This is a genomic window from Pseudomonas sp. TE6283 (assembly GCF_054060555.1).
On sequence record NZ_JBSSDH010000007.1, the window covers coordinates 115343 to 227052 of the forward strand.

General features: G+C 63.4%; 107 protein-coding genes, 3 pseudogenes and 2 riboswitches (1 of these 112 cut by a window edge). Of the genes and pseudogenes, 50 read left to right on the forward strand and 60 right to left on the reverse strand.

Annotated features, from left to right (window positions below; translation table 11 throughout):
• The first annotated feature begins 221 nt into the window (after positions 1-221).
• From ACVWZ5_RS12105 to ACVWZ5_RS12120, 4 genes are all read left to right on the forward strand, one after another.
• A complete protein-coding gene (locus ACVWZ5_RS12105) occupies positions 222-1721 on the forward strand; it encodes a flavin-containing monooxygenase (protein ID WP_084942158.1) in 1500 nt (499 codons plus the stop codon).
• A gap of 80 nt (positions 1722-1801) precedes the next feature.
• Positions 1802-3445 carry a 3-(methylthio)propionyl-CoA ligase gene (locus ACVWZ5_RS12110; RefSeq protein ID WP_084942159.1) on the forward strand — a complete coding sequence of 548 codons (1644 nt, stop codon included), beginning with the start codon at positions 1802-1804 and terminating at the stop codon, positions 3443-3445.
• Entirely contained in the window at positions 3442-4401 is a 960-nt protein-coding gene (locus ACVWZ5_RS12115; RefSeq protein WP_253249251.1) for an alpha/beta hydrolase, read from the forward strand. The genes ACVWZ5_RS12110 and ACVWZ5_RS12115 overlap by 4 nt, the downstream gene beginning before the upstream one ends.
• A 57-nt stretch (positions 4402-4458) precedes the next feature.
• Positions 4459-6039: a GMC family oxidoreductase gene (locus ACVWZ5_RS12120; protein WP_084942161.1), complete on the forward strand. Its 1581-nt coding sequence runs from the start codon at positions 4459-4461 to the stop codon at positions 6037-6039.
• A gap of 236 nt (positions 6040-6275) precedes the next feature.
• Here the strand turns inward: ACVWZ5_RS12120 and ACVWZ5_RS12125 are convergent, their stop codons facing one another.
• The 10 genes from ACVWZ5_RS12125 to ACVWZ5_RS12170 all read right to left on the reverse strand — a co-directional run bounded on the left by ACVWZ5_RS12125 (position 6276) and on the right by ACVWZ5_RS12170 (position 19485).
• Complete coding sequence (locus tag ACVWZ5_RS12125; protein WP_280071237.1) at positions 6276-7700, reverse strand: coniferyl aldehyde dehydrogenase; 1425 nt, start codon at positions 7698-7700, stop codon at positions 6276-6278.
• Positions 7701-7770: 70 nt separating this feature from the next.
• Positions 7771-8421, reverse strand: coding sequence for a hypothetical protein (locus ACVWZ5_RS12130; RefSeq protein ID WP_084942163.1), 651 nt, complete (start codon positions 8419-8421; stop codon positions 7771-7773).
• Between the two features lie 32 nt (positions 8422-8453).
• On the reverse strand, positions 8454-9107 hold the full coding sequence (locus tag ACVWZ5_RS12135; RefSeq protein WP_084942164.1) for a c-type cytochrome: 654 nt from the start codon (positions 9105-9107) through the stop codon (positions 8454-8456).
• 9 nt (positions 9108-9116) lie between these two features.
• On the reverse strand, positions 9117-10604 hold the full coding sequence (locus ACVWZ5_RS12140) for a flavin monoamine oxidase family protein (RefSeq protein WP_457340631.1): 1488 nt from the start codon (positions 10602-10604) through the stop codon (positions 9117-9119).
• Between the two features lie 89 nt (positions 10605-10693).
• On the reverse strand, positions 10694-11410 hold the full coding sequence (locus tag ACVWZ5_RS12145; protein WP_084942166.1) for a hypothetical protein: 717 nt from the start codon (positions 11408-11410) through the stop codon (positions 10694-10696).
• Positions 11411-11480: 70 nt separating this feature from the next.
• Entirely contained in the window at positions 11481-12815 is a 1335-nt protein-coding gene (locus ACVWZ5_RS12150) for an NAD(P)/FAD-dependent oxidoreductase (RefSeq protein ID WP_280071235.1), read from the reverse strand.
• A gap of 170 nt (positions 12816-12985) precedes the next feature.
• Positions 12986-13963: a WD40/YVTN/BNR-like repeat-containing protein gene (locus tag ACVWZ5_RS12155; RefSeq protein ID WP_425049104.1), complete on the reverse strand. Its 978-nt coding sequence runs from the start codon at positions 13961-13963 to the stop codon at positions 12986-12988.
• A 10-nt stretch (positions 13964-13973) separates the two neighbouring features.
• Positions 13974-16376 (reverse strand): efflux RND transporter permease subunit, encoded by a 2403-nt coding sequence (locus ACVWZ5_RS12160; RefSeq protein ID WP_301140686.1) that lies wholly within the window; start codon positions 16374-16376, stop codon positions 13974-13976.
• A 14-nt stretch (positions 16377-16390) separates the two neighbouring features.
• Positions 16391-18037, reverse strand: a complete 1647-nt coding sequence (locus ACVWZ5_RS12165; RefSeq protein WP_309508997.1) for a DUF1302 domain-containing protein — start codon at positions 18035-18037, stop codon at positions 16391-16393.
• A gap of 23 nt (positions 18038-18060) precedes the next feature.
• Complete coding sequence (locus ACVWZ5_RS12170; protein WP_084942171.1) at positions 18061-19485, reverse strand: DUF1329 domain-containing protein; 1425 nt, start codon at positions 19483-19485, stop codon at positions 18061-18063.
• A gap of 400 nt (positions 19486-19885) precedes the next feature.
• Here ACVWZ5_RS12170 and ACVWZ5_RS12175 point away from each other — a divergent pair, with 400 nt between their 5' ends.
• Complete coding sequence (locus ACVWZ5_RS12175; protein ID WP_172402414.1) at positions 19886-20506, forward strand: TetR/AcrR family transcriptional regulator; 621 nt, start codon at positions 19886-19888, stop codon at positions 20504-20506.
• Positions 20507-20589: 83 nt separating this feature from the next.
• Here the strand turns inward: ACVWZ5_RS12175 and ACVWZ5_RS12180 are convergent, their stop codons facing one another.
• The 8 genes from ACVWZ5_RS12180 to ACVWZ5_RS12215 all read right to left on the reverse strand — a co-directional run bounded on the left by ACVWZ5_RS12180 (position 20590) and on the right by ACVWZ5_RS12215 (position 27976).
• Positions 20590-21462 carry a crotonase/enoyl-CoA hydratase family protein gene (locus tag ACVWZ5_RS12180; protein ID WP_084942172.1) on the reverse strand — a complete coding sequence of 291 codons (873 nt, stop codon included), beginning with the start codon at positions 21460-21462 and terminating at the stop codon, positions 20590-20592.
• Positions 21459-22436, reverse strand: coding sequence for an NAD(P)H-dependent flavin oxidoreductase (locus tag ACVWZ5_RS12185; protein WP_084942173.1), 978 nt, complete (start codon positions 22434-22436; stop codon positions 21459-21461). Before ACVWZ5_RS12185 ends, ACVWZ5_RS12180 begins: the two co-directional genes overlap by 4 nt.
• A 721-nt stretch (positions 22437-23157) precedes the next feature.
• The gene (locus ACVWZ5_RS12190; RefSeq protein ID WP_084942174.1) at positions 23158-23718 is read right to left on the reverse strand and encodes an arsinothricin resistance N-acetyltransferase ArsN1 family B; all 561 of its coding nucleotides are present in this window, start codon (positions 23716-23718) and stop codon (positions 23158-23160) included.
• On the reverse strand, positions 23711-24793 hold the full coding sequence (locus ACVWZ5_RS12195; protein WP_457340632.1) for an ArsO family NAD(P)H-dependent flavin-containing monooxygenase: 1083 nt from the start codon (positions 24791-24793) through the stop codon (positions 23711-23713). The genes ACVWZ5_RS12190 and ACVWZ5_RS12195 overlap by 8 nt, the downstream gene beginning before the upstream one ends.
• A 291-nt stretch (positions 24794-25084) precedes the next feature.
• Positions 25085-25798: an arsenical resistance protein ArsH gene (gene arsH, locus ACVWZ5_RS12200; protein ID WP_457340633.1), complete on the reverse strand. Its 714-nt coding sequence runs from the start codon at positions 25796-25798 to the stop codon at positions 25085-25087.
• Positions 25799-25821: 23 nt separating this feature from the next.
• A complete protein-coding gene (locus ACVWZ5_RS12205) occupies positions 25822-26292 on the reverse strand; it encodes an arsenate reductase/protein-tyrosine-phosphatase family protein (protein ID WP_435767933.1) in 471 nt (156 codons plus the stop codon).
• A 14-nt stretch (positions 26293-26306) separates the two neighbouring features.
• Positions 26307-27590 (reverse strand): arsenic transporter, encoded by a 1284-nt coding sequence (locus tag ACVWZ5_RS12210; RefSeq protein ID WP_062574230.1) that lies wholly within the window; start codon positions 27588-27590, stop codon positions 26307-26309.
• A 29-nt stretch (positions 27591-27619) separates the two neighbouring features.
• The gene (locus ACVWZ5_RS12215; RefSeq protein ID WP_062574231.1) at positions 27620-27976 is read right to left on the reverse strand and encodes a metalloregulator ArsR/SmtB family transcription factor; all 357 of its coding nucleotides are present in this window, start codon (positions 27974-27976) and stop codon (positions 27620-27622) included.
• A 178-nt stretch (positions 27977-28154) separates the two neighbouring features.
• Between ACVWZ5_RS12215 and arsN2 the strand changes: the two genes are divergently transcribed.
• Positions 28155-28649, forward strand: a complete 495-nt coding sequence (gene arsN2, locus ACVWZ5_RS12220) for an arsenic resistance N-acetyltransferase ArsN2 (protein WP_457340634.1) — start codon at positions 28155-28157, stop codon at positions 28647-28649.
• Positions 28650-28711: 62 nt separating this feature from the next.
• Here the strand turns inward: arsN2 and ACVWZ5_RS12225 are convergent, their stop codons facing one another.
• The 4 genes from ACVWZ5_RS12225 to ACVWZ5_RS12240 all read right to left on the reverse strand — a co-directional run bounded on the left by ACVWZ5_RS12225 (position 28712) and on the right by ACVWZ5_RS12240 (position 32443).
• Complete coding sequence (locus ACVWZ5_RS12225) at positions 28712-30310, reverse strand: hypothetical protein (protein WP_062574233.1); 1599 nt, start codon at positions 30308-30310, stop codon at positions 28712-28714.
• A 3-nt stretch (positions 30311-30313) separates the two neighbouring features.
• Positions 30314-31075 carry a hypothetical protein gene (locus ACVWZ5_RS12230; RefSeq protein ID WP_258800117.1) on the reverse strand — a complete coding sequence of 254 codons (762 nt, stop codon included), beginning with the start codon at positions 31073-31075 and terminating at the stop codon, positions 30314-30316.
• 160 nt (positions 31076-31235) lie between these two features.
• The gene (locus tag ACVWZ5_RS12235) at positions 31236-31763 is read right to left on the reverse strand and encodes a thioesterase family protein (protein WP_062574235.1); all 528 of its coding nucleotides are present in this window, start codon (positions 31761-31763) and stop codon (positions 31236-31238) included.
• A gap of 269 nt (positions 31764-32032) precedes the next feature.
• Complete coding sequence (locus tag ACVWZ5_RS12240) at positions 32033-32443, reverse strand: acyl-CoA thioesterase (protein WP_028691548.1); 411 nt, start codon at positions 32441-32443, stop codon at positions 32033-32035.
• A 159-nt stretch (positions 32444-32602) separates the two neighbouring features.
• Here ACVWZ5_RS12240 and ACVWZ5_RS12245 point away from each other — a divergent pair, with 159 nt between their 5' ends.
• Positions 32603-33271, forward strand: coding sequence for an HAD family hydrolase (locus tag ACVWZ5_RS12245; protein ID WP_062574236.1), 669 nt, complete (start codon positions 32603-32605; stop codon positions 33269-33271).
• Between the two features lie 12 nt (positions 33272-33283).
• Here ACVWZ5_RS12245 and ACVWZ5_RS12250 read toward each other — a convergent pair whose 3' ends face one another.
• Entirely contained in the window at positions 33284-33703 is a 420-nt protein-coding gene (locus ACVWZ5_RS12250) for a DUF1294 domain-containing protein (RefSeq protein WP_062574237.1), read from the reverse strand.
• A gap of 1 nt (position 33704) precedes the next feature.
• Complete coding sequence (locus ACVWZ5_RS12255; protein WP_062574238.1) at positions 33705-34535, reverse strand: undecaprenyl-diphosphate phosphatase; 831 nt, start codon at positions 34533-34535, stop codon at positions 33705-33707.
• 390 nt (positions 34536-34925) lie between these two features.
• Here ACVWZ5_RS12255 and ACVWZ5_RS12260 point away from each other — a divergent pair.
• From ACVWZ5_RS12260 to ACVWZ5_RS12310, 11 genes and pseudogenes are all read left to right on the forward strand, one after another.
• Positions 34926-35597 (forward strand): annotated as a pseudogene (locus ACVWZ5_RS12260) (cache domain-containing protein); the annotation flags it as partial.
• A 138-nt stretch (positions 35598-35735) separates the two neighbouring features.
• Positions 35736-36470, forward strand: a complete 735-nt coding sequence (locus ACVWZ5_RS12265) for a methyl-accepting chemotaxis protein (RefSeq protein ID WP_425049109.1) — start codon at positions 35736-35738, stop codon at positions 36468-36470.
• A 95-nt stretch (positions 36471-36565) separates the two neighbouring features.
• Complete coding sequence (pnuC, locus tag ACVWZ5_RS12270) at positions 36566-37132, forward strand: nicotinamide riboside transporter PnuC (RefSeq protein WP_028691553.1); 567 nt, start codon at positions 36566-36568, stop codon at positions 37130-37132.
• Complete coding sequence (locus ACVWZ5_RS12275) at positions 37129-37680, forward strand: AAA family ATPase (protein WP_062574240.1); 552 nt, start codon at positions 37129-37131, stop codon at positions 37678-37680. The genes pnuC and ACVWZ5_RS12275 overlap by 4 nt, the downstream gene beginning before the upstream one ends.
• 298 nt (positions 37681-37978) lie before the next feature.
• On the forward strand, positions 37979-38422 hold the full coding sequence (locus tag ACVWZ5_RS12280) for a hypothetical protein (RefSeq protein ID WP_084942181.1): 444 nt from the start codon (positions 37979-37981) through the stop codon (positions 38420-38422).
• Position 38423: 1 nt separating this feature from the next.
• Positions 38424-38996 carry an adhesin gene (locus tag ACVWZ5_RS12285; RefSeq protein ID WP_084942182.1) on the forward strand — a complete coding sequence of 191 codons (573 nt, stop codon included), beginning with the start codon at positions 38424-38426 and terminating at the stop codon, positions 38994-38996.
• 52 nt (positions 38997-39048) lie between these two features.
• Positions 39049-40362, forward strand: coding sequence for a heme utilization protein (locus ACVWZ5_RS12290; protein WP_280087776.1), 1314 nt, complete (start codon positions 39049-39051; stop codon positions 40360-40362).
• Positions 40363-40424: 62 nt separating this feature from the next.
• Positions 40425-41105, forward strand: coding sequence for a C39 family peptidase (locus ACVWZ5_RS12295; RefSeq protein WP_084942184.1), 681 nt, complete (start codon positions 40425-40427; stop codon positions 41103-41105).
• A 33-nt stretch (positions 41106-41138) separates the two neighbouring features.
• Complete coding sequence (locus ACVWZ5_RS12300) at positions 41139-41876, forward strand: hypothetical protein (RefSeq protein WP_457340635.1); 738 nt, start codon at positions 41139-41141, stop codon at positions 41874-41876.
• Positions 41877-41922: 46 nt separating this feature from the next.
• Positions 41923-43203, forward strand: a complete 1281-nt coding sequence (locus ACVWZ5_RS12305) for a hypothetical protein (protein ID WP_301140719.1) — start codon at positions 41923-41925, stop codon at positions 43201-43203.
• Positions 43204-43332: 129 nt separating this feature from the next.
• Complete coding sequence (locus ACVWZ5_RS12310) at positions 43333-45528, forward strand: LTA synthase family protein (RefSeq protein WP_457340636.1); 2196 nt, start codon at positions 43333-43335, stop codon at positions 45526-45528.
• Between the two features lie 6 nt (positions 45529-45534).
• On the opposite strand, the gene ACVWZ5_RS12315 is transcribed toward ACVWZ5_RS12310, so the two are convergent.
• Positions 45535-46860: a sigma-54 dependent transcriptional regulator gene (locus ACVWZ5_RS12315; RefSeq protein WP_062574247.1), complete on the reverse strand. Its 1326-nt coding sequence runs from the start codon at positions 46858-46860 to the stop codon at positions 45535-45537.
• 333 nt (positions 46861-47193) lie between these two features.
• On the opposite strand from ACVWZ5_RS12315, the gene ACVWZ5_RS12320 reads away from it, so the two are divergent.
• Positions 47194-47460, forward strand: coding sequence for a hypothetical protein (locus tag ACVWZ5_RS12320; protein WP_028690802.1), 267 nt, complete (start codon positions 47194-47196; stop codon positions 47458-47460).
• 103 nt (positions 47461-47563) lie between these two features.
• Here ACVWZ5_RS12320 and ACVWZ5_RS12325 read toward each other — a convergent pair whose 3' ends face one another.
• From ACVWZ5_RS12325 to cobW, 4 genes are read right to left on the reverse strand one after another with little or no spacing between them, the layout of a single operon-like run.
• Positions 47564-48178 (reverse strand): vWA domain-containing protein, encoded by a 615-nt coding sequence (locus ACVWZ5_RS12325; protein ID WP_232532181.1) that lies wholly within the window; start codon positions 48176-48178, stop codon positions 47564-47566.
• 53 nt (positions 48179-48231) lie between these two features.
• Positions 48232-49230 carry an ATP-binding protein gene (locus tag ACVWZ5_RS12330; RefSeq protein ID WP_062574248.1) on the reverse strand — a complete coding sequence of 333 codons (999 nt, stop codon included), beginning with the start codon at positions 49228-49230 and terminating at the stop codon, positions 48232-48234.
• A 2-nt stretch (positions 49231-49232) separates the two neighbouring features.
• Positions 49233-52994 carry a cobaltochelatase subunit CobN gene (cobN, locus tag ACVWZ5_RS12335; RefSeq protein WP_186599813.1) on the reverse strand — a complete coding sequence of 1254 codons (3762 nt, stop codon included), beginning with the start codon at positions 52992-52994 and terminating at the stop codon, positions 49233-49235.
• 3 nt (positions 52995-52997) lie between these two features.
• Positions 52998-54065 (reverse strand): cobalamin biosynthesis protein CobW, encoded by a 1068-nt coding sequence (cobW, locus tag ACVWZ5_RS12340; protein WP_062574250.1) that lies wholly within the window; start codon positions 54063-54065, stop codon positions 52998-53000.
• 100 nt (positions 54066-54165) lie between these two features.
• Positions 54166-54365, reverse strand: a riboswitch (cobalamin riboswitch).
• 61 nt (positions 54366-54426) lie between these two features.
• A riboswitch (cobalamin riboswitch) is annotated at positions 54427-54646 on the forward strand.
• A 102-nt stretch (positions 54647-54748) separates the two neighbouring features.
• Here cobW and ACVWZ5_RS12345 point away from each other — a divergent pair.
• The 7 genes from ACVWZ5_RS12345 (at position 54749) to ACVWZ5_RS12375 (ending at position 61197) form a co-directional block, all read left to right on the forward strand.
• Positions 54749-54934 carry a CbtB domain-containing protein gene (locus tag ACVWZ5_RS12345; protein WP_062574251.1) on the forward strand — a complete coding sequence of 62 codons (186 nt, stop codon included), beginning with the start codon at positions 54749-54751 and terminating at the stop codon, positions 54932-54934.
• A 10-nt stretch (positions 54935-54944) separates the two neighbouring features.
• A complete protein-coding gene (locus ACVWZ5_RS12350) occupies positions 54945-55640 on the forward strand; it encodes a CbtA family protein (RefSeq protein ID WP_084942187.1) in 696 nt (231 codons plus the stop codon).
• The gene (locus tag ACVWZ5_RS12355) at positions 55640-56041 is read left to right on the forward strand and encodes a cobalamin biosynthesis protein (RefSeq protein WP_457340637.1); all 402 of its coding nucleotides are present in this window, start codon (positions 55640-55642) and stop codon (positions 56039-56041) included. Before ACVWZ5_RS12350 ends, ACVWZ5_RS12355 begins: the two co-directional genes overlap by 1 nt.
• Positions 56042-56070: 29 nt before the next feature.
• Positions 56071-56823, forward strand: coding sequence for a precorrin-4 C(11)-methyltransferase (gene cobM / locus ACVWZ5_RS12360; RefSeq protein ID WP_062574254.1), 753 nt, complete (start codon positions 56071-56073; stop codon positions 56821-56823).
• 64 nt (positions 56824-56887) lie between these two features.
• Positions 56888-57130 carry a DUF1272 domain-containing protein gene (locus tag ACVWZ5_RS12365; RefSeq protein ID WP_062574255.1) on the forward strand — a complete coding sequence of 81 codons (243 nt, stop codon included), beginning with the start codon at positions 56888-56890 and terminating at the stop codon, positions 57128-57130.
• A 170-nt stretch (positions 57131-57300) separates the two neighbouring features.
• Complete coding sequence (locus tag ACVWZ5_RS12370; protein ID WP_084942190.1) at positions 57301-57915, forward strand: response regulator transcription factor; 615 nt, start codon at positions 57301-57303, stop codon at positions 57913-57915.
• Between the two features lie 3 nt (positions 57916-57918).
• Positions 57919-61197 (forward strand): transporter substrate-binding domain-containing protein, encoded by a 3279-nt coding sequence (locus tag ACVWZ5_RS12375; protein ID WP_280070992.1) that lies wholly within the window; start codon positions 57919-57921, stop codon positions 61195-61197.
• Here ACVWZ5_RS12375 and ACVWZ5_RS12380 read toward each other — a convergent pair.
• From ACVWZ5_RS12380 to ACVWZ5_RS12390, 3 genes and pseudogenes are all read right to left on the reverse strand, one after another.
• Positions 61172-61666: a methyl-accepting chemotaxis protein gene (locus ACVWZ5_RS12380; RefSeq protein WP_371349979.1), complete on the reverse strand. Its 495-nt coding sequence runs from the start codon at positions 61664-61666 to the stop codon at positions 61172-61174. The genes ACVWZ5_RS12375 and ACVWZ5_RS12380 overlap by 26 nt on opposite strands.
• Before the next feature lie 42 nt (positions 61667-61708).
• Positions 61709-62557: pseudogene (locus ACVWZ5_RS12385) on the reverse strand (PAS domain-containing protein); the annotation flags it as partial.
• Between the two features lie 81 nt (positions 62558-62638).
• Complete coding sequence (locus tag ACVWZ5_RS12390; protein ID WP_062574259.1) at positions 62639-63391, reverse strand: SDR family NAD(P)-dependent oxidoreductase; 753 nt, start codon at positions 63389-63391, stop codon at positions 62639-62641.
• 170 nt (positions 63392-63561) lie between these two features.
• On the opposite strand from ACVWZ5_RS12390, the gene ACVWZ5_RS12395 reads away from it, so the two are divergent.
• The 3 genes from ACVWZ5_RS12395 (at position 63562) to ACVWZ5_RS12405 (ending at position 65450) form a co-directional block, all read left to right on the forward strand.
• Positions 63562-64281, forward strand: a complete 720-nt coding sequence (locus tag ACVWZ5_RS12395; RefSeq protein ID WP_062574260.1) for an IclR family transcriptional regulator — start codon at positions 63562-63564, stop codon at positions 64279-64281.
• Positions 64282-64402: 121 nt separating this feature from the next.
• Positions 64403-64789: a VOC family protein gene (locus ACVWZ5_RS12400; protein WP_062574261.1), complete on the forward strand. Its 387-nt coding sequence runs from the start codon at positions 64403-64405 to the stop codon at positions 64787-64789.
• Positions 64790-64880: 91 nt separating this feature from the next.
• Positions 64881-65450 carry a hypothetical protein gene (locus tag ACVWZ5_RS12405; protein WP_084942194.1) on the forward strand — a complete coding sequence of 190 codons (570 nt, stop codon included), beginning with the start codon at positions 64881-64883 and terminating at the stop codon, positions 65448-65450.
• A 46-nt stretch (positions 65451-65496) separates the two neighbouring features.
• On the opposite strand, the gene ACVWZ5_RS12410 is transcribed toward ACVWZ5_RS12405, so the two are convergent.
• Entirely contained in the window at positions 65497-67176 is a 1680-nt protein-coding gene (locus ACVWZ5_RS12410) for an MFS transporter (protein ID WP_062574263.1), read from the reverse strand.
• A 204-nt stretch (positions 67177-67380) separates the two neighbouring features.
• On the opposite strand from ACVWZ5_RS12410, the gene ACVWZ5_RS12415 reads away from it, so the two are divergent.
• Complete coding sequence (locus ACVWZ5_RS12415; RefSeq protein ID WP_457340638.1) at positions 67381-68067, forward strand: helix-turn-helix domain-containing protein; 687 nt, start codon at positions 67381-67383, stop codon at positions 68065-68067.
• Here the strand turns inward: ACVWZ5_RS12415 and ACVWZ5_RS12420 are convergent.
• The 3 genes from ACVWZ5_RS12420 to ACVWZ5_RS12430 form a co-directional block, all read right to left on the reverse strand.
• The gene (locus ACVWZ5_RS12420) at positions 68050-68943 is read right to left on the reverse strand and encodes a sterol desaturase family protein (RefSeq protein WP_457340639.1); all 894 of its coding nucleotides are present in this window, start codon (positions 68941-68943) and stop codon (positions 68050-68052) included. The genes ACVWZ5_RS12415 and ACVWZ5_RS12420 overlap by 18 nt on opposite strands.
• A gap of 104 nt (positions 68944-69047) precedes the next feature.
• Positions 69048-69866, reverse strand: a complete 819-nt coding sequence (locus tag ACVWZ5_RS12425; protein ID WP_280070989.1) for a DNA-binding protein — start codon at positions 69864-69866, stop codon at positions 69048-69050.
• Between the two features lie 93 nt (positions 69867-69959).
• A complete protein-coding gene (locus ACVWZ5_RS12430) occupies positions 69960-70898 on the reverse strand; it encodes a Dyp-type peroxidase (protein WP_062574267.1) in 939 nt (312 codons plus the stop codon).
• 264 nt (positions 70899-71162) lie between these two features.
• On the opposite strand from ACVWZ5_RS12430, the gene ACVWZ5_RS12435 reads away from it, so the two are divergent.
• The gene (locus ACVWZ5_RS12435) at positions 71163-71951 is read left to right on the forward strand and encodes a formate/nitrite transporter family protein (RefSeq protein ID WP_457340640.1); all 789 of its coding nucleotides are present in this window, start codon (positions 71163-71165) and stop codon (positions 71949-71951) included.
• 56 nt (positions 71952-72007) lie between these two features.
• Here ACVWZ5_RS12435 and ACVWZ5_RS12440 read toward each other — a convergent pair whose 3' ends face one another.
• The 5 genes from ACVWZ5_RS12440 to ACVWZ5_RS12460 form a co-directional block, all read right to left on the reverse strand.
• Entirely contained in the window at positions 72008-72304 is a 297-nt protein-coding gene (locus ACVWZ5_RS12440) for a DUF3144 domain-containing protein (protein ID WP_028690783.1), read from the reverse strand.
• Positions 72305-72331: 27 nt separating this feature from the next.
• Positions 72332-72967 carry a LysE family translocator gene (locus ACVWZ5_RS12445; protein ID WP_028690782.1) on the reverse strand — a complete coding sequence of 212 codons (636 nt, stop codon included), beginning with the start codon at positions 72965-72967 and terminating at the stop codon, positions 72332-72334.
• A gap of 90 nt (positions 72968-73057) precedes the next feature.
• Positions 73058-74395: an MFS transporter gene (locus ACVWZ5_RS12450; RefSeq protein WP_051555681.1), complete on the reverse strand. Its 1338-nt coding sequence runs from the start codon at positions 74393-74395 to the stop codon at positions 73058-73060.
• Positions 74396-74437: 42 nt separating this feature from the next.
• Positions 74438-75979 (reverse strand): class I adenylate-forming enzyme family protein, encoded by a 1542-nt coding sequence (locus ACVWZ5_RS12455; RefSeq protein ID WP_301140756.1) that lies wholly within the window; start codon positions 75977-75979, stop codon positions 74438-74440.
• A gap of 2 nt (positions 75980-75981) precedes the next feature.
• Positions 75982-77160 carry an acetyl-CoA acetyltransferase gene (locus tag ACVWZ5_RS12460; RefSeq protein WP_096049992.1) on the reverse strand — a complete coding sequence of 393 codons (1179 nt, stop codon included), beginning with the start codon at positions 77158-77160 and terminating at the stop codon, positions 75982-75984.
• A gap of 141 nt (positions 77161-77301) precedes the next feature.
• On the opposite strand from ACVWZ5_RS12460, the gene ACVWZ5_RS12465 reads away from it, so the two are divergent.
• From ACVWZ5_RS12465 to ACVWZ5_RS12480, 4 genes are all read left to right on the forward strand, one after another.
• Positions 77302-77874, forward strand: a complete 573-nt coding sequence (locus ACVWZ5_RS12465) for a LuxR C-terminal-related transcriptional regulator (protein WP_028690779.1) — start codon at positions 77302-77304, stop codon at positions 77872-77874.
• A 129-nt stretch (positions 77875-78003) separates the two neighbouring features.
• Positions 78004-78504 carry a sigma-70 family RNA polymerase sigma factor gene (locus tag ACVWZ5_RS12470; protein WP_457340641.1) on the forward strand — a complete coding sequence of 167 codons (501 nt, stop codon included), beginning with the start codon at positions 78004-78006 and terminating at the stop codon, positions 78502-78504.
• Positions 78505-78514: 10 nt separating this feature from the next.
• A complete protein-coding gene (locus ACVWZ5_RS12475; protein ID WP_457340642.1) occupies positions 78515-79450 on the forward strand; it encodes a FecR domain-containing protein in 936 nt (311 codons plus the stop codon).
• 110 nt (positions 79451-79560) lie between these two features.
• Complete coding sequence (locus tag ACVWZ5_RS12480; protein ID WP_186599823.1) at positions 79561-82044, forward strand: TonB-dependent siderophore receptor; 2484 nt, start codon at positions 79561-79563, stop codon at positions 82042-82044.
• A 45-nt stretch (positions 82045-82089) separates the two neighbouring features.
• Here ACVWZ5_RS12480 and ACVWZ5_RS12485 read toward each other — a convergent pair whose 3' ends face one another.
• The 4 genes from ACVWZ5_RS12485 to ACVWZ5_RS12500 all read right to left on the reverse strand — a co-directional run bounded on the left by ACVWZ5_RS12485 (position 82090) and on the right by ACVWZ5_RS12500 (position 83765).
• The gene (locus ACVWZ5_RS12485; protein ID WP_457340643.1) at positions 82090-82377 is read right to left on the reverse strand and encodes a DUF3077 domain-containing protein; all 288 of its coding nucleotides are present in this window, start codon (positions 82375-82377) and stop codon (positions 82090-82092) included.
• Positions 82378-82521: 144 nt separating this feature from the next.
• Positions 82522-82779: a hypothetical protein gene (locus ACVWZ5_RS12490; protein ID WP_457340660.1), complete on the reverse strand. Its 258-nt coding sequence runs from the start codon at positions 82777-82779 to the stop codon at positions 82522-82524.
• Positions 82780-83009: 230 nt separating this feature from the next.
• Complete coding sequence (locus ACVWZ5_RS12495) at positions 83010-83252, reverse strand: hypothetical protein (protein ID WP_050706051.1); 243 nt, start codon at positions 83250-83252, stop codon at positions 83010-83012.
• 12 nt (positions 83253-83264) lie between these two features.
• The gene (locus ACVWZ5_RS12500) at positions 83265-83765 is read right to left on the reverse strand and encodes a hypothetical protein (protein WP_457340644.1); all 501 of its coding nucleotides are present in this window, start codon (positions 83763-83765) and stop codon (positions 83265-83267) included.
• A gap of 615 nt (positions 83766-84380) precedes the next feature.
• On the opposite strand from ACVWZ5_RS12500, the gene ACVWZ5_RS12505 reads away from it, so the two are divergent.
• Complete coding sequence (locus ACVWZ5_RS12505; RefSeq protein ID WP_062574278.1) at positions 84381-84623, forward strand: hypothetical protein; 243 nt, start codon at positions 84381-84383, stop codon at positions 84621-84623.
• 302 nt (positions 84624-84925) lie between these two features.
• Here the strand turns inward: ACVWZ5_RS12505 and ACVWZ5_RS12510 are convergent, their stop codons facing one another.
• On the reverse strand, positions 84926-85648 hold the full coding sequence (locus ACVWZ5_RS12510; protein ID WP_062574279.1) for a tellurite resistance TerB family protein: 723 nt from the start codon (positions 85646-85648) through the stop codon (positions 84926-84928).
• Between the two features lie 166 nt (positions 85649-85814).
• A complete protein-coding gene (locus tag ACVWZ5_RS12515; RefSeq protein WP_062574280.1) occupies positions 85815-86210 on the reverse strand; it encodes a RidA family protein in 396 nt (131 codons plus the stop codon).
• A gap of 140 nt (positions 86211-86350) precedes the next feature.
• Here ACVWZ5_RS12515 and ACVWZ5_RS12520 point away from each other — a divergent pair, with 140 nt between their 5' ends.
• Positions 86351-87265, forward strand: a complete 915-nt coding sequence (locus ACVWZ5_RS12520) for a LysR family transcriptional regulator (RefSeq protein ID WP_457340645.1) — start codon at positions 86351-86353, stop codon at positions 87263-87265.
• Between the two features lie 204 nt (positions 87266-87469).
• Here the strand turns inward: ACVWZ5_RS12520 and ACVWZ5_RS12525 are convergent, their stop codons facing one another.
• Positions 87470-87772 (reverse strand): hypothetical protein, encoded by a 303-nt coding sequence (locus ACVWZ5_RS12525; RefSeq protein WP_457340646.1) that lies wholly within the window; start codon positions 87770-87772, stop codon positions 87470-87472.
• 263 nt (positions 87773-88035) lie between these two features.
• On the opposite strand from ACVWZ5_RS12525, the gene ACVWZ5_RS12530 reads away from it, so the two are divergent.
• Entirely contained in the window at positions 88036-88593 is a 558-nt protein-coding gene (locus ACVWZ5_RS12530) for a GNAT family N-acetyltransferase (RefSeq protein ID WP_062574282.1), read from the forward strand.
• Positions 88594-88669: 76 nt separating this feature from the next.
• On the opposite strand, the gene ACVWZ5_RS12535 is transcribed toward ACVWZ5_RS12530, so the two are convergent.
• The 5 genes from ACVWZ5_RS12535 to ACVWZ5_RS12555 form a co-directional block, all read right to left on the reverse strand.
• The gene (locus ACVWZ5_RS12535) at positions 88670-89644 is read right to left on the reverse strand and encodes a 5-oxoprolinase subunit C family protein (protein ID WP_062574283.1); all 975 of its coding nucleotides are present in this window, start codon (positions 89642-89644) and stop codon (positions 88670-88672) included.
• Positions 89641-90513, reverse strand: coding sequence for a 5-oxoprolinase subunit B family protein (locus ACVWZ5_RS12540; RefSeq protein ID WP_062574284.1), 873 nt, complete (start codon positions 90511-90513; stop codon positions 89641-89643). The genes ACVWZ5_RS12535 and ACVWZ5_RS12540 overlap by 4 nt, the downstream gene beginning before the upstream one ends.
• A complete protein-coding gene (locus ACVWZ5_RS12545) occupies positions 90510-91883 on the reverse strand; it encodes an acetyl-CoA carboxylase biotin carboxylase subunit (protein ID WP_457340647.1) in 1374 nt (457 codons plus the stop codon). Before ACVWZ5_RS12545 ends, ACVWZ5_RS12540 begins: the two co-directional genes overlap by 4 nt.
• Positions 91884-91893: 10 nt before the next feature.
• Positions 91894-92139 (reverse strand): acetyl-CoA carboxylase, encoded by a 246-nt coding sequence (locus ACVWZ5_RS12550; RefSeq protein WP_023629552.1) that lies wholly within the window; start codon positions 92137-92139, stop codon positions 91894-91896.
• Positions 92140-92233: 94 nt separating this feature from the next.
• A complete protein-coding gene (locus tag ACVWZ5_RS12555) occupies positions 92234-92992 on the reverse strand; it encodes a 5-oxoprolinase subunit PxpA (protein WP_457340648.1) in 759 nt (252 codons plus the stop codon).
• Between the two features lie 125 nt (positions 92993-93117).
• Here ACVWZ5_RS12555 and ACVWZ5_RS12560 point away from each other — a divergent pair, with 125 nt between their 5' ends.
• Positions 93118-94035 carry a LysR family transcriptional regulator gene (locus ACVWZ5_RS12560; RefSeq protein WP_050706069.1) on the forward strand — a complete coding sequence of 306 codons (918 nt, stop codon included), beginning with the start codon at positions 93118-93120 and terminating at the stop codon, positions 94033-94035.
• A gap of 118 nt (positions 94036-94153) precedes the next feature.
• The gene (locus ACVWZ5_RS12565; protein ID WP_343580041.1) at positions 94154-94495 is read left to right on the forward strand and encodes a sigma factor; all 342 of its coding nucleotides are present in this window, start codon (positions 94154-94156) and stop codon (positions 94493-94495) included.
• 79 nt (positions 94496-94574) lie between these two features.
• Here the strand turns inward: ACVWZ5_RS12565 and ACVWZ5_RS12570 are convergent, their stop codons facing one another.
• A complete protein-coding gene (locus tag ACVWZ5_RS12570; RefSeq protein ID WP_457340649.1) occupies positions 94575-95639 on the reverse strand; it encodes an SDR family oxidoreductase in 1065 nt (354 codons plus the stop codon).
• A 74-nt stretch (positions 95640-95713) separates the two neighbouring features.
• On the opposite strand from ACVWZ5_RS12570, the gene ACVWZ5_RS12575 reads away from it, so the two are divergent.
• Positions 95714-96118, forward strand: a complete 405-nt coding sequence (locus ACVWZ5_RS12575; protein WP_457340650.1) for a MerR family transcriptional regulator — start codon at positions 95714-95716, stop codon at positions 96116-96118.
• Between the two features lie 103 nt (positions 96119-96221).
• Here ACVWZ5_RS12575 and ACVWZ5_RS12580 read toward each other — a convergent pair whose 3' ends face one another.
• Entirely contained in the window at positions 96222-96731 is a 510-nt protein-coding gene (locus ACVWZ5_RS12580) for a GrpB family protein (protein ID WP_457340651.1), read from the reverse strand.
• 90 nt (positions 96732-96821) lie between these two features.
• Positions 96822-97340, reverse strand: a complete 519-nt coding sequence (locus ACVWZ5_RS12585) for an AAA family ATPase (RefSeq protein ID WP_062574292.1) — start codon at positions 97338-97340, stop codon at positions 96822-96824.
• Here ACVWZ5_RS12585 and ACVWZ5_RS12590 point away from each other — a divergent pair.
• The gene (locus tag ACVWZ5_RS12590; protein WP_155721662.1) at positions 97321-97788 is read left to right on the forward strand and encodes a hypothetical protein; all 468 of its coding nucleotides are present in this window, start codon (positions 97321-97323) and stop codon (positions 97786-97788) included. The genes ACVWZ5_RS12585 and ACVWZ5_RS12590 overlap by 20 nt on opposite strands.
• On the opposite strand, the pseudogene ACVWZ5_RS12595 reads toward ACVWZ5_RS12590, so the two are convergent.
• Positions 97755-97862 (reverse strand): annotated as a pseudogene (locus tag ACVWZ5_RS12595) (NAD(P)H-dependent oxidoreductase); the annotation flags it as partial. The gene ACVWZ5_RS12590 and the pseudogene ACVWZ5_RS12595 overlap by 34 nt on opposite strands.
• A gap of 488 nt (positions 97863-98350) precedes the next feature.
• Here ACVWZ5_RS12595 and ACVWZ5_RS12600 point away from each other — a divergent pair.
• The 6 genes from ACVWZ5_RS12600 to ACVWZ5_RS12625 all read left to right on the forward strand — a co-directional run bounded on the left by ACVWZ5_RS12600 (position 98351) and on the right by ACVWZ5_RS12625 (position 106180).
• A complete protein-coding gene (locus ACVWZ5_RS12600) occupies positions 98351-99388 on the forward strand; it encodes a GGDEF domain-containing protein (RefSeq protein WP_062574294.1) in 1038 nt (345 codons plus the stop codon).
• Positions 99389-99687: 299 nt separating this feature from the next.
• Positions 99688-100914, forward strand: a complete 1227-nt coding sequence (locus tag ACVWZ5_RS12605) for an MFS transporter (protein WP_050706189.1) — start codon at positions 99688-99690, stop codon at positions 100912-100914.
• Positions 100915-101238: 324 nt separating this feature from the next.
• Positions 101239-102846 carry an ATP-binding cassette domain-containing protein gene (locus ACVWZ5_RS12610; protein WP_280070982.1) on the forward strand — a complete coding sequence of 536 codons (1608 nt, stop codon included), beginning with the start codon at positions 101239-101241 and terminating at the stop codon, positions 102844-102846.
• A gap of 117 nt (positions 102847-102963) precedes the next feature.
• Positions 102964-103983 (forward strand): branched-chain amino acid aminotransferase, encoded by a 1020-nt coding sequence (locus tag ACVWZ5_RS12615; protein ID WP_028690746.1) that lies wholly within the window; start codon positions 102964-102966, stop codon positions 103981-103983.
• Between the two features lie 156 nt (positions 103984-104139).
• The gene (locus tag ACVWZ5_RS12620; protein WP_028690745.1) at positions 104140-104820 is read left to right on the forward strand and encodes a response regulator transcription factor; all 681 of its coding nucleotides are present in this window, start codon (positions 104140-104142) and stop codon (positions 104818-104820) included.
• The gene (locus ACVWZ5_RS12625; protein WP_028690744.1) at positions 104798-106180 is read left to right on the forward strand and encodes a sensor histidine kinase; all 1383 of its coding nucleotides are present in this window, start codon (positions 104798-104800) and stop codon (positions 106178-106180) included. The genes ACVWZ5_RS12620 and ACVWZ5_RS12625 overlap by 23 nt, the downstream gene beginning before the upstream one ends.
• Before the next feature lie 70 nt (positions 106181-106250).
• On the opposite strand, the gene cysS is transcribed toward ACVWZ5_RS12625, so the two are convergent.
• Together cysS and ACVWZ5_RS12635 are read right to left on the reverse strand one after the other, a co-directional pair.
• Positions 106251-107633 (reverse strand): cysteine--tRNA ligase, encoded by a 1383-nt coding sequence (gene cysS, locus ACVWZ5_RS12630; protein WP_028690743.1) that lies wholly within the window; start codon positions 107631-107633, stop codon positions 106251-106253.
• 9 nt (positions 107634-107642) lie between these two features.
• Entirely contained in the window at positions 107643-109346 is a 1704-nt protein-coding gene (locus tag ACVWZ5_RS12635) for a glutamine--tRNA ligase/YqeY domain fusion protein (RefSeq protein ID WP_186600519.1), read from the reverse strand.
• Between the two features lie 248 nt (positions 109347-109594).
• On the opposite strand from ACVWZ5_RS12635, the gene ACVWZ5_RS12640 reads away from it, so the two are divergent.
• Both ACVWZ5_RS12640 and ACVWZ5_RS12645 read left to right on the forward strand, forming a co-directional pair.
• Positions 109595-110095 carry a peptidylprolyl isomerase gene (locus ACVWZ5_RS12640; protein WP_062574299.1) on the forward strand — a complete coding sequence of 167 codons (501 nt, stop codon included), beginning with the start codon at positions 109595-109597 and terminating at the stop codon, positions 110093-110095.
• Positions 110092-110814, forward strand: a complete 723-nt coding sequence (locus ACVWZ5_RS12645; protein ID WP_062360385.1) for a UDP-2,3-diacylglucosamine diphosphatase — start codon at positions 110092-110094, stop codon at positions 110812-110814. The genes ACVWZ5_RS12640 and ACVWZ5_RS12645 overlap by 4 nt, the downstream gene beginning before the upstream one ends.
• A gap of 37 nt (positions 110815-110851) precedes the next feature.
• Here ACVWZ5_RS12645 and pvdQ read toward each other — a convergent pair whose 3' ends face one another.
• Positions 110852-111710: the 3' end of a bifunctional acylase PvdQ gene (gene pvdQ / locus ACVWZ5_RS12650; RefSeq protein ID WP_457340652.1), read on the reverse strand. 1448 nt of this gene lie beyond the right edge of the window; only the last 859 of its 2307 coding nucleotides appear in the window; its start codon lies off the right edge, out of view — the gene reads right to left on this strand; it ends in the stop codon at positions 110852-110854.

Here is a 111710-nt window from a genome sequence, read left to right on the forward strand (position 1 = left end):
CGCATGCACGACTCCACTCCCCCATTCGCTGCCGGCCACGCGCCTCTTGGCCTGCGTCCTGTCATCGATCGCCATGCTCATGGCATCCCTTCTCGCCCGCATACCTGGGCAAAAGTCCCGTGCGCCCCTGTCAGTAGCCCCGGACCCACTCAGGGACTGGTCGCGCTGATGCCCATCGTTCACTCAACAACTTGGTCAGCCCCCGAAGGCGCGGAGACCCCATGAGCAACCTTCATTTCGACACCTTGATCATCGGTGCGGGCCTGTCCGGCATCGGCACGGCGTGCCACCTGATCGAAGAGTTCCCCAACCGGAATCTCGCCATACTGGAACGGCGTGAATGCATTGGTGGAACCTGGGACCTGTTCCGCTACCCCGGCATCCGTTCCGACTCGGACATGCTGAGCTACGGCTATAAGTTCCGCCTGTGGGACAGCCCTAAAGTGCTGGCCGACGGCGCCTCCATCCGCCGTTACATCCAGGACACGGCAAGGCAGTACGGCCTCACCGACAAGATCCACCATGGGCTCAAGACCCTCAATGCCAACTGGTGCAGCCAGCAGCGCCTGTGGCAGTTGACGGCCCTGCACGAGGCCAGTGGGGATATCCGGCATTACACCTGCCGCTTCCTGCTCTGCTGCACCGGCTACTACAACCACGACGACGGTTTTCTGCCCCGTTTCCCGGGCGAGGAGGACTTCAATGGCGTGCGCATCCACCCGCAGCATTGGCCTGAGGACCTGGACTACCGCGGCAAGCATGTCGTGGTGATCGGCAGTGGCGCCACGGCAGCCACGCTGATCCCGGCCATGGCCGACAAGACCCGCCACATCACCATGCTGCAGCGCTCGCCCTCCTACATCTACTCGCTGCCTTCGAACGACAAGCTCACGGCCGCGCTCTCACGTTTCATGCCAGCGAGCTGGGCCTATGGTCTGGCACGCAAGCGCAATATCCTGTTGTACCGGGCGATCTACCTTGCTTGTCGGCAGTGGCCACGCCTGATGCGCAGGGTGATTCTGTCGCACGTGCGCCGCCAGGTGGGACCGAACGCCGACATGCGCCACTTCACCCCGCATTACATGCCCTGGGACGAGCGCCTGTGCGCGGTGCCCGACGGAGATCTGTTCAAAGCCATTCGCAATGGCCAGGCGTCGGTGGAGACCGACCACATCGAACGCTTCACCGCGCAAGGCATTCGCCTGAAGTCCGGCAAGGAACTGCCGGCCGACATCATCATCACCGCCACCGGGCTCAATTTGCAGGTGCTCGGCGGCATGAGCGTGTCAGTCGATGGCATCCCTCACCCGGTGGGCGAGCAGATGACCTACAAGGGCGTGCTGCTGGAAAACCTGCCGAACATGGCATGGATCTTTGGCTACACCAACGTGTCGTGGACCCTCAAGGTCGGCCTGGCCGCGAAGTACCTGTGCCGGCTGTTCCGCTACATGGAACGCAACGGCTTCGATGTCGTGACCCCGTATGACAATGCCAACAACGCCTTGAGCGACGGGATCATGAACTCCATGAAGTCTGGCTACATCCAGCGCGACCAGCACTTCCTGCCCCGTCAGGGCCGGTCCTACCCGTGGTTTGTCTTCATGCATTACGGGCGCGACAAGAAAATGCTGTTGAAAGACCCCGTCGAGGACCATCGCCTGGAATTCCAGCGCGCCCAGCAGCGAGCGCTCACGCCGCAACCCTCCAAGGTCGCAGGCTGACGACATGACGCCCACGGCCCTGTGGCGACACCGCCCCGGGCCGGTGCATGAGAACAAGAAAGGTAAAAAGGCGAACTACCATGCTAGGTCAAATGATGACGCTTCCCCTGACCATTCCTTCACTGCTGGAGCATGCGCAGCGGTATCACGGCGATACCGAGATCGTGTCCTGTCTCCCAGGGGGCATCCTCCATCGCTACACCTACGCCGACGCCCACCAGCGCGCCAGGCAAGCGGCCAACGCCTTGGCCCGGCTGGGTATCCGACCGGGCGACCGGGTAGGCACCCTGGCCTGGAACGGCTACCGGCATTTCGAGCTCTACTATGCGATATCGGGTATGGGCGCGATCACCCACACCATCAACCCACGCCTGTACCCGGAGCAGGTTGCCTGGATTATCAGGGACGCCGAAGACCAGGTGGTGTGCTTTGACGAAAGCTTCGCCCCCCTGGTGGCCGACATTGCCGCGCAGTGCCCAAGCGTGAAGCACTGGATAGCCCTGTCGGACGCGGCGCACCTGCCACTTGCAGGCGAAACCCGACTGCTGTGCTATGAGGACCTGCTGGCTGCAGAACCTGCAACGTTCACTTGGCCGCGGCTCGATGAGAACGCGGCGGCGGCGCTATGCTACACCTCCGGGACCACCGGCAACCCCAAGGGGGTGCTCTATTCCCACCGAGCGACGCTGCTGCACGCACTGTCCAGCGCGCTACCGGACTCGCTCTCGCTGTCTGCCCGCGAGGTTGTCGCACCGGTTGTGCCGATGTTCCATGTCAATGCCTGGGGGCTGCCTTACTCCGCCCCCCTGGTGGGCGCCAAGCTGGTGCTGCCGGGTTCCGGCCTGGACGGCGAAAGTGTCTTCAGGCTGTTCGAGCAGGAGCGAGTCACCTTCTCTGCCGGTGTTCCCACCGTATGGTTGAGCCTGCAACAGTACATGCAGACGACAGGCAAGCGCCTGTCCAGCCTCCAGCGCCTGGTGGTCGGTGGTGCTGCCTGCCCGCCGGCGCTGATGCGTAGTTTCGAGCAAGCGTTCGGTATCCGAATCCAGCACGCCTGGGGCATGACCGAAATGTCGCCGATGGGTACCGTCAATACCCCGAAAGCGGCGCACCTGTCCCTGAACGAGGAAGCGCGCTTTGCCCTCGGCATCAAGCAAGGCCGCCCACCGTTCGGCATCGACCTGAAAACCGTGGACGATGCTGGCAACGAGCTTGCGCGTGACGGCAAGACCTCCGGGGCACTAGTCGTGCGGGGGCACTGGGTGGTCGACCATTACTACCGCAATGCGCAAAGCCCGTTGCTCGACGGCTGGTTCCCGACTGGCGATGTCGCGACCCTCGACCAGGATGGATTCATGCAGATCACCGACCGCGCCAAGGATGTGATCAAGTCCGGTGGCGAGTGGATCAGTTCCATCGAGCTGGAGAACATCGCGATGGGGCACCCGGCCGTCGCTGAAGCCGCCGCACTGGGAATTGCCCACCCGAAATGGGACGAACGCCCACTGCTGGTGGTTGTCGCCAAGCCTGGTCAAGCGCCGACCCGCGAGGCGATCCTGGCACTCTACGGCAGCCAGGTCGCGCGCTTCTGCATCCCTGATGATGTCGTGTTCGTCGAAGCCCTTCCCCACACCGCCACCGGCAAGGTCAGCAAGATTCAGTTGCGCCAGCAGCTGCGCGATTACCGCTGGCCGGCTTCAGCGTCACGCAAGGTGGCCTCATGAACGCCCCTGCCAGAACACGCGCCCATACCCGTGTCATCGACCCGGCTGACGGTCGGTGGCAGCGCAGGCTGCTCAACCTGCTGCTGCGCGTACTGGTGAAATCCCGCCACGGCCTGGGCATCGATATCCCCCGCCTGCGCAAGCAGTTCGCGCAGCTGGATCATCAAGGCAAGGCACTGCCGACCGACGTGCATCGGGTCAGGGTGTCGTGCAATGGCATTCCCGCGCACTGGCTGTCACCGGCCAGTTGCAGGCCTGAGCGCGTGGTGCTGTATATCCATGGTGGCGCCTTCGTCGCCTATACCCCGCAGATCTACGCGGCGATGGTTGCCGACTGGTGCAAGCCGCTCAAGGCCCGCGCGCTGATGCTGGACTACAGCCTGGCGCCCGAGCACCCCTTCCCTGCGGCGCTCGACCAAGCAGAAGGCGCCTACCGCTGGCTGCTCGAACAGGGCGTGAAGGCCGAGCATATCGTGATCGCCGGCGACTCCGCTGGCGGCAACCTGGCGCTCGCGCTGCTCCAGCGGCTAAGGGACGAAAGGGCGCGCCTGCCAAGCTGTGCAGTGCTGCTATCGCCGTTCCTCGACTTCACCCTCAGTGGCGCGAGCGTGTTGGGCAATGCCCGGCAAGATCCAATCTTCACCCTGCCTTTCGCTATCGCCGTCCGCGGTTTCTACGCACCCGCCGAACAACACGCCTCGCCTGGCGTTTCGCCGCTGTTCGGTTCCTTCGAGGGGCTGCCGCCGCTGCTGCTCCAGGTGGGCAGCAGCGAGATGCTACTGGACGACGCCGTGCGCGCCGCCGCAAAGGCAGCCGCGGCCGGCGTGCAGGTTCGCCTGGAGATCTGGCAGCAACTGCCCCACGTCTTTCAGATGATCGCGGCGCTGCCTCAGGCCCAGGAAGCACGGCGCCACATCCTGGACTTCGTCCATGACCACACGAATTGGGATGGCTAGCGCAATTCGTTCACTGATTCATCCAGACCTGTCAATCATTCCCTTGAGAACAACAATATGGAATTCGATTACCTGATTGTGGGCGCCGGTTCCGCCGGCTGTGTCCTTGCCAATCGCCTCAGTGCCGACCCCAGTGTCACCGTATGCCTGCTCGAGGCAGGGCCGGAGGATCGCTCACCGCTGATCCATACTCCGCTCGGTGTCGCGGCCATCCTGCCGACCCGCCATGTCAACTGGGCGTTCAAGACCACCCCGCAGCCGGGCCTGGGTGGGCGCGTGGGCTACCAGCCACGGGGCAAAGTGCTCGGAGGCAGCAGCTCGATCAACGGCATGGTGTATATCCGCGGCCACCACGACGACTATAACGACTGGCAGGCGCTGGGCAATGAAGGTTGGGGCTTCGACAACGTGCTGCCGTATTTTCGCAAGAGCGAAACGCACCACGCTGGCAGCAGCGAGTATCACGGTGGCGAAGGTGAGCTCCACGTCAGCCCGGCGAATCGCCACACGGCCACCGAAGCCTTCGTCGAATCGGCGATCCGTGCAGGGCACAGCTATAACCCCGACTTCAATGGCAGCCATCAGGAAGGCGCAGGCTACTACGACGTGACCATTCGCGACGGCCGTCGCTGGAGCACCGCAACGGCCTTTCTCAAACCGGTCCGCCATCGCAGCAACCTTACCGTGCTCACCCATGCCCATGTCGAAAGCATCGTCCTGCAGGGTAAGCAAGCGACGGGGGTACAGGCGCTGATCAAGGGTTCGCGCGTGCACTTGAGGGCACGCAAGGAGGTCGTGCTGTCGGCAGGTGCCTTTGGCAGCCCGCACCTGCTGATGCTCTCCGGCATTGGCGCGTCGGCCGAGCTCGAGCCCCAGGGCATCGCCCTGCGCCATGAACTCCCCGGCGTGGGCCAGAACCTGCGCGACCACGCCGATGTGGTGCTGTGCTACAAGAGCAACGACACCTCGCTGCTGGGTTTCTCCCTGAGTGGCGGCGTGAAGATGGGCAAGGCCATGTACGACTACGCTCGCCATCGCCGTGGCCCGGTTGCCAGCAACTGCGCCGAGGCCGGCGCTTTCCTCAAGACCGATCCGGCCCTGGAGCGTCCAGACATCCAGCTGCATGCGGTAATCGGCACGGTGGATGACCACAACCGCAAGCTTCACTGGGGCCATGGCTTCAGTTGCCATGTGTGCGTGCTACGTCCAAAGAGCATCGGCAGTGTCGGCCTGGCTTCCCCCGACCCGCGCAAGGCACCCCGCATCGACCCCAATTTCCTGGCGCACGACGACGATGTCGCGACCTTGCTCAAGGGCTATCGCATCACCCGGGACATCATTGCCCAGACGCCCATGAGCAGCTTCGGACTCAGGGATATCTACAGCGCCGGCCTGCATGACGACGAACAGATGATCGAACTGCTGCGCAAGCGCACCGACACCATCTACCACCCGATCGGCACCTGCAAGATGGGCCAGGACGAGATGGCGGTGGTGGACAGCCAGTTGCGTGTCCACGGTATCGAGGGCCTGCGCGTCGTCGATGCCTCGATCATGCCGACACTGGTCGGCGGCAATACCAACGCGGCCACGATCATGATCGCCGAACGCGCCGCCGAGTGGATTGCCCAGGCCTGACGCTCTTGTACCTGAATCGAGCCGCCCTGCCAGGCACGGGCGGTTCCTGAATACCCTCCACTGTTGCAGCATGGTCAATGCCATCCAGCGCGTCATCTGCGTCGCCAGCAAGTGTGAGGGAGGCCGTGAATGCTGTACCTCGGCGCCAAAAAAAGCGCCCCGAAGAGCGCAAAAAGGGCATGACGATCGTAGCGTCAACTCGATGTAGCTCCGTCAGCCCCGCTCAGCAAACTGTCTCAACGCAACATCATCCGCAGCAGGCCCTGGGTGAGGCGGCCATAAGGCGGTTTGAGCAAGAAGCTGCCATTGAGCTTGGCCTGGTAGAACACCGGCCGCATCTTGCTGAAGGTCTGGAACCCTTCTTCGGCGTGATAATGACCAAGCCCTGAGTTGCCCACGCCACCGAACGGCAGGTTCTCCTGCAGCACATGCAGCATCACGCTGTTGACCGAGACACCCCCGGACAGGGTTTGACGCAGCACGCTCTCGACACGCTCGGCATCCTCGTCGAACAGGTAGAGCGCCAAGGGTCGCTCATGGGCATTGATGTAGCCTATCGCGTCCTCGAGTTTGCGATAGGCCAGTACCGGCAACACCGGCCCGAAGATCTCCTCCTGCATGATCAGCATGTCGTCGCGCACATCGAACACCAGGTGCGGCGTCAGCTTACCCGCCCGGCGCGCACCCTCGGCGTCCGCCAGCGCGACCACGCGCGCGCCCTTGTCCCGGGCGTCCGCCAACAGCGCCTCGACGCGTGCCAGCTGACGCGCATTGATCATGCAGGTGTAGTCAGGGTTGTCGGCCAATGGCTGGGGGTAGTTGCGGGACACCGCCGCCCTGGCGTGCTCGAGGAACTCATCCTCGCTGCCTGCAGGCAGGAACAGGTAGTCAGGGGCGACGCAGGTCTGGCCAGCATTCAGGCATTTGCCCCATAGCACCGTTTCGGCGGCCCTTTTCAATGAATAGCCGGGTGCCACGACAGTCGGTGACTTGCCGCCCAGCTCCAGGGTCACCGGCGTCAGGTTCTCGCTGCAATTGCGCATGATCTGCCGGCCCACCGCCGGCGAGCCGGTGAAGATCAAGTGGTCGAACGGTAATCGGGAGAAGCCGTCGTTGATCCCGGCGCCAGGTTGAATCACCGCCACCAGGTCTTCGTCGAAGCACTTGCCCAGCAGTTCGGCGAGCAAGCGCCCATAGTGGCTCGAGTCGCTGGCGACCTTGATCATGGCCCGGTTGCCGGCGGCCAGGGCGCCACACAACGGACCCAGCGTCAGGTACAGGGGGTAGTTCCAGGGCGCCGCGATCCCGACGACTCCGAGCGGCTGGGCCAACACCGCGGCCCGCGCAGGCTTGAACCAGATCCCGACGCCGCGCTTGCGTGGTTTCATCCAGCGCTTCAGGCAGCCGATGGCGTGGTTGATTTCGCTGACCAGGCCGAAGATATCGAGCATCTTGGTCTCGTGCTCGGAGCGGTGGCCGAAATCGGTGGAAACGGCGGCTGCGATACGCTCGGCGTTCTCCAGCACCAGCGCCTTGAGCGCCAGCAGGTTGGCCCGTCGGCTTGCATAGGACGGGTAGCGCTCTGCGGCGAAGGCCTGGCGCTGTTGGGCGAAAACCTCGCGCATCCGTTCTACTGCCGGTGCGACTTGCTCGATCGACATTGTCTAGGTACTCCTGGTGGATGCTCACTGCGGCCGCGCAAGCGGTCACAGCGCTGAAAACCGAAGCGCGTCAGCGCACTGGCAATGCCTGGTGTCTTGCCCGTTTCAGGGCGAAGAACGCGTAGTACAGCTGGATCATCATGAAGGACCAGCTGGCGAGCGCTATCGACATGAACACGGCCTTGGTGTCGTCCCCGGGAATGGGGAAGAAGTCATAGATGCAGGCCACCATCAGCCCCAGCATCGCCGCCACCGAGACTCCGAACGCGTGCAGGTACTCACCGACCATCACCAGGCGGCTGATGAAGTAAGCAAGGTAGACCGTGTAGCCAGCCCACATGACCACGTAGAAGTACGGCAGGGGCTTGGCCAGGAAGTCGGCCTTGATCATCACCAATGTCGCGGCAAAAGTGATGGCGAAGATCAACACGTCCTTGCCCGCCGAAGGCCGGAAGTTGTGGGTCACCGCCATCAGGCCGAGCACCGTGACGATGGGGATGCCGAAGCCTCGGGAGAAGGCATCGCAGAAAAACGAAATGCCGTAGGAAATCTGCGACTGAGTCAGCAGGTAGATCAGGAAATTGGTTCCGGAAAACGCCACGATCAGCCATTCCAGGCCAAGCAGGACGTTGCCTTTGCGCAAGAACTTGATGCCATAGGTCCCCCCTGAAACCACCAGGAGCACGCAAGTGAGCAACGCAAGAACATCTCTGGTTTCCATAGCACAGGTCTCTTTCTTGAGGTATGAGGGCTTTACTTCGATGCGGCCGCCAACGCGGCGAGGTAATGGGCGAGTGCCTTGCGGTCCTGGGCCGACAGCGTGGAGGTGATCGCTTTCATTGAACCGGTCGGGTCGACCCGGCTACCCTGGGCAAAGGCGTCCAGTTGTACTTGCAGGTAATCGGCGCCCTGCCCCGCCAGGCGCGGGAACGGGCCCTGGCCCATCAGCTTCTCGCCATGGCAGGCGCTGCATGCACCCGCCTGTGCGAGTTGCTCGCCCTGCTGGCGCAAGGCTGGGTCTGGCTGGAAGGTGTGGTTGTCCATTGGCGTCTGGCGCGCGTAATAGCTGGCCAGCTTGTCGATTTCTGCCTGGCCGAGGCTCATTGCCAGCGGCTGCATGTTCGGGAAGTGGCGGGTGCCGTTGGCAAAGCTGTGCAACTGCGCCTTGAGATACTCGGCGGGCTGCCCCGCCAAGCTGGGATAGCGCTGATGCAGCGAGCTCCCGCGCGCGCCATGGCAGCCAAAGCAGGCATCCACGGTCTGTGGCCAGGGACCATCCGCTTCATAAGCCTGGGTCGTGGTGTCTATGTAGGCGACGAGGCGGTAGAGGCCCAGCAGGTCATGTCCGAACCACGCCAGCAGTGCCACCAGCAGCAACCCGCTGGCCCACAACAATTTCTTCTTCATGCTTGCCCCTTATACCCGCCGCAGCGAACCAAGCGCCTGTAGCGCACTTTGATGGCCTGAACGCACCGCGCCATCCATGTACCCCGCCCAGATATCCGCGGTTTCGGTACCCGACCAGATGAGGTTGCCGCAGGGTGGGCGCAACGATTGGCCATGCTCACTCCAGAAACCGGGCGGGATCGCGGACACGCAGGTGAGGCTCCAGGGGTCGGTCAACCCCCAGTCATGGTCGTGGTAACCGACCGGCTGCAAGGCTTCCTCGCCCAGGGAGCGGGCGTAGAGCTGCGTCAGCACCTGCTGTGCGGCCTGATGCTCGGAGGGCAACATGGCATTGACGACGAACGCGTTGATCACGCCGATCTCACCGTTGGGTGGCGAGTTGTCCCAGGCCCACAGCAGTGGCCCCCTGACCTGCAGGGTGTGGCCATTGAGCCCCTTTTCGCGCCAGAACGGCCGCTTGTAGACCATGGCGGTCTTGCGCGCCGGGCTATGGGCCGGCCAGGCGCGTTGCAGTGCCGCCCGCCCCTCGGGCAAGGCGGGCTGGAAGCGCACCTGGTTGCACAGCGCTGGATGGATTGCCACGATCACCCGGCGAGCGCGTATGACACCTTGGTCGGTTTGCAGCTTCACCACCTCGCGGTCCCAGTCGGCAATTTCGCGCACCGGGCAAGCCAGGCGTACCTTGTCGCCCAACTGCTCGGCCATACGGGTGCACAACGCCTGCGAGCCACCGACGAATCGCGTGCCCTGGGCGCTGTCCTTGATCGAGTCGAGCTTCATGTAGTCGCAGCTCGCCGAGTTGATCATCGACAGGAAGTGCAGCAGGCTCATCCTGGCCGGTGCCACACCGCAGGTCAGCATGAAACTGGTGTCCCAACCGGCCCGGTCCTCAGGCTTGATGTCTTGCTGCGCCAGCCAATCACCTGCCGACAACTTGTCCAGCTCGGCGACCTTGGGCGAGGTCCACGGCGCACCGGAGGGTACCGACCTGGACAGCTCGCTGAGCTTCGCGCCGATGTGTTCATCGGTGCCGAAAGTGCCTTTCAGGTCGATTTCCAGGCGCCCGTCCCCGCCAAGGACTACCGTTTTTCCCTGGTAGTAGGTGGGAAAGGTGTCCACCTGGAGTTCACGGGCCAGGTCGGCCACAGCCGTCTGGCCTGGCCCGATCCACTGGCCGCCCACCTCGGAGATGTAGCCTGAGCCCAGGTCGTAGTTGAGCACCCGGCCGCCGACACGGTCGCGAGCCTCCAGCACCAGGAATGAATGGCACCCGGCGTTCTGCAGGTCGCGGGCCGCGGTGAGCCCGGCCATGCCCGCACCGATGATCGCGACATCCAGGATGCCTTCTTCATCGCCGTGTGCATCCAATGAGTGATCATCGGCGCCGGCCAGCCCGACCTGCAGGCCCAGGCTGCCGACGGCTGCGGTAGCACCAGCAAACTTCAGCAATTGCCGGCGCTTGAGATCCAATGAATGGGAGGGGGGCTTTTCAGCCATGACAGAAGCCTCACGCTGTTATTGTTCGATTGTGCTTCGCCACCGCGTGGCGCTTCAGGTTCAGCAAGCAAGGGATGGAGCGGGGTCGATCAGGCCCCCACTGCCAGGCGCAGCGCTCGGCGTCGCAACTGCAGGCCGAACAGCATCATCCAGAACGGGAAGATCAGCACCACGATCACCAGCAGGGCATTGGTCAGCGGGTCCAGGGACTGGAAGAAGCCGGCGAGGAAATACAGGCCAAAGCACCCGCCGACGACCTTGAGCGGCAGCAGCACCGAGTTGCCCCAGCCAGCGCGCTTCAGGTGGCGTCCCACGACGATGCCCCAGAACAGCACGACGGGGCCTTCACACCACCAGAGGCCACGCTGGCTGCCCACCGCGATGGTGGTCCAGGCTGCCTCGGCACCAGCTCGCACGGCTTCGCCACCCGCCTGGTGCAGCTCGGCCAGTGGATTGAGCACCGCCAGTTGCAAGCCCGCGCCGGTCACGCCAAGCACTACATAGGTGGCGATGGCCAGGACGGCCATGTCGCCAAGCGCGCCCGCCTCCTCACGGAATACTCGCCAGAAGTAAGCACCAACGGCCAGAAGCGGCAGGTAGAAACCCAGGATGTCCGCGAACATCGACAGCCTGAAGTACTGCCTGATCTGCGCGGGCAGGTTCAGCATGGTCTCGCCCTGCAGCGTCACGGCCATGTCGCCCTGGGTCACCATGAGCATGAAACCGACGTTGAGGTAGGCGAACACTCCGCCGATGATCGAGGCCCAGGCGGTGAACCGCGCGGCCTCATTCGAATAGCTGTTCATTGCTTCTCCAGGATGGGACAAGGGGATCGGGGAGGCGCCGTGCCAGATACCCGCAAGCGGGTGCCTGCGTTCACGACGCTCGCGCTCGGCGGTTCAGGGCACTGTCGAGCAGGTTCACGCCGGCCAGGGCGGCTTTCACCGCACACCATTGCAAGGGTTCGGGTAGCGTCGACGGCGTCTTGTGGCGCAATGCCGCCAGCAACGCTTGCTCGATCCCCCCGATGCGCTCTGCCAGCAGATAGCCGATCAACGACTGGGTGCCGACACCATGCCCCGAGCAGCCGGCGGTGTAGAGGATGTTGCGGTGCGAACCGGCTTCGCCCACCACGGGCAAGGCGTCGTAGGCCAGGCTGATGTAACCGCTCCAGCACCTGTCGATAGCCACCCCGCGCAATGTCGGGAAGCGGTCGTCCAGGGCTTGGCGCAAGGCGGCGTAGGCCGCGTGGTCCGGCGCGTTCGGCGTTAGCGAGCCATAGGCGTAACCCAACTGCTTGGTGGTGACCAGGAGGGTGTTGCGCGCTGTCAGGCGGTGGCTTTCCATCGTCCAGTGCGGGGTCACGATGCCTTCCCTGCCCTGCCACCCCAAGGATTCGAGCTGCGCGGTAGACAGCGGTTGTGTCTCGATGGCCGAGACCCGCAGCGGCGCGACCTTGTCGCGTAGCAATCCCAGTTGTGGGGTGTAGGCATTGGTGGCCAGGACCATGATCGGCGCGCTGGCCGATCCCTTCTCGGTGTGGCAGGTAATGACCGGGCCGTCGCTGTAGGACAACAGTTGGGTCTGTTCGTACAACCGCACGCCTGCCCGCAACGCCGCCTGGCGCAGCCCCATGACGTACTTGCCAGGATCGAGCGTGCCTCCGTGCTGGGTACAACCGAAAAGGAACGCGGGCGGAATACCGCGAGCGCGCATTTCGTCACGGTCCACGAAGCGGGTCACCGAGCCCAGCTCGTGCCCCAGCGCCATGCTGTGGCGCAGCCTTTTTTCCTGGGCGGGATGGATGGCGGCGCGGATCAGGCCGCTGGGGTTGTAGTCGCAGTCGATGGCAAGCTCACTCAGCCGCCGTTCCACATACGCCACGCCTTCGTCGTAGAAAGACACGACCTTCCTGGCCTGCTGCGCGCCGAGCCGCTTGTGGAACAGCTCGAACTCAACGCCCATGCTGCCGGCGAGGTAACCGGCATTGCGACCGCTTGCGCCGAAGCCTGCGAACGCCTGCTCGAGCACCACGACGCTCGCGCCGAGCGCGGTCAGCTCCAGGGCGGTGGAGAGCCCGGCAAAACCCGCACCAATGATGATCACATCGGCATTGACATCGCCCTCGAGCGCCGGCTGCAGATCGTCCGGTTGTTCGACCCAGCCGCCGAGCAGGCGGAATTTATCAACGTTTCTGGTGGGCTCGGGCATGAGTCGCCTCCGAAATTTGTTGTTGTTTTGCCAAACTCTACTGCTGCGCCTTATTTAACGCAACAACTGTTATGTTGTTTTTTTGAGCGCGCCTTCCGTCAGCAGCGAACGGTATTCCCAGACTCCAGGAAGCGCTGCCGCACCCTCCAGAAGGATGCGGCCAGGGCGGTTCAACGAGGGTCTTGACCTGACGTCGGTGCGACCACGCCATGCCGGGAAAACAGCAGCGGCTGGCCATCGGCGTCAATCAGTGCGGCGGTAAGCGAACCGCCGTCGCTGCTGCGCGTCTCCTCGAAGCTGGCGCCTCCGTCCTGGCTGTTCACCAGCAGGCCGTCCAGCCCCGCCACCAGCACGTGCTTGCCCTCCACCTGTATGGCAGTGATCGAGCTGCGGCTAGTCAGAGGTATGCGCTGCCACGCGCTTGCGTCCGACGCGCCGCGCAACAAGGTCCCGCGCTGTCCACCCACCAGCAGGCGGCCGTCAGGCAGCACGGCACCGCTCCACAGCGAGCCTTGGTAGCCGGTATCCAGGTAACGCCAGGTCTTGCCCCGATCGTCCGTGCGCAGCAGTTGACCACGCTCGGCAGTGGCATAAAGGCTCCCCTGCCCATCGCTGAACAGGCTCAGCAGGTTGAGGTCGGCGCGGCTGCCTCCGGGCTGGGGTTGCAGGGTCTGCTCTGTCCAGCTGACGCCGCCATCGTCGGTCGTCAGGACCAGCGACCACAGCCCTACCGCCACGCCCTGCCGGCGATCGAAGAAATGCACGGCGAACAGCGGCCGGTCGACATCACTATCGATGCGCTGCACCGTCCAGTCTTCTCCTCCGTCGGCACTGGCCAGAATCGCGCCCCAGTGGCCAACGGCCCAGCCGTGCTCGCCGTCGACGAAGCTGACGCTCGTCAGCGCGCTGGACAAAGGCACGCCATGAGCCTGCCGATAGCTGCGGCCACGGTCGTCCGACAGCAGCACGATGCCATGGTCACCCACGGCAACGATCCGCTGCGCGGCCCTGCCCACCCCCAGCATCATGGCCTGCGCTGCATGGGCGACAGGTACTGCCGGTACTACTTGCAGGCTCGCAGCCCACGGCATGGCCGCTGGCAACGCCGCCAGCAGCGCGATGCCCATGACCCGTTTCAGGTAATGCATGTCACTCTCCTCAGTGGGTCAGGGCGCCAACCATTGGTACCGGGCGCTTGCGTGGGAACACCCGTTCGAGCCAGACCGCGAACGCTGGCAACACCGTCATGGCCATGACCATGTTGACCATGAACATGAACGCCAGCAGCTTGCCCATGTCGGCCTGGAACTTGAGCTCGGAAAACGACCAGGTGGCCACGCCGACCGCGAGCGTGAGCGCGGTGAAGATGGTCGCGATCCCGACTTCGCGCAGGGCGCAAGCCACCGCCGTGGCGATGGGCTGACCATGGGCCTGGTGCAGCTGGATGCGGTTGTAGATGTAGAACGCATAATCGACACCGATCCCTACCGCCAGGACCATCACCGGCAAGGTGGCGATGGTCAGGCCAATCTGCAGCTCCTTCATGAACCAATAGCCGATGAAGGTGCCGAGGGTCAGCGGCAGGCAGCACACCAGCACGGCCCTGAGGTCGCGGTAGACGACGAACACCAACAAGGCGATCGCGGCGTAGACATAGAGCAGCATCGGCGTCTCGCTCTTCTCGACCTCCTCGTTGATCGCCGCGATCACACCGGCATTGCCTGACGCCAGTCGCACTGCGACACCGTCCTGCGGATAGGCGACGCGGAATGCCTTCACCGCATCGATCACCCGGCCGATGGTGGTGGCCTTGTGGTCCGCCAGGTACAGGTGCACCGCGGTCATGTCGCAATCGGTGCGCATCAGGCCGGGCAAGCGCCCTACTTCGGCGGCCAGGGACGAGTAGTTCATCGGGTCGATGGGCACCGCGCTCATCTTCGGATTGCCTTCGTTGTAGCCCTCGTTGAACTGACGCATCGCCGAGGAGAACGACGCCACCGAGAGCACTCCGGGCACTCCCTCCATGGCCCAGACGAAGCGGTCCTGGTATTGGCCGAGTGCGGTATTCTCACAGGCATTGGCGCTGCCATCTGGCCCTGGCCGTACCTCGAAGACGACGCTCAACCAGTCCAGGCCGATGTCGTAGTTGCTGGCGATGGCCACCGCGTCGCGATTGAAACGCGAATCCTCGCGCAGTTCCGGCGCCCCCGCCTGGAGCGAGCCGACCACGCGGTCGTGGCTTTGCCAGACGGCCAGCATGAACACGGCCACGGCGGCCACCAGCACCCACCGGGCATTACGCCATTGCGCCAGTCTCGCCAAGCCTTCCAGCCAGCGCGACCGCTGTTGTCGCGATACTTCCTCGGCGGCCGCATAGCGCGCGTCGACCTTCAGCATCGAGGCCACCAACGGCAGCATCACCAGGTTGGTGACGATCTTGTAGGCAACACCCAGAGAGGCTGTGATGGCCAGTTCGCGGACCATGGGGATCGGGATCAGCAGCAAGGTGACGAACGACACCAGGGCAGTGACCAGCGCCAACGTACCGGGGACCAGCAGCCCGCGGAAGCTGGATCGTGCCGCCTGTTCGGCGGGCTTGCCATCGGCGATCTCGCGGACGATGTAGTTGATCTGTTGCACGCCGTGGGATACACCAATGGCGAAGACCAGGAACGGCACCAGCACCGCCAGCGGATCAAGGCCATAGCCCAGCAGACGCAAGCTGCCGAACTGCCAGATCAGGGAGGTCATCGAGCAGCCCAGCGCCAACAGCGTGAAACGCAGCGAATGGCAGTACCAGTAGACCGCCGCCGCCGTCAGCAACAACGCCAGCAGGCAGAATTCCAGCACCGCCGCCGCACCATCGGCGATATCGCCGATCTGCTTGGCGAAGCCGATGACCTGGATCTCGAAGTCGGCATCCTCGAACGGCTGTCGCAGTTGTTGTTCCAGCACGCGGTTGAAGGCCACATAGTCCAGGCGTTGACCGTTGGCATCGTAATCATTGAGCTCGGCGGTGATCATCGCACTGGTCTGGTCGCGGGAAACCAGGGTGCCGATGAATCCACCCTGGGCGGTGGAGTCGGCGATACGCCGGATAATCTGCGCATCCAAACGCTCTGGAGTCACCGTTCCCGGTACTAAAGGGTCAGCGCGAAAGCCCTCCTCGGTGATTTCGTTGACAAAGGCGTTAGGCGTCCAGAGCGAACGCACACTGCTGCGCGAAACGCTGGGCAGGAACGTGACCGCTTGGGTGACTTCGGACAACCGACGCAAGCCCGCTTCGCTCCAGAGGGTGCCGTGGCGTGCCCTGACCACTATGGTCAGGCGATTCGCGCCGAGCAGGTCACCACGGTATTGCTGGAACGTCTCCACGTACTCATGGCCAATCGGCAACTGTTTCTCGAACCCGGCATCCATGCGCAGTTGCACGGCAAACCAGGCCATGCCCAGGGTGAACGACACGAGCAGCGCCAGCACCCAGCCACGATGCCCGAACAACCAGGCCTCACCGCGCGCCAAAAGGCCGCGCGGCGGTGTTTCCTTGATCTGAATAGACATGTTCACGACGGGCCTCACAGGGTGCGCGAAACGACGACACCTACGTAGTCGCGATCACGGAGCAACTGGTCATAGGGCGTATCGCCTCCCATGAACTTGGCGTAGTTGAACGACACCTGCCAGCTGGCCGGGTTGCGCACGAAGTTGAGGTACAGGTTCATGCTGCTGGCGTCTTCGGTGAATGTCGCCGCAAGGTTGGGAGTACGCCCACCGAGGGAGCGCGAATAGAAGATCCCGGGCGTCACCTGCCAGCCTGGTACCAAGGTACCGTCGTAGGTAAGGCTGAAGTCCAGGTTGATCCCCGATGACGTCTTGTCGCCTCGCGACTTCGGCGCCGCCTCCGGATCCAGCTGCCAGGCATTGCCACCGGCCGCAACGATTTCACCGTCGTAGCTGCGGTGCAGGCCCGGGTACTTGATGACCACCAGCTCGGTCAGCAACGAGCCAGTGCTGGCGCCGGTGAAATCGAGCAGCATGGGCGAGTTGGAAGGCGTCATGCTGTAGAGCCCGGTAAGGTGCCACTGGAACTTCTTCTCGTCCTTCCAGCACTTGCCACGGTTGTTGCTGCACAGGTCAATCAGCGGGTTGAGCGGCACCGCGTCCTTGGGCCGGTAGGACAGCTCAGTCCCTACGGCCCAGTCGCCGATCGGCATGTTGGCACTGATGCCATAGAGCATGCGATCTTCCGGATACTCCCACTTCTGTGCCACGGCGAAGGTGTCCGGGTCCAGCAACCGGGTGGTCAGGGACGGCAGCTTGTCGTGGTAGCGCAACACGTACAGGCCGAGATTCAGGTCGCTGTCCTGAGGCTGCCAGCGCAATGACATGCCCCATTGCCCACTGTCGCGGGCGTCCTTGTCGTCGAATCCGTAGGTCTTCATCCCGCTGCCCAGCGCCGGGGTGTAGGACCAGTAGCTACCCACCGGTGGCAGCTCGCTCTTGTTCCAGGCGAACTGGTAATAGGCCTCGATGTTGAATCCATGGCCGAGGCCCGAGGCCAGGCTCAACATCGGTGCCGGCAGCACCGCTTCCTTCAACTGCACGCCTGGGCGCGAGAGCGCCTGGATATCGTAGGCGTTGGTGTTGTTGATACCACCTTGCACGAACAGGCTCTCACCCCAGTTGATCACTTGGTTGCCCAGGCGGGCGCGTACCCGCTGGTCGCCGACATCGAAGCCCTTGCTCACCCACAGGTCGAGCAGGCGCGCCTTGAACTCGAGGTCATCGCGAGCCGAAGGGGTAAGCCCGTCCTTGCCGACGCCATCAGGGGTGTAGAACGACAACGCGCCACTGGTGTCGGTGGCCGCGAAATCGCGTATCCAGCTGCCGCGGGCCATCAAGGTGAAGTCTTCGGGCATCTTCAGCAGCAGCTCATGGGTGCCCTTGAGGTAATGAGTGAACAGATCGCCCTTGTCGTAGTTGAGGTCGCCCTGATCACCAATGCCGGAGGTCTGGGCCAGGCAGCCGCTGGGCGGGTGATGCCCGCTGGTGCCCTGATTGATCAGATTGCAGCCCTGGGACTCGGTGCGGATGCCCATGCCGTAGGAAATCGTCGAATCGAACGAGCCGCGGATGGACTCGGTCTCGAAGGTGAACCCCATTGCCAGGGGAGTCATGCACGCAATAGCAAGGCCAGAAGCTTTTGTGATTGTTGTTTTCATGTCGGCGCTCGAAGGGTCAGGGTTCAACGTTCGCTGATGGCACGCAGGTTGTCCGAGGTATAGAAGTCACGCTTCAGACGTGGGTTGCCGGCATCCTCGGTGAGCCAGCGATGGTCTTTCTTGCCCACGCCGATAGAGGTCATGTCGTAGAGGTAGCGACCGTCAACCAGGTTGTACTGGACCTGGGCTTCCATATCGCATGTGCCGGTTTCGTACACGGGAATGGTGTAGCCCTCACGGACCTTCCAGATCTGCCCTTGCTTGTCGTAGTCAACCGCCATCAGGCCATTCCAGCTGTCCTCGTCGATGTAGAACAAACGCTTGGGCGCCTGATGGCGCATGCCTTGGCGCACCGTAGCCTCGACCACCCAGACCCGGTGCAACTCGTAGCGGCGGGACTGTGGCGCCAAGGCGTTCTGCTGCGCGACATCCTCGATGCGCGCGGATGCGTCGTAAGCGCCGAATGAGTTGTAGGGCACCAGCAGTTCCTGCTTGCCGACCAGCTTCCAGTCGAACCGGTCCATGGGGCCGAAGAAAATGTTCGACTCATCAATGGTGTACTGGTTGTCCAGACCGATCTGCGGCGCGTCATAGGAATAGGACGGCATGCGCCGTACACGGCGCTGCCCAGGAAAGTAGTAGAAGGTGCTGGCCTGCTCGCCGGCCTTGGTCGTGACCACACCTGACTGACCCGCCAGCGCGGCGGGCTCGTTGTAGGAGAAGTAGGTTGCCACCTCAAGGCGATCGTAGGAGGAGAACAACGCACTGCCTTTCTGGCCCCACGGCGTGTACATGAACCAGTCGGTCGAGGTCCGCAGCCAGCTCCCGCCACCGGCACGTGGCGACAGGCCGGAAACCGTCTTGGACATGTCGAAGCCCACGCCGCGGTAGCGCATCTTCATGTTCCACATGACCTCGGCGCCGGTCGTAGGCATGGGGAACGGAATGCCGGGCACATGGGCATCCTGCAATGCCACGCCATCGGCGTCGAGGGTGGCGAAGCCGACGTTCTTGCGCGTGTTGTCGACGACAAAGTCCGGTGCACCGCAGGTGCGTCGGGTCGGATAGACATCCATGCGGTAATCCGGGATCTTCTTGAACAGCTCCAACTGGCCTGCGGAAAGCTGCTTCGCATATTGCGCCACATTACCCGCCGTGATGCTGAAGAGCGGCTTGTCGTCCTTGAACTTCCATGCCTGACCCCGTACCTGCCCATAGCTCCAGCCGGTGTCCTGCTTACCTGGCTCTGTCCAGGCGGGGATCCTGCCATTGGCGCCGGCCGCCAATTCCCCCCCCAGTGGCGTCAGCTTTGTTCCCAGCTGCGAGGCATCGTTCTGCGCAGCTTGCAGCGCGCCGCAGGTGGCCAGTGCCGCAAGCGCCACTGCCAATGACCTCCCTCTGCGGCGAAGGGAAAGGCCAACATCAAGGCGCTGAATCACATCTTTCATGGGAGGTTCCTCACGAGCTCTTGGTGGCCGCTCGACGTGCCTCATGCGAGAGCAGGCCTGACGGCAGGGTCTGTTTCCGAAACATGGTCAACTGACCAAGTCAAATGACCAAGAGCAAGTCACATGCCAATCTGATTGGCTATTTTTTAATTATTTAAATCAACATCTTATAATTTTTATAACAACCGATATGTGCTACCTAAAAACCCAGCGCCGCCCTCTCTTGCAGCACGCTGCGCACCAAAATGTGAAATTACGAAACATTTGTTACCTTAAAAATGACCAGGCTTGCCCCGCCATTTCCACGCGCTGCATGACGGCCAAAAGGTACTTGCGCTAGGATTTGCCGCTGCAAGCCCAGACAGGGCTGACACGCGTCATCTAGGAAGGAGCAAGCCCGATGGCCAGAATGGGCGCTGAACTGCGCAAACAGGATTTTGTGAAAGCGACAGTCAAAGTCATCGCTGAGCACGGGGTAGCCAATGCGACCACCCGCCGGATCGCTGCGGCCGCCGGGTGTCCGCTGGCATCCCTGCACTATGTGTTCCGCACCAAGGACGAGCTGTTCTACGCGGTTTACGAGTCGCTCTTCAGCCAACCCCAGGCGTATCTGCAACAGGCCACTTCTGCGGCGTCCCCCGCGGCGGCGGTCACCGCCATGCTGCGTCGCACCATCCACTGGGCGTCGTCCAATCCGGACGTCGCCAGGGCGCAATCGGAACTGTTCTTCTGGGCGTCGCGCAACCAGCCGGACATGGCGCGCAAGATCTATTCGGTGGGCGTCGAGGCGACCGAGCAGGTGCTTGAGCGTGTCCTTGGCAACTGCCTCGACGCGGCTGGCTTGCAAGCCACCAGCCGCACATTGGTCTTGCTGTTCGACGGGTTGCTCGTCGCCTGGACCGCCCACGGCGATCTCGAGCGTCTAGGGCGGGAAACCGAAACAGCCTGCCAAGCCTTGAGTCTGCTGGTAGAGCATCTGCAACACTCTCAAGGTGCCGATACCCAGAACGACACCGAGTGAGCAGCACGCCCTGGCGCAGCACCAAGGCGTTGCGGTTTGCCTGGCCACAATGGCCAGGCGTCCCACATGAAGCGGCGGTAGCGTCACCACGGATAGAACGACGGCAGGTTGGAAGCCTTGCCACAAAATTGCGGCTTGCGCTTTTCAAGAAATGCGCAGACGCCCTCTTTGCCATCGGCCTGGCTGGTATAGAACATCGCCAACGACTCAATCTCATGGGCGGCAAGCGGATGCGCCTGGTTGGCGTTTCTGAACAGCATCTGCCGAATCAATGCAACCGACACCGGTGACCGGTCGCGCACCAGGGAAAGCGCAAACGCCCGTGCCTCGGCCACCAGGCTCTGCGCCGGCAGCAACGCCCGTACCAGCCCTTTGTCCAGTGCCTCCTCGGCATCGAATATTTCAGCCTTGTACATCCATTCCAAGGCCGTTTCGAGGCCGACGATACGCGGCAGAAACCAGGTCGAACAACCTTCCGGTGTGACCCCAATCTTGCCGAATACGAAGCCGAAGCGGGCCTGGGCAGACGCAAAGCGAAAATCCATGGGTAGCAACATGGTTGAGCCAACCCCCACGGCTGGCCCATTGATCGCACCGATGATCGGCTTGAGGCAGTCGAGCATCGCCAGGACGACGCGGCCGCCGGTGTCCCTGACGCCTCGCTCGATCTCCGGCAGATGACTGCGCTCACGCATGTCCTGGAGGGTCGGCGCAAGCTGCTCATCAAGGCCAAAGACATTACCTGGCACCGACAGGTCCATGCCTGCGCAGAAGGCACGCCCCTCCCCGGTCACGACAATCGCCTTTACTGCATCGTCCTGGCTGGCCCGCCCATACGCATCTACCAGCTCATCGCACATCTCTACGGTGAACGCGTTGAGCTTATCCGGCCGGGCGAGGATCAGCAGCAAGATACCGTCGGCGTCGACTTCATAGCGAAGGGTGCTGTAGGTCATGATTGCGCCCCGAACAAGTTCGCTCCGCGCGTGATCGCCTGACGGCACTCGGTCATGATCCGCTCGATCAGTGCCGCGCAGGTCGGTATGTCATCGATAAGGCCGATGGCCTGGCCTGCCCAGAGAATACCGCCATCCACCTCGCCCCTCTCCAGGGCCGCCCTGCCCCGCGCGCCGGCTACCAATGGCCGGATATCCTCGAACTGCGCCCCGGGATTGCGCTCGATCTCGACCACCTCCTGAGAGATCGCATTACTGAACACTCGACCAGTATTGCGAAAAGCTCGGAAAATCAGCCGGGTGTCCCGCTCGCTGCCCGCGGCGATAGCAGTCTTGATGGCCGGGTGAATCGGTGCTTCCTGGGTGAGCATAAAGCGCGTGCCCATGTTGATGCCTTCGGCGCCGAGCATCAGGGCTGCGGCCATGCCTGCACCGTTGGCGATGCCGCCCGAGGCGAGTATCGGTATGCGCAATGCGGCTGCCGCGGCTGGAATCAGGATCAACCCCGGTACATCATCCTCGCCAGGATGACCGGCGGCCTCGAAACCATCGATACTAACCGCGTCGACACCCGCACGCTCTGCCGACAGAGCATGACGGACAGACGTGCATTTGTGGATGATCTTGATGCCAGCGGCCTTGAAGCGCTCCACCAGTTCTGCAGGGCTGCGGCCCGCTGTCTCGACAACCTTGACACCACTTTCGATGATGGCGGTCGCGTAATCGTCGTAAGGTGGAGGTGACGTGGTGGGTAGGATGGTCAGGTTGACACCGAACGGCAAGGCCGTGAGGGTCTGGCAGCGGGCGATCTCCTGAGCCAACGCTTCGGGAGTCGGCTGCGTCAGGGCTGTCAGGATACCCAGCCCCCCTGCATTGGATACCGAGCTCGCCAGTTCCGCGCGCCCCACCCACTGCATTCCCCCCTGAACGATGGGATAGCGTGTACCGGTCAGCGCTGTAATTCTTGTATGCATCGGGTTTCCTCATAGGTGCCATGGGTAAGCAGACAGGGATACGGTTGCCCGCATCCCAGGTCCGCGCTTGGGCAGAGCCAGGTGCTCGACATTAAAATAACTTTTGTTATGCTAAGTCGAGGAGTCGTTGCTTGGCAATGCCCTTTGGGCGTTTGCGATGGCGAGGACGTAACGCCGCATGCGCATGGACTACGCAACGGGCTGAAGGCCTGTATCACGCGGCGAACTTGCCCACTTTACAAGCCTGGGCCTGAGTATTTGCAGTTCAGGCTCACCTATAACAAGAACCAGTATCCGCCCTAGCACCGGGCCCAGAGGCACTCATGCGCCGAATCGTATTTGCCAGTGTGGTCTCACTCCTGATTACCGGTACCCTGTATGCAGCAAACCAGATCGTGCAGACCAACCCCATGTACCCTTGGCCCCTATACCTGATTTCCAGTCTTGCAGATCTTCTGCAACCGCTACGTGATGCCCTTGCTATTCAGCGCTGATCACTCATCGGCAACGTCGGCCATGAAGATCTGGTGTGGAGTGATAGAAACAAGCAGTGGGCATTCGCTCGCAGGCTATTCACGCCAAATCCGGGTGTCTGCATCCCCAAGTTCGTATGTTCGGATAAAAAGTTTGCGCAAAAGCGGGTCCGCCTCAGTCACGACTTCCAGGCCTCCAGTACGAAACCCCATGGACTTTGAGGTTCTCCCTAACGCACTGGGACGCTCTAACGTGGCATTGGGATTTGGGATAGGAAGCTTATTGGCTCCTCGGGACGAAGGCCTTCGTCACCGAAATCAAACCGCCAATACCCCACATCATGCCAAGCATCGAGCTTGAATCCGACCTGCGGAAACGTACCGATGTGCTGGAAACCGAGTCGCTCGTGCAGCCCGACACTACCTTCATTCGGCAAGGCAATGCCGGCATAAGCCGAGCGATACCCCAGACGCTTCAGAACCGGCAGCAGCACATCATAGAGCTGGCGAGCAATTCCGCTGCGGCGCTGCCCCTCAGCGACATACACCGTCACATCTACCGTCCACCGGTACGCCGCGCGCGCCCGGTGCTGACTGGCGTAGGCATAGCCGACTACCCGTCCTTCTCGCACAGCCACCAGATACGGGTAGGTTTGCAGTGTGGTGGAGATCCGCTCACACATTTGCTCCACGCTCGGCACTGCCTCTTCGAATGAGATGGCCGTGTTGAGCACGATGGGCGCGTAGATGATCTGGATCTCTTCTGCATCCTCTGGTCTGGCGACACGAATCTCGATTCCGCTATGCATCCGACTGCTCCAAGCTGTTCAGGTATTCAACTACTTCGTTGACTGTGCTGCGCGCGGTACGGGTGACGCCGATCAACGTCGCCGAGGCCAGGCCGGTCCAGTCGCCATATCCCACCAGCCAGAGGCGCGGCTCGCGGATAGAGTGCCCCCCATCAACCTCGACCCTACCGTAGTCAGCCAGCACGTCCAGTGCCCTCAGGTGATCCAGCGCCGGCCGGAATCCAGTACACCAGACCACCGCATCGATCTGGGCCTTCTCACCATTGGACCAGACGACCCCATCCGGCATGAATGAGGTGAAAGGCCTTGCAGCACGAAGGGCTCCGCGCTCGCGAGCCCGGACTACCGAGGGCACCATGACGATATCGCCAAGCCCGCCGACAGGTGCGTCGATAACACGGCCTTCCTGCTGAGCCTTGAGGCGCTCGGTAGCGCGTTCGAACAGCACCCGCCCATCGACGTCATCTGGCAGAAACGACGGCTCCTCCGTGGTTACCCACGTTGCGTCAGTGACCTCGGACAACTCCGCATAGATTTGCGCCCCCGAGTTACCACTACCAACGACCAGCCCCCGCTTTCCTTGGAAAGCCTCTGGTGACTGGTAATGGGCGGAGTGAATTTGCTGCCCCCGGAACAGCTCCACCCCAGGATAGACCGGAACATAGGGCTTGCTCCAAGTCCCCGTTGCGCTGATGACGGCACGGGCTTCCCAGTCGCGGTCCTTCGAGCGAACACGAAGGCCACGCCCGGTTCGCTCCACCGCCGTGACGCTGACGGGCCGAACGATAGGAAACCCGTAGCGCGCCTCGTACTGCTCCAGATAGCTGACCACATGATCCCTATCGGGATTACCTTCGGTGACTGGCGGCATCGGCCAGCCCGCGATCGAGCTCCAAGCGGAGGGCGAGAACAGCGTCAGCGAGTCCCAGCCATGGCGCCAGGCCCCGCCCGCAGCCTCTTCGGCGTCGAGCAGCAGGAACGACAGCTTGGCCCGCTTGAGAAAATAAGCCACCGTCAGCGCGGACTGCCCGCCGCCAATCACGATGACATCGAGTAGTTCGCCTTCGGTGGCCATGGTTTCTCCTGTCTGGCTGGAGCGCTCAGTCTTCGCCGAACTGGTTGATGTAGTTGATGGGCGCAGGTTTCTGAATCGCCCGCGGGCGAAGCTCCTGCACCCATGCGATCGCCTCGCGGCGCGGCATTCCGAGTTCGATCAGCAGCCCAGCGCCACGGCGCCAGCCTGCTTCAACGTCTCCAGGCTTTCAACGAGATCGCAGGCCTGGGGCCTGGGCAGGGTATGAAAATCAGCGCTTCCGGGGCATGGGGCAGCGATTTCATCGAGTAGGGATACGACATGCTCATGGCCTCAAATGGACCGCAGATTGACTCGCTTGGACAGCTCTTGCGCCGACTCCTTGCGCTCGGAGTAGCGGTCCACCAGGTAATCCTGGCGATCGCGCAGCAACAAGGTGAACTTGGTCAGCTCTTCCATCACATCGATCAGACGGTCGTAGAAGGAGGACGGCTTCATCCGCCCGGCATCGTCGAACTCCAGGAATGCCTTGGGTACCGACGACTGGTTGGGGATGGTGAACATCCGCATCCAGCGGCCCAGCACGCGCAATTGGTTCACCACGTTGAACGACTGCGAACCACCGCAGACCTGCAGCACAGCAAGGGTCTTGCCCTGGGTTGGACGAACGGCGCCCATGGCCAGCGGTACCCAATCGATCTGCGCCTTGAACACGGCGCTCATCGAACCGTGACGCTCGGGCGAGCACCACACCTGGCCTTCGGACCATTGCATCAGCTCGCGGAGTTCCAGCACCTTCTCGTGGGAGTCCGGAGCGTCATCCGGCAGCGGCAGGCCGGAAGGGTCGAAAATACGGGTTTCGGCGCCGAACTCTTCCAGCAGACGCGCAGCCTCCTGGACCATCAAGCGGCTGAACGAGCGCTCTCGGGTCGACCCGTACAGCAGCAGGATACGCGGTTTATGCGTGGAAGGATCCCTCGGTTCCAGCCGCCCCAGCGACGGCAGATCAAGCAGTTCTGGCTGGACATTGGGCAGATGGTCGTTCATTTCGGTCTCCATTGATCCAGGGCCTACAGCGCGCCGATGCGGGCAAGCTCGGCTTTCAGCTCGTCCTGGCTCAGTTGCGGGAAAGGCAGCGCCATGAAGGCGCGCACGCGCTCATCGATCTTCGCCAGCGTGGTCAGGAAGGCTTCTTCGATTTCCGCCTCGCTTCCGGTGACTGCCGAAGGGTCGGCCAGGCCCCAGTGGGCTTTGAGCGATGGACCGAAGAAAATCGGGCAGGCTTCGCCGGCAGCACGGTCGCACACGGTGACGACGATGTCGGGAGGAGAGTTCTCGAAGGCATCCGAGGCCTTGCTCGAAAGGCCGGCAGTGGAGATCCCGGCGGCTTCCAGGGTCTTCAGTGCCCGCTCATTGACTTTACCGCTGGGGAAGCTGCCCGAGCTCACAGCCTCCATACCCTCGGGGGCCAGGTGATTGAACAGCGCCTCGGACAGGATGCTGCGGCAGCTGTTGTGGGTGCACATGAACAAGACTTTCATCAGGTATCTCCGGTTCAAAAGCTCAGGCGGATGGCCAATGCGGCCAGGGTGGCAAGCAGGATCGGCAGCGTCAGGACGATACCGGTGCGGAAGTAGTAGCCCCAGGTGATGACGATGTTCTTGCGGGCCAGCACGTGCAGCCACAACAAGGTGGCCAGGCTGCCGATGGGGGTGATTTTCGGGCCGAGGTCACAGCCGATGACGTTGGCGTAGATCATGGCCTCGCGCACGATGCCGGTGGCCTCGGCGGAATGGATCGACAAGGCGCCTACCAACACGGTGGGCATGTTGTTCATGACCGACGACAGGCCAGCGGCGAGCAGCCCCGTCCCGAGAGACGCGCCCCAGATCCCGTAGCCGGCGAACACATTGAGAATCTGCGTCAGGTAGTCGGTGAGGCCAGCGTTACGCAGCCCATAGACCACGAGGTACATACCCAGCGAGAACACCACGACCTGCCAGGGCGCGTCCTTGAGCACCTTGCGGGTAGAAATCACGTGCCCGCGCGCGGCGATCAGGTAGAGGATCAGCGCACAGGCAGCAGCGATGACGCTGATCGGAACGCCCAGCGGCTCGATGGCGAAGAAGCCGACCAGTAACAACGCCAGCACCCACCAGCCGGCAACGAACGTCGCCTTGTCGCGGATAGCGGCTTCGGGAGCCTTCAACTGGTCGAGCTCATAGGTACGCGGCAGGTCCTTGCGGAAGAACCACAGCAGCATGCCCAGGGTGGCGGCGATGCTGACCAGGTTCACCGGCACCATGACCGAGGCGTACTCGCTGAAACCGATGCCGAAGTAGTCGGCGGAGACGATGTTCACCAGGTTGGACACCACCAGCGGCAGGCTCGCGGTATCGGCGATAAAGCCTGCTGCCATGACGAATGCCAGCGTCGCCGCCGGGGAAAAGCGCAGGGCCAGCAGCATGGCAATGACGATCGGGGTCAGGATCAGTGCCGCACCGTCGTTGGCGAACAACGCCGAGACGGCGGCGCCCAGCAGGATGATGAAGGCGAACAGCTTGCGGCTGCTGCCCCTGCCCCAGCGCGCCACGTGCAATGCCGCCCACTCGAAGAACCCCGCCTCATCCAGCAGCAGGCTGATGATGATGACGGCGATGAAAGTGGCGGTAGCGTTCCAGACGATCTGCCAGACCACGGGGATATCGGACAGGCTCACAACGCCTGCCAGCAGCGCCACGACGGCCCCCAGTGCGGCGCTCCAGCCCACGCCCAGGCCTTTGGGCTGCCAGATGACGAGAACGATCGTCACCAGGAAAATCAAAAATGCGATCAGCATGACTACAACTCAATCAGCGAAGGGAAGTCTCAAGCACAAGCAACAGGGCTCTGCGGCCGCTCGCCCATTTCGGCAAGGCGCAATGCATCAGGGGTCAACCATTGCTGGTTGGCATCGACCACTCCCTTCAGCATCGCGTCCACCCACTGCGGCAGTTCGGGGTGCAGTCGGTAGTACACCCATTGACCCTTGCGTCGATCCATCAGGATTCCAGCCTCGCGCAACTGGGCAAGATGCCGGGAGATCTTCGGCTGGCTCAGCTCCAGCGCGTGGGTAAGTTCGCAGACACAGAGTTCGCCTTCACGGGCGATCAGCAGGGTCATCCGGGCCCGGGTGTCATCAGCCAGGCATTTGAAAACGATGGGGGGAGTCAGTGTTTCCCGCATGTGACCTCCTGGGGAATGCGTGTACGGCCAATATCTGGAAATTCCAATATATGACAATTCATATATATGGTAAATCAGATATTCAAGATCGCCTCGCCTGACTGGACGTCATAAAACTGGAAAAAGACCGCGTTCTGGGCCCTATACTGGCCGTCGATACCATCCCCAGAGTCCCCCAATGAACCAGTCTGATATCTCTGTCCGGTTGCTTGGTACCGATCAAATCCAAGGCCTGGCTGCGCATCTGACTGCAGCGGGCTTGCCGACCCAAGACCTTTTGCAGCCCGACCGAATGTTCTATTCCTTTCACCGGGGAGAAACGGAGCTGGGATACGGGGGCATTGAAGGAAGTGGTCGGACTCGCCTGATTCGCTCACTGGTTGTCGTACCGGCCCAGCGAAAGTCAGGGATCGGCACCCTGCTGCTCAGAGCACTTGAGGGAATAGCGGAAGCTGACGGAGCCCAGAGCCTTCATCTGCTGACCACTACAGCACCCGACTTCTTCGAGGCTCGGGGATATGAGCACAGAGACCGATCCCAAGCCCCAAAGGCAATTTCCAGTTCGGAGGAGTTCAACAGCCTCTGCCCGACGTCTGCGGTCTACATGGTGAAGGAGCGTGGCGACATGAACTCGGTGTCACCACTGGTAATCCGCCTCCACGAACGTCAGTGAGTTCGTTCTCAGGTGTCTAGGAAACCAGGGGCGCTTCAAGATGACGCCCTCCCCACCCTGCCTCAGTAGCGAATGGACAGGGCGATCGCCTCGCTCGGCGTCTGGTGTTTTTCCAGCAGCCCCAGCACGTCCTTCTTCAACTGCTCCTGCCTGTCGATCAGCGCCAGGTCGCGGAACTTGTAGTCCAGGTCGGCATAGCTTTCCGATACGCCGGCATTGAGGTGGTTCTTGCCGAAGGTGTGCACGATGTGCTTGGACTTCCAGATGTCGTACTGGCTGAACACCTGATCCCGCGGCAGGTGCCTGGCAACCGAGAACGGCACCCGGGTCAGCAGGCAGTAGTTCATCTTGTACTTGTGGAACTGGTAGTGCTCCAGGGAGTGGACGAACGACACGTACCAGATATAGGTGGCGATCACTTCGATGTTGAAGTCCCTGTCGCCGGACTGGCACGGCAGGTTGACGTAACGGCACAGCTCGGCAACCCAGTTGTTGATGTAGGGCTCGGAGCCGTCACGCAGCAGGTCGTCGTAGCTGGCCGAGACGAACTTCAGCACCGCCGCGTAGTAGTCGCGGTACTGGGCATTGAGCGCGTGCTGGCCATTGAGGTACTGGTCGAACGGTATGGCGAACCTGATCTCGAATTTCTGGGTCAGCGCCTGGTCCTCGGTCTGGCGTTTGTTGTACATGTTCAGGGCGTTTTCATAGCCGACCTTGTAGAAGGTCTGCGCCGAGTAGTAGCCGATGCAGCTATAGAGGAACTTGTCGGCGATGCCGGTGGTTTCGCGCAGCGACAGCGGCGACTCCTTGAACTGGTGATTGAGCATCAGGATATAGGCGGTGTGCGGGTCCATCAGTTTGTGGAAGTTGCAATCCTTGGGCACCAGGTTGAACAGGAATGCCGCGCCCATTTCGGCGAAGAACAGATGGTGGTGCAGGTGCGCGCCAAGGATGAAGAACACCATGGTGTTGGACATGAAGTACACCTTGGCCAGGTCCCAGTCCTGCTCGCCCGGGCCGACGCTGAAGCCGTCGCGCAGGGTGATGCGCATGCTGTCGGCGGCAAAATCCTCGGCGATGGCGATGCTGGCCACATCGAACACCGAGCTGGACAGGCGGATCTCCCGGGTGAAGTCACGCATGTCGAAGGTCGACACGCCATCGACCGTCTGCAGGTAGTGGGTGATCTGCGACGACATCAGGAACACCCGCAGGTCCTCGTCCGAGATGGCCGTCGGCTGTGGGAACTGACCCAGCGGTACCTTGTAGTAGTCGCGGTTGGCCTTGATGATCGACTGGATGTAGTTGTGGTAGACCTTGTCCTTTCTCCAGCGGTAGACCAGCTCGGCGGGCAGCTTCTTGGGGATGTAGCCCATGTGGTAGTCGGTGCCCGGGATCGGCGTGCTTTCCATCGAGATGGAATCGCGGTTGTAGTGGCGATAGCCGAAGTAACGAGGCAGCAGCCATTTCAGCTGAACCCACTTCCAGGCCAGGAAGCTGGTGCCGAGATTGACCGCGTACAACGCCAGCAGCAGCGGTACGAACTTCACGTAGTACAGGCCCACGTACACATGCTTCAACGGCTCGGCGCGGGTCTTGCTCATCAGTATGATCACGGGGCTGACGGTGATGAAAAACGCCAGCAGGATGACTTCCAGCATGCTTCAAACTCCTTGTTCGATCGCTTTGTTCTTGTTGCGACTTGCGCCGTAGCTGTACAGGCAGGCGCCTGTAAAAATCACGTTGACGACGCTCCAGGCGAGCGCCGCGTCAGGGCTGTACCAGCCCGTCAGGTCGAAGGCCGGCAGGTTCATCAGTGGTGTGTCGCCGGCCAGCGTGCGCACGAACAGGTAGAAACCGAAGGTGTAGGCACGGGCCTGGAAGTACAGGTCCGAGCGGCGCAGCAGCAAGGCGTAGGCCACCGGCGCCAGCAACAGCGGCAGGGCGTAGCCGAAGGTGGTGATCCGCGCCGAGTAGAGGAAACACAGGTTCCAGGTGGTGTAGAGGTAGGGCCAGTAGGCCGGGACATGCACCACGAAATCACTGTGTCGCCCGGAAACCTCCCAATGCTTGCGCGAGTACGGCAGGCAGACGATCAGCCCCACGGCGGCGACGATGTTGAGGATGTTGCCGGTCTGCCAGTCGATCACCGAGGCCTCGATGATGTTCAGCACGATCACCAGGTAGATCAGCTTGTAGATGAAGCCTTCGATCCTTGGCTTGTAGCGGGCATAGGCCAGGAAACACATGGGCAGCAGCACGCTGATGGTCTTGATGCGCATGAACAGGTTGGCGTTGGGCACCAGCAGCGCCGGCAGCGACAGCACGAAGAAGGTCAGGCCCACCAGGCGGTAGCGCCTGAACAGCTCGGCGACCAGCAGGAAGGCGGCTAAGAAGGCCAGCATCAACAGCAATGTGTTCGGCATGAGGGGTTTCCCTACTCGTTCATGGATCGATGTGCGGCGTGAACGCCGGGCACGGCAAAGCCTGCCGCGCACGCCCGGGCCGGAGGCCGGGGACGGTGGAGCAATGGACAGGCGTTGCAGGTATCAGGTGGCTGGCAAGAGGGCCGCAATGCGGCCTGGCTCAGGCCTTACCGAGGACGTGGGCTTCAGCTTCCAGCCATTTCCTCACGGCTTCGGGCATCGCCGCGGTGGTGGGCTGCACCTTGAGCTTCTCGGCGATCACCGCGTTGGCGACCAGGCCCTTGCGGCCAACCCAGGCGCCTTTGGAGTAGCCAGTCACGACCACGTCGCCTGCGCTGTTGAAGAAGCTGTACTGGAAGTAAGTCCAGTTCTCGTCGAGGCAGCAGATGCTGAATTCAGCTGTGTACTTCTCGAACATTGAAAGTTGCTTCTTGTAGACGACCAAGTTGCCGCCGAGCATCGGCTTCCAGCCCAACTTGAAGGCTGGAATGAGGATTTTCGCGCGCAGACAAAGTTCCAGCATGAACAAATCGGCGATGGTCATGTAACGGCCATTGTTCATGTGCTTGTTGATGTCGATATCGTTCGGCCAAACCCGCAACGTGCGGTGCAGCGTGTCGGTCAGGGCCATGGGCGGCTTGAAGAAACCGCGCAGGACAGCCAGCAACAGGCGGATGTACAGGTTCATCCGGTTATCCCTCCCTAGGATTTTTTATTATCGTTCCCTGTTCAACCAACCGTTGATTGATCGGTTGGCTGCAAGCGGCTCATTGCAGGCCTGCTTGTTTGCCTCTCAGCGGTGGCGAAACTAACAGCTTTCGCCGGGAGCAACCAGAGGCCAACACCTTAATTAATCGAAAAACGCCAACTGAATAACCGGTCACGTTCGGACTTTATATCCAATTGATGCTGAAACGTTTGTTCTTTTATTGGAAAACTATTCGTCGCGGTGCTCCGCTAGTCCATGTGCTTGCACAATGCCTGGCGTAATGCCTCGGGCACTGCAACCGGCTGCTTGCTCTCAGGGCAGACGCACACCTGGGTCATGCTGGCGCGAAAGCAGACTTCGCCACCGGCGCCGCGGGCCTCGACGGCAAAACTGAACGAAGTGGTACCCGGCTCGCCACTGCTGACCTGCACGCTGATCAGGTCATCCCAAGCCATGGGTGCCAGGAACTCGATGGACAGGGCCCGCGCCGGCGGCATCACGCCCATGGCGAACAACCTGCGCAGGCCTTCGCCGCCCAGGCAGTGGGAGAGAAACTCGTGGACCGCCTCGATGACGAAATAGGAGATACGCGGTGTATAGACGATCCCGGCGGGGTCGCAGTCGCCGAACAGGATCTTGCGGGTGGTGACAAAAGGCATGGCGTTGGGTGCTCCGTGCTAGGAATGCCTGGCAGGCCATACTAACGCACACGGTAAAACGGCTGGCACCTTGACTTACCCCCGCACTGCCCGCCAAGTACATTTTCCAACCCTGATCCCTTATGATGCTGAATGGTTTCTCCAGCCTCAGGATGCCCAATGCTGACCGCCCTGCTGTTCGACCTCGATGGGACGCTCACCGATACCGACACCTTGCACCTGCAAGCCTTCCGCAAGCTGCTGTTCGACCATGACGGTCGCGAGCTGACGCAGGAGCAGTTCAACACCCAGGTCAGCGGCCGCGCCAACGGCCCGTTGTTCGCCGAACTGTTCCCACAGGCCGATGCCGCCAGCCGCCAGGTCTTGGCCGAGCGCAAGGAAGCGCTGTTTCGTGAACTGTCACCGACACTGGCGTCGATGCCCGGCCTGCTGCGCCTGCTGGACCACGCCGAACGACAGGGAATCGGCATGTGCGTGGTGACCAACGCGCCGCGCCTGAACGCCGAACACATGCTCGGGGCCATGAGCCTGGGCGCACGTTTCGAGCATGTGCTGGTAGCGGACGAACTGGCCCGGCCCAAGCCCGATCCCCTGCCCTACCTCACCGGGCTGCAGCGCCTGGGAGCCAAGGCCGGGCAGGCGCTGGCGTTCGAGGATTCGCTGCCGGGGGTCAAGGCCGCCGTCGATGCCGGAATCTTCACCGTGGGGCTGGCGACCACCCAGCCTGCCGAACGGCTGATGGAGGCTGGGGCTAGCCTGGTGATCGAGACGTATGATGATCCGCGGTTGTGGGATCTGATCGAACGGATGCAGCGACAGTGTGATTGATCGGAAAATCCCTCATATCACGACCTTGCTCCAACGCCCCGCCAGGAACAGGTAGTCGACCCAGAACACCTGGTGCAGCAGGACGATCCCCCAGAACACCGCCTGGTAGGAGACCTTCCGGGTCTTGTGCCGAAACAGCTGCTGCGCCACCAGCGCGCCCGGCCAGCCGCCCAGCAGCTCACTGACGTGCAGCACCTTCTCGGGGGTACGCCAAGCCTGGCTGCGGGCTTGCTGTTTGTCCTGCCAGTACAACAACAGGCTGACCAGGCTCGCCGCCAGGTACATTGCCAAGGGCAGCCATGTTCGGCCGCCCAGGCCCATCTGCACACCACCGAAAACCGGCAACAGGCATAGCACCACCAGCATCAGCACTTTCAGGCGTAAATGGCGTATGCCCGCCTCGCCCGTGGGCGCGTTCTGCCTGCGCGCCATGTCAGCCGTGCGCCGTCGACCAGTCGACCCAGCCGAACTCCCAGGTCGCCAGGATCAGCAGGCCGAAGGCGATCCGGTACCAGGCAAACACCGCATAGCTGTGGTTGGCGATGAACTTGAGCAGCCCGCGCACAGCGATCATGGCGAAAATGAACGACACCACGAAACCGAGTGCGAACACCGGCAAGTCACCCGGCTGGAACAACTCACGGTACTTGTACCCCGAATACACTGCCGCACCGACCATGGTGGGCATCGCCAGGAAGAACGAGAACTCGGTGGCCGCCTTGCGCGACAGGCCGAACAACAGGCCACCGATAATGGTCGAGCCCGACCGAGAGGTGCCGGGGATCATTGCCAGGCACTGGACGAAACCGATCTTCAGCGCATGGCTCCAGCGCATCTCGTCGACATGGTCGACCTCCACGCGGTGCTGGCGACGCTCGGCCCACAGCATGATCACCCCGCCCACTACCAGCGCGGCGGCGACGGTAACGGGGTTGAACAAGTACTCGTGGATCAGGTCGGCGAACAGCACGCCCAACACCACCGCCGGGAAGAACGCGATCAGCAGGTTGGCGGTGAAGCGCCGCGCCGGCACCTGCGTGGGCAGGCCCAGTACCACGTCGAGGATCTTGCGCCGGAACTCCCACACCACCGCGAGGATGGCCCCCAGCTGAATGATGATGTTGAACGCCATGGCGCGTTCGCCGCCAAAGCCGATCAAGTCGGCAACGATGATCTGGTGCCCGGTGCTCGAAATGGGCAGGAACTCCGTCAGCCCCTCGACCACGCCCAAGATGATTGCCTGCAAGGCACTCCAAAAATCCATCCTTCCCCCAAGTGCGACGCTGCGCATGGCAGGCCGCTTGTTTTGATTGACTCAATGATGCCGCACGCGGCGCGTGCTTTTTACAGTGACTGTAGCTGCCAAGGCCAGCTGAAAAACGCGGTTGCCTAAAGGTTTCATCTGAGGCGGCCGAAATCCTAACAGAGCCTGTGTTTCAAGGCTTGCGTTAGCTGCTACACGGGATGTCAAGAAAGACTCATTAGCCGTTGGTCGAGTGGGGGCCGGCGGCAAAGCATGCTTGGATGCCCTGGATAAAAAGAACAAAGACTGGAGTAACGCATCATGAAGACCCTGAGGTCGATGTCGATCAGCCGCCGTCTGTGGCTGATCCTGCTGGTGGCCGTGGCCATGCTGCTGGTGCTGGGCCTGCTGATGCTGCGCCAGCTCCACGGCGACCTGTACCAGGCCAAGGCCGAAAAGACCCGCCACGTGGTGCAGACCGCCGCCGGCATCCTGACGTATTACCAGGGCCTGGAGGCCGCCGGCACGCTCACCCGCGAGGCCGCGCAACAGCAAGCCCTGCAAGTGGTGCGCGGGCTGCGCTACGACCAGAACGACTATTTCTGGATCAACGACCTGCAACCGAAGATGATCATGCACCCGGCCAACCCCAAGCTCGATGGCCAGGACCTCTCGGCCATCCGCGACCCGGATGGCTTTGCCGTGTTCAACGAAATGGTCGCCCTGGCCCGCAGCCAGGGCGCGGGGCCGGTCGACTATCGCTGGCCCAAACCGGGCGCCAGCGAACCGGTGGAGAAGACGTCCTATATCCAGCTGTTCAAGCCCTGGGGCTGGATCATCGGCTCGGGCGTATACATCGACGACGTGCAGGCCGAGTTCGCCCGCCAGTTGCGCGACGCCTCGCTGCTGGGCCTGGGCATTGCCCTGCTGATGGCCCTGCTGGTGATGCTGATCGCCCGCAGCATCGCCCGTCCGCTGCAGGAAGCCGTGCAGGCCATGGGCACCATCGCCAGCGGCGAAAGCGACCTGACCCGACGCCTGGACACCCATGGGCGTGATGAAATCACTCACCTGGGCGAGCACTTCAACCGCTTCAACGGCAAGTTGCAGGGCGTGATCGGCCAGTTGCAGGGCGCCGCCCATGCCCTGGCCGAGTCGGCCGGCCATGTCGGTGACAACGCAGGCGCCGCGCAGGCCCGCAGCACCCAGCAATCCATGCAGATGGACCAGGTGGCCACCGCCATCAACGAAGTGTCCTACGCCGTGCACGACGTGGCCAAGCACGCCGAGCAGGCCTCCAGCGAGATGCGCAACGCCCAGACCCAGGTCGGCCACGGCCAGCAGGCGATCCACGGCAGCCTGCAGCAGATCGACCGGCTCTCGGAGACCATCGAGCAGGCGGTGCAGGTGATCCGCGAACTGGCCAGTCACAGCACCAAGATCGGCGGCGTGCTCGAGGTGATCCGCTCGATCGCCGAGCAGACCAACCTGCTCGCCCTCAACGCCGCCATCGAGGCCGCCCGCGCCGGTGAACAGGGCCGTGGTTTCGCCGTGGTCGCCGATGAAGTGCGCCTGCTGGCCCAGCGCACCGCCCAGTCGACCGCCGAGATCCAGACCATGATCGAGCACCTGCAAGGGCAGTCGGAGGCCGCGGTACGAGCCATCGACACCAGCAGCGAAGCCTCGCGCCAGACCGTCGAGCAGGCCCGCGAGGCCGGCAGCAGCCTGGATGCCATCAGCTTGGCGCTGGGCAACCTCGGTGCGTTGAATGCCTCGATCGCCAGCGCCACCCTGCAGCAGTCACATGTGGTCGAGGAGATCAACCGCAACGTCACCGAAACCGCCGACCTTTCGCAGCAGACCGCCGAGGCGGCGCGCCAGTCCAGCGACGCCGGGGTGGCCCTGGCGCGGCTGAGCGAAGAGCTGGAGCAACTGTTGCGCCAGTTCAGGGTCTAGCGGCGGCAAGCGGCGGGCAGATACGTCCGCCCGCTGCTTGAAGCGTGCCGCTCGAAGCGGTTAGCATCCCGCCTTTCCCCGCCCAAGGATCGCCGATGTCCGGCCTCGAACTCTTCGCCGCCGCGCTCGGCGTCATCGCCGTCTGGCTCACCGTCAAGCAGAACCCCTGGTGCTGGCCGATCGGGCTGGTGATGGTGGTGCTGTACAGCTGGATCTTCTACGAGGTGAAACTGTACTCGGACATGCTCCTGCAGCTGGTCTACGCGGTGCTGCAGCTGTACGGCTGGTGGCAGTGGACCCGGCCGGACCGCATCGAGGACGCCCGCCAGGTGACCCGCCTGGCCCCCGCGCCAATGCTCAAAGGCCTGGCGGCCGGCCTGCTGGCCAGCCTGCTGCTGGGCGCGGGCATGGCGCACTGGACCGACGCCGCCCAGCCCTGGCTGGACGCCGCCCTCACCGGTTTCAGCCTGGTGGCGCAGCTGTGGATGGCGCAGAAGCGTCTGCAATGCTGGGCGTTGTGGGTAGTGGTGGACGTGATCTTCGTCGGCCTGTTCCTGTACAAGGGCCTGTACCTCACCGCCGCGCTCTATGCCCTGTTCACCCTGATCGCCGTGCGCGGCTGGCTGGAGTGGCGCCGCGATCCGGCGCTGGCGGCGGCATGAAGGTCCTGGTGCTGTGCGGCCCGGAGTCCAGCGGCAAGAGCTGGCTGAGCGGCGAGATCCAGGCGCATTTCGGCGGCGTGCTGGTGGGTGAATATGTCCGCCACTTCATGGACTGTGAGCAACGTGACACCTGCTACGCCGACATCCCCGCCATCGCCCGCGGTCAGCTGGCCTGGGAAGATCATGGCCGCACACAGGCGCCGGAGCTGCTGATCCTCGACACCCACCTGCTCAGCAACATCCTCTGGAGCCGGGCCCTTTTCGGCGACTGCCCTGCCTGGATCGAGGAGGCGCTGAAGACCCGCCATTACGACCTGCACCTGCTGCTGCGCCCAGAGGGCGTCGAATGGGTCGGTGACGGGCAACGCTGCCAGCCCCGACTGGAGGAACGCCAGGCGTTCTTTGACCACAGCCTGGCTTGGTTGCAGCATCACCGACAGAACCTGCAGATCATCGATGGTGACTGGCCGCAACGCAGTGCCAAGGTGCTGGACGCAGTGCAACGCTTGCTTGACGGAAAAGCCCCGGTTTTCCCCACTGAATGTTAAGCCGCTGATACACACCGAATGGCCATACCCCCCGGATTTGCGCGTAATCCCGCAGTTTCGGGGGCAGTGTCACACCGTTGATACACCTGCGGCGAATTCCCCTCGAAGCCCGGTATTGCAGGGTTTGACCCTTGCCTCACCGGAGATCTGTCTCAGCCCTGATACAACAATTCCCTGACGCATCCGCACTTCCCACCCAAGATCCTGATTCTCAAGCAATAACCAAAACCGGCACAGCTCCTGCTCTCCTTCTGGCAACGCGGCCCCAGGCCCAAACGCCGAAGAAGGAATTGCCATCGTGGGGAAACCAGAAAAAGGCAAGATCTGTCACCTCCTGCTGCTCGGTTGCGCGTTGGGGTCCAGCTTCAGCCTGCCTGTCCAGGCAGACAACGGCATCGTCGTCATCACCCGCGAAGTGCAGACCCGCAGCGCGATACGCGCTCCGGTAATGCCCGACCCCAACCCGGTCACCGTCAATACCAACCCGTCCGCGCACATCCTCAAGCAGACCAGCGAGCTGAGCGATGGCGATTTCGCCGGTATCACCAGCGGTGCCGGGATCAACTCGCTGATCACCCAGCAGACTAACACCATCGGCGCCAACATCGGCAACCAGACCCAGTTGCCCAACATCGCCGGCGGACGTGGCTCGGGCTCGGGCGGCAACGGTATCGCCAACATGGTCAATTCGAACGTCCAGCAAGGCCTGGGCGCCCTGAAGATCCTCAACGGGGGCCAGTAACATGAGGCATTCGCTGCTGATCCTGGCCACGCTGTGCAGTGCTTCGGCCTTCGCCCAATCCCCCGTGATCAACAACGCCACCATTGACAGCTCAGGCGCGCAATACCAAGGCAACCTTGGGGTCAACCAGGCGGCCGGCGACCAACAGCAACAGGTCAACGCCCGGGCCATCGCCATTGGCCACGACGCCAACGCCAGCACGCAGATCCGCCAGCGCCTGCGCACCCAGGTCGATCCTTCGATGGACGCGCAGTCCAGCATCCAGGGCACGGCCTTCAGTCACGGCAACGGCATCCTCGGTGTCAACCAGAGTGCCGGCGCCAGCAACCAGCAAGCCAACGCACTGCGCATCAGCGTCAGTGCCCAACCGCAAAGCATCGACGACAGCGTCCTTCTGCAACAGAACGTGGCGCTGGTCAACAGCTCGGATCCAACTGCCCAGACACCCGGCCACCGCCAGGTCAGCACCAGCGACCAGGCATTCACCGGTAGCCGTGGCGTGGTGCAGTTGAATCAGAGTGCAGGGGTGGGAAACCGAACGGCCAACACCCTGAGCATCCGGGTCGCAGATTGACCCAACCAGGTAACAACAACACTTAACCTAAAATAAAGTACGGAGAACCACCATGAAACCCTCGATGGCACTCAAGCCTCTGGTTTTCGCAATTGCTGCGATCATGGCTGTGGCTGTACAAGCTGGGCAGAATGATCCGCGTGGCCATGGACACAATAATGGCCACGGCCACAACAACGGTCATCACACCCCTCCTCCTACCAAGATCCCGGTGTATGCCACCGCCAATGCCTGGGACAAGCAAAGCAGCACCAACAACCGCATCAACAATGAAGGCACCGTGAACGAAGCCGAAATGAGCAGCTCGGCTTCCGGCACCAGCGGCAACGTCGGTGTCAACGTGGCAGCCGGCGCCGGCAACCAGCAGGACAACGCCGCCGCCATCGCCAATGCCGGTGCCGACTCGAGCCTGGACAACAGCTTCGTGTTCGGCTCCGCCTCGGCCACCGCCGATGTGCGTCAGTACAGCAACAACAACAAGGTCAACAACTACGGCACCACCAACTCCGGCATCATGAGCGGCTCGGGCAACAACGGCAGCGGCAACATGGGCATCAACATTGCCGGTGGCGACCTGAACCAGCAGAAAAACACCATGGCCATTGCCAACTCCAATGCGCCACTGGGTAACGCCACCGCCACCGCCTCCGCCGACCAGAACGGCCCAGGCCTGGTCGTGAACAACAGCGCCGACCGCACCTACCGGGTCGATACGCTGACCTTGACCACCACCAGGAGTGGCAGCGCCTCGTTCGACAAGGACTCCAGCTACAGCAAGGACAGCAGCGCCTCGTCGAGCTGGGATGCTGCCGGTTCGAACAGCTGGAATGCCAGTGGTTCCAACAGCTCCAGCGCCAGTGGTTCGCGTAGCCATGACTCGAGCTCTTCGGCAAGCGGTTCTCTGAACGCTTCGCTGGATGCCTCGGCCAATGGCAGCGTGACCCATACCCAGGACTTCGGTCGCCACGAACGCAGCCGCACCGACTCGTTCGATGCTTCGCTGAGCGCCTCGATCGACGCGTCGTATGACAAGTCGCACGAGAAGTCTTCCAGCTCCTCGTACGAAAAAGCCCGCGACTCTGCGTTCGAGAAAGCCTACGACTCCTCTTATGAGAAGTCGGGCAGCGCCTCCAACGAATCGTCCAAATCCGGCTCGAAGAGCTACAGCGAATCCAGCTCGTATGACCTGAGCAACACCGTGTCCTTCCAGGTGCTGACGCCTACCGGCTGGGCCAACCCTGTGACCAACACCGCCACCCTGAGTGGCTCGGTGAATGGTGGCAGCGGCAACCTCGGCGTGAACGTGGCAGCCGGTGTGGGCAACCAGCAAAGCAACTCGCTGGCCATCTCCAACACCTCGTTCTGACAGCTGTGACCTTGAGGCCCCCTTCGGGGGGCCTTTCCTCAACAGGATCGGGGGGCAGGACCATGCGTATGATCGCCTTGGCGTTTTTGCTGTGCATGGCCAGTTACAGCGAAGCGGCGCAGATGCCGCTTTCGGTTTTGCCGGGGGGCGCGGTGATCTACAAGCCCATCCAGAGCATCCGCGAACGCAAGTTCGCCGACCTGGTGCAACAGAAGACCGATTTCAGTTGCGGCGCCGCGGCGCTGGCAACCATCCTGCGCCAGGCCTACTGGCTGGACGTGGACGAACACACGATCATCGAGGGCATGCTGGCCCACGCCGACCAGGAATTGGTCAAGGTCCAGGGTTTCTCGATGCTCGACATGAAACGCTACGTGGAAAGCCTCGGCATGCGAGCCCGCGGCTACCGGGTCGCCGCCGACACCCTGAGCAGCGTGCGCATCCCCGTGGTGGTGCTGATGGACATCCGTGGCTACAAGCACTTCGTGGTCATGCAACGGGTCGACAAGGGCTGGGTCTACATCGGCGACCCGGTGCTCGGCCACAAACGCTACAAGGTCGAAGACTTCCTCAAGGGCTGGAACGGCATCATCTTCGCCGTGATCGGCCAAGGCTACGACAAGGGCAACGCCTTGCTCGACCCGCCCCTGCCACTGAGCGCCAAGGATCGCATCAATTCCTTCACCCCGGTCAAGGACGCCGAACTGATGGACTTCGGCTTCATTCGCAGCGACTTCTTCTAACGATAATCGAGCGCAACGCGTCGGGAGCATCCCATGAAGACTGCAGCCTGGCTTACCCTGATCTGCCTGGCCACCGCCTTGCCCATCCAGGCAGAGACGTTCAAGCCCATTGAACTGAAGGATCAGGAGTTGGCGAACCTGCGCGGTCGCTATGTGTTGCCAGGGCGCATCATCAGCTTCGGCGTGGTGATGACCAGCACTTGGCAGAACGCCAACGGCGATGTCATCGGCGCCAGGACCTCGATGCAGGTGCAACAGTCGACCATCAAGCCGCAGTTCTATGTGTCCATGATCGACGAGAAAGGCACCGGCTCGTCCAGCGCCAAGGGCACCGGCACCATTACCGGTGGCGCAGGCCTGGACACCACCGTCGGCGTAACCCAGGTCGTGCGCGCGGCCGGTGACAACAACCTGGCCAACAACAACGTCGACATCAGCGTCACCAAGGCCAACCAGGTGCCCGAAACGCCGCAGCAAGGCCAACTGCTTGCCGCCGGTTCCACACTGGTCGGCAGCAACGCCGCCGGCTCCCTGAGCGTCTCTGCGAGCGGAACGGGCGTGCAGTTGAACGTGGTGGCCAACAACAACCAGGGCAGCACCTTGCAGCAGATCGCCCAAGGCGGCTTGATGCAAAACGCCACGCTGCTCGGCAGCGGCAACCAGGTCAGCAACCTCACCTCGCTCAACGTCGTGCTGCGCGACCATGTGCCCGCCGCCGCGCTGAACGGCAATCTTGACCAGCTCAAAGGTCTTCGCGCACTCGGATACTGATCTACGCTCAGTCTCATCGTATGTAGTCAGAAGGGACGGCTAACCCATGCAACGATCGTTGACGTTCAGAGCTGTAGTCTGCTTGAGTACATTGGCCCCTGCGACAATGCTGTATGCGGCTCCGGACCCTCAGGTCGAGGCACTGAAGCAGGAATTGCGCGAACTGAAACAACGCTACGAAGCCCAGCAGAATGCCCTGATGGTGCTTGAGCAGCGCGTGCGCCAGGTCGAGGAAACCCCTGCAGCCCCACCGCCCAAGCGCCTGACCAAGTCCCCCTCGACACCGGCCAAAGGCGCGCAGACCGTGGCATCCGGCGCCCCGGGCAGCACTGGCAGCTCCTACGGCCAGTCGCTCAAGGACGATTCGGAGCCCGCGCAAAGCGTTTCCAACCTGTATGACGAGGCCAGTGGGTTCTTCGGTGGCGGCAAGTTCAGCGTCGAGACCGGAATTACCTACACGCACTACGATACCCGTGCGCTGACGCTCAATGGTTTCCTCGCCCTCGACTCGATCTTCCTCGGCAACATCAACCTCGACCGGATCAAGGCGGACAACTGGACCCTGGACCTGACCGCCCGCTACAACATGGATCAACGCTGGCAGTTCGATATTAACGTACCCATCGTTTATCGCGAATCGACCTATTCCTCCGGCGGCGCCGGTGGTGCCGGGCCGGTCACCTCCGATGCAACGGTCACCCGCGACCCGACCATCGGCGACGTCAACGTTGGCGTGGCCTACAAGTTCCTCGACGAGTCGGAGAACCTGCCCGACGCAGTCGTCACCCTCCGGGTCAAAGCCCCTACCGGCAAGGACCCCTATGGCATCAAGCTGGTCGAAGACCCTACCAACAACAACCTGTCGGTGCCCGAGAGCCTGCCGACCGGCAACGGCGTCTGGGCGATCACGCCGGGTATCTCGCTGGTCAAGACCTTCGACCCGGCCGTGCTGTTCGCCAGCCTGTCCTACACCTACAACATGCAGGATTCGTTCAGCGACATCAGCCCCCAGGTCAACAGCAAGGTCAAAGGTGACGTGAAACTGGGTGACTCCTGGCAGATCGGCGGCGGTATCGCCTTTGCCCTGAACGAACGCATGAGCATGTCGTTCTCGGTCACCGACCAGTTTGCCCGCAAGAGCAAGATCAAGCCCGACGGCGGCGACTGGCAGTCGATCACCAACAGCGACTACAACGCCGCCAACTTCAACGTCGGCCTGACCTTCGCCGCCACCGACAACCTGACCATCGTCCCCAACCTGTCCATCGGACTGACCGAGGATGCGCCAGACTTTTCGTTCAGCCTGAAATTCCCCTACTACTTCTGAGCCACCAACCGGGCCCGATCCAGGGCCCGGGATTTGGTTACCGGTTTTGTAGCGTCCGACTTTCCCGGCATCGGCCTGTTATCATCGCGCACAGTTTTGTGACGATTTAATGGCATTAAGGAAAGTTTCGTGAACAACCTGCTCGGTCACCCTCGCGCCCGCCTTGCCTGCCTGGCAATCCTGGTGTTGGTGATTCCCCTGACCGCGCGCGCCCTGCTGGGCTGGTCCAACGTCTTCGGTTACCTGTCCGACCTGGCCATCGGCAGCCTACTGTTGCTGCTCGTCCACCGCCGCCCCTGGTGGCTGGCCCTGCCGCTGCTGTTGACCTGGGGTGGCCTGTGGGTGGCCTGCGCCGAGCTGGTCAGCGCCGTCGGCCGACTGCCCACGGTCGACGACCTGACCTATCTGGTCGACCCGCAGTTCATGGAGAACTCCACCGCTGGCGCCCTGGCCCATGCCTGGCTGCCCGCCCTGCTGGTCGCCGGTCTTGGCGCCTGGCTGGCGAGCATAGTGCGATCGCCTGTCGGCGCCCCCTTGCCACGGCGACTCTGGGCCTTGCCCCTGGCGTTGTTCGGGCTGCACTGGGGCGGCCAGCAGCTGGCCCCCTCGGACGCCGACCAATGGCGTCAGTACGGTCTCACCCACCAGGCGCTGTCGGCGGCGGTGGGCAAGCTCCAGCACCAGGCCTTGAGCGGCCTGGGCCATGTGCCGGCGGTCACGGCGCTGCCCACTGCCGGTCTGACCCAGTCCGATCTCAATGGCGTCAAGCTGCTGGACGCCCCGGGCAAGGCGCGCAACCTGCTGATCATCACCGTCGAGGGCATCCCCGGCGCCTACCTGCGTCCCAACCGCGAGGCACTCGGCAGCCGCTTCCAGCAGGAGCTGATGCCGCGGCTCAGCCAGTGGGCCGAGCGCGGCATGAACACCCCTGACTATGTGCTGCACACCCACCAGACCATTCGCGGGCTCTACGCGATGCTCTGCGGCGACTACGACAAGCTGGCCAACGGCACGCCCAAGGGCGTCGAACTGCTGACCCAGCAGCAGCGCAACCAGGCGTGCCTGCCGGCCCAGCTGCGCGAGGCCGGTTTCGCCACCCATTACCTGCAGGGCGCCGGGTTGCGCTTCATGGCCAAGGACCGAATCATGCCGCATATCGGCTTCGACGCGGTGCATGGCCAAGAGTGGTTCGCCAACGACAACTACCTGGAATTCCCCTGGGGCAAGGACGACCGCGCCTTCTTCGAAGGTGCGCTCGACTATGTCGGCGAGCTGCGCAAGCAACCACAACCCTGGATGCTCACCCTGCTCACGGTCGGCACTCACCAGCCCTACTCGGCGCCTGATGCCTATCTGCAACGCTTCGATACACCCAAGCAGGCCGCCGTGGCCTACCTCGACGATGCCCTGGGTGGCTTCCTCGACAGCCTCGAACGCCAGGGCGTGCTGCAAGACACCCTGGTGATCGTCACCTCGGACGAGTCGCACGGCATCGATGGCGTGCGCCTGGCCTCGGCCTGGGGCTTCAACCTCACACTGGCGCCGGAGCAGGCCCAGCTGCCCAGGCTCAAGCAGGGCACCTACGGCCACATCGACCTGAGCACCTCCCTGCTCGACTACTTCGCCCTGCCGATCCCGGCGGCCCTGGGCGGACGCTCGCTGTACCGCGATTACGACAGCGGCCGTGAGATGATCTCCTACACCAATGGCATGCTGCGCTACCACGACGGGCAAGGCACCTTCAGCGAGTGCGACTTCCAGCAACGCTGCCGACGCTATGCCAGCAGTGGGTTCATTGCCGAGCAGGCCAAGTTCCTCGGTCGTGGCGACGACGGCCTAGGGCCGCAACTCAACCTGCTGGCCGCCAGCCTCGACCAGTCGCTGCTGCAGACCCCGCTCAACCTGCGCTACCAGTTCGGTGGCCCCTCGCCCATCGCCCTGGCAGAGCGCATCAAGGATGACTGGGCGGACAACCTGATCGGCGCGCAGTACCTGGAAATGCCCGAAGGGTCGCGTACCCGCGTGCGCCTGAAGGTGCGGGCGCTGGATCCCCGGCATGCGGCGTATATCCGCCTCAAGGCCAAGGAACTGGAGCAGGACGTGCAGCTCGGGCTGCCCGAAGAGATTCGGGTGACAGCCGACGAGCCGCTGGAGATGGAGTTCGACTTCGACAATCCCACCGTGCGCAAAGCGTTTTCCTTCCATCTGCTGGGGTATGGCGGGGGCGAGGTGGAAGTCAGCGATTTCAGCGTGATTACCGCGCTGCCAGATGAGCCGGAGACGGTGGAAGAGCTGGCTGACGGGCATCTTGCCCAGTCGAGCTGAGGTCAGCTAGCGAATCTGGTGCTTGTGCAACAACCGATAGAACGTCGGCCTGGAAACGCCCAACACCTTGGCCGCGATGCTCAGGTTGTCGCTGTGCCGGTTCAGCACATCGCACAGCGCCTGGCGCTCGGCCCGGTGCTTGTAGTCCTCCAGCGTGCCCAGCGGCTGGTCCTGCTCCTGCAGCTCCTGCAGGCCCAGGTCCTGCGCCTCGATCTGCCGGCCCTCGGCCAGCACCAGGCCGCGGCGCACCCGGTTGGCCAGCTCACGAACATTGCCCGGCCAATCGTGGCGCCCCATGGCCGCCAAGGCGCCCTCGCTGAACGAGCGTGGCCGGCGCCCCGTCTCGGCGCTGTAGAACTGGGAAAAATGGCTGGCCAGCATCGACAGATCGCCATGCCGGTCACGTAGCGGAGCGGTCACCACCTGCAGGACGTTGAGCCGGTAGTACAGGTCCTCGCGAAAGCGTGCCAGCGCAATGGCCTTCTCCAAATCCACGTGCGTCGCCGCCAATACCCTGACGTCCACCGCGATGGGCTGATTGCCCCCTACCCGCTCGATGTGCTTCTCCTGCAGAAATCGTAGGAGATTGGCCTGCAGCTCCAACGGCAGGTCACCGATCTCATCAAGGAACAGGGTGCCACCATTGGCCGCCTCGATACGTCCCACCTTGCGCTGGTGCGCCCCGGTGAACGCGCCTTTTTCATGGCCGAACAACTCGGACTGGATCAGGTGCTCGGGGATGGCCCCGCAGTTGATGGCGATGAACGGTTTGTCGCGCCGTTGCGATTGCCGATGCAAGGTACGCGCCACCAATTCCTTACCCGTGCCGCTTTCGCCCCGGATCAACACCGGCGACTCGGTCGGCGCCAGCTTGCCCAGCAACTTGCGCAGCTCACGGATCGGCCGGCTCTCTCCAAGCAGTTCGTGTTCGGGCTCGTCCACCCGCACCGTGCCCTTGCCGCGCAGCCGCGCCATGCCGAAGGCGCGGCCCAGGGTAACCTGCACTCGCGAGACGTCGAACGGCAGGGTGTGGAAATCGAAAAACCACTCGCAGACGAAATCGCCGACATTCTGCAGGCGCAATTCTTCGGCGCTGAGCACGGCGATCCATTCGGTGTTGCTGCGCTTGATCAGGTCCTTGACCGCCTCGGGGTGCAGCAGGTGCGAGGCTTGCAGTCGTACCAGGCCCACATCGCAGGGCTGCTCCATCGCAGCCTCGAGCGTGCAACTTCGCACATCCCAGCCGACGCTGCGCAGGCCCGGCAAGAGGCGGTGGCAATCATCGCAGGGGTCGACGATCAGCAAGCGGCGCAGGGATGCGGTATCGGGCATGACCTTTCCTTGGCGCCAGATTTTGGTTTTTTAACTATAAACAGTCAGTTGCGACGCCCGAATTAACAGTAGCAATGAACTTGACGCTCCCCACTACCGTTGGTCAGCCCGGTAAGAACTCCGCATGCCGGGCCGGGAATTTTCCAACTCGATTACCGTCTTAGGCGCGATGGACAGGTAGGGAAACATCGCCGATATAAAAAAAATTCAACGGTCATGTGACTTGAACCCTGACCTGGAGCATCAGTACGAATAACCCCGCGCTGTACACTTTTGTGGAATAACACCGCGGCACTTTATTTCGCTGTTTGGGACCATGAGAGAGACCGAACCATGAACGCCCCGCTCCGTGTCAACGAAGCACTGCTGATCGCCGACCACGCCTTCGAACCCTTCCAGTGCGTAGCCTGGGATGCCCCTAACGGTACTGGTGAACTGAGCCTGGCAGTGATCGACCGGACCAGCACCCGTATCGGCAGCAAGCAAGTGTCCTCGCGCGTCTATTCCGACCCCGCGCAATGGGCCAGCCTGATCGAGGAAGTGCGCGCCGAACTGTCCGGCAAAGGTTACGACCTGCAACCCTGGTCGATGCCGAAGTAAAAGATCATGGTACTGCAAGTGCGTGGCCACCACGCACTTGTGCAAGTTTCCCCACATTCGGGGATAACTTGGTCAATTGCGACATCCTGTCGCAGTTACATCCTTATTTGATCACCGCGAACTGCTCGATATGCCGATAGTCGGCCTGCAGTTGTTCGGCAAGTTGGCGTGCCCGGCCAATGCGCACCGCCGCTGTTTCCATATCCACCAGCAATGTGCTGCAAGGTAGCGGTTGCAACGCCGCACCCTGTTGCAGGCGGCCATCGGTCAACACCAGGCAGCGCTGGGTTTCATGGGGAAGGCGCTTGCGCCGGGCCAACAACCACTGACGTGCCTCCTCCAGTGCCGCCGGCAACGGTGTACCACCGCCCGCCCCCAGCGCCTGCAACCACGGCTGTAACGCCGCCGAGGCTTTCAGACCATGGCGTTGCCATTGCGGTCGGTTGCCACTGGCTGTCAGCAAGGCCAGCCGTGCACGCTGACGGTAGGCCTCATCGAACAACCCGGCCAGCAGCCCCTTGGCCTGGGCCAGTGCCTGATTGCGCCGGGTCGACGCCGAGGCATCGACGATCACCAGCCACAATTCCGGCGCCTGGGCTTGGCGCTGCTGCCAACACAGGTCGCGGCGCTGGCGTGGCCGGCCCTTGAGCAAAGTCGCCAACCAGGCGATACGCCCGCTATCGCTGGTGCGCGGGCGGCCCCGGGAAGCCCCCGTCAAATGGCCGACGCGAGGCCTGGCATCCGCCACCCGATCATGGCGCGAGCGGATGCTCAGGGCTTTTTTGCCCAGTTCGGCACCTCGCGCCGAGCCCCCGTGGCTACCGGCTGGGCAGGCAATGCCCCCCAGTCGCCCTGACCGCCCGGCGCCTCCTGCGCACTCGCCTGCCCGCCAGCCGAAGTGGCCTGGGGTGGCGGCGCCTCGGTGCGGCGCCGATGACGCAGGGCAAACTCGGCAACCGCCTGCACATCCACCTCCTCGATCACCGAGCTCCCCCGCCAGGCGGCATGGGCCCGCGCTGCGCGCAACCAGACCAGGTCGGCGCGCAGGCCGTCCACGCCAGCGGCGAAGCAGCGTTCGGTAATCCAGGCCAGGGCCTGGTCGTCCAGGGCGATCGATGCCAAGCGCTCACGCGCCGACCGACAGCGCTCGCGCAACGCCGCCTGCTGCGCGGCCCACTGTTCGCAGAACGCCTGCGGATCGCTGTCGAAGGCCAGCCGGCGCCGAATGATCTGCTGACGCGCCTGCGGCGCTGGCAAACCTTCCAGGGCCACGTTGAGGCCAAAACGGTCGAGCAACTGCGGACGCAGCTCGCCCTCCTCCGGGTTCATGGTGCCGATCAGCACGAAGCGGGCGGCATGCCGATGGGAAATGCCGTCGCGCTCGATGCGGTTGGTGCCGCTGGCGGCCACATCCAGCAGCAGGTCCACCAGGGGATCGGGCAACAGGTTGACTTCATCGACGTACAACACCCCACCGTCAGCATGGGCCAGCACGCCCGGCGAGAACCGTGCCTGGCCCTGGCCGAGGGCGGCATCCAGGTCGAGGGTGCCAACCAGGCGCTCCTCGGTGGCCCCCAGCGGCAGGGTCACGAACGGACCGTCGCCTAGCAGATCGGCCAAGCCCCGGGCCAGGGTGCTCTTGGCCATGCCACGCGGGCCTTCGATCAGCACGCCGCCGATCTTCGGGTCGATGGCGGTCAGGCACAGGGCCAGCTTGAGGTCGTCGGCGCCAACCACGGCGGCCAGGGGAAATTGCACGGGATCGCTCATGTTCAGCTGTCTTCCTCGCCGGCGAGCAACTGCTGCTCGAGGCTTTCACGATAGTCGCCCGGCGCCTGCCACAACCCGCGCTGCTGGGCTTCCAGCAGGCGTTCGGTGAGGTCGCGCAGGGCTTCGGGGTTGTGCTCGCGCATGAAATCGCGGGTGGCCGGGTCGAGCACATAGGCATCGGCCAGCCCTTGGTAATGATGATCGTCGATCAGGTGGGTGGTGGCGTCGAAGGCGAACAGGTTGTCGACCGTGGCCGCCAGCTCGAACGCGCCTTTATAGCCATGACGCTTGGCACCGTCGATCCACTTGGGGTTGAGCGCCCGGGCACGGATCACCCGGTTGAGTTCTTCCTTGAGGGTACGCACCTGGGGCCGGTCGGCCTGGCTGTGGTCGCCGTGGTAGCTGGCCCGCGAGGTGCCGGCCAGGGTTTCGGCAGCCGCCAGCATGCCACCCTGGAACTGGTAATAATCATTGGAGTCAAGCAGGTCGTGCTCGTGGTTGTCCTGGTTCTGCAGCACCGCCTGGACCTGGGCCAGGCGCTGGACGAACGCGGCGCGGGCCGGGGTGCCTTCGTCAGCGACGCCGTAGGCGTAGCCACCATGATTGAGGTAGACCTCGGCCAGATCGTCGCGGCTGTGCCACAGGCGACCATCGATAGCGCTCTGCACACCCGCCCCGTAGGCGCCAGGCTTGGCACCAAACACCCGCCAACCGGCCTGTCGCGCCGCCTGCTCGGCCTCGACTCCGGCCCCGAGCAGCGCTTGGCGCTCGGCGCGCACCCGCGCGGCCAGAGGATTCAGGTCGTCCGGTTCGTCCAGCGCCGCCACCGCCTGCACGGCGGCGTCGAACAGGCGGATCAGGTTGCCGAAGGCATCGCGGAAAAAGCCCGACACCCGCAGCGTCACGTCCACCCGCGGCCGGTCGAGCAGGCTCAGCGGCAGGATTTCGAAGTCATCGACCCGTTGGCTGCCGGTGGCCCACACCGGGCGTACGCCCATCAGCGCCATGGCCTGGGCGATATCGTCGCCGCCGGTGCGCATGGTCGCCGTGCCCCACACCGACAGGCCCAGCTGGCGCAGGTGATCGCCGTGATCCTGCAGGTGGCGCTCGAGGATCAGGTTGGCCGAGGCGAACCCCAGGCGCCAGGCCGTGGCGGTGGGCAGGTTGCGCACATCGACGGTATAGAAGTTGCGCCCGGTGGGCAGCACGTCCAGGCGGCCGCGGCTGGGCGCGCCGCTGGGCCCGGCCGGGACGAAACGCCCGGCCAGGGCCGCCAGCAGGCCATCGATCTCGGCGCCGCCGCAGGCATCGAGGTCGGGCGCGACCTGCTCGACGAGCGTGCGCAGCACCGCGCGCACCGCCTCCCACTGCGCCTCGTCCGGCAGCGCCACGGCGCCCATCAGGGCCTGCTCGATCAATGACAACGCCAACAACTCCAGGCGCTCGCGAGTATCGCCACAGGTTCGCCAGAGGCTGGCGTCGAGTTGCGCCAGCAGGTCCGGGCGCGGCCCTTCCCAGGCCTGCCCCAGATCGCAATCCAGCGGATCGAAGCCCAGCGCCAACGCCTTGGCCAGCTCACGGATCAGGCTGGCGTTACCGCCCCTGCCATCGCCTCGCGCCACCCGCAGCAACGCCAGCAGCGTATCGCTGCGCAAACGCCCCTGCGGCGACTGGCCGAACACGTGCAGGCCGTCGCGGATCTGCGATTCCTTCAGGTCGCACAGGTAGGTGTCAAGCCGCGGCAGCCAGACCGCCGCGTCCTCCATCTGGCCTTCGAGCTGCAGTTCGCGGTCGATATGGTGGGTCTTGACCAGTTCGAGGATGTCACGTTGCAGCTCGCGGGCACGGCGTGGGTCGAGCAACTGCGCCTCGTAGTATTCATCGGCCAGTTGCTCCAGGTGGCGCAGCGGGCCATAGGTCTCGGCACGGGTCAACGGCGGCATCAGGTGGTCGATGATGACCGCCTGGGTGCGGCGCTTGGCCTGGGCGCCCTCGCCCGGGTCGTTGACGATGAACGGGTAGATGTTGGGCAACGGGCCGAGCAAGGCATCCGGCCAGCACTCGGCGGACAGGCCCACGCCCTTGCCCGGCAGCCACTCCAGGTTGCCATGCTTGCCCACATGGATCACCGCGTCGGCGGCATAGCCGTTGCGCAGCCAGAAGTGGAACGCCAGGTAGCCGTGGGGCGGCACCAGGTCCGGGTCGTGGTATACGGCGCTGTGGTCCACCTGGTAGCCCCGCGCCGGCTGGATGCCGACGAAGGTCAGGCCGTAGCGCAGGCCGGCGACCATCATGCGCCCACTGCGGAACATCGGGTCCTGCTCGGGCGGCCCCCAGCGCTCCAGCACGGCGCGCTGGTTGGCCTCGGGCAAGGCGGCAAAGGCGCGCTGGTAGTCGGCCAGGGCCAGGCTCTGGGCGCAGGGGCGCTGGTCGAGATGGTCGAGGTCGTTGGTGACCCCGCCGAGCAACTGGTGAATCAGCTCAGTGCCGCTGTCAGGCAGGCCGGCCACCGGATAACCCTGCGCCTGCAGGGCCTCGAGGATATTGAGCGCCGCGCCCGGCGTGTCCAGGCCGACGCCATTGCCGATGCGCCCGTCGCGGGTCGGGTAGTTGGCCAGCACCAGGGCCACGCGCTTTTCCTGGTTGTCCAGGCGCGCCAGGGTCACCCAGCGCCGTGCCAGTTCGGCGACGAAGTCCATGCGTTCGGGATGGGCCCGGTAGCAGACCACATCGGACTGGCTGCGCTCGCTGCGCCAGGCCAGGTCCTTGAAACTCACCGGCCGGGTGATGATACGCCCGTCCAGTTCCGGCAAGGCGATGTGCATCGCCAGGTCGCGGGCTCCCAGGCCCTGCTCGCTCTGCTCCCAGCCAGGCTGGTTGTCCTGGGCGCAGATCGCCTGCAGCACCGGCACATCGCGGCGCAGCGGACGCAGGTTGGGTTGCTCGGGACTGGACAGGGCGAAGCCTGTGGTGTTGATCACCACCTCGGCCTGCACCTCGTCGAGCCAGGCCTCGACCTGGTCCAGGCAGGCGCGTTCCTTCAGGCTGGCCACGGCAATGGGCAATGGATTCAGCCCGCAGGCCTGCAGGCGCTGGCAGAACACATCGATGAACGCCGTGTTGGCCGCCTGCAGGTGCGAACGGTAGAACAGCAACGGCGCCACCGGATGTTCCGGATTCCACTGGGCGTACCAGTCCTCCAGGCGCGCCGTGGCCTTGGCCGGGTGATAGACCGCCGTGCGCGGCAAGGGCTGCGGCTCATCCCACGGGTAATCACAACCCAGCCATTGGCTGGCCAGGCAGTTGAACAGGTTAACGGCGTTGGTCTTGCCGCCCTGGCGCAGGAAGTGCCAGAGGCGCTCGGCCTGTTCGCCGCGGACCGTGCCCAGGTCGGTAAGCTCAGGATCGGGGCGGTCGTCGCCGGGCACCAGGATCAGCTCGACCCCACGCCCCGCCAGTTCGACCAGTTGCTCGACACCATAGCGCCAGTAGCCGACGCCGCCATGCAGCGACACCAGGATCACCTTGGCATGGCGCAGCACCTGGTCGACATACAGGTCGACCGAGGCATGGTTCTGCACCTGCATCGGGTTGGCCAGGCGCACGCTGGGGAAGTGCGCCGGCAGCTGCTCGGCGGTTTCGGCGAGCAGCGCCAGGTGTGAATCACCGCTGCAGAGGATCACCAGGTCGGCGGGGGTCTGGCCGAGGTCGGCGATGCTGTCGTCCGGCACGAAGCCGCCGGGTTGGGTCCGCAGCAGGTGCATGGATCAGGCGCCCAGGGCCTGGCGCAGGCGCGCTTCCAGCTGTGCGGCGTCCAGCGCCTGGCCAATCAGCACCAGGCGAGTGATGCGTGGTTCATCGCTGCGCCAGGCGCGGTCGAAATGCTTGTCGAAGCGGGTGCCCACACCCTGGATCAGCAGGCGCATCGGCTTGCCTGGAATCGCGGCGAAACCCTTGGCGCGCAGGATGCCGAACTCGGTGACCAACTGGGTCAGGGCGTCGAGCAGCAGGCTCTCGTCGGCCTCGGGCAGATCGATGGAGATCGAGTCGAAGGCGTCGTGGTCATGGTCGTCATGGTCATCGCCGTCGTGATGCGAGTCGTGATGGGTACGGCGACCATCGATATGCGCCTCGGACTCGGCGCCCACGCCCAGCAGCACTTCCAGCGGCAGGCGACCACTGCTGGCCTCGATCACCTTGACCGCCGGCGGCAGCTCCTCGGCCACTTCGGCACGGACCTTGGCCAGGCCCTCGGTGTCGATCAGATCGGCCTTGTTCAGCACCACCAGGTCGGCGCTGGCCAGCTGGTCGGCGAACAATTCATGCAGCGGCGACTCATGGTCGAGATTGGGGTCGAGCTTGCGCTGGGCATCGACCTGCTCCGGGTAGGCGGCAAAGGTGCCGGCAGCCACGGCCGGGCTGTCGACCACGGTGATCACCGCGTCGACGGTGCAGGCGTTGCGGATTTCCGGCCATTGGAAGGCCTGTACCAGCGGTTTGGGCAAGGCCAGGCCGCTGGTCTCGATAAGGATGTGGTCGAGGTCGCCGCGACGGGCCACCAGCTCGCGCATCACCGGGAAGAACTCTTCCTGCACGGTGCAGCACAGGCAACCGTTGGCCAGCTCATAGACGCGGCCGTTGGCCTCTTCCTCGGTGCAGCCGATGCTGCACTGCTTGAGGATCTCGCCGTCGATGCCCAGCTCGCCGAACTCATTGACGATCACCGCGATGCGGCGGCCCTGGGCGTTGTCGAGCATATGGCGCAGCAAGGTGGTCTTGCCCGAGCCGAGGAAGCCGGTAACGATGGTGACGGGAAGCTTGGCCAGTGTTTTCATGTCGCGATGCCCTTGGCAGCAATGGCGCGGGCATGCAGGACGACAGCCACGGCCCTGCCGGCCTGGCGCGTTCGCCACCGGATCACCCCGCCCGGTTGAAAGTCGAAAACGTCACGAGGCAGGTCTCCTGGCTCGCACCGCTGCGGCTCGCCGGCCGGTGGGCCGGCGCCTTCCCGCGCGCCTGCGCAGTGGCTGTGCCGAACCCTTCAGTGCTTACAGTTGCGGGGGCAGCCGCGGCTTGTACCGCGTTCCCGTCTTAGCTCGGGCCAACGCCCGAGAACCTCGCAGCGGCAAGGCTACGCAGTGCCTGCCTGGCGGTCAACCGCCACGGCGATTGACGCGGGCCCGGCCCCGTGATTTGCTAGCGCATTGCGTTCAGGTGCCCCCGACGGGGGTGAAACGGGAAACCGGTGCGTCGCGTGTCCACTCCAGGAGCCGACAAGGCCGGTGCTGCCCCCGCAACGGTAAGCGAGAGAAGCGTCCGGACCACTGTGCCAACAGCAAGGCATGGGAAGGTGACGCGCCACGGAGTCCTGCTCCACCTCGCCAGCCCGGAGACCGGCCTGACACGTGCTCACAGTACACCCCGCGGTGGGCGGGCGTCGTCGTATCACCTGGGCCAATCGTGCCCGGGGTCGTCGCGCATGCCCGTTGCCACAACAAAAGCAGCAGAGGAACGCGTCATGCCCATCACCAGCGCCAAACACAGTATCGCCACCCCCGTCAGCCTCAGCCAGCGACTGATCATCGCGGTCGGCGCCAGCCTGCTGGGCCTGTGCCTGGTGTACTTCGCCGGTTTCTCGCACATCGAGGCAGTGCACAACGCCGCCCACGATACCCGCCACAGCGCCGCCTTCCCCTGCCACTGAGTAAACCCGCATGATTACGCGTCTCGCCCGTACCGCGGGTTTCAGCGGCCTGCTCGCGGCCCTGTTGCTGACCCTGCTGCAGAGCTTCTGGGTCGCCCCACTGATTCTCCAGGCGGAAACCTACGAGTCCGCCGCCCCGGTCGCCGAACACCATGAGCACGGCGACGCCGCCGCGCCCCACGAGCATGAGCACAGCGCCGAAGCCTGGTCGCCGGAAGACGGCTGGCAGCGCGTGCTGTCCACCACCGGTGGCAACCTGGTGGTCGCCGTCGGTTTCGCCCTGATCCTGGTCGCCCTCTACAGCCTGCGTGAACCGAACCGCGTGGCCACCGGCGCGCTGTGGGGCCTGGCCGGCTTCGCCGTGTTCTGCCTGGCGCCGACCCTGGGCCTGCCCCCGGAGCTGCCCGGCACCGCCGCCGCCGACCTTGGCCAGCGCCAGAACTGGTGGATCGGCACCGCTGCGGCCACCGCCGCCGGCCTGGCATTGCTGGTGTTCGCCCGGCACTGGCTGTTCAAGGCGCTGGGTGTCGCCCTGCTGGTGATCCCGCACCTGATCGGCGCGCCACAGCCGGCCGTGCATGAAAGCCTTGCGCCGCAAGCCCTCGAGACCCAGTTCAAGATCGCCTCGTGGCTGACCAACGCCGCGTTCTGGCTGGCCCTGGGCCTGCTCAGCGCCTGGCTGTACCGTCGCTCCAGCCAGGCCTGATGCGCGACCTGCCTGCCCAGCCGGCGTTGTACGCCGGCTTTGGCTGTCGCCGTGGCTGCCCGGTGGAGACGCTGGCAGTGCTGCTGCGCCAGACCTTCACCCGCAACGCCCTGCCCCTCTCGGCCCTGCGCGCCATTGCCAGCATCGAGCCCAAGGCCCGCGAGCCCGGCCTGCTGGCACTGGCCGAACGCCTGGGGCTGCCGTACATCTGTTTCGACGCCGCGCACCTGCTGGTCTTCGAACCGCAGCTCAGCCAGCGTTCACCCACGGCGTACGCGCAGACCGGCTGCTGGGGCGTCGCCGAAAGCGCCGCACTGGCCCTGGCCGGCGACCATGGCCGCCTGCACGTGCCGAGGCAGGTCCTCGGCAGCGCTACCCTGGCCCTGGCCATCGGCGGATAGTCCGCCACTCTTCTATACAAGGAACCCCCATGACGGTCTATTTCATCGGCGCCGGCCCCGGCGATCCCGAGCTGATCACGGTCAAGGGCCAGCGCCTGATCCGCCAGTGCCCGGTGATCGTCTATGCCGGCTCCCTGGTCCCCGCCGCCGTGCTGGAAGGTCACCAGGCGCACACGGTAATCAACAGCGCCGAACTGCACCTGGAGCAGATCGTCGAGGCGATGCGCCAGGCTCACGCCAACGGCGAGGACGTGGCGCGCGTGCACAGCGGCGACCCCAGCCTGTACGGCGCCATCGGCGAGCAGATTCGCCACTTGCGTGAACTGGGCATCGACTACCAGATCGTCCCCGGCGTCACTGCCACGGCTGCCAGTGCCGCGCTGCTCGGCTGTGAGCTGACCTTGCCCGATGTGGCGCAGACCGTGATCCTCACCCGTTATGGCGACAGTTCACCGATGCCGGCCGGTGAGCAACTGGCGGACCTGGCCCGCCACGGTAGTACCCTGGCCATCCACCTGGGCGTGCGCCACCTGTCCCGCATCATCGAGGACCTGCTCCCGCATTATGGCGCCGACTGCCCGATCGCAGTGGTCCATCGCGCCACCTGGCCGGACCAGGACTGGGTAAAGGGCACCCTGGCGGATATCAGCGAGCGCGTGACCGCAAAAGGCTTCCGGCGCACAGCGCTGATCCTGGTCGGCCATGTGCTGGGCGATGCGCCGTTCGCCGACTCGGCCCTGTATCGCGCCGGCCGCGCCCATCTCTACCGCCCCGGCTCGTGAAGCGATTGCCGACCGGGGCGTGACGTAGCACACTGGCTTTTCCAACTGGACGGAAATCAAGCCCATGCTCGAACTGCGCCCCAACTGCGAATGCTGCGACACCGACCTGCCCGCCGAAAGCCCGGATGCGCTGATCTGCTCGTTCGAATGCACCTTCTGCCGAGCCTGCAACGACCGGCACTTCCACCACCACTGCCCGAACTGCGGCGGCCAGCTGGTGGCCCGCCCGACCCGTGTCGGCAAGGCGCTGGACAACAACCCCGCCGCGACACAGCGTGTGCACAAGCCGCACGCGCCCTGCGCCTGAACCTCGCTTGTAGGACTTTTCTACAGGTTGGTGTAGGTTTTTCAACACACCTATACTCGCCTATTACCAAGGCTCCTGAATATCCGTAAGGTGCGCGCTGCCCAGCAAGCCTGCTGTCCAGCGCCTATAGATGGCTGGAAGCTCGCTGCACTTTGACAGGAGTTACCTGAATGACATCCGTGCTGTTGGTCGATGACCATCACATTGTTCGACTCGCCGTACGCATGCTGCTCGAACGTGAACGCTTCACCGTCGTGGGGGAAACCGGCAAAGGCAAGGAAGCTGCCCGCCTGGCCGAACAGACCAAGGCGGATGTGGTCATCCTCGACATCGGCCTACCGGACCTCGACGGCATGGAGGTGATCAAGCGCCTCAAGCTGATCGACCCACCGCCACGGATCATGGCCCTGACCGGTCAGCCAGCCGACCTCTATGTGCGTCGCTGTATGGACGCCGGCATCTCGGCTTTCGTCAACAAGGACGAAGACCTCGATGCCCTGGTCTTCGCACTCAAGGCCTTGGTCAAGGGCTATTCGACCTTCCCGCAGATGGCGGTCAACAGCAACACCCTGGAAAGCGAGACCGAGCGCCTGGCGCTGCTGTCCAACCGGGAAATGGAAGTGCTGCGCCGACTCAGTGCCGGCCAGAGCAACAAACTGATCGGCGAGCAGATGAACCTCAGCGCCAAGACCATCAGCACCTACCGTGGCCGGATCATGGAGAAACTCAAGGTCGAGTCGCTGGTGGAAATGGTGGACCTCGCCAAACGCAACTACGTGGCCTGAACCATGAGCAAAGGGGCATCACTGTGCCTGCTGCTGGTCGCATTGCTGTCGCCATCCGCACTGAGCGAGGTGCACAGCGAGCCCCGCCACCTGCTCGCCCGAGCTCTGAGCGCGGCGCCGCCGCTGGCGGTGGCCGCCAGCGACCGACAGTGGCTGAACCAACGCAAGCGCCTGGTGCTGGGCAGCTCGCGCCCGGATTATCCGCCCTTCGACATCAACATCAGCCAGGCCGACTACGAAGGCCTCAGCGCTGACTATGCCGGCCTGATCGGCGAACAGCTCGGCATCCCAATCGAGGTGCGACGCTATGCCAGCCGCGCCCAGGCGCTCGATGCCTTGCGTGCCGGCGAGATCGATCTGCTGGGAAGCTCCAATGCCTTCGAGGCCAACGATGCTGACCTTACGCTGAGTTTGCCCTATGCCGACGACCTGCCAGTTATCGTGTCCCGACAGAACCGAAGCCTGCGCGTAGAGGACAAACTGGAAGGCCTGCGCCTGGCCATGGTCGACCATTACCTGCCCATTCGCACAGTGCAGCAACTCTACCCCCACGCTCAGCTGAGCCTCTACCGCTCCACACTCGCCGGTGTGACCGCAGTGGCGCTGGGGCAAGCCGATGTCTACCTGGGGGATGCCATCAGCGCCGACTACGTGATCGCCAAAGGCTTCCAGGAACGGGTCAAGGTCGATCATTTCGTCCAGATGCCGGCCAGCACCTTCGCTTTCGCCCTGTCCCGAGACAACCCGCGCTTGCTGCAACTGGTCGATCTCGCCCTCGGCCGCATCTCCGACAGCGAACGGCTGAACATCCTGCGGCGCTGGACGGGCGGCAGCACCAGCTTCCTGCTCGACCGCCGCCTCGACGCCCTGACCCATGAAGAACGCGAGTGGATCGCCCGGCACCGGCAGATCAAGGTGATGATCAACACCACCCTCGCCCCCCTGAGTTTTACCGACGCCCAGCAGCAACCACGGGGTGTCGCCCTGGATTTGCTGGAGCGCATCGGCCTGCGCACCGGCCTGCACTTCCAGATCGTCGAGTCGGAGTCGTTCGAGGACATGGTCGAGCAAGTCGCCCAAGGCAAGGTCGACATGATCGGTGCTATCGGCTACGGCGTGCATCGTGCCCAACGCCTGCGCTACACACGCCCCTACATGATCAGCCCGCGGGTGCTGGTCACTCGCCAGAATGCACCGCCACTGGACGCCAAGCAGCCGCTGCAGGGGTTGCGCGTGGCACTGCTGCGCGGCTCGCCATTGCTCGACGACCTGGAACGCCAGGTCGTCGACCTGCGTACCGTGGAGGTCGAAAATCCCTTGCAGCTCATGGAAGCGGTGGCCAATGGCGATGCCGACGTCGCCATCAACTCGCACGTCAATGCCGCCTACTTCATCAACCAGGCCTTCAGTGGCCGCCTCAGAATCGCCGGGTTACTGGGCGATGAACCCGCCCTGGCGACCTTCGCCGTCAGCCCCGCGCTGCCACAACTGCAGGCGATCCTCGACAAGGCCTTGCTGAGCATCCCACCTGATGAGCTGGAGCAACTGGTCAATCGCTGGCGCACCAACGCAGTGGCCAGTGACACCCCCTGGCGCAACTACCGCACGCTGGCGCTGCAGGTCCTGGTGCTGGCCACGCTGCTGCTGGCCGGCGTGGTGTTCTGGAACAGCTACCTGCGTAAACTGATCCAGCAACGCAGCGAGGCCCAGCGTGCCCTGCAAGAACAGCTTACGCTCAGCCGCGGGCTGCTCGAACAGCTGCGTCAGGCCAAGGACGACGCCGAGCAGGCCAGCCGGGCAAAAAGCACCTTCCTGGCAGTCATGAGCCACGAGATCCGCACACCGATGAACGCCGTTATCGGGTTGCTCGAAATGGCTCTGGAGGACAGCCGCCACGGCCACAGTGACAGCCAAGCGCTGGAGGCGGCCCACGATTCAGCAATCGGCCTGCTCGATCTGATCGGCGATGTGCTCGACATCTCACGCATCGAGTCCGGCCACATGACCTTGCAGCCAGTGGCCACCGACCTGGTCGAAGTAGTGCGCACTACCCTGAGGGTCTTCGAGGGCAATGCCCACTTCAAGGGGCTCGCTCTGCGTGCTGTACTGCCCGATGCAGCCGCCTGGGTACTTGTCGACCCGTTGCGCCTCAAGCAAGTGCTGTCGAACCTGTTGAGCAATGCGATAAAGTTCACCGACCAGGGCCAGGTCGACGTGTCATTGGCAGTGACCCCGTTCGGTGGCGACCTGCAGCAGGTCATGCTACAGATCAAGGACAGCGGTGTAGGCATCAGTTCCAGCGACCAGGCACGGCTGTTCACCACCTTCTCCCAGGTTGATGGCCGCCAGGCGCGCCAAGGCGCAGGGCTGGGGCTGGTGATCAGCCGCGAGCTGTGCGAGCTCATGGGCGGCGAGCTGCGCTTGCACAGCATCGAAGGCCTGGGGACTCAGGTCGATGTCCATCTCATCCTGCCCGCTGCCGAACCCGCCACCCGGGAGTCGCTCGACCACGCCTCGATCGAAACCGGCAGCGGCCCCCTGCGAGTCCTGGTGGTCGACGATTATCCGGCCAACCTGCTGCTGCTCGACAAGCAACTGCGTTCGCTGGGCCACCAGGTGACCCTCGCCGATCACGGCAAGACGGCGCTGGCACTCTGGCAAGTCGGCCGTTTCGATGTGGTAATCACCGATTGCAGCATGCCGGTCATGGACGGCCACACGCTGGCCCGCAGCATCCGTGCCGAGGAACGCGAGGCTCGATCACCGGCCTGTCGCATCATCGGCGTCACCGCCAACGCCCAGGCCGAAGAGCGTCAACGTTGCCTGGACAGCGGCATGGACGAATGCCTGTTCAAACCGATCGGCCTGCAGGCGCTCAGGGCATGCCTGCCACTGGCGACCACCCTGCCCGATCAGGTCGACACGATGCCACGGCCCAGTGGCTTCGACCTGGCCGAACTGCGCCACCTCACCCAGGACGACAGTCAGTTGACCCGGCGTCTGCTGGAACAACTGGCGCAAAGCAGTGCCGAGGACCTGCAGGCACTGCATGCGCTCGGCGCAGATCCATCACCCGAGGCCCTGGTGCCCGTTGTCCATCGGGTCAAAGGTGGCGCGAAAATGCTCAAGGTCAGAGGTGTCAGGCAGGACTGCGAAGCCTTGGAGGAGGCTATCGCCCTGGGCCTGCCCGTGGATCGCTTACTCGCCCGGTTGCGGGCGAGCCTGCAAGGCCTGGAGCTGGAACTTCGCCAGAGCCTCAGTGCAATTGAAGGGTCGAACTGATCTGGCTGATGGCGTCCACCACGTGCCGTGATCCCTGCTGGATCTCCATGATCACCGTGCCGGCCTCGTTGGCCAGCTCCACGCCCAACCCCGTGCGGGTCAGGCTCGACTGCATGCTGGCCACCGCAGTCAGTGACAGGTCGTGATTCTGCCGCACTACCTCGACGATCTCCAGGGTCGCCTTGCTGGTGCGCGCCGCCAGGTTGCGTACTTCGTCGGCGACCACGGCGAAGCCACGGCCATGCTCGCCGGCCCGGGCCGCCTCGATGGCGGCGTTGAGCGCCAGCAGGTTGGTCTGGTCGGCGATGCCGCGAATGGTCAGGACGATCTGCCCGATCACCTCGGACTGCTTGCTCACTGCGTCGATGGTACGGGCGGCGTCGTTCAGCTCGGAGGAAATCTGCTCGATCACCTCCACCGCCTGCTGCACCACCTGGGTGCCCTTGCGCGCGCAGGCGTCGGTCTGCACCGAACTGGCATGGGCAGCATCGGCGGCGGTCTGCTGGGTACTGATCTGACGGGTGATATCGCTGGCGAACTTCACCACCTTGTACAACCGGCCCTTGTTATCGAAGATCGGGTTATAGGACGCCTCCAGGTACACGGTCTGGCCCTGCTTGTTGACGCGTTCGAAGCGGTGCGAATGGTACTCGCCGCGGTTGAGCGAGGCCCAGAAATCGCGATACTGCGCCGACTCGCGCTCATGGGGCAGGCAGAACAACCCATGATGGCGCCCGACCACTTCCTCGAGGCGATAGCCCATGGTGTCGAGGAAGTTCTGATTGGCCTTGATCACCCGCCCGGCCGGAGTGAACTCGATCACCGCCATGGAGCGGCCGATAGCCTTGAGCAGGCTTTCGCTCTCATGCTCCTCGATCACATGGCGGGTGATGTCGGAGGCCACCTTGATCACGCTGGTGACCTGCTGGCGCTCGTCGATCACCGGCATGTAGCTCGCCTCCAGCCATACTTCGCGGCCCGCCTTGTCCAGGCGCTCGAAGGTACCGCTGATGGCTTTGCCCTGCCCCAGCTCACGCCAGAGTTGCTGGTACTCGGCACTCTTGGCGTAGGTCGGGTCACAGAAGATCCGGTGGTGCTTGCCGCGGATCTCGTCAGCGCTGTAGCCCATGGTCTTGCAGAAATGCTCGTTCGCTTCGAGGATCGTGCCATCCGGCGCGAACTCGATCATCGCCATGGAACGGCTGATCGCCGCCAGCTTCGCCTCCATGCCCGCCAGGGCTTGCCGGGCGCGCTGGATTTCGACCAGATCGGACTTGCGATGGTATTCGAACATGGGCCGGGGCTCCTGTATCCACGGGATGTCCTGAGCATAGATCGGCCCAAGCGCCATGCAAGCCATCTGATATCACTTTTGGATTATGGATTTGTACCGTCTGTCTGCCCGTGGCCTCAACGTCTACCAGTCGAGCCCGGGCTGTCGTCAGAACTGCACGCCGCGGGTCAGGCCGCCATCGACCAGCAGGTTAGTGCCACTGATGAAGCTTGCCGCCGGACTGGCCAGGAACACCGCGGCCCGGGCGACCTCCTCCGGCCGTGCCATGCGTCCAAGCGGGTTGGCCGCCAGACTGCGGGCAAACGCCTCGGGTTGCTCGCGCTCGATTCGCCCCCAGACGCCATCGGCGAAATACACGTTGCCGGGCGATACGCAATTGACCCGGATACCCTCGCCGGCATGGCGCGCCGAAAGTGTCTTGCCATAGTGATTCAGCGCGGCCTTGAGCACACCGTACGGCTCGTCGAAACTGCTCAGTTCACGCCCGGACACACTGGAGATCAGGATCACCGCCGCCTGCGCTGAGGCCTTGAGCCAGGGCAGCGCCGCCGTCACCATACCGACCGTGCCCAGCAGGTCGGTTTCGAAGGCCTGGCGCCATATGGGGGCCTCGCTGCCGTGGGCCAGGGCGCTGACGTTGGGCACGACGATATCGATGCCGCCCATGCGCTCGGCGGCCGCGGCGATCCACCCGTCGACCTGCGCGGCATTGGTGATGTCCACCGCCCTGCCGCAGGCCAAGTCGCCAAGCTCGGCCTCGGCCTGGCGCACCCCGGCCTCGTCCCGCGCGCAGAACGCCACCTGGGCGCCTTCGGCGAGAAAGCACTCGACGATGGCTCGACCGATACCCCGCGTGCCACCGCTGACCACGACCCGGGCACCTTGCAGTTGCAGATCCATGTACTGATTCCTCTGGCTGGTTGAAGTGCCGGCGAGTGTAGGCCCAGCACCCGTCAACGGTTGAAACGGGCACAGAAAAGCCAGAAGGTTCGACATTGCCGAACTCCAGCGGCTGCGCCACCCTGCGATTGCAGGCACAATGGACCGCCATCGCATACCGGGATCGCCTTATGTCCGCCAACAGTCGCCAGATCCAGTCCCTGGAGCGGGCCATGTACCTGCTCGAACTTATCCGCGCCGAAGGCGGCCGGGCGCGCCTGAACGACCTCGCCGACCGCAGTGGCCTGGGCAAGAGCACGGTCCATGGGCTGTTGGATACCCTGATGTCGTTGGGCTACGTCACCCGCGACCAGCGTCACTACGCCCTCGGTCTGCGCCTGCGCCAGCTGGCACAGCCACTGAGCGAGACCGAGCAGCGTCTGCGCCAGGCTTTCACGCCAGCACTGCGCGCGTTTGCCGACCTGTGTGGGGAGCACTGCTTCCTGGCGGTGCCCGGCGGCACGCGTGCCTACCTCACGCTGGCGGCACTGGATGGCCGGGGGCAGGCCTTGCAACTGCCCGCTGACACCCGTCGCGACGGTCTGGCCACCTCGGCGATCGGCAAGGTGCTGCTGGCCCATGACGCCCAACTGGCCAGGCAACTGCTGCGTACCCGACCGGTTCCGCAAACGCTCGAGCGGGAACTGCATCAGGTCGCAAGCCAAGGGTTTGCCCTGGACCTGGCCGCCTCGCGTGAGGACCTGCACTGCTTCGCCCTGCCCCTACGCCTGCGCGGCCAGGTGGTTGCCGCGCTTGGTGCCGGCGGGCCGGCGCAACGCCTGCAGGCGCCGGTGATGCGGCGCATGGCGACACGGGCAATGCGCTCGCTGTTCGACCTGGTGACGTGCTGACAGGCGACAAGGCTCAGCGATCTGCGGTTGAAAGTCTGCGAACCAATCCACCCGGTGCAGGCGGCCCTTCTATAATCCCCAGGTACCCGCAGCGCGATGCTGCCCCTTCAGAGGGATACACATGAAGATCGTGGTCACCAGCATCCTCGTCGACGATCAGGCCAGGGCCCATGCCTTCTACCACCATGTCCTGGGTTTCGAACCCAAGCACGACATCCCCATGGGCAAGCACCGCTGGCTCACACTCACCTCCCCCAACGACCCCAACGGCGTCGAGCTGCTGCTCGAACCCGACACCCATCCCGCGGCAAAGATCTACAAGTCCGCGCTCAAGCAGGACGGCATTCCCGCCACCTCGTTCGGCGTGCGCGATATCCAGGCCGAGTATGAACGGCTGTGCAAGGCCGGCGTGCAGTTCACCCGGCCGCCCACGGCCATGGGCCCGGTCACCGTGGCCGTGTTCGACGACACCTGCGGCAACCTGATCCAGATCGCCCAGCGGCATTAGCCGGCAGGCCCGTACCTGATACTCGCGTGGTTTTCCACGTGGACTGCTACATTGCTGAACTACCCCGGCGCAGCCAGAACAAGGACAACCCATGCGCTACGAATTCAGCGAAGTGCTCAATGACCTGGTCGACTATTTCCTGCTCGGCGATATCCAGTTGCTCGAACAGTTCAAGGAAGACCACGACCTGCCCGACGACCTCGCCCGTGCCTTCACCCGCGGCGACAGTGGCGACCTGGCGGTGGCGCAGGGGGTGATCCTGCCCCTGGCCGGAATCGACAACCTGCCCTACCGCATCCTGTTCACCCTCGACGGGCGCACGCCGGCAATGCTGGAGCCCGGCAGTCGCCTCAAACATCGGCGCGCAGGGTATGTGCTGCGGATCGAGAACCGTGCGCTGATGCTGTTCACCTGGCGCATCCTGCAGCACTTCACCAACAAGGCCTTGGGCGACCTGCTGGCACGCTACCAGGAGCCGGGGCGACCGATCATCGAGCTGGACAACGGCTGGTACGCAGTGGAAGTGCTGGCGGGCGCCGTGGTGCGCGACGGGCTGTACGAGCCGGCGTTCGAGTTCGTGCTCAAGAAGGCGTATGCCAAACCGCAGACCTCGGCGGTGGATGTCGGGTACCGGTATACCTTGCGTGGATACTTCGACTGACCGACAAGCCCGCTCCCGCGTATGCGTGGAGCGGGCCAGCAGACGGTCAGGTGTGGTTGATGTCGCGATCCTTGGTCTCCGGCAGGAAGAAGATCCCCAGCACCGCGCTCATCACCGCGATCACGATCGGGTACCAAAGCCCGTAGTAGATATCCCCGGTCGCCGCGACCATGGCGAAAGCCACCGTCGGCAGGAAACCGCCGAACCAGCCGTTGCCGATGTGGTACGGCAGCGACATGGAGGTGTAGCGGATCCGCGCCGGGAACAGCTCCACCAGCCAGGCGGCGATCGGGCCGTAGACCATGGTCACGTAGATCACCAGGATGCTCAGCAGCAGCAACACCATCGGGTAGTGGATCTTCGCCGGGTCGGCCTTCTCGGGGTAGCCGGCCTCCTTCAGGGCCGCCGTCAGGGTGGCGGTGAAGGCATCGCTTTGGGTTTTCAGGTCCGCCGCGGCCAGGCTACTGCCCTCGAAACTCGGAATCACCCGCTCACCGATGCGGATCTGCGCCACGCTGCCGGGCTCTGCCTTCTCGTTCTCGTACGGGATCGCCCGCTTGGCCAGCAAGCTCTTGGCGATATCGCAGGAACTGGTGAACCGGGCCTTGCCCACCGGATCGAACTGGAACGCGCACTGCCCGGGGTCGGCCACCACCACCACCGGGTTCTGCTCCTGGGCGACGAACACGTCCGGGTTGCCGTACTCGGTCAACGCCTTGAAGATCGGGAAGTAGGTCAGCGCGGCGATGATGCAGCCGGCCATGATGATCTTCTTGCGCCCGATGCGGTCGGACAGACTGCCGAAGACAATGAAGAATGGCGTGCCGATCAGCAGCGAGCCGGCAATCAGCAAGTTGGCGGTCTGTGGGTCGATCTTCAGCGTCTGCAGCAGGAAGAACAGCGCGTAGAACTGCCCGGTGTACCACACCACCGCCTGCCCGGCGGTGCCGCCGAGCAACGCCATGATCACCACCTTCAAGTTGTCCCAGCGAGCGAACGACTCGGTCAGCGGCGCTTTCGATGCCTTACCTTCGGCCTTCATCTTCATGAACACCGGCGACTCGTTGAGCTGCAGGCGGATGTACACCGAAATCGCCAACAGCAGGATCGACAGCAGGAACGGAATGCGCCAGCCCCAGGCCTCGAACGCCTCGGTGCCCATGGCAGTGCGGCAGGCGAGGATCACCAGCAGCGACAGGAACAGCCCGAGGGTCGCGGTGGTCTGGATCCACGCGGTGAAGAAGCCGCGCTTGCCCTTGGGTGCATGCTCCGCCACATAGGTGGCGGCGCCGCCGTACTCGCCGCCCAGCGCCAACCCCTGCAACAGGCGCAGGGTGATGAGGATCACCGGCGCGGCCACGCCGATGGTCGCGTAGCTGGGCAACAGCCCCACCACGGCGGTGGACAGGCCCATGATCACGATGGTGATGAGGAAGGTGTACTTGCGCCCGATCATGTCGCCCAGGCGGCCGAACACGATGGCGCCGAACGGCCGCACGGCAAAGCCGGCGGCGAAGGCGAGCAAGGCGAAGATGAACGAGGTGGTTTCGTTGACCCCGGCGAAGAAGTGCTTGGCGATGATCGCCGCCAGTGATCCGTAGAGGTAGAAGTCGTACCATTCGAACACGGTACCAAGGGAAGAGGCAAAGATGACTTTGCGCTCCTCCCGGGTGATGCCACGTTGGGGCGCGCTACTGCCCGTGGATGCGCTGTCAAGGACCGCCATGGGTCGCCTCCGTCTGGTTGGGGTAGACCGGAGTGCTCCAACAGATCCCAAAGCACGCACCCAGGCCCAACGGCATTGCAGGCTGCGCGAAGCACGACGAGGCATCGGCCCCGAATCGCGGCAAGTCACTTCAAGCATAATCGGCCTTTGAACGATATCCACTCGCATGAGTGTTTATGGACCAATACGGATAGGAAGCCTGGGATGAACGAACGACAGCACAGCGCTTGGCGAGGTCGACTCTGGCTGGCCGATGACCACTGCCTGTTGCTCGGCACGCCGGGCCGAACCAGCGTCCACGCCCATTATGCCCACCAGGTGCTGCTGTCCCTCGAGGGCGAGCTGTGCGTAGAGATCGCCGGCGAAAAGCGCTGCGGCCGTTCGCTGGCCATCGAGTCGCTGCAGCCCCACGCCATCCCCGAGCGTCAGGCGCCCTGCATCACTCTGTTTGCCGAGCCCCTGGCGTTTACCCTGGAAGCCTTGCTCGACGTCTGCCAACAGGCGCCCCGTGATATCCCCGGTCTCGCCCAGGCGTTGCGTCAGGCGCCGCGCCGCCCATTGGACCCGCGCGTGGCAAGATCCCTTGCGCGGATCCGGGCTTTGGACGAGCAGCGTCTGCCAGCCACGACACTGGCTCAGGAAGCCGCACTGTCGATCAGCCAACTGGAGCGCCTGTTCAGCGGCAGCCTCGGCCTGTCGGTACGACGCCTGGTGCTGTGGCAGCGTCTGCGCCAAGCCCTGCGCCAGGCGCTGGCCGGTGCCTCCCTGACCGAGGCGGCCATGGCCGCGGGCTTTGCCGACTCGGCGCACCTCTCCCGCAGCCTGCGTCAGCAGTTCGGTATTCGCGCCAGCGACGCCCTGCGCCACCTGCGTTCAGACGCGCTGATCTAGGGCCTGGCGCAGGCCGCGTGGCAGCGGCGCTGGCGGCTGCGCCGTGGCCGCCGGTCGAAACGGCTCCCACAGCTGTGCCAGGTAGGTTTGCGGGTAGTCCGGGCGATCGCCGATACCCATGTCGTCATCGGCCAGCCCATAGTCTGGCAGGTGCAGCGAGGTCCCCAGCAGGCGATCCCACAGCGGGAAGAACAGGGCGAAATTGACGTCGCCCAGCCTGCCGTACTTCAGGTGGTGCAGCCGGTGCACGGGCGCCCAGGCGAACAGGTGGCGCAGGCCACCGATGCGCATGTCGACATTGCTGTGCTGCAGCAGCAACTGCACCGAGATACTGAAAGCCAGCAGCGCCGCGACATCCTGTGGCAAACCCAGCAGCAACAATGGCACCACACCGCCCAGGGCCTCGGCCAACTGGTGCAGCGGATGCTTCATCAGACCATTGAAACCATACAGCCGGGTCACGCTGTGATGCACCGCGTGCAGGCGCCAGAGTAACGCGCTGCGGTGGCTGGCGTAGTGCACAAGGGTGATGCCCAGGTCGGCCAGTGGCAGCGCCAGGAGCAATTGCCACAATACCGGCCAGTGGCTGGGCCACAGGCTGCTGGCCGGCAGCCAGCCGGCAAACAGAGGAATGACGGCGATACTGGCGACATTGAGCGTTTCGTTCACCAGCGCGTGCAGGCCATCGCGTCCGCCCTCCCCGCCGGCTTCGCTCCAGGCGGGCTTGTAGGGGTACAGCGCTTCGCAGGCGAATGACAGCAGGATGGCAACGCCGAGCAGGGGCAGCAGCCAGAGGATGTCAGCGCCGAGGTTGATCAGCCATACGGCGGTGCCGATGAACCCGAGGAAAAAGCATGGGGCATAGAGGATGCGCATGGAAGGCTCCGAACATGGATGGAGCCCCAGTGTTGCGCGGCAACTGAACCAGACGCTTGAACGAACGGCGCATCCCCTGTCTCAGGCCAGCAGGAAGCCTGCGATCATTCCGAAACGCCCTGGGTTCGCGTCGCCAACTGACGGCGCATCTCGTCATTGGCGCCCTGGGCCTGCGCCAGTATCGCCCGCAAGCCTTGCACCTGGGCATCACGCTGCTGCAGTTGCTCGTCCAGCAACCGACTCTGGGCCATTGCCTGGCGCTGCTCGGCGAGCAGGCGCTCATTGTCGCGGTGCAGGCTGGTCACCTCGTCCTGACGAGCGATGGCCCCCTGTTGCAAGGTCTGCAATTGCCCCTGCAACTGTCGCACCTGGGTCTCGTTCCGGCGTTGCTCCTGCTGGCGCTGTTCGAAGCTGGCGCGCAGTTGCTCGTCCTTGTCGGCCAGGCGTGCCTGCAATTCGCCTTGGGACTGGCTCAGACCGGCACTGCGCAGTTGTTCGGTTTGCAGGCTGGCCTGGCAGGTGGCCAGGCGCTCTGACTCGGCCCGCAGCGCCCCACTCAAGGTCTCGACTTGGCGCAGCGCGCTGGCCAAGTCGCGCTGGGCCAGTTGCAGCTCGGCCTGCATCGCCGCACAACGAGCCTCTGCGGCGGCCTCGGCAGCGTCGATGCGCGCCTGTCCTTCCTCCTGCAGTTGCGCGGCCAGGCGCTCGACCATCCGCCCCAGCGGTTCGCTCAGCGCCGCACTGTTGCCCAGCATTTGCCCCGACTGACGATCAAGCTCTTTCAGGTAGCGGTGAATGGTGGTCTTGGACCCGGTATTGCCCAGTTCGATACGTACCGCATCGATACTGGGGTGTTCACCCCGAGCCAGCAGCGCTTGCCGCGCTTGCTGAACAGCTGTCTTGTCGATGCCTATACGCGCCATTGCTCACTCCGCCGTTACATACCGGCATGTACCATGTAATTTTGGCGAATACTGCACGCTCCGAGCCGTGTTTTCAAGCGCGTCTGTAGTAGGTCATCCCGCAGCTTGCTCGAGGAAGTCCACCGTCGGCACGAAGAACAACCCACCAGTGACGGCACGGCTGTAGTCCAGCAGGCGGTCGTAGTTGCCCGGCGGCTTGCCAACGAACATGTTCTCGAGCATCTGCTCGATCGGGGCCGGCGACCGGGCGTAGCCGATGAAATAGGTGCCGAACTCCCCGGCCCCGGGGCGGCCAAAGGGCATGTTGTCGCGCAGGATCTTGACCTCTTCGCCGCCCTCTTCCAGGGTGGTCAGCGCGCTATGCGAGCAACTGGGCTTGCTCGCGGCATCCAGTTCGATATCGGACAGTTTGGTGCGTCCGATGATGCGCTCCTGCTCCTCAATGGACAGCGCCTCCCAACCGGTCATGTCATGCAGGTACTTCTGCACCAGTACATAGCTGCCGCCGATGAACGCCGGGTCCTCGTCGCCCACCAGGGTGAAGCGCGCGACATCCCGCGGGCCGGGGTTCTCGGTGCCGTCGACGAAGCCAATGATGCTGCGCATGTCGAAGTAGCGAAAACCCTGCACCTCATCGACCACCGTCACTGCCTGCCCCAGGCGCTTGACCAGCAGCGCGGCCAGCTCGAAGCACAGGTCCATGTGCTCGGCGCGAATGTGCAGGAGGATGTCACCGGGCGTGGCCACCGCCTTGCGCGCGCCACTGCCGAACTCGCGAAAGGCATGCAGGCCGGCCGGCTGCGGGGTGCCGAACAGCCGCGTCCAGACCGACGCAGAAAAACCGATGACGCACGACAGATTGCCTGCCGGCACGCGCTTGCCCACCGAACGCACCAGCCCGGCAAGGTCGCCGCACAGTTCGCGCACAGGGTCCACATCCCGCTCATCCGGACCAAGCGTCGCCACCAGGAACATCGCACTCCGGGTGATTGGGCTGTCGACAGCCTGTGGTTCGATCTCGACAGTGTTCATACGGGTTTGCACTCCTCGAAAAGGTCGAACAGGCCGGTGCGTTGCCAGGCCGTTCATTACACGACTACCATCACGGTCGCTTTGGTATAGCACAACCCGCTTGAATACCCGCCCCTCATAGACGAGATCTATCACCTCATCCAGCCTATCGATTTGACCGCGTCAAATTGCCTCAGCTAACGTGCCGCCCGCTTCGAAGCTGCCCCCCGCTGTCAAACCCCGATCCACGGCCTGAGCCGTCGTCCTTGCGTTCGAGTTGTTGAAATGTCTGTGAACTCCCCCTCCCGGATCACCGAGCTGGTCATAGAAGCCGGCACCCGCAAAGCCCACCTGCCCACCCGCGCCACCCTGATCCTCGGCTTCCTGGCCGGAGCATTCATTTCCCTGGGCTTCCTGCTGGCGATCCACGTCAGCGCCATGATCCCCACGCCATGGGCCTCGTTCGGCACCCTGCTGGGCGCCGCGGTGTTTCCCATCGGCCTGATCCTGGTGATCCTGGCCGGAGGTGAACTGCTCACCGGCAACATGATGAGCCTGCCCCTGGCGATGTTTGCCGGGCGTATCCGCCTGTGGGCGGTCGCGCGCAACTGGGCCCTGGTGACCCTGGCGAACTTACTGGGCGCGCTGTTCGTCGCCTATTGCTTCGGTCATCTGCTCGGGCTGACCGAGGGAGCGTACCTGGGCAAGACCCTGGCGGGCGCGACCAGCAAGGTCAGCGCCGACTTCCTTCATGCCTTCGTCTCCGGCATCGGCTGCAACTGGCTGGTGTGCCTGGCGGTGTGGCTTTCGTACGCCAGCCGTGAAATGAGCGGCAAGATCCTCGGTATCTGGTTCCCGATCATGGCCTTCGTCGCCATCGGTTTCCAGCACGTGGTGGCCAACATGTTCCTGATCCCGGCGGCAATCTTTGCCGGTTACCTGAGCTGGGGACAGTTGCTGGAAAACCTGGCGGCGGTATTCCTGGGCAACGCCGTGGGTGGCGCGATCTTTGTCGGCCTGGCCTACTACGTCTCGTTTGGTGTACCGGCGCAGGAACAGGGCGCGCTGCAGTAACCGACTTCAGCCCTCGCGGCGCCGGCGAAGCGCTGCACGGCCTGGCGACGGATGACTCAGCTGTCCTGGCCCAGCACGTAGCGGTCGAAGTGCTGGATATGCTCATCGAGGTTGTCCTCGAGCATCATCCGGTACTGCTCGCAGAAGTACTTCAGCAGTTCCTCCCGCGCAGCGGCCATTTCCTGTGCGGACTTGAAGCTGCGCGCGGTCATCCAGGCATTGAAGCGACTGGCGGCGAAGGTCAGCGAAGCGCTGACCTTGCCAAGATCCTCAAGCTTTTCGATCTGCTGGTTGGCCAGTTCGATATGCGCGTCGGCGCGGTCGTAGAAAGCCTGGTCGGTGGCTTGTGCCATGTCATCTACCTATTGGAAGCGTTGGGTTCAGGCCGTCTTGGCCTGAACGGTGAACAGGCTGGCACCCAGCGTCATGAACGAGACGCCGAACAGGCGATTCATCAAGCGCGCGCGGCTTGGCGCGGCCAGCTGGTTTTTCAAGGCCTGGGCCAGGGTGACGTAGAAAGCGTGGGACAGCATCGAGCACAGGGCGAAGGTGACTACCAACAGGGCGAGCTGGCCCTCGGCGCCGTGGCCGGTGCGCATGAACTGCGGCAGGAAAGCGGCGAAGAACAGGATCGCTTTCGGATTGGTCAGCGCCACCGTCACGCCATTGAGCAGCAGCCGGCGATTGCTGGCGATAGCCTTGGCCGGCTGCTCCAGCTGGTCGAAGGCGCTGCTGCGGCTCTTCCACTGCTTGATGCCCAGGTAGATCAGGTAGCTCGCGCCCAGCACCTTGAGCAGCAGGAAGGCCGTGGCCGATGACTGCAGAAGCACCCCAAGGCCGGCACTGGTGGCGGTTGAGACCACCAGCAGGCCGAAGGCGTTGCCAAGTGAACCGAGCATCGCCCGCCTCGGCCCGTGGGACAACGAATTGGACAGGGCCATGATGACCCCGGGTCCTGGCGACAGGGTCACCAGCATCGAGACAACGACAAAACCGAACCAATCGTGAAGCGACATCCTTGTACATCCCCGGAGCGATAACGTGAGGCGGCGACTGTAACAGGATGCTGCGCCCAGCGGAAAGGCGAAGGACAGGTGTTCCGTGTGTCAGCTCAAGGCTGGGGATCGGCCCGTGGCGTCCCCGCCCCGCTGTTGCGCATCAATGCTACAGGCCACGAAATCCTCCTGACGCAACACCACCAGCGCCACCAGCGACGCCACGCCGGTGCCCACGTAGAAATACCACGGCGCGGTGATATCCCCGGTCACCTTGATCAGCCAGGTGGAGATCAGCGGCGCGCTGCCGCCGAATACCGCCACCGGAATGTTGTAGGCCATGGCGATGCCGGTGGAACGGATGCGCGTCGGCAGCAGCTCGCTCATCAGCGCGTAGGTCGACGAAGCGTACAGCCCGAACAAGATCGCCACCGCCATCAACGGCCAGAACAAGGTGGCCGGGGTGGCGCCGGGCGCGGTCTTGAAGAACCAGTACATGGCCAGGGTCGCCAGTGTACCGATCACCATCAGGAATGGCTTGCGCCCGTAGCGGTCGGTAAAGGCGCCGCCGAATGGCATCACCAGCGCCGCCGACAGGCTGGCGACGAACACGTAGAGCAAGGTGGTGCCGCTGTCGAACTTCAAGGTGTTGGACATGTAGGTCGAGGCGAAGGTCAGCACCAGGTAGAAGATCGAGCTGTGCAGGGTGATGATGAAGAACACCAGGGCGATCGAGCGCTTCCACTGCCACACCTCGCGCAGCGGCGCCTTGGAAGTCTGCCCGGCTTCCACCAGGGCGAGGAACTCCGGGCTGTCCTCGAGCTTGAGGCGAATGTACAGCGAAATGAAACCCAGGGGGCCGGCAATCAGGAACGGAATCCGCCAACCCCAGTCCTGCATCAGTTCGGCGCCCAGCGCCCAGGTCATGCCATTGGCCACGGCGCCGCCCAGCAGCAGGCCAAGCACCGCGGTGACCATCAGCCAGCAGGTGGCGAAGCCGCGGCGACCAGGGCCGGCGTACTCGGAGATGAAGCTGGTGATGGTGCCGATCTCCCCCCCGGCGGAGAAACCCTGCACGCAGCGGATCAGCACCAGGATCACCGGTGCGGCGATGCCGATGCTGGCGTAGGTCGGCAGCAGACCGAGCAGGAAGGTAGAGCCGGCCATCATCACCAGCACCGTGATCAGCGTGCGGCGGCGGCCGATCTTGTCCGCCAGCGGACCGAAGAACAACCCGCCCAGCGGGCGGATGAAGAAGCTCAGGGCGAAGGCCGCGAAGCTCGCCAGCAGGCTGCTGGTGGGGTCGTCGGAGACGAAGAAGGCCTTGCCGATATACAAGGCCAGGAAGCCGTAGACGCCGTAGTCGTACCACTCGATCAAGTGGCCGGTGGTGGCGCCGATAAAGGCGCGGCGCCGCTGGCGCTGGGTGTTGCCGGGTGACATGCCCATGTCGGGAACTCCTGTCGTGGTGCTTTCCATGAAAGTTGCGGGTCAGTGGCTGGCGAACGCCCCGTCGGGGTTCTGCAGCCAATGGCGCAGCTGGGTCTTGAGAATCTTGCCGTAGCTGTTCTTCGGCAGCTCGGCGCAGAACAGGTATTTCTTCGGTTTCTTGAACGATGCCATGCGCGCCAGGAACCATTGGTTGAGCACCTGGGCATCGAGGCTGCCCGGCGTGCGCGGCACGACGAAGGCCACCACCGACTCGCCCCACTCGGCGTCGGCCTCCCCCACCACGCAGGCCTCGAACACCTCGGGATGCTGGATCAGCACTTCCTCGACTTCGCGCGGGTAGATGTTGCTGCCGCCTGAGATGATCACGTCCTTGCTGCGGTCGGTCAGGGTCAGGTAGCCGCGCTCGTCGAGCAAACCGATGTCGCCGGTGCGCAGCCAGCCGTCCACCAAGGTCGCCTGGGTGGCCTGCGGATTGTCCCAGTAACCCTGCATCACCACTGGCCCGCGCACGCTGATCTCGCCGGGTTCGCCGGCCGCCAGCGGCTGGCCCGCGCCGTCCACCACGCGTACCTCGACACAGGCCTGGGCCCGCCCAACCGAGGCGGCGATGACGGGCCAGTCGGCGTGCTCACGGTCGGCGATGGCCTCACGCGACAGCGCGCTGATGGTCATCGGGCATTCGCCCTGGCCGTAGATCTGCACCAGGCGCGGGCCGAAGGTGTCCAGGGCCTCACTGAGGTCCGCCAGGTACATCGGGCCGCCGCCGTAGACGATGGTCTTGATGCCCGCACCGTCATAACCCTCCTGGCGGGCCTGCTCGACCATGCGCTTGACCATGGTCGGCGCGGCGAACAGGCTGACCTGGCCCAGGGTCTGCGCCAGGCCGAACAGCTCGGCGGCCTGGAAGCCCCGGGACAGCGGCACCACGTGCCGGGCGCCGCAACGCACGTGGATGAAGTTGTACAACCCGGCCCCATGGGACATTGGCGCAGCATAGACCACGGCGTCGCCGGCGCTCACCGGGTCGACATCCAGCGGGTAGCACAGCGACATGGCGACCAGGTTGCCATGGGACAGCATCACACCCTTCGACCGCCCCGTGGTGCCGGAGGTATAGAACAGCCAGGCCAGGTCACTGTCCTGGCGCGGATGCGGCTGCGCCAGTTCATCGTTGTCGAGCGCGCCGGGCGCAGCCAGGGCAGGCACGGCGAGCTCACGGCAAGCGTCCGGCAGGGGCGCGCCGGCGAAGACCTCGCCCTCGTCGGTATGGATCAGGCGGGCCCCGGCATTGCCGACGATCCAGGCCGCTTCCAGGGCATGCAACTTGCTGTTGATCGGCACCGCCACCGCCCCGCTCCACCAGATGGCGTAGAGCAGTTCCAGGTAGGCACAGCTGTTCTTCAGCAGCAGCGCCACCCGGTCGCCCGGTTCGATGCCATGGGCGTGACGCAGCGCCAGCGCCCGGGCCCGAACCCGGGCGGCGAACGTCCGGTAGTCGGCGACCTGGCGCGCCCCCTCGAACAGCGCCGGACGCTCGGGCCAGCGCTGGGCCGCATCATGCAGCCAATGAGCGATGTTCATCCTCAGACCCTGACGGCTTGCAGCACGCTGGCATAGTTGGCCACCGCCATGCCGCCCATGTTGAACAGCAGGCCGAACTCGGCGTTGGGCACGCCCAGGCCGATGGGCTTGCCGGTCAACTGGGCGAAGCCCAGGGCATGCATCGACACCCCGGTGGCGCCCACCGGGTGGCCCTTGGCCTTGAGCCCGCCGGACAGGTTCACCGGCAAGCGCCCGCCCTGGCGCACGGTGCCGTCGTCCAACGCCCGGTGCCCTTCGCCCCTTGGCGCCAGGCCCATGGCCTCGTAGATCAGCAGTTCGGCGATGGTGAAGCAATCGTGCACCTCGGCGAAACTCAGGTCGTTCAGGGTCACCCCCGCCTCGCGCAGCGCCCCGTGGATCGCCCGTTGCGGCCCCTCGAAGGCGAGGATGTCGCGGCGCGACAGCGGCAGGAAGTCGTTGACCTGGACCATCGAGCGGATCGCCACCTGGCGCCGCATCGAACGGGCACGCTCGGGCGAAGCCAGGACGATCGCCGCCGCGCCGTCGCTGATCAGCGAGCAGTCGGTCAGGCGCAGGGGCGCGGCGATCAGCGGGTTGCTGGGTGACACCTGGTTGCAGTGTTCGAAGTCCATCACCCGGTGCATCTGCGCCAACGGGTTGGCCATGGCATTGGCGTGGTTCTTCACGGCGATGGCGGCCATCGATGCCAACGGGCTGTGGTAGCGCTCGGTATACTGCTGCGCCACCTGGCCGAACAGCTGGGCGAAGCTCAGCCCGGCTTCCGCCAGGGCGTTCTGGTAGCCGGCGCCGGCCAGGGCCCGGGTGACCTCGACCGTGCTGTTGCCGGTCATCTTCTCCGCGCCGACCACCAGCACCAGGTCGGCGGCGCCGCTGCGGATTGCGTTGATCCCGGCCTGGATCGCCGCCGAACCCGAAGCGCAGGCGTTCTCGCAGCGGGTGGCGGGCTTGAAGCGCAGTTGCGGATCGGCCTGCAGCATCAGCGAGGCCGGGAAGCCGTCGGCCACCAGGCCCGAGTTGAAGTGGCCGAGGAACAGCGCGTCGATCTCGGCGGCGTCGATGGCCGCATCCTGCAGGGCATCGCGGGTGACCTGGACGATCAGGTCCTCGAGGTTCAGGCCATCCAGGCGGCCGAAGGGACTGTGCGCGGCGGCGACGATGGAGATGGAATCGTGGAGCATGGTGGTTTTCTTCTGTCCTTGAAGCGGGTATTGCATACAATGTGGCAGTACCCGAATCCCACGCTAGTTGGGGCAACTACGTACGCGAGTAAGTAGTGAGCCGTACGGGACATGACCCCAAGCACCGAGGCAGGAAGCCTGATGACCGTACCCACCCACGCCTCCCCGGACCTGGAACGCCTGGCGTTCCAGGTTTCACCCGCGCCACAGCTGATCACCGGCCACCGACGCATGCTCGACTGCAACGAGGCCTTCGCCCGGCTGTTTGGCTATACCCGCGAAGAACTGCGCGGGCACCTGACCTTGCTGCTCTATCCTTCCCACGCCGACTACCAGAGCATCGGCGAACGCAGCGAGCACTGGCTGCGCAACGGGCTGGGCGCTTTCTACTCCGACGAACGCTTCATGCAGCACCGCAACGGCGAGGTGTTCTGGGCCAGGGCCCAGGGCTTCACGCTGACGGTGGACGATCCGTTCAAGCTGATGATCTGGCATTTCGAACGGCTCGACCGACAGCCGGCACCGACGGTGCAACTGACGCCGCGGGAGCGGGAGATCTCGCTGCATATTGTCAACGGGCTGACCTGCAAGGAAGTGGCGCGGCAGCTGGGGATATCGCATCGGACGGTGGAAGTGCATCGGGCACGGTTGATGAAGAAGTTGCAGGCGAAGAACAGTGCGGAGTTGGTGTCAAAGATTATTTTCATCAGCTGATCAAGGGCCAGGAACCAGCTTGTGCGTCACAGCAGCCACTGGAGCTGCATTGCAACCCCAACTATTGCAATCCCCCCACCACCCCGTGACAATGCGAGCAATTACCATTTACATCGTGAGTCCCGCTTTATGTCGACGCTCGACCGCTCGGCGCTACACCAGCTGTACAGCGAAAACAACGGCTGGTTGAAAAGCTGGTTGCGCGCGCGCCTGGGCAATGCCGCCGATGCGTCCGACCTGGCCCACGACACCTTCCTGCGGGTCATGACCGCCCGCAACCAGGCGCCCATTCGCGAGCCGCGCAGCTACCTCAGCGCCATCGCCCGCGCGCTGCTGATCGACAAGGTTCGTCGCCGCGCCATCGAGCAGGCCTACCTGCAGGCCCTCGCCCTGCGCCCGGAGCTGGTCGAAGTGTCGCCGGAGATTCGCCTGTCGATCATCGAGATGCTGGTAGCGGTCGATGCACTGCTCGACGAACTCGGTCCCAGGACCCGCGACATCTTCCTCGCGGTGCAACTGGAAGGGCTGGCCTATGCGGCGGTCGCCGAACGCTTCGACGTCTCGGTGACCACGGTGAAGAACCATCTGATACGGGCCATGACCCGCTGCCTGCTCGTGGTCGAGAGCTGAGGGCCGGGCTGTGGATATGAAGACACTCGAAGCGGCCGCGACCTGGTACGTGCAGCTCAATGACGGTGATGCCGACACTGCCCGGACCCAGGCCTGGCAGGCATGGCTGGCCGCAAGCCCCGCGCATGCCGAAGCCTGGGCGCGGGTGGAGAAACTCCAACGCCAGTGGTCAACGGTGCCGCGCCAGGCTGCGCTGGCAGGCCTGGGCGCGGCTCAGGCGCAACGCCGCGAAGTGCTCAAGGTACTGGGACTGCTGCTGGTGGTCGGTGGCGGTACCTGGGTGGCCAGCGAACAGGTGCCCTATCGCGCCCTGCTCGCCCAGCAGCGCACCGGCAGTGGTGAGCGGCGCTCACTGCGCCTGGACGACGGTTCGCAACTGGAGCTGAACGTCGACACCGCACTTGACGTGCGCTTCGACGCCCAGGTGCGGGCGATCCAGTTGTATCGCGGCGAGATCCTTATCAGTACCGCCCGTGACGCCGCCCGCCGCCCGTTCATCGTGCACACCGACAACGGCAGCGTGCGGGCGCTAGGCACGCAGTTCAATGTGCGCCAAACAGCGCAGCAGACACAGGTCGGGGTGTTGCAGTCCGCCGTCGAGATACGCCCGCAACGCCACCCCGACCAAGTGTTGCGCCTGGACGCCGGCCAGCAGGCCGGATTTGATCGCGACGTGATCGGCCGTACCCGGACCCTGCCCGCTGATTCCGCGGCCTGGGTCCAGGGTATGCTCAGCGTCAACGACTGGCGCCTGGGGGATTTCATCGCCGAACTGGGCCGCTACCGCCCTGGCCTACTGCGTTGCGCGCCGTCCATCCAAGGCATGCGTATCTCCGGCTCATTCGCCATCGATGACACTGATATCGCCCTGGCGAACCTGCCCAAATCCCTGCCGGTGAAGGTGCGCTACCTGAGCCGCTACTGGGTCAGCGTGGAGCCTGCCTGAACCCTGAGCGAAAAAAATTCTCCGCAATCTTGCTGATTTCGATTCTCGTCCGTCCATGACACAAGCCGCGACGACAGCGACTTTCCGCCATGACACGCAAGGATCACCCAATGCCCGCTCCCCACCCCACCGCCCGCCTGCGCCTGGCCGTCCGCCGGTTCGCCTTTGGCCTGTCCCTCGCCAGCGTGCCCTGCGCGCTGCTCGCGCCGGTCGATGCCATGGCCAGCAGCCAGAACACCTACCATATCGCCGCCGGCCCCCTGGGCAATGCGATCACCCAGTTCGGCGTGCAGGCGGGGGTAACCATCTCGTTCGACACCGAGCAGACCCGCCACCTCAGCACCGCCGGGCTCGACGGCAGCTACAGGGTCGAGGAAGGCCTGCTGCGCCTGCTCGCCAGCAGCGGGCTGCAAGCCCAGCGCCAGGGCAACGGCGGCTATGTGCTGGTCCCGGCCGACAACGGAACGGCGATGGAACTGGGGCCGTTGACCATCGACGCCAATCGCCTCGATGCCACCAGCGAGGGCACCCAGTCCTACGCGGCGCGCGCAGTGACCATCGGCAAAGGTGTGCACAGCCTCAAGGAGACGCCGCAGTCGGTCACCGTGATGACCCGCAAGATGCTCGACGACCAGAACCTCAACACCCTGGAACAGGTGCTGGACAAGACCCCTGGCATCACCGTCTACGACTCGCCCATGGGCGGCAAGTACTTCTACTCCCGTGGCTTCAACCTCGACGGCCAGTACCAGTACGACGGCGTGCCGCTGGATGTGGGCGGCAACTATGTGCAGGCCAACAGCTTTTCCAGCGACATGGCCTTCTACGACCGTGTCGAGATCCTCAAGGGCGCCGCAGGCATGATGAAAGGCTCCGGCTCCTCCGCCGGCGGCGTCAACTTCGTGCGCAAGCGCGGCCAGGACAAGGCCCACACCACGCTGACCTTGTCCGCCGGCACCTGGGACAACTACCGTGGCCAGGTGGACGTGGGCGGCCCGCTCAACGAGTCGGGCACCGTGCGCGGCCGCGCCGTGGCGACCCTGCAGGACCGCCAGTACTTCTACGACAACGCCAAGCGCCAGGACCAGGTGCTGTACGGCGCCCTCGACTGGGACGTGACGCCCGACACCACCCTGGGCGTGGGCCTTGCCTATGAAGACGTCGACGCCTCGCCCTGCTACCACGGCCTGCCCCGCTACGCCGACGGCAGCGACCTGAAGCTGTCGCGCTCCACCTGCCTGGGCGCCAGCTGGAACGACCAGCAAAGCCAGCGCACCACCGGCTTCGCCGACCTCAAGCATCGTTTCAACGACGACTGGACGCTGAACTTTGCCTCGGTCTACACCCACAACAACCAGAACATCGAGTACGGCTACGCCGAGGGCGCGGTGCCGGTGGGCGCCGGCAGCGCCGGGATCCGCCGCTATGCCGGGCGGTTCGACTACGACCAGGACGACTACGGCTTCGATAGCTACCTCGACGGCAAGTTCGAGGCGTTCGGCCTCGAGCACGAGCTGATCGTGGGCGCCAACGCCAGTCGGCAGAAGACCCACGACTACTTCGCGCTGATGGGCCTGAGCGGTACCCAGAACCCGTTCGATCCTTCCCCGGCCTTCCCCCATCCGTCCAAGGACGCGTTCCTGACCGCTCCCAGCCGCGGCGGTAGCGTCCCCACCGACTCCACCACGACCCAGTACGGCACCTACGCCACCGTGCGCCTGAAGCTGGCCGAGCCACTGACCCTGGTACTCGGTACGCGGGTGAGCTGGTACCGTAACAAGAGCGATTCCTACACCCAGGCCTGGGACTACTGGGTACACAACCGCAGCCAAGAAAACGGCCAGGTCACGCCCTTCGCCGCCGTGCTCTACGACCTCAACGATGAGTGGACCGCCTACGCTAGCTACGCCGACATCTTCCAACCGCAGAGCAACCTGGTGAATGCCCAGGGCCAGGCCCTGCAACCCAAGACCGGCGCCAACTACGAGCTGGGTATCAAGGGGGAGCTGTTCGGCGGTGCGCTGAACACCGCCTTCAACCTGTTCCGCACGGTCGAGGAGCACCGCGCCGAAACCGACTTCGCCGATACCTGCCTGGGCTCGGGCGACCAGTACTGCTACACCGACAGCGGCAAGGTCCGCGCCCAGGGCTTCGAGGCCGAGGTCAGCGGCTCGCCCATCGAACGCCTGCAGTTGCTGGCGGGCTACACCTACACCCAGACCAAGTACCTGAACACCATCAACCAGACCGACCCGACCGAGCTGACCTTCAGCTCCAGCTTCATTCCGCGGCACATGCTCAAGGTCTGGGGCGACTACCAGTTGGACGGCGCGCTCGAGCGCTGGACCGTCGGTGCCGGGGTTTCCAGCCAGAGCGACAACTTCCGCCGCCAGGGCAACCTGAGCATCGAGCAAGCGGGCTACACCTTGTGGAGCGGCCGCGTGCAGTACCGCCTCGACGAGCACTGGAGCCTGGCGTTGAATGGCAACAACCTGCTGGACAAGCGTTATTACTCGACCGTGGGGGCTACTGGCTGGGGTAACTACTATGGTGAGCCGCGCAACTTCATGGTGACACTCAAGGGGAGTTTCTGACGGGTGCAAGATGGGGCGGCGCAGTCGAAACCGCCCCTGCCCGTTTCACACCCTTTTCAGCATCCCCATATGCGCATCATCCATCAAGGCCTTGGCCATATCGCTCAGGTAGTGCGATGCCCAGACCAGCACCGGTTCGTTGTCCATCACACCAATGAAGGAAGCCCGGCGGGCGCTGTCGAGCAGCACGCAAGCCTGCTCCATGGCGTGGCTTGCGCAGTTGCCGGGCTCGACACGGAACAGGCGCGTACCTTTGGTGGCGCCTTCCAGGCAGGTGCAGGTGCCAACGGTCCAGCCGAGCTGGCCGTGGTCTGCTGGGGTTTCGTTGTCCATTTGCGAAATCCTCTCTCGTAGAACAAACCGTGACTCATTGATTTAGCTACCCCCTGTAGAAGCGGCCTTGCGCCGCGAAAGGGCTGCGCAGCGGCCCCGGCAATTTTGATTGCGGCGCGGAACCTGGGGCCTGTGGCAGCTCTATCAGTGCAATGTGTATGACGGCGGTCGCGCACTCATCTGGACTTGAGCCAGAGCCGACTCCAGCAGCGTGCGGGTGGCATCAAGCTCGTGCATCATCGTCAGCATCACCAGAGTGGCCGGTGATTTTGGCAGGTGGCTGAACGACTGATGGGCGACGGCCAGTGCGCACATGACGTACTCGGTGGCCTGAACGAGGGTGTCCTCGAGGAGATGGGGGGATTCGGTGGACGGGGGTGGATCCGGGACGATCTTCAACATGACTTCATACTCGACGTTCATGAATGATCAACCAGACACCCATTCACCTGCAGGAGGATGGGTGGCGGCTACGTGCGGGTCTGCAAGTCCGGGGAACATCGAGCGATAACCCGGCCGTTCCTCCCCCCGTTTCGCCTTGTCTGGCCTTCGCACAGACACATTTCGTACAGACCCTAATACCGCGCAGGCTTGCAGACCGGGCGAAACAGGTGCAAGGCCGCTCCAGGATCCTACTTTCGCCCCTCAAATCGTCGTCTGCTCAGGAACAACCCTATGCCGAGCGGCACTGCAAGGGCAGACATCAATCCCAGGTCAAAGCTCTGCAAACGAGTCTGGCTCAGCGCAACACAACCAATCAGTCCAGCAATGACCAACGCAACGCCTAGCCACTTACGCAGCAAGTATGGCCTCATGAACCGTTCAAATAGAAAAGCCAGTGCAACGAAGATGACTGCCTGCGTAAATTCGGACATGTGCACCTCCTCTCAAGCCCTGATGATAAGTGATTCGGCAGTACGCTGCGGGCCAATCCCACCACTTACCTGAGCCTGAATGCTCACGACTACGTCACCAGCATGGTAGGTGGGTAAGACGTCATTAACGTAAGAGCGCACGCCCATACCTACAGCAGTACCGGCGGCAAGCCCTGCTACTGGCCCGGCCAGACTGCCCACAGCACGGGCAGCACCACCGAAAGCGGAGAGCGCCAGGTTAGCAATGCTGGTGCGCTGGGCATTGAGGGTGTCTGCTTGTTGACGGGTCAGCGGTTTGGAAATACCTACCATCATCACGCAGGGCAGGTTTTTGGCCTGCATCTTGTCGTACACCTCTACGACTTTGCTGGTAACTTGGTAATGGGCATGCTTTGCTTCGCCAAAATGCAGCTCGCGCAAGCGACCGCGGTCACTGTCGGTGAGGGTGATCTGCGAAATGTTGAACACGATCCCGTGGTTGCCCATGTACTGGTGTGTCCCTTCAAAGTTCATTAACGCTTCCTTACAAAATAAGCGGAGATTCTGAACAGTCGGGCATCCAGATGCAGTTGAAAGTTGACACGATCCCTTTAGAAGCGGTCTTGTGCCGCGAAATGGCTGCATAGCAAGAAGCCGAAACTCATGGGTCGGGGAAAATCTTCATGTTGAAACCCTCTAGTTTACGCTGATCAGCCCGCAACTCATCGCTTGCAAACGAAGGGGTGGCGGCCACGTACGGGCCTGCAAGACCGGGGCAACTAGAGCAAGCCCGACTGACCCGAAGGCCACCCGTACGCAGCCACCGTGATGCACGGCCAATGCCTTGAGACCAATGGCAATGGGTGGTGCTGATCTAGATGTCCCGCTCGGGCTTGCAGACCCGGTCGCTACTTTTTTGTAGCGACCCAGCAAGGCAAGGCTAGACCTAGGTTGGATGGCGTAAAAGCGGGTAGAGCATGCTTCGGAAACGGACTACTCGAAATAGGGAAAATCTGATTAATCCCTGTAGGACGCGATACGGGATCTCTCCCCTGCCCGTCTACCCAGCCCCAAAAAAGACGGTTTACATCTCACCCAGAGCTTGTAGAGATTCCCCCACTTTTGGTCATCAGGTCTGAGAAGGTGCATATGCCCTACATCATGCAGGCTGCCATCCTTCTGGTACTGGGCGCACTCCTCGTTCGGTTTCTGAAACCATACCCCTTACGTAAGTGGCTGGGCGTGGCGATGTTGGCGGCGGGCCTGGTCGGCATCTTCAATTTCGACCAGCAGCAGGTGCTGGGCTTTGACCTGGAGCTGCTGGCGCTCCTGGCCGTGCCGTTGGGCGCGGTGCTGTTCATGACGCGGCGGCGGTTCACGGAGGTGGGTTGAAGCCCAGGTCAGGTTCCTGTAGGAGATCGCCGGGCCCTATGGGCTTGCAGGGAACAACGTTACAAGCATTACCAACGTGGGAGCGGGCTTGCCCCGCGATGCGGCGTATGGCACCGGCATTGCCGGTGATCGCGGGGCCAGCCCGCTCCCACGCGGTCCAACAATCAGGCTTGCGTTGAAAACACGGTCTTGGAGCAATGTCCGCCTCGGATCGAAACGAATAGCCCGGGTGTGCGCGCAATCTCTCGGACCTAGCCTGCGCTGGCTACAGGTTGATCAGCTGCGCAGGCATCTCAGTCAGGTCAAGCGGCCCCCTTCGCCTGCTGTTCCAGATGCACCTGCAACGTCGGATCGATCCCCAACGCACTGGCCAATTCATCAAGGTAGGCCCGCTCCGCGTCCTGTTGGTCATCCACCAGCATCACACTGGCCAGGTACATTTCCGCAGCCATGCCCGGGTCTTGGGCCGACTGCGCCACCTCGACAGCATCCAGTGGTTTGCTGACTTCCTCATCCAGCCATTGCTGCAGTTGCGGGTCGCTGGTGTGACGTTTGATTTCGGCGTAGATCAATTGTTCTTCCTGCGGGTCGATGCGACCGTCAGCCTTGGCTGCCGCGATCAGCGCACGCAAGATCGCATGGCTGTGATCCTCGGCCTCGGGGCCAGACAATTGATCCACGGTACGCACCGCCTGTTGCGGCGCGGCCGCCTGGCTACGTTGCCAGCTTTGATAAGCCTGGAACGCCATCATGCCCAATGACGCCAGAGCTGCGTAATTGACGCCGCCAGCAGAGCGTCCCTGAGTGGAAGCGCCAGCGTTGCCACCGCTGCCACCCAAAATGCCGCCCAGTAAACCACCAAGGCCACCACTGCCACCTGCGGTACTGCCGCCGCCAAGCAGCCCTCCCAACAAGCCGCCCAAGCCGCCCAGGCCGTCTTGCGATGACATGCCGCCGCGCCCTTGTTGCGCTTGCGAACCCTGCCCGGCCCGAAGCAACTGTTCCAGCAGATCACTCGTGTTCATGGCACCGCCCTCGGTCGGTAGTCGTTGCCCAGACAAGCAACGATAGTCCCCTCAAAGCAAACCGCCATTACCGTCTGGCCGACGGGTAACCGGGGGCCGACCGAGTGCGGCGAAATAGCATGAACGCGCCCTGCGATTTGAACCGGAAGCAGGGCTTAGACCGCCTCTATTGCGGCAGTTTCGCGATCACCTTGATCTCGAAGTCGAAGCCGGACAGCCAGGTCACGCCAAGAGCGGTCACCGTGGGATAAGGCGCTTCGCCCCAATACTCAGCCGCCACTTCCCAGATGGTTTCGAATTTCGAGTCGGGGTCGACCATGAAGATGGTCGTATCAACCACATCCTCGAAACTACTGCCGGCCTCGGCGAGGATCGCGTTAAGGTTGGCGAAGGCCAGGCGAACCTGCGCTGCGAGGTCCGGCTCGGCCGAACCATCCTTGCGGCTGCCGACCTGACCGGATACGAACAGAAAACCGTTGGAGCGAATCGCCGGCGAGTAGCGGTGCAACTCGTACAAAGCATGGCGATCGGGTGGGAAAACGACATCACGATTACTGGACATTACCTACCTCGTTCTGGGCTATCGCAGCCCGTTGTCTACGGTGAGGCCACTTTAAAAAGGCTACTTACCTGGATAAACGGGCAGCTCTGGCCAGGACTGTTTGTATAATCCAAACAATCCAGGTGCGAACGAGGCGTGGAATGGACCGATTCGATGCGATGCAGGCGTTTGCCCGAGTGGTGGAAACCGGCAGTTTCACCAAGGCAGCCGCCACCTTGCACATGAGCAAGACCACCGTGACGCAGCTCATTCAGCAACTGGAAGCGAGGCTGCGCGTGCGGCTGCTCAACCGCACCACACGCAAGGTCAATGTCACCGCCGACGGCGCGGCCTACTACGAACGCGTGGTCCGGTTACTGGCAGACATGGACGACGCCGAGACCAGCTTGTCCAGCGCCTTGATGACGCCGCGCGGACGGTTGCGGGTGGATGTCCCCAGCCCGCTGGCGCGAATGCTGCTCATACCCGCCTTGCCGGAATTCTTTGCACGTTATCCGGAAATCCAGCTGACCGTGGGCGTGAGTGATCGCATCGTCGACATCATTGGTGAAAACATCGACTGCGTGGTACGTGGCGGCGAGATCACCGATCAGTCCCTGGTGGCAAGGCATGTGGGCGATTTGAAACTCGGTATCTATGCCACGCCCGGGTACTTGCAGCGCTTCGGGACACCGGCACACCCGCGTGAGTTAGAGGAAGGCCAGCACAAAACCATCGGCTTTCTCTGGTTTCGAACAGGCAAAACCTTGCCCTACGTGATGCAGCGAGGTGAGGAGCGCATAGAGGTCCAGCCCCGTCCGCAACTGACGGTCGATGACGGCAATGCGTACCTTGCCGCCGGTCTGGCTGGCCTGGGGATGCTCTGGCTGCCGCAGTACATGGCCAAACCGCACCTTAACAGTGGGGAGCTACTGCCGCTGTTTGAAGAGTGGCATATGTCGCCAATGCCGATGTACCTGGCTTTCCCGCCGAATCGCCATGTCAGCGCCAAGGTGCGGGTATTTATCGACTGGATAATCGAATTGATGGCCGAGCATGCGCCAGTGATTGGCTGAAACAGGTGCAAGGCCGCTCCAGGACCAGGCACTCCGAATTTCCGCTGTTGCCCGTTTTCTGACAGTGCGGCAGAGGCCAACTATGGGTCGTTAGCGGCATTTCGTGACCGGCCGCTTCCGACCCGAAGCTGCCCTTCACGAAGGGCCGAAATCGGCCAGAGGCAGACGCTTGCGAATGACACCTGTAGACTCAAAGCGGTCGAATCACTTGACAGGTACTCCACCAACAAAAAACGGAATTCGCTGAATTTCCATCTCACTCATTTCTCGCCAATCGCTACGCAAAATACCGTACTCAAGCTCGGCGCTTTCCATTGCCTCTTCTAATCCAAGCATTAAGTGGTCGCCTTCAATCTGGAGCGCTTCGTAGTCCTCAAAGCGGATCTCAAGATATACCGGGTCATCGTCTTCGACTTCTAGGCCAAAAATCACGAGCGAGGTGACGCCAGGACAAAATTCGTTGATTTTTCTTACATTCGCAAAAAAATAATTCGTAGGTTGTGGCATGACCTCGGTCACCTTATTTACTGTGGGCTTTCCATTCCACAGGGCTGCTTTAGATCGATTTGTGTCTGCCATAACTGGCAGTTTCTGGCCGATTGCTGCTTTTCGCGAGAGGCAGCTATGGGTCGAAAGCAGCCAGACACGGATAACTGCTCTCGCCCCATAGCTGCCCCTGCCGGAGCACAGATAACAGCCAGCAGCGGTCGACACAATCCAGCCCGGTACAGATAATCAACGTCTCACAGGGATGCCCGGGAACGAATGTCATGGACTGTCTTTCGACGCTTATCACTGACCGGCTGGTTCTCACCCCCCTTCAGTTAGAGGATTCACCCATTATTCAGGAGCTGTTCCCCTGCTGGGAGGTGGTTCGCTATCTGGATCGTCGTGTCCCATGGCCGTATCCAGAAGACGGGGCGCTGATCTATGTCCGAGATATCGCCCTGCCTGCAATGGCAGCAGGTCGTGAATGGCACTGGATGATCCGCATGCGCGACGATGCTAGCTGCACCCTGGGTAGCATCAGTTTGTATGATCAGCCTGGAAACAACAGGGGCTTCTGGCTCGCACCACAGTGGTGGGGGAAGGGCTACATGCGCGAGGCATGCCGGATTATCAATGCCTATTGGTTCGAGACACTGTCGCGTCCGGTCATGCAGGTTCCCAAAGCTGTTGCCAATGACGCATCTCGCAAGGTCTCGACACATGAGGGTATGCGCTTGGTAGACGTGCAGGCAGGAGATTTCGTATCTGGACGGATGGAGGTCGAAATATGGGAGATGACTCGTGCTGACTGGTTAGAAAGATCGACTGCCAGTCGCTAATTCTTTACGTCAGAGGTTGAAGCGCGGGCAGCCGCCCCCGCACCGAAGTGCGGCGTTGGCTTGCCTTTTTGGCTTTTCAGGAAGGGAACAGCTTGCTCAGACAGCTGAGCTTTTTCTTATAGGAACGTCGGGCTTGCAACGCCTCTTCCAGCGTCACCGCAACGAAGCGGGCCTTCTGGTTGGGTTGCATCTGGCCGACCAGGTCGAGGTCGGCGCTGATCACCGTGCCGATCATCGCGTAGCCGCCACCGGACACCGCATCGCGGTGCAGGATGATCGGCTCGAGCCCTGCCGGCACCTGGATCGAGCCGATCGGGTAGCAGCTGTCGACGATGTTCGAAGGATCGGAGCCGGCGCCGAACGGCTGCTCGCGAGGCTGGAAGCTCAGCGGGCTGCCACCCTTGAAGCGATAGCCGATGCGATCTGCCTCCGAGCCGACGGTCCAGGCTTCGGCGAAAAAGCTGTCCGCCGCCGCCAGGGTCAGGCGATCGTAGTACAGCCCCGGCACCACCCGTAGGGTGATCTCCCCTCCCAGCGACTGTCGCAACGCCATGGGCAGGCTCGCCCCGACACACCCCTTGCCGCTGGCGGTGCCGATCGGCAGTTCATCACCCATCACCAGCCTGCGCCCCTGAAAACCACCCAGCGCCCCCAGCGCGTAGGTGGAACGACTGCCGAGCACCACCGGCACATCGATACCGCCGGCCACCGCCAGATAAGCCCGCGCGCCAGCCTTGGGGAAGTCGAAACGCAGCACTTGTCCGGCCTTCACTTCGAAGGCGGTGTCCAAGTGCATGTCCACGCCATCGACCTTCGGCGTCATCTGCGCACCACATACCGCTACCAGGGCGTCCTGCTGAAATTCCAGCTCCGGCCCCAGCAAGGTGCATTCCAGCGCCGCCGAATTGGCCGGGTTGCCCACCAACTGGTTGGCCGCGCTCAGGGCGTACTGGTCCAGCGCCCCGGAAGGCGGGATACCCAGGTGGTAGTAGCCCTCGCGGCCGAGGTCCTGCACCGAGGTGGCCAGACCGGGTTTGAGCACCTTGATCATGCCAGCACCTCCTGCAGCGACTTGGGATAACCGATCGGGTCGGCGAGGAACGCATCGAGCGAGAACTCCACTGGACGGATGCGCAGATCAAAACGCCCGGCTTCGACCTCGGCCACGGCGTGGTCATAGGCATCGCGGTCCATGGGCTTGAACTGCACGATGTCGCCGGGACGGAAGAACACCATGTGTTCCTTCAGGTACGCCAGAGTCTGCTGCGGGTCGTAGATCGGTGCCGGGGTGACGCCAAACATCTGGTAGCCACCGGCGCCACGTACCGAATAAATGCAACCGAAGCAGCCGCCATGGCCCAGGGTCAGTTTCGGCGTGTCGGTACGCGGTCGCAGGTACTTGGGCACCTGCAATTGCCGTTCGCGCTCGACCATCTGGAACATGAACGGCAGGCCCGCGACGAAGCCCACCATCGAAACGAACCACGGCGCGCCACTGTGGGCGGCGATGAACGCCTCGACGTCGGCCAAGCCATTGATGCGCGCGGCGTACTCCAGGTCCGTGGCATTCGGGTCCTGGTGGCGGTCGCGAAAGCGCATCAGGGTTTCGTGGGTCCAGGGATCGTTGTAGAGCACCGGGATCTCGATGATCCGGGTGTGCAGGGTGCGCTCGGCCACGGCCTGGGCCTCGGCCCCCTTCACTGCTTCAAGCAGATCTGCCGGCGCGATGCGATCCGGGTCAAAGCGGATCTGGAACGAGGCGTTGGCCAAGCACACGTCGAGCACGCCATCGAGGGCCAGACGCTCCACCGCGCGGGTGACCGCCATGCCCTTGAAGAAGGCCTCAAGGGACATGCTGTCGCTGACTTCGGCAAACAGATGTTCGTCGGCGCCAAAGCTGTAGCGAATCGGACTGCTCATGCTGCACCTCCACTGCGGCGCTCGGCCAGCCAGGTTTCCAACGTGCCGGTGTGGAAATCGGCGGTGTGCAACCAGGGTTGCTCCAGCAGTTCCCCATGCAACGACAAGGTGCTGGCCATGCCGGTGAGCGTGGTCTGCTCGACCGCCAGTCGCGCGCGGGCCAGGGCTTCGGCGCGGTCACGGCCATGAACAATCAGCTTGGCCAGCAGCGAGTCATAGTATGGCGGTACCCGGTAGCCTTCATACAGATGGCTGTCGACACGCACGCCCTCGCCTTGTGGCCAGTTCAGCGCTTGCACAAGCCCTGGGCTTGGGAAGAAATCCCGCGCGGGGTCTTCGGCGTTCAGGCGCATCTGCAGGGCCGCGCCGTTGATCGCGATATCGCTCTGCTTGAGTCCCAGTGGCTCGCCACCGGCAATGCGCAGCATGGCCTGGACCAGATCGATACCGGTGATCAGCTCGCTGACCGGGTGTTCTACCTGGATCCGTGTGTTCATCTCGATGAAGAAAAACTCGCCGGTGGCGTCATCGTACAGATACTCAAGGGTGCCGGCGCCCTTGTATCCCAGCGCCTCGGTCAGGCGCACGGCGCTCGCGCACAGGGCCTCGCGCTGCTGGGCATCGAGGATCGGTGACGGTGCTTCTTCGAAGATCTTCTGGCGGCGGCGTTGCAGCGAACATTCGCGCTCGAACAGGTGCACCGCCTGCTTGCCGTCGCCCAGCACCTGCACTTCGATATGCCGGGCCTTGCCGATGAAGCGCTCCAGATACACCGCGCCATTGCCAAAAGCGGCCTGGGCTTCGCGCTGGGAACGAGGGAATTCTTCGCGCAACTGTTGCAGGTTTTCCGCCAGACGAATGCCGCGTCCACCGCCTCCGGCCGAGGCCTTGATCAGCAACGGGAAACCGACGGATTTGGCGGCCTCGACCGCCGACTCCACATCGAACAGTTCATCGGCAGAACCCGGCACCACCGGCACGCCCGCCGCCTGTGCGGTGCGCCGGGCTTCGGCCTTGTCACCCATGCGGCGGATGGTCTCGGGGCTTGGGCCGACGAAAATCGCGCCAGCCGCAAGTACCGCTTCGGCGAATTCGGCGTTTTCCGAAAGAAAGCCGTAACCAGGGTGCACCGCGGTGGCCCCGGTGGCCTTCAGGGCACCGAGCAAGGCCTCGACATTGAGGTAGCTCTTGTCAGCGCGGGCCGGGCCAAGGATGTGTACTTCGTCGGCCATGCGCGCGGCCTGGGTGTCGGTGTCTGCTTCGCTGCACGCCGCCACGGTTGGAATCCCGAGCGCTTTCGCGGCACGGATGATCCGCACGGCGATCTCGCCACGGTTGGCGATCAGCAGTTTACCAATGCCTTGAGTCATGGTTGTGCCCTCACGCATCTTCGAGTGTCGCGATGACCTGACCCGGCTCCACCGGATCACCGTCTTCGACCAGAAATGCGTCCAGACGCCCTGCCGTACCCGCGGTCAGTTCGGAAAACTGCTTCATGACCTCGATCAGGCCAATCACCGTGTCGGCACTGACGTTGGCACCGGCCTCGACGTAGTTCGGCGATTCCGGGGTGGCTTTGCGGTAGAAAGTCCCAGGCAATGGGGTGATGACGGTGTGCTGCGCCATGTCTGTTCCTCTTGGAATAGTTGTAGAAAGGCAGGCAAAAAAACTGTGTATCGAGCAAACCCTGGCGTCTGCGTGCCAGGTGTCTTCGGTGGCGTTATCGCGGTGCGCGCACCTGGATCCCCGCGCCATCGAGCGCTTTGCGGGTGGCCTCGACCAGTGCCAGGGCACCGGGTGTATCGCTGTGCAGGCAGATGGAGTCGAACTCGATCGCCAGGTCTTCACCCTCCACCGTGCGCACCACGCCTTGCTGACAGGCACGCAGGACCCGCGCGGCGACTTGCGTGGGGTCGTAGGCACGCACATTGCGGGTGAAGACGATGGAGCCGCTGATGTCATATTCGCGGTCGGCATAGAACTCGCGGATCACTGGTTGGCCTAGCTCCATGGCGATACGCCAGATCGTCGAGTCGGGCATGCAATACAGCAGCAGTTCAGGCTCCAGGCGCTGCAGGTTTTCTACCAGCAAGCGCGCCGCTTCTTCGTCCCGGGCCAGGTGCATGTACAGCGCACCGTGCGGTTTGATGTGTTGCAGGGCCACGCCTTGAACGCGGGCGAGCTCACGTAGGGCGCCCAGCTGATACAGCATGTCGTCCACCAGCTCCTGGGCCGATGCATGGATGTGGCGGCGGCCGAACCCGACCAGGTCGCGAAAGCCCGGATGGGCACCGACGGCCACGCCCAGGCGCTTGGCCTGCTCGACCGTGCGGCGCATGGTGCCGGGGTCGCCGGCATGGAAACCGGTGGCGATGTTGGCCGAGCTGATGAAGCCCATCAGTTCGTTGTCGACCCCGTCGCCGATCGTCCACGGACCGAAGCCTTCGCCCATGTCCGAGTTGAAATCTACTGCCTGCATGACACGTGCTCCTGACGCTTGTGACTTCATGCAGAGCACGTTAAGTTCCAGCCACCCCCTTGGGAAGATCTATTATCCGAGGGGATATCTTCTGAGAATCAGATACCTCATCAAGCGGAGTGATCATGTCTCTGACCCTGCGCCAGGTTCGCTACTTCGTCGCCACGGCCGAGATCGGGCAAATCTCCCAAGCTGCGATTCATCTGAATATTTCCCAGTCGGCGGTGACCACTGCAATCAAGGAACTGGAGGGCATGCTCGGCACGCTACTGTTCCAGCGCTCGGCCCAGGGCATGAGCCTGACCGATGCCGGACGGCACTTTCTCAACCGGGCCTACGTGATCTTGCGCAGCGTCGAGGACGCCCTCAACAGCCCACTGCCGGACGTTCGCGCCACCGGCCTGTTGCGGGTAGCGGCCAGTTACACGGTGATCGGCTACTTCCTGCCCCATCACCTGCAACGCCTGGAACACTGGCACCCGGACGTGGCTATCGAAGTGCACGAACGGGAGCGCCAGGCCATCGAGCAAGGCCTGCTTGAAGGCGAATTCGACATGGCGGTGGTGCTGACCTCGAACCTGACCCACCCGGACATCGTCTCGAAAACCCTGTTCAATTCCGAGCGCCGGCTGTGGCTGCCCAGCCATCACCCGCTGTGCGAGCGCTCGGCCGTGAGCCTTGCCGACGTCACACAGGAGCCGTTCATCCTGCTTACCGTCGACGAAGCCGAACAAAGCGCCATGCGCTACTGGGAACATGCCCAGCAGCAGCCCAACGTGCGAATCCGCACCAGCTCTGTGGAGGCAGTGCGCAGCATGGTGGCCAACGGCAGCGGCGTGGCGATCCTCTCCGACCTGGTGCACCGTCCCTGGTCGCTGGAGGGTAAACGCATCGAAACGGTGACCATCACCGACAAGGTCACTCCCATGAGCGTCGGCCTGGCCTGGCATCGCGAGCGGGAATTCAGCCCGGCGATGCACGCGTTCCACAATTACTTCCACGACGCCTTCCTGGCGCCGCAACAACTTTCCGCACGGCGTTGAAAGCAAGCAAATGCCCCTCATCCATCAGGCCAATCATGCCCCGCGCCCTCCTGCATTCTTGTCGCTACCCAATTACATATGATACTAAGTCTCATTTGCATCAATTTCGTGGCAGCTCATGGCATCTATCGATACCGCTCAGCTCACTGCTCTTTACCAACAGCAACACCGCTGGTTGCGTAGTTGGCTGTATCGGCAATTGAGCTGCTCACACCGCGCCGCTGATTTGATGCAGGACACCTTCATGCGTCTGTTGGCCAGCAACGAGGCGCTTGAGATCCGCCAGCCTCGGCCTTTCCTGGCCAAGGTGGCACGCAGTGTCCTGTCCAACCACTACAGCGCAGCCCTTGAACCACACCATGACGAAGCAGTAGCGTCAGCAGCACCTGGAGAAAATACGCCTGGGTCGATAGCGGTCAGATGCAACCGACAGTTTTCGCCCCATGGCTGCCTTTGGTGAAGAGCAGCCATAGGCCGTAATCGGCAGCATGGCGAGCGTCATGGCATGGGCGTGGCCCAGCCTATTGCCTGAGGGGGCTTCAATGGATCAAGTAACCATTGACGTAGCGCACTGTCTTTTCCAAAGCTCGCGCCATGTCCGGATGTGTCAGCTGATACTTCAGTTCCAGTTGCCGGCTATGACGCATGTCAAAGCGTTGCGTCTGAATAAAGTTCAATGACTCGGCGCTGATCGCGAATCGGGACGCCAGTCCGGGAATTGTCAAAAGCCATCTCAGCAATCCTATCGCTACATGGCGACGGGGTGCCTTGATATTCAGCGTTTTGGCTATCTGCCCCAGCATCTCCTGCAAGTTCGGTGTGTGTTCATAGAGCGCCAGGACCTGCTGGTTGGCCATCGAGGGGTCGAACGCCGCGCAAGTTATCATGGTCACCAGGTAATCGACGCTGACTAATGGCAACCAGTGCCTGGTGGAGCCGGGGACAGCCTTGAACCGGCCTTGTGCCAGATTTCGAATGAGTTCGGCCAAAGGTTGTCCTTCGACAATGTGCCCGCTCTCGCTGTGGCCACACACCGTAGCAGGGTGAACGATTGTGTAATCCGCGCCCACCTCCTGCATGTAACGGATGACCGCAAAATGAGCCTCGAGCTTGCTGCCTTCGTAGCCACCTGCACGGGCGTAGACGGAGGGCCAGTTCGTGTTTTCAGGGCGCTCATTGTCCACCCCGATACTGGCCAGGTGGCCAAGGTTTTGCAGCATGAAGCCACCCACCATCAGCAAGCGGATGCGCTGGCTCGCCGCAAGCCTGGCGACTCGCAGCGCCCCTTGCACATTGACTTCGCGGGCGCGCTCCATGGTCAGCCCCCAGGAAAATTGCACCGCGAGGTGGAAGGCCACAGAGGCCGACGACACGCGCTGCTTGTCTGCCTCGCTGAGCCCCAGCCCCTCTCTGCTGATATCGCCCTCAACGGCATGGATACAGGCAGGGTTACCACCCAGTCGGCTTACCTGCTCCCTGAGGCGGTCAAGGTTTGCAGGGGGGCGCATAAGCACCCAGACCTTGTGCCCTGTCGCAGTAAGACGAGCCAGTAAATGCTGACCGATAAACCCACTGCCGCCTGTGACGAAACATTCCACGCTCATGCCTGAATCCCTTGTTTGGATGATGGGGGCAGGCTAAGGTGTAGAGCCTGCTCTACAGTCAAGGAATTTTTACTGTGAACATTGGAGAGTTGGAGCGCCGTAGTGGAGTTGGCCGCCATGCATTGCGCTATTACGAACAACTCGGGCTTATCGTGGCCCATCGACAAGCCAACAACTATCGCAGCTACAGCGATCAGGCCGTTGTTGACCTGGCCTTCATTCAGAGTGCCCAGGGCGTGGGCTTTTCGCTCGCCGAGATTGGCGACATTCTTGCTGCCAAGCGGGGTAATACGATCAATTGCGCGCAAGGCGCGGCCTTGGTGGCCAGCAAGATGGCCGAAATTCAGACGAAGATCACCACCTTGCAAGCCACGTATGTTTTTCTGGATGCAGAGCGTGTGAAGCTTGAAACCAGTGCCATTGCCCTCGGGCAAACTATTCCTCACCTTCCTGTACAGGGGCATGGCGCAACGCAATAGTCCCGGCTTGACTGTTCAGCGTGGCCCGGCTCCCTGGCGGGCCTGCTCGCCGATTGCTCCGCGTGTATCGCGTGGGCGCCTCGCCAGTAATCAACCGCCCTCATCACCGTCTGATGCCAACCTCAAGCAACGCCGCGATGATAAACGGCCCCTTCTTCTCCAGATACTCAGCCATCCCCCCGGTATTGGTGGCCTCCAGCTCGATCTTGAGGTCTTGATATCGCTGGCGCAGGGAGGCATCGTTCCTGAGCAGATCCCTGAAGGTCAGCATCTGGATGATTGAAGGGTGACCACATCTGCAGATGTGGACCTTGTGGGTGCGCACCTCGCCAATATTGCGGCGATAGAAGTGGTGTCCTTCGGACAGGTCAGTGCCGCGTACATACCCCAAGCTAAGCAACACCTCGTCTCGAGCTGCTGCATTGCAATGCTCTGAAACCTCGATCAGCACATCGATCTCGGGCTTGGCGGCGAGTTGCGGGACAGCCGTGCTGCCCACATGGTGCATGGCGATAAGCTCATCACCAAATGCCGAGACGAGCAGCACTTTGTCCGCCTCGTACCGTTGTGGCCATTCAGGGTTGTAGGTCGTGATCTTGCTGGTCAGCGCCATGGGCCATCCTTGCGCAGGTTAAAACGTTCTGACACGCCTTCACGGCAGGCGCCTGCCGCCACGAGTATCCAATGACCTTGCGCAGCCTGATCAGCCTGTGCCCAGACTCGCGAGAAATACCTCGGTATCCCGGTTGGACCGCAGGCAGACCACGCGAAATCCCGGCGGGACTGTCGCCACGAATCGCTTGATTGCCTCCCGGGACGAGGTTTTCGTCCGCCACATGAAGCCGAGAAACTCCGGCAAGTTGGCCAGCAGTTCCGGGCAGTCGTCCGGCAGGTCGGGCCGGGATCGACCGCGGTTCAGCATCGTTCTGAGGAACACGCGCCAGAATCGAAGCGGCGCCGAGCGATCGATCCATATCAGCATGTCAGCGCGGGCCAGCCGGTTGTTCCATGTGGTCGAGTGCCCACCTTCGAAAATCCAGCGCTCACGGGCCTCGACCTGATGGCAAAGACGCGTCTTCTCGTCCCGGCTGCGTTCGACCCACCCTGGCTGCCAGTGAATCGTGTCGATATGCACGACCGGCAAGCCCGTGCGCTCACCGAGCTTGCGCGCCAACGTACTTTTCCCAGAACCTGGCTGGCCAATGATCATCACCCGTTGCATTGAAGCTCCCTGCCGGCTGGATTTTGGGCGCGCGATTTTACGGCAATGGCCGACATGGTCAACTGCAGGCACACTCTCGAAGCCGTTTGGACGCAGGTCCAGTATTCTGTTCCCTGCCGCTCTCACGGATGAAATGATGGTGCTCAACGCCCTCACGCCGCTGCTGGATTACCTACTGACGCTCTCTCCTGTCCTCGGCTTGTTCGCCGTCTGGTTCTGGATCACGCCTTGCTCACTGATGGGTTTGCGTTTGGCAATACTCCTGACCGCATTCCTGCTCACACGGGACCTGATGACACCCTGCGGATTGTGGAGGGTAGGCGGTAAACCAGCACTCCAGTTTCATGCCAATGTGTGGATTCTCACGTCGCTTGGTATTGGCTTCAATACTGCTGATTACGTGCCTCGCGAGGCATCATGGCCGGCACTTCTGGCCACCTCGACATAGCTCTCGGTCAGCGCTGCGCAGAAACTCTCGCTTGACGGGTGCCCCAGCACCACCAGTACTCGTTTGCTCATCATCACTTCATCCTGAACATGAGGCGTGCAGGGTAAAGCCTGACCATAACGGGAGAGTCAACTGCTCAAGCTGCTCTGGGGCCGTTTCAGTGCGCGACATCCAGCGGCCAAAGCTAGAATTCCTGCCCTTGGTGAATGGCAGCTATGGGTCGATAGCAGTCGTTCAGCGACTGACCACTAACGACCCATAGCGGTCCTACGCCGAGAGCAGCAAACGGCCAGAGGTGAACCGCCGTAATAGTCTCGTCCATCTATGAGAACAATCGAGCTCTTCTGGCCGATAGCTGCGGGCCTAGCAGCGCGCAATGGCGTACGAGGTCTGCAATGGATCGATAGCGTTCTGCCAGCCTTGAGGGGGTCCAGAATCCCCATGAGCAACCCTTGGCGACTGATGGTTTCGACCTTATCCGTTCAACTGTCTAGAGTAGATTCAGTCTCGGCGTCAAACCTTACCTTTTGGGAGACGCTACCCCATGGACTGGAGAAACGACATGCCGGCTTGTCCCATACCGACTGACGAAACGTTGCGCCAGCGCACCCTCGATGAAATGAATGTGCTGGATACACCGGCTGAGCATTACCTCGATACGCTGGTGCGGCTCACTCAGGAAGTGGCGCACGTGGATACTGTGCTGATCAGCCTGATTGATCACGATCGGCAATGGTTCAAGGCCAGGATCGGGCTAGACGTAAACGAGACTCCGCGCAATGTGTCCTTCTGCGGCTACGCCATTCTGGGTGAGGACACCCTGCTGGTGGCCGACGCCGAGTGCGATTCTCGATTCGCCGACAATCCGCTGGTACTTGGCGCACCCTACATCCGCTTCTACGCCGGTCACCCCTTGCGTGCCGGAAACGGCAAAGCGATCGGAACGCTATGCATGTTCGACCCTCGCCCACGCCTGCTAAGTGAGGCCCAGCAGGCCAACTTCAGAGACTTGGCCACGCTCGCGGAGGGTTATCTGCAACTGCGCAGCATGATACAGGCCAACCACGACTTACGCCTTGAAATGGACCGTGAGCAACGCAAGGCTTTGCTTGATCCGCTAACACAGCTATGGAACCGCGGCGCGTTGGCCGCTTTCCAGGACCGTGAACGCCGTTTGGCAAAGGAGAAAGGTCTGCAGTTGGGTACTCTGTATGCGGACCTTGACCACTTCAAGTCTGTAAACGACAAGTATGGTCATGCTGAAGGTGACCAGGTGCTTTGCGAGTGTGCCCGTCGTCTGCGAGCTGCCCTTCGCCCGCAGGATTTGCTGGTACGCCAGGGCGGTGAGGAATTCGTCGCATTGCTGCGGGTAAATGACGGTGACGAGCTTGTGCGGATCGCGGAGCGCGTGCGCCTGATCGTTGGCAGCAGACCGATGCAACTCTCCAGCGGTCCGCTGAGGGTGAGCCTCAGTGTGGGATGTACTTTAGTCGCCGATAGCGAGCAGATCGATGATGCATTACGGCGCGCCGACAGCGCACTTTACGCAGCCAAACAGGGAGGGCGCGACCAAGTTGTCTATGCACCGCCGATCTTGTGAGAATCCAAGGCGGAACTAGTACCAGGCCGCCTCAGCGCACAGCCTCAAGCACCTTGTGTCGCGAAAGGGTCGCAAAGCGACCCCGGCAATCTTGAATTGAGCAGTCTATCCCAACAATCGCAAAACCTTGAGAGGGATGGCCAAACGCTCTATCCCAGGCCACCCATCGATCCCACTGATGATTACTATCAAGCCGCCCGCCTGTCGAGCTGCAAAATCCACCCCCTATAATCGCCTCCCCGTTTTCCCCTCGCTGCAGCGCCTGTCCCAGGCGACAGTCCCCTATGGAAGCCCGCACCATGCCAAGCCCCAACCCGTCCCCCCACAGCCCACCCGAACACAGCCAGCAGAGCGTCCGTCAGCAGTGGCTGGCGATTCTCTCGGTCGCCGTGGGCGCCTTCGCCTTGGTGACCAGCGAGTTCCTGCCGGTGGGCGTGCTCAACGATGTCGCCGCCGACCTCGGCATCAGCGCAGGCCAGGCCGGCCTGATGGTGACCCTGCCCGGCATCATGGCGGCCCTGGCCGCGCCCTTGCTGTCGGTGGGCATCGGCGCCCTCGACCGACGCTACCTGCTGATCGCCCTGACGCTGATCATGATCGTCGCCAACGCCGTGGTGGCCTACGCCACCGACTTCGGCCTGCTGCTGTTCGGCCGGGTACTGCTGGGCATCAGCATCGGTGGCTTCTGGGCGACCGCGATCGCCCTGAGCGGCCGCCTGGCGCCCAAGGGCGTGGGCGTGGCGCAGGCCACCTCGATCATCATGGTCGGCGTGACCTTGGCCACCGTGCTCGGCGTGCCCGTGGGCACTTGGCTCAGCGGGCTCATGGGCTGGCGCATGACCTTCCTGGTCACCGCACTGGTGGGCGTGCCGGTGCTGCTGGCGCAGGTCCTGCTGCTGCCGCGGCTCAACCCGGAGAAGGCCATCCGCATCAGCGACCTGCCGGCGCTGTTCGTCAACCCGCAGGCGCGGGTAGGCTTGATCGCAGTGTTGCTGATCGGCCTGGCGCACTTTGCCGCGTACACCTACGTCGCGCCGTTCTTCAAGCACAACGCAGGCTTCGACGGACCGATGATCGGCTCGCTGTTGCTGCTCTACGGCGTGGCCGGGGTGCTGGGCAATGTCTTCGCCGGTTTCGCCGCCAACCAGAGCGTGCGCTACACCCTGATGCTGGTTGCCTTGATGATCGGCATCGGCACCGCACTGTTCCCCTACTTCGCCACCAGCCTCACTGGCGCGGCGATGCTGATCGCGCTCTGGGGCTTCGCCTTCGGCGCCTTCCCGGCCTGCGCCAGTATCTGGATGTTCGTCGTGGCACCCAAGGATGTGGAACGCGGCATGCCGCTGTTCGTCGCCATGTTCCAGGTGATCATCGCCCTGGGCTCGTTCTTCGGTGGGCGGATCGTCGACCAGATGGGCAGCGCGGTGCTGTTCAGCCTGGCCACGGCGCTGGTGGGCTGCGGTTTTGTCACGGTGCTGGTGTTGGGACGCAGCGTCAGCAATCGCCTGGCGGCCCAACCTTCCTGAAATACCGATCTCGCGTGGGCCGGCCGGCGGTGTCCGCCCCACGTTTTATCAACTCTTTACGCCGACGAGCCGCGAACCGACTGCAACCTGATACGCAGCTCAATTCCCTTGGCCGCATCTGCGGCGTATCGACCTGTTGCCGACGAAGAATTCCCGGTGCGCTTGCGCAGGTGTTGCCCAGCGCTTGCCGCTGGGCTAGCCTGTACATCCAACTCCCCCTGCGAGGTGTTCGTCCAATGCGCCATTGATGCCGCCGTCTACCTGACGGCCAGTCTTCAGCCTCCGGCCCGTACCGGAGATGTCGCGGCATGAGTGGAGTTGTGCATGACGAGCTCGTCGATCCTGACGCTGGACAGCGTCACCCTGGTCCTGCCCGATGGCAGACCGCTTTTTACCGACCTCAACGAATCCTTCGACCTGCGCCACACCGGGCTGGTCGGGCGCAACGGCGTGGGCAAGAGCCTGCTCGGACAACTGCTGGCCGGCCTGCGCGAGCCCAGTGAGGGAAACTGCCTGCGCCTTGGCCGGGTCCATCATCTCGACCAGCAGGTGATTGCCAACAGCGCCACCGTCGCCGACCTGGCCCAGGTAGGTAGTACGCTGCGCGCCCTCGAGCGGATCGAACGTGGCAGCCTCGACCCGGAGGACTTCGACGCGGTCGGCGAGCGCTGGGACATTCGGGCGCGATTACAGGCGCAACTGCAACACCATGGCCTGGGCCATCTCGACCCACACTACCCGGCCGAGCACCTGAGCGGCGGCCAGGCCATGCGCGTCGCGCTGCTCGGCGCCTGGTTGAGCGAGGCCGACTACCTGATCCTTGACGAGCCGAGCAACCACCTGGACAGCAGCGCCAGGACCATGCTGCTGGACATGCTCCAGGGCTGGGAAAAGGGCCTGCTGGTGATCAGCCACGACCGGGCGCTGCTCGGGCACATGGCACGCATCGTCGAACTGTCGCCCCTTGGCTTGCGCGCCTATGGCGGCGATTTCGGCTTCTACCGTCAGCAAAGCACCGCACAGGTCGAACGGGCCGCGCAGGAACTGCTGCGCCTCAAGCAGCAGCGCCAACGCCAGGTTCAGGCATTGCAACGTCAGCGTGAGAACTTCGAGCGTCACCAGGCCTGCGCCGGGCGCCAGGCCAGGCAAGCGAACCAGGCGCAGATTCTGCTCGACCGACAGCAGCAGCGCAGCCAGGCCACCGCCGGGCGCCAGCGCCGCGAACTGCGGGATGCCAAGGCGGCCCTGGACGAACAGGTACGCCAGGCGGCGCGTCAGGTCGAACGCGAGGTGCCGATCGTGCTGCACGCCCCCACGCCGCAACGGCATACGGGGCGCGAGGTGCTGGCCCTGGAGGGTTTATGCCTGCCACGGGGCACGACGGATGCGCTGGACATGCGCCTGTGCCTGGGCCAGCGACTGGGGGTGGTGGGCGACAACGGCAGCGGCAAGTCCACCCTGCTGCGGGTGCTGGCCGGTGAACTGGCGCCGCGCGCGGGCAGCCTGCGGTTGACCGGCGAAGTCGCCCTGCTCGACCAGCATGGCAGTTGCCTGGGGCCACGGCAAAGCGCCCTGGAACACCTGCGCGCCGCCAATCCTCGCCTGCAGCGCGACGAACTGCATCGTCGGCTGGCGCAGCTGGGCATCGACGCGGCACGCATCACCCTGCCCGGCGCCCTGCTCAGTGGTGGCGAACGACTCAAGGTCGCGCTGGCTGCCGTGTTGTACCGGGAACGGCCATTGGACCTGCTGCTGCTCGACGAGCCGAACAACCACCTCGACCTGCCGTCGCTCGAGGCGCTGGAGCAGTTGTTGCGACAGTTCAAGGGGGCGCTGCTGGTGGTCTCGCATGACCAAGTGTTTCTTCAGTCCCTGGTGCTGGAGGGCTGCCTGCATTTAAGTCCAGATAGTTTGTCGCCCACCACGCCCTGATGCTCGCCCGGCGGATTGTGTGACTGGCCGTTCCCGATCCGCGCCGGATGTATTATGGTGGCGGGGTGCGCATATAAAAGCAGCCCGCCGTGTTCGGGCCAGAGCAATGAGGGTGTCATGAGTAACGAAAGCATTAACTGGGACAAGCTGGGTTTCGACTACATCAAGACCGACAAACGTTACCTGTCCGTATGGCGTAACGGCGAGTGGGACAAGGGCACCCTGACCGAAGACAACGTGCTGCACATCAGTGAAGGCTCCACCGCCCTGCACTATGGCCAGCAGTGCTTCGAAGGCCTGAAGGCCTACCGCTGCAAGGACGGTTCGATCAACCTGTTCCGCCCCGACCAGAACGCCGCGCGCATGCAGCGCAGCTGCGACCGCCTGCTGATGCCACGGGTCTCGACCGAACAGTTCATCGAAGCCTGCAAGCAAGTGGTCAAGGCCAACGAAAAATTCGTTCCGCCGCACGGCAAGGGTGCGCTGTACCTGCGTCCGTTCGTGATCGGCACCGGTGACAACATCGGCGTGCGCACCGCCCCCGAGTTCATCTTCTCGGTCTTCGCCATCCCGGTTGGCTCCTACTTCAAGGGCGGCATGACCCCGCACAAGTTCCTGATCTCCGACTACGACCGTGCAGCCCCGCAAGGCACCGGCGCAGCCAAGGTCGGCGGCAACTACGCGGCCAGCCTGCAACCAGGCTACGAGGCCAAGAAAGCCGGCTTCGCCGACTGCATCTACCTCGATCCGTTGACCCACAAGAAGATCGAGGAAGTCGGCTCGGCCAACTTCTTCGGCATCACCGCCAACAACGAATTCGTCACGCCGAAGTCGATCTCGGTATTGCCGGGCATCACCCGCCTGTCGCTGATGGAACTGGCCGAATCGCGCCTGGGCCTGAAAGTGATCGAAGGCGACGTGGAAATCGACAAGCTCGACCGCTTCGTCGAAGCCGGCGCCTGTGGCACTGCCGCGGTGATCACGCCGATCGGCGGCATCCAGTACAACGGCAAACTGCACGTGTTCCACAGTGAAACCGAAGTCGGCCCGGTCACCCAGAAGCTCTACGCCGAGCTGACCGGCATCCAGAGCGGTGACGTCGAAGCCCCGGCGGGCTGGATCGTCAAGGTCGCCTGAGGCTTCAGCCTGCAGTGAAAACGGGGCATGCCAGCAATGGCATGCCCCGTTTTTCTTGGCTTTCACGGCCCTGGGCAGCCAGATGAATTTTTCTTAAATCGCCGGTTGTCTATTCTTTGGCACAATCAGGTCTCCACTCGCCGCCCAGGAACCAGCATGCCTCGCGTACTGACCATCGAAGACGACGCCGTCACCGCCCAGGAAATCGTCGCCGAACTGTCCAGCCACGGCCTGGAAGTCGACTGGGCCGACAATGGCCGCGAAGGTCTGGCCAAGGCCATCGCCGGCGGCTACGACCTGATCACCCTCGACCGCATGCTGCCCGAGGTCGATGGCCTGACCATCGTCACCACCCTGCGCAACCTGAAGATCGCCACGCCGATCCTGATGATCAGCGCCCTGTCGGACGTCGACGAACGCGTGCGCGGTCTGCGCGCCGGCGGCGACGACTACCTGACCAAGCCGTTCGCCTCCGACGAGATGGCCGCCCGGGTCGAGGTGCTGCTGCGCCGTAACAGCGTGCCGATGACCCAGACCCGCCTGCAGGTCGCCGACCTCGAGCTGGACCTGATCAGCCACGAGGCGCGCCGCGGCGAACAGGCGCTGAACCTGCTGCCCACCGAATACAAGCTGCTCGAGTACCTGATGCGCCACTCCGGCCAGGTGATCACCCGGATGATGATCTTCGAGGAGGTCTGGGGTTACCACTTCGATCCCGGCACCAACCTGATCGACGTGCACATCGGCCGCCTGCGCAAGAAGATCGACTCGCCCGGCCAGAGCCCGCTGATCCGTACCGTGCGGGGCTCCGGCTATGCCATTGCCGAACCCGTCTAAGGGCTGGAGCTCCTCCACCAGCCGCCTGCTGGCGCTGTACAGCTTCCTGTTCGTGGCCTGGAGCAGCATCCTCATGGGGGTGCTGTACTTCGAGGTCACCAGCTACCTGAACAAGCTCACCCGCCACTCCATGCTGCAGCGCCAGCACCTGTTCGCCCACATGAGCGGCAAGCAGCTGGACGACGCGCTGATCGCAAGCCAGGCCTTCGAGGAGCGCAGCTTCGACGCCTACGGCCTCTTCGACCCCCAGCTCAACCCGATTGGCGGGCGCATCCGCACCATCCCGCCGGAGCTGGGCCTGGACGGCACGGTGCATGAGCTCAAGCGCTGCCTGGACGCCGACGATCCGCACCTGCCCCGCGATAGCTGCGATGCCGTGGCGATCAAGGTCCAGGACGGCCGCTGGCTGGTGCTGGTGCGCGACAACGGCTCGCTGTTCGTGGTCACCCGGATCATTCTCGACGCGCTGCTTTGGGGCATTTCCCTGACCCTGATTCCAGGCTTCGCCGGCTGGTACCTGCTGCGCCGCCGACCGCTCAAACGCATCCGGGCGATCCAGGCCCAGGCCGAACTTATCGTCGCCGGTGACCTGACCCACCGCCTGCCGGTGTCGGTGCGCCGCGATGAACTGGACATGCTGGCCGCCATCGTCAACGCGATGCTCGACCGCATCGAAAGGCTGATGCATGAGGTCAAGGGGGTCTGTGACAACATCGCCCACGACCTGCGCACGCCCCTGACCCGCCTGCGCGCGCAGCTCTATCGCATTCGCCAGCAGAGCGGCGCCGATTCTGCCGAAGGCGCGGCGCTGGACCAGGCGATCGGCGAGACCGACACGCTGATGGCACGCTTCCGAGGCCTGCTGCGTATCAGCGAACTGGAAGACCGCCAACGCCGGGCCGGCTTCGTGCAACTCGACCCACAAGGCTTGCTGGTAGAACTGCACGATTTCTACCTGCCACTGGCCGAGGATGGCGGCATCCATCTGCAACTGAGCCAGCCCGCGCAACTGGCGGCCCTGCATGGCGATCGGGAATTGCTGTTCGAGGCCCTGGCCAACCTGGTGGGCAATGCGATCAAGTTCACCCCGCAAGGCGGCCAGGTGCGCATGGTCGCCAGCGAGGACGATCAAGGCGTGCATATCGCGGTCGAGGACAGCGGGCCGGGGATTCCGGCGGATGAGCGTGAGGCGGTGTTGAAGCGTTTCTACCGCAGCGAGGAAGGCCATCGCCACCCGGGGTTCGGGCTTGGGCTGTCGATCGTCGCGGCGATCGTCGACCTGCATGGGTTCGGCTTGGAGGTGGGGGCCAGTGAGCTGGGTGGGGCGAGATTGGTTCTGCACTGCACCAGCGCGGCCTGAAAAGCATCGCGGGGCAAGTCGTATCGGCGCTGCGCCGATGCGACTTGCCCCGCGACAGGGCTTGAGCCGATCAGTCAGCCAGGCGCCAGGTGGTGGTGCCCTTGCTGTCTTCCAGTACCACGCCCATGGCGGTCAGCTGGTCGCGGATACGGTCGGACTCGGCCCAGTTCTTGTCGGTGCGCGCCTGCAGACGCGCCTGGATCAGCGCCTCCACTTCGGCAGCATCGACCTTGCCCTCGGCACCGGCACGCAGGAAGTCATCGGCCTCCAGCTGCAGCACGCCCAGCACATCCCCCAGCTCGCGCAGACGACCCGCCAGGCCGGCGGCGGCCTCAGGGTCGCTGTCGCGCAGTCGGTTGATCTCGCGCACCAGGTCGAACAGCACGGCGCAGGCTTCCGGCGTGCCGAAGTCGTCGTTCATCGCCACGGTGAAGCGCTCGACGAACGCCTCGCCGCCCTTGGCCTCGACCCGCGGCAGGCCGCGCAGCGCGTGGTAGAAGCGCTCGAGCGCGCCCTTGGCATCGCGCAGGCTGTCCTCGGAGTAGTTGATCGCGCTGCGGTAGTGGCTGGCCACCAGCAGGTAGCGCACCACTTCCGGGTGGTACTTGTCGAGCACGTCGCGGATGGTGAAGAAGTTGTTCAACGACTTGGACATCTTCTCGCCATTGATACGGATCATGCCGCAGTGCATCCAGGCGTTGGCATACTGCTTACCGGTGGCCGCCTCGCTCTGGGCGATCTCGTTCTCGTGGTGCGGGAACTCCAGGTCGCTGCCGCCGCCGTGGATGTCGAAGCTCTCGCCCAGGCAGCAAGTAGACATCACCGAGCACTCGATGTGCCAGCCCGGACGGCCCGGGCCCCACGGCGACTCCCAGCTCGGCTCGCCGGGCTTGACGCCCTTCCACAGGACGAAGTCCAGCGGATCCTGCTTGGCCTCGTCGACCTCGATGCGGGCACCGATGCGCAGGTCTTCGATCTTCTTGCGCGACAGCTTGCCGTAACCGACGAACTTGCCGACCCGGTAGTACACGTCGCCGTTGCCCGGCGCGTAGGCATAGCCCTTGTCGATCAGGGTCTGGATCATCGCGTGCATGCCGGGGATATGGTCGGTGGCACGCGGCTCCAGGTCCGGCGGCAGGATGCTCAGGCGGCGCTCGTCCTCGTGCATCGCGTCGATCATGCGGGCAGTCAGCGCGTCGAACGACTCGCCGTTCTCGTTCGCCCGGTTGATGATCTTGTCGTCGATGTCGGTGATGTTGCGCACATAGGTCAGCTCATAGCCGCTCTTGCGCAGCCAGCGGGTGACCAGGTCGAAAGCCACCATGCTGCGGCCGTGGCCCAGGTGGCAGTAGTCGTACACGGTCATGCCGCACACGTACATGCGCACCTTGTTGCCGTCCAGCGGCTTGAAAACTTCCTTGGTCTTGCTCAGCGTGTTGTAGATGGTAAGCACGAAGGTTCCTCAGCTGCCCCACGAATCGCGCAGGGTCACGGTCCGGTTGAATACCGGGCGACCCGGCTGGGAGTCTTTCAGGTCGGCGCAGAAGTAGCCTTCGCGCTCGAACTGGAAGCGGTCTTCTGGCTGGGCCTGGCCCAGGGAAGGTTCCGCGCGACAACCGCTGAGTACCTGCAGCGAATCGGGGTTGATGTTGTCGAGGAAGCTGCCGCCGTCTTCGGTCTTCTCCGGGTTGGCGGAGCGGAACAGGCGGTCGTACAGACGCACTTCGCACTCGACGCTGCCTTGCGCCGGCACCCAGTGGATCACGCCCTTGACCTTGCGGCCCTCGGGGTTCTTGCCCAGGGTGTCCGGATCGTACGAGCAGCGCAGCTCGACGATGTTGCCGTCGGCATCCTTGATCGCCTCGTCGGCGCGGATCACGTAGCTGCCACGCAGGCGCACTTCACCGGCCGGCTCCAGGCGCTTGTAGCCCTTGGGCGGCTCTTCCATGAAGTCGTCGCGGTCGATGTACAGCTCGCGGGCGAACGGCAGTACGCGCACGCCCATGTCTTCCTTCGGATGGCGCGGCAGTTCGAGCTGCTCGACCTGGTCCTCTGGGTAGTTGGTGATCACAACTTTCAGTGGGCGCAGCACGCACATGGCGCGTGGCGCGGTACGGTCGAGGTCGTCGCGGATGCTGAATTCGAGCATCGCCATGTCGACCACGCCGTCGGAACGGTTGGTGCCGATCATCTCGCAGAAGTTGCGGATCGAGGCCGGGGTGTAACCGCGGCGGCGGTAGCCCGACAGGGTCGACATGCGCGGATCGTCCCAGGACTCGACATGACCTTCGTCCACCAACTGCTTGAGCTTGCGCTTGGAGGTGATGGTGTAGTTCAGGTTCAGGCGGCTGAACTCGTACTGGCGCGGGTGCGCCGGCACCGGCAGCTTGTCGAGGAACCAGTCGTACAGCGGACGGTGGCTTTCGAACTCCAGGGTGCAGATCGAGTGGGTGATGCCTTCGATGGCGTCCGACTGACCGTGGGTGAAGTCGTAGTTGGGGTAGATGCACCACTTGTCACCGGTCTGGTGATGATGGGCATGGCGAATGCGGTACAGGATCGGGTCACGCAGGTTCATGTTCGGCGAGGCCATGTCGATCTTGGCGCGCAACACGCGCTCGCCGTCCTTGAACTCGCCGGCCTTCATGCGCGCGAACAGGTCCAGGTTCTCCTCGACGCTGCGCTCGCGGAACGGGCTGTTCTTGCCGGCCTCGGTCAGGCTGCCACGGTATTCCTTGGCCTGCTCGGGGGTCAGGTCGCAGACATAGGCGTTGCCGGACTTGATCAGCTCCACGGCCCAGGCGTGCAGTTGCTCGAAGTAGTCCGAGGCATAGCGCACCGGGCCCGCCCACTCGAAGCCCAGCCACTTGACGTCACGCTGGATGGAGTCGATGTACTCCTGGTCTTCCTTGGCCGGGTTGGTGTCGTCGAAACGCAGGTGGCAGACACCGCCGAATTCCTTGGCCAGGCCGAAGTTGACGCAGATCGACTTGGCGTGGCCGATGTGCAGGTAACCGTTGGGCTCCGGCGGGAAACGGGTGACGATGCTCTGGTGCTTGCCCGAGTCCAGGTCGGCCTGGACGATCGGCCGCAGGAAGTTCACAGGGACGGCGGGTGCGCCTTTGGCAGCGGCGTTTGGCGCGTTGTCGGCAGTGGGCTTGCTCATAGTGTCCTTGAATGCAGGTAGCCGGCCCGGGTAGGCCGATTGAATCAAAGGGCCTATCATAGCCGAAGCAGTCAAGCTGCTGACAGCCGGAGCACCGACAAAGTGGCGCGTTTTGTCGCCGCAGCGGTCTACAATCCGGCAGAATGTCGACCCAGTGGCGTGTGCCGCGGCTGCCTGATCCTGCGTCAGGTTATCCGAGCGCACCGCGCACCCTATTTCCCGAATGCCTTGAAAGAGCGAATTTCAGCATGTCCAAAGTCAAACTGAGCACCAACCACGGCGATATCGTCCTGCAACTGAATGCCAAAAAAGCCCCGCTGACCACCGAGAACTTCGTTCAGTACGTCAAGGAAGGCCACTACGATGGCACCATCTTCCACCGCGTGATCAAGGGTTTCATGATCCAGGGCGGCGGTTTCGACGCAAACATGAGCCAGAAGAAGACCCGCGCCAGCATCCAGAACGAAGCTGACAACGGCCTGAAGAACGACAAGTACACCATCGCCATGGCCCGTACCATGGAGCCGCATTCGGCCTCCGCGCAGTTCTTCATCAACGCCTCCGACAACGGTTTCCTCAACCACAACGGCAAGAACGTGCAGGGCTGGGGCTACGCGGTATTCGGTGAAGTGATCGAAGGCAAGGAAGTGGTCGACGCCATCGAGAAAGTCGCTACCGGTTCCAAGTCTGGCCACCAGGACGTACCGAAAGAAGACGTGATCATCGAGAAAGCCGAGATCATTGAGTGATACTGCTGATCTCCGATCTGCACCTGCAAGAAGAACGCCCGGACATCACCCGGGCGTTTCTTGATCTGCTCGACGGCCGCGCCCGCCACGCCAAGGCGCTGTACATCCTCGGCGACTTCTTCGAGGCCTGGATCGGCGACGATGCAATGACGCCGTTCCAGCAGTCGATCTGCCAGGCCCTGCGCCGGCTGAGCGACAGCGGCACGGCGATCTACCTGATGCACGGCAACCGCGATTTCCTCATCGGCCAGGCGTTCTGCGACGCCGCCGGCTGCACCCTGCTGGCCGACCCCAGCGTGGTCGAGCTCGGCGGCGAGGCGGTGCTGCTGATGCACGGCGACACCCTGTGCACCCGTGATGTGGCCTACATGAAGCTGCGCCGCTACCTGCGCAACCCGCTGACCCTGTGGATCCTGCGGCACCTGCCGCTGGGCACGCGGCACAAGCTGGCGCGCAAGCTGCGCAGCGAAAGCAGTACGCAGGTGCGCATGAAGAGCACCGAGATCGTCGACGTCACTCCCGAGGAAGTACCCAAGGTGATGGCCGCCCATGGCGTGCGCACCCTGGTCCACGGCCACACCCACCGGCCGGCGTTGCACAAGCTGGTGGTCGATGGCCAGCCGGCGCGGCGTATCGTGCTGGGGGACTGGGACCGCCGGGGCTGGGCGTTGCAGGTGGACGAACAGGGCTTCCAGCTGGCGCCGTTCGAGTTTTCCTGAACGACCGCCCATGCGCGCTCCTACAAAGAGCCCGCAGTTACTGGGCGCTGACCACCCGCCCCTTATCCCGCTCACTGATCACATACCGTCGATACTGCGGATCAGCCTTGATCTGTGCCTCGGTGAACGGGATCGGCGCCAGTTGCTTGGCCGCGAAGGCCCGCGTCTGATCGGCGGCATGCGCCGATGCCTGCTCGCTCGACTGGGAGAACGCCAGCAATCCCTGAGCCTTTGGCCCCTGCTCGGTGAAGCTGACCACCTGCAGATAGCTCGAACCACTGACCACCAGGCGCTTGCCCGGCCCCACCGGCACACTGACCATCGCGTTGTAGACGCCCAGGGCCTGCGGACCACCAGGCACCGGCGTGCCATCGGCAGCCTGCTGGATCTGCCCCCAACGCTGATCAGCGGTGATGCCCGCCTCGCCCACCTGCGCCAGGGACGCCAACGCCGCCTCGCGCAGCAGCTTGCCTACTGCGGCCTGCTCCACCGCCAGGCCACGCGGCGTGTGCTGCGGGTCGGTCGGGTCGAACGGCACGCGCCAGCTTTGCGGGTGCTCGGCCAACGCGTCGGCAATGTTCATGAAATGGAGCAAACCGACTCCGCTGTCCAGGTCGGCCTTGCCGTTCCAGTCGCGCAGGCTGGCGCACACTGATTCCAGATCCGCCTCCACGCCCTTGCACCACTGCAGCAGGTCCGGCAGCAGCAGGCTGGCCTGGTACACCTCGTCATCGAACACCATGCGCCGCAGTTCGCCGACACCCAGCTTGTCCCGGCCCTGCAGGCGCTGCAGGGCAAAGCGGCTGCGCATGCCCAGGGGCTGGTCGGCACGACTCACCAGCGGCGAGAAACCGGTCAACGGTTGGGCCGGGTTGGCCATCCATGCCGAATCGTTG

Excerpts from the sequence above, each read along its gene's own strand:
- ACVWZ5_RS12105 (WP_084942158.1), top strand. The coding sequence starts at position 222 with ATGAGCAACCTTCATTTCGACACCTTGATCATCGGTGCGGGCCTGTCC.
- ACVWZ5_RS12110 (WP_084942159.1), top strand. The coding sequence starts at position 1,802 with ATGCTAGGTCAAATGATGACGCTTCCCCTGACCATTCCTTCACTGCTG.
- ACVWZ5_RS12115 (WP_253249251.1), top strand. The coding sequence starts at position 3,442 with ATGAACGCCCCTGCCAGAACACGCGCCCATACCCGTGTCATCGACCCG.
- ACVWZ5_RS12120 (WP_084942161.1), top strand. The coding sequence starts at position 4,459 with ATGGAATTCGATTACCTGATTGTGGGCGCCGGTTCCGCCGGCTGTGTC.
- ACVWZ5_RS12125 (WP_280071237.1), bottom strand. The coding sequence starts at position 7,700 with ATGTCGATCGAGCAAGTCGCACCGGCAGTAGAACGGATGCGCGAGGTT.
- ACVWZ5_RS12130 (WP_084942163.1), bottom strand. The coding sequence starts at position 8,421 with ATGGAAACCAGAGATGTTCTTGCGTTGCTCACTTGCGTGCTCCTGGTG.
- ACVWZ5_RS12135 (WP_084942164.1), bottom strand. The coding sequence starts at position 9,107 with ATGAAGAAGAAATTGTTGTGGGCCAGCGGGTTGCTGCTGGTGGCACTG.
- ACVWZ5_RS12140 (WP_457340631.1), bottom strand. The coding sequence starts at position 10,604 with ATGGCTGAAAAGCCCCCCTCCCATTCATTGGATCTCAAGCGCCGGCAA.
- ACVWZ5_RS12145 (WP_084942166.1), bottom strand. The coding sequence starts at position 11,410 with ATGAACAGCTATTCGAATGAGGCCGCGCGGTTCACCGCCTGGGCCTCG.
- ACVWZ5_RS12150 (WP_280071235.1), bottom strand. The coding sequence starts at position 12,815 with ATGCCCGAGCCCACCAGAAACGTTGATAAATTCCGCCTGCTCGGCGGC.
- ACVWZ5_RS12155 (WP_425049104.1), bottom strand. The coding sequence starts at position 13,963 with ATGCATTACCTGAAACGGGTCATGGGCATCGCGCTGCTGGCGGCGTTG.
- ACVWZ5_RS12160 (WP_301140686.1), bottom strand. The coding sequence starts at position 16,376 with ATGTCTATTCAGATCAAGGAAACACCGCCGCGCGGCCTTTTGGCGCGC.
- ACVWZ5_RS12165 (WP_309508997.1), bottom strand. The coding sequence starts at position 18,037 with ATGAAAACAACAATCACAAAAGCTTCTGGCCTTGCTATTGCGTGCATG.
- ACVWZ5_RS12170 (WP_084942171.1), bottom strand. The coding sequence starts at position 19,485 with ATGAAAGATGTGATTCAGCGCCTTGATGTTGGCCTTTCCCTTCGCCGC.
- ACVWZ5_RS12175 (WP_172402414.1), top strand. The coding sequence starts at position 19,886 with ATGGCCAGAATGGGCGCTGAACTGCGCAAACAGGATTTTGTGAAAGCG.
- ACVWZ5_RS12180 (WP_084942172.1), bottom strand. The coding sequence starts at position 21,462 with ATGACCTACAGCACCCTTCGCTATGAAGTCGACGCCGACGGTATCTTG.
- ACVWZ5_RS12185 (WP_084942173.1), bottom strand. The coding sequence starts at position 22,436 with ATGCATACAAGAATTACAGCGCTGACCGGTACACGCTATCCCATCGTT.
- ACVWZ5_RS12190 (WP_084942174.1), bottom strand. The coding sequence starts at position 23,718 with ATGCATAGCGGAATCGAGATTCGTGTCGCCAGACCAGAGGATGCAGAA.
- ACVWZ5_RS12195 (WP_457340632.1), bottom strand. The coding sequence starts at position 24,793 with ATGGCCACCGAAGGCGAACTACTCGATGTCATCGTGATTGGCGGCGGG.
- arsH (WP_457340633.1), bottom strand. The coding sequence starts at position 25,798 with ATGAACGACCATCTGCCCAATGTCCAGCCAGAACTGCTTGATCTGCCG.
- ACVWZ5_RS12205 (WP_435767933.1), bottom strand. The coding sequence starts at position 26,292 with ATGAAAGTCTTGTTCATGTGCACCCACAACAGCTGCCGCAGCATCCTG.
- ACVWZ5_RS12210 (WP_062574230.1), bottom strand. The coding sequence starts at position 27,590 with ATGCTGATCGCATTTTTGATTTTCCTGGTGACGATCGTTCTCGTCATC.
- ACVWZ5_RS12215 (WP_062574231.1), bottom strand. The coding sequence starts at position 27,976 with ATGCGGGAAACACTGACTCCCCCCATCGTTTTCAAATGCCTGGCTGAT.
- arsN2 (WP_457340634.1), top strand. The coding sequence starts at position 28,155 with ATGAACCAGTCTGATATCTCTGTCCGGTTGCTTGGTACCGATCAAATC.
- ACVWZ5_RS12225 (WP_062574233.1), bottom strand. The coding sequence starts at position 30,310 with ATGCTGGAAGTCATCCTGCTGGCGTTTTTCATCACCGTCAGCCCCGTG.
- ACVWZ5_RS12230 (WP_258800117.1), bottom strand. The coding sequence starts at position 31,075 with ATGCCGAACACATTGCTGTTGATGCTGGCCTTCTTAGCCGCCTTCCTG.
- ACVWZ5_RS12235 (WP_062574235.1), bottom strand. The coding sequence starts at position 31,763 with ATGAACCTGTACATCCGCCTGTTGCTGGCTGTCCTGCGCGGTTTCTTC.
- ACVWZ5_RS12240 (WP_028691548.1), bottom strand. The coding sequence starts at position 32,443 with ATGCCTTTTGTCACCACCCGCAAGATCCTGTTCGGCGACTGCGACCCC.
- ACVWZ5_RS12245 (WP_062574236.1), top strand. The coding sequence starts at position 32,603 with ATGCTGACCGCCCTGCTGTTCGACCTCGATGGGACGCTCACCGATACC.
- ACVWZ5_RS12250 (WP_062574237.1), bottom strand. The coding sequence starts at position 33,703 with ATGGCGCGCAGGCAGAACGCGCCCACGGGCGAGGCGGGCATACGCCAT.
- ACVWZ5_RS12255 (WP_062574238.1), bottom strand. The coding sequence starts at position 34,535 with ATGGATTTTTGGAGTGCCTTGCAGGCAATCATCTTGGGCGTGGTCGAG.
- ACVWZ5_RS12265 (WP_425049109.1), top strand. The coding sequence starts at position 35,736 with ATGGACCAGGTGGCCACCGCCATCAACGAAGTGTCCTACGCCGTGCAC.
- pnuC (WP_028691553.1), top strand. The coding sequence starts at position 36,566 with ATGTCCGGCCTCGAACTCTTCGCCGCCGCGCTCGGCGTCATCGCCGTC.
- ACVWZ5_RS12275 (WP_062574240.1), top strand. The coding sequence starts at position 37,129 with ATGAAGGTCCTGGTGCTGTGCGGCCCGGAGTCCAGCGGCAAGAGCTGG.
- ACVWZ5_RS12285 (WP_084942182.1), top strand. The coding sequence starts at position 38,424 with ATGAGGCATTCGCTGCTGATCCTGGCCACGCTGTGCAGTGCTTCGGCC.
- ACVWZ5_RS12290 (WP_280087776.1), top strand. The coding sequence starts at position 39,049 with ATGAAACCCTCGATGGCACTCAAGCCTCTGGTTTTCGCAATTGCTGCG.
- ACVWZ5_RS12295 (WP_084942184.1), top strand. The coding sequence starts at position 40,425 with ATGCGTATGATCGCCTTGGCGTTTTTGCTGTGCATGGCCAGTTACAGC.
- ACVWZ5_RS12300 (WP_457340635.1), top strand. The coding sequence starts at position 41,139 with ATGAAGACTGCAGCCTGGCTTACCCTGATCTGCCTGGCCACCGCCTTG.
- ACVWZ5_RS12305 (WP_301140719.1), top strand. The coding sequence starts at position 41,923 with ATGCAACGATCGTTGACGTTCAGAGCTGTAGTCTGCTTGAGTACATTG.
- ACVWZ5_RS12315 (WP_062574247.1), bottom strand. The coding sequence starts at position 46,860 with ATGCCCGATACCGCATCCCTGCGCCGCTTGCTGATCGTCGACCCCTGC.
- ACVWZ5_RS12320 (WP_028690802.1), top strand. The coding sequence starts at position 47,194 with ATGAACGCCCCGCTCCGTGTCAACGAAGCACTGCTGATCGCCGACCAC.
- ACVWZ5_RS12330 (WP_062574248.1), bottom strand. The coding sequence starts at position 49,230 with ATGAGCGATCCCGTGCAATTTCCCCTGGCCGCCGTGGTTGGCGCCGAC.
- cobN (WP_186599813.1), bottom strand. The coding sequence starts at position 52,994 with ATGCACCTGCTGCGGACCCAACCCGGCGGCTTCGTGCCGGACGACAGC.
- cobW (WP_062574250.1), bottom strand. The coding sequence starts at position 54,065 with ATGAAAACACTGGCCAAGCTTCCCGTCACCATCGTTACCGGCTTCCTC.
- ACVWZ5_RS12345 (WP_062574251.1), top strand. The coding sequence starts at position 54,749 with ATGCCCATCACCAGCGCCAAACACAGTATCGCCACCCCCGTCAGCCTC.
- ACVWZ5_RS12350 (WP_084942187.1), top strand. The coding sequence starts at position 54,945 with ATGATTACGCGTCTCGCCCGTACCGCGGGTTTCAGCGGCCTGCTCGCG.
- ACVWZ5_RS12355 (WP_457340637.1), top strand. The coding sequence starts at position 55,640 with ATGCGCGACCTGCCTGCCCAGCCGGCGTTGTACGCCGGCTTTGGCTGT.
- cobM (WP_062574254.1), top strand. The coding sequence starts at position 56,071 with ATGACGGTCTATTTCATCGGCGCCGGCCCCGGCGATCCCGAGCTGATC.
- ACVWZ5_RS12365 (WP_062574255.1), top strand. The coding sequence starts at position 56,888 with ATGCTCGAACTGCGCCCCAACTGCGAATGCTGCGACACCGACCTGCCC.
- ACVWZ5_RS12370 (WP_084942190.1), top strand. The coding sequence starts at position 57,301 with ATGACATCCGTGCTGTTGGTCGATGACCATCACATTGTTCGACTCGCC.
- ACVWZ5_RS12375 (WP_280070992.1), top strand. The coding sequence starts at position 57,919 with ATGAGCAAAGGGGCATCACTGTGCCTGCTGCTGGTCGCATTGCTGTCG.
- ACVWZ5_RS12390 (WP_062574259.1), bottom strand. The coding sequence starts at position 63,391 with ATGGATCTGCAACTGCAAGGTGCCCGGGTCGTGGTCAGCGGTGGCACG.
- ACVWZ5_RS12395 (WP_062574260.1), top strand. The coding sequence starts at position 63,562 with ATGTCCGCCAACAGTCGCCAGATCCAGTCCCTGGAGCGGGCCATGTAC.
- ACVWZ5_RS12400 (WP_062574261.1), top strand. The coding sequence starts at position 64,403 with ATGAAGATCGTGGTCACCAGCATCCTCGTCGACGATCAGGCCAGGGCC.
- ACVWZ5_RS12405 (WP_084942194.1), top strand. The coding sequence starts at position 64,881 with ATGCGCTACGAATTCAGCGAAGTGCTCAATGACCTGGTCGACTATTTC.
- ACVWZ5_RS12410 (WP_062574263.1), bottom strand. The coding sequence starts at position 67,176 with ATGGCGGTCCTTGACAGCGCATCCACGGGCAGTAGCGCGCCCCAACGT.
- ACVWZ5_RS12415 (WP_457340638.1), top strand. The coding sequence starts at position 67,381 with ATGAACGAACGACAGCACAGCGCTTGGCGAGGTCGACTCTGGCTGGCC.
- ACVWZ5_RS12420 (WP_457340639.1), bottom strand. The coding sequence starts at position 68,943 with ATGCGCATCCTCTATGCCCCATGCTTTTTCCTCGGGTTCATCGGCACC.
- ACVWZ5_RS12425 (WP_280070989.1), bottom strand. The coding sequence starts at position 69,866 with ATGGCGCGTATAGGCATCGACAAGACAGCTGTTCAGCAAGCGCGGCAA.
- ACVWZ5_RS12430 (WP_062574267.1), bottom strand. The coding sequence starts at position 70,898 with ATGAACACTGTCGAGATCGAACCACAGGCTGTCGACAGCCCAATCACC.
- ACVWZ5_RS12435 (WP_457340640.1), top strand. The coding sequence starts at position 71,163 with ATGTCTGTGAACTCCCCCTCCCGGATCACCGAGCTGGTCATAGAAGCC.
- ACVWZ5_RS12440 (WP_028690783.1), bottom strand. The coding sequence starts at position 72,304 with ATGGCACAAGCCACCGACCAGGCTTTCTACGACCGCGCCGACGCGCAT.
- ACVWZ5_RS12445 (WP_028690782.1), bottom strand. The coding sequence starts at position 72,967 with ATGTCGCTTCACGATTGGTTCGGTTTTGTCGTTGTCTCGATGCTGGTG.
- ACVWZ5_RS12450 (WP_051555681.1), bottom strand. The coding sequence starts at position 74,395 with ATGGGCATGTCACCCGGCAACACCCAGCGCCAGCGGCGCCGCGCCTTT.
- ACVWZ5_RS12455 (WP_301140756.1), bottom strand. The coding sequence starts at position 75,979 with ATGAACATCGCTCATTGGCTGCATGATGCGGCCCAGCGCTGGCCCGAG.
- ACVWZ5_RS12460 (WP_096049992.1), bottom strand. The coding sequence starts at position 77,160 with ATGCTCCACGATTCCATCTCCATCGTCGCCGCCGCGCACAGTCCCTTC.
- ACVWZ5_RS12465 (WP_028690779.1), top strand. The coding sequence starts at position 77,302 with ATGACCGTACCCACCCACGCCTCCCCGGACCTGGAACGCCTGGCGTTC.
- ACVWZ5_RS12470 (WP_457340641.1), top strand. The coding sequence starts at position 78,004 with ATGTCGACGCTCGACCGCTCGGCGCTACACCAGCTGTACAGCGAAAAC.
- ACVWZ5_RS12480 (WP_186599823.1), top strand. The coding sequence starts at position 79,561 with ATGCCCGCTCCCCACCCCACCGCCCGCCTGCGCCTGGCCGTCCGCCGG.
- ACVWZ5_RS12485 (WP_457340643.1), bottom strand. The coding sequence starts at position 82,377 with ATGGACAACGAAACCCCAGCAGACCACGGCCAGCTCGGCTGGACCGTT.
- ACVWZ5_RS12490 (WP_457340660.1), bottom strand. The coding sequence starts at position 82,779 with ATGTTGAAGATCGTCCCGGATCCACCCCCGTCCACCGAATCCCCCCAT.
- ACVWZ5_RS12495 (WP_050706051.1), bottom strand. The coding sequence starts at position 83,252 with ATGTCCGAATTTACGCAGGCAGTCATCTTCGTTGCACTGGCTTTTCTA.
- ACVWZ5_RS12500 (WP_457340644.1), bottom strand. The coding sequence starts at position 83,765 with ATGAACTTTGAAGGGACACACCAGTACATGGGCAACCACGGGATCGTG.
- ACVWZ5_RS12505 (WP_062574278.1), top strand. The coding sequence starts at position 84,381 with ATGCCCTACATCATGCAGGCTGCCATCCTTCTGGTACTGGGCGCACTC.
- ACVWZ5_RS12510 (WP_062574279.1), bottom strand. The coding sequence starts at position 85,648 with ATGAACACGAGTGATCTGCTGGAACAGTTGCTTCGGGCCGGGCAGGGT.
- ACVWZ5_RS12515 (WP_062574280.1), bottom strand. The coding sequence starts at position 86,210 with ATGTCCAGTAATCGTGATGTCGTTTTCCCACCCGATCGCCATGCTTTG.
- ACVWZ5_RS12520 (WP_457340645.1), top strand. The coding sequence starts at position 86,351 with ATGGACCGATTCGATGCGATGCAGGCGTTTGCCCGAGTGGTGGAAACC.
- ACVWZ5_RS12525 (WP_457340646.1), bottom strand. The coding sequence starts at position 87,772 with ATGCCACAACCTACGAATTATTTTTTTGCGAATGTAAGAAAAATCAAC.
- ACVWZ5_RS12530 (WP_062574282.1), top strand. The coding sequence starts at position 88,036 with ATGGACTGTCTTTCGACGCTTATCACTGACCGGCTGGTTCTCACCCCC.
- ACVWZ5_RS12535 (WP_062574283.1), bottom strand. The coding sequence starts at position 89,644 with ATGATCAAGGTGCTCAAACCCGGTCTGGCCACCTCGGTGCAGGACCTC.
- ACVWZ5_RS12540 (WP_062574284.1), bottom strand. The coding sequence starts at position 90,513 with ATGAGCAGTCCGATTCGCTACAGCTTTGGCGCCGACGAACATCTGTTT.
- ACVWZ5_RS12545 (WP_457340647.1), bottom strand. The coding sequence starts at position 91,883 with ATGACTCAAGGCATTGGTAAACTGCTGATCGCCAACCGTGGCGAGATC.
- ACVWZ5_RS12550 (WP_023629552.1), bottom strand. The coding sequence starts at position 92,139 with ATGGCGCAGCACACCGTCATCACCCCATTGCCTGGGACTTTCTACCGC.
- ACVWZ5_RS12555 (WP_457340648.1), bottom strand. The coding sequence starts at position 92,992 with ATGCAGGCAGTAGATTTCAACTCGGACATGGGCGAAGGCTTCGGTCCG.
- ACVWZ5_RS12560 (WP_050706069.1), top strand. The coding sequence starts at position 93,118 with ATGTCTCTGACCCTGCGCCAGGTTCGCTACTTCGTCGCCACGGCCGAG.
- ACVWZ5_RS12565 (WP_343580041.1), top strand. The coding sequence starts at position 94,154 with ATGGCATCTATCGATACCGCTCAGCTCACTGCTCTTTACCAACAGCAA.
- ACVWZ5_RS12570 (WP_457340649.1), bottom strand. The coding sequence starts at position 95,639 with ATGAGCGTGGAATGTTTCGTCACAGGCGGCAGTGGGTTTATCGGTCAG.
- ACVWZ5_RS12580 (WP_457340651.1), bottom strand. The coding sequence starts at position 96,731 with ATGGCGCTGACCAGCAAGATCACGACCTACAACCCTGAATGGCCACAA.
- ACVWZ5_RS12590 (WP_155721662.1), top strand. The coding sequence starts at position 97,321 with ATGATCATCACCCGTTGCATTGAAGCTCCCTGCCGGCTGGATTTTGGG.
- ACVWZ5_RS12585 (WP_062574292.1), bottom strand. The coding sequence starts at position 97,340 with ATGCAACGGGTGATGATCATTGGCCAGCCAGGTTCTGGGAAAAGTACG.
- ACVWZ5_RS12600 (WP_062574294.1), top strand. The coding sequence starts at position 98,351 with ATGCCGGCTTGTCCCATACCGACTGACGAAACGTTGCGCCAGCGCACC.
- ACVWZ5_RS12605 (WP_050706189.1), top strand. The coding sequence starts at position 99,688 with ATGCCAAGCCCCAACCCGTCCCCCCACAGCCCACCCGAACACAGCCAG.
- ACVWZ5_RS12610 (WP_280070982.1), top strand. The coding sequence starts at position 101,239 with ATGACGAGCTCGTCGATCCTGACGCTGGACAGCGTCACCCTGGTCCTG.
- ACVWZ5_RS12615 (WP_028690746.1), top strand. The coding sequence starts at position 102,964 with ATGAGTAACGAAAGCATTAACTGGGACAAGCTGGGTTTCGACTACATC.
- ACVWZ5_RS12620 (WP_028690745.1), top strand. The coding sequence starts at position 104,140 with ATGCCTCGCGTACTGACCATCGAAGACGACGCCGTCACCGCCCAGGAA.
- ACVWZ5_RS12625 (WP_028690744.1), top strand. The coding sequence starts at position 104,798 with ATGCCATTGCCGAACCCGTCTAAGGGCTGGAGCTCCTCCACCAGCCGC.
- ACVWZ5_RS12635 (WP_186600519.1), bottom strand. The coding sequence starts at position 109,346 with ATGAGCAAGCCCACTGCCGACAACGCGCCAAACGCCGCTGCCAAAGGC.
- ACVWZ5_RS12640 (WP_062574299.1), top strand. The coding sequence starts at position 109,595 with ATGTCCAAAGTCAAACTGAGCACCAACCACGGCGATATCGTCCTGCAA.